The organism is Pseudescherichia sp., from assembly GCF_031987975.1.
Taxonomy (GTDB): domain Bacteria; phylum Pseudomonadota; class Gammaproteobacteria; order Enterobacterales; family Enterobacteriaceae; genus Pseudescherichia.
In genome coordinates, this window is sequence record NZ_DALZYX010000003.1 from 272,496 (window position 1) to 387,352 (window position 114,857).

A 114,857-nucleotide genomic window follows, 5' to 3' on the forward strand; every position below is an offset into this window, starting at 1 on the left:
ATCAATGGCGCGTCGTCGCGGTGCTCGTGGTAACCAACATTGGCTTTGGCGTGATCCGCCTTGGGGCAATGATGTACTTCGTCACTTATTACCTCGGCAGCGCCAGTTATTTCATGTGGATGCTCGCCGCGCATATCCTTGGCAAAGCCGCTGGGAGCCTGCTGGCCAAGCGTCTTACCCGCAACTTCAATAAAGTGCAGATGTTCGGCTACTGTGCGGTACTGGCAGGTGTGCTCAGCATCGCCCTGTTCTTTGCCCCGAAATCCGTTTTCGTCCTGGTTCCGCTAACGTTTATTGTCTCGACGCTCTATCAGGCGACCACCACGCTGATGTGGGTGATGATGGCCGACGTCGCCGACTATGGCGAATGGCGTCAGGGCAAACGTATGGATGGCATCATTTTCTCCACCTTCCTCGCCGTCCTCAAACTGGGAATGGCGCTCAGCGGTGCCATTGTCGGCTGGACCCTGGCCTTCAGCGGCTACGTCGCCAACGCGCCGGAACAGACGTCGCTGGCAATGCACAGCATCGTCGCCCTCTTCACCATCGTCCCGGGACTGCTCTCTCTGGCGGCTTTCGCCACCCTGCGCTGGTACAAGCTTGATGACCAGACTATGCAGGAGATCAATTTGGCTAAAATGCAATCTATTGTGAAAGGATGACCTCTCCATGAGCGAATTAATTGAGCACGCTAACGCCATCGAATGGCGCTTCGAACGACAGATTTTACGTCTTGAGCCTTGGGGCAAGCATAGCCTGCGGGTGCGCGCCACCTGCGCGCCGGAGTTTAATTCTGAGCTTCACGCTCTGCTGACGCCAGAATCATGCCAGGCCGACATTATTCGGGATGCTGAAACCTTGACGCTGCGCAACGGCAACATCACCGCGGTATTGAACCTTAAGGGCCAGCTGGCATTTTACAATCAGCACGGCGAGCTGCTGCTGGAAGAGATGTGGCGACAGCGCTCTACGGTTGGCATCGGTGCCAGCGAAAAAAGCCAGGACAAGTACGTCAGCGCCCTGAAGCTGGATGGACGAGAATTTAAACCGCTGCCCGGCGGTAAATATCAGCTGACGGTACGTTTTGAAGCCCGCAATGAAGAAAGGTTGTATGGCATGGGACAGTACCAGCAGCCCTGGCTGGATCTGAAAGGCTGCGCTCTGGAGCTGGCGCAGCGCAACTCGCAGGCCAGCGTGCCGTTTGTCCAATCCAGCCTCGGCTATGGCCTGTTATGGAATAATCCGGCCATTGGCGAGGCTAGCTTTGCGAAAAACCACAGCCAGTGGACCGCCCGTGTCACCCAGGAGATGGACTATTGGATAACTGCCGGTGATAACGTGATGGAGATGACCCGCCAGTATGCCAAAGCCACCGGTACGCCGCCCGCCGCGCCGGAATTTATCAGCGGCCTGTGGCAGTGTAAATTGCGCTACCGCACCCAGCAGGAGGTGTTGGACGTCGCTCGCGAATATCACCGTCGCAACCTGCCGCTGTCGGTGATGGTTATCGATTTCTTCCACTGGCCGAATCAGGGTACCTGGTGTTTCGATCCTACCGACTGGCCGGATCCGCAGGCGATGGTCGAAGAGCTGGAATCCATGGGCATCAGGCTAATGGTTTCGGTCTGGCCGACCGTGGAAGCGCGTAGCCCGCTATTTCCGCAGATGAAAGCCAAAGGCTGGCTGGTGACCAGCGATCGCGGCGTGCAGATCAACCTGGATTTTATGGGCAATACCACTTTCTTTGATGCCACCCACCCGCAGGCGCGGCAGTTTGTCTGGGATACGGTGAAGAAAAACTATTTTGACTACGGGATCAAGCTGTTCTGGCTGGATGAAGCCGAGCCGGAGTATCGTGCCTATGACTTCGATAACTATCGCTACCACGCTGGACCGGTACTGGAAGTAGGCAACCGCTATCCGCGCGATTTTGCTCAGGGCTTCTACGATGGCATGCGTGCAGAAGGCGAAAAGGAGATCGTCAACCTGGTGCGCTGTAGCTGGGCAGGCAGCCAACGCTACGGGGTACTCGCGTGGTCTGGGGACGTTCACTCCTCCTTCCATTCGTTCCGCAATCAGCTGGCTGCCGGGCTTAACATGGGACTGGCGGGCATTCCATGGTGGACCACCGATATCGGCGGTTTCCAGGGCGGCAACATCCACGATCCCGAATTTCACGAACTGCTGATCCGCTGGTTCCAATGGGCGGTGTTCTGTCCGGTCCTGCGTATGCACGGCTACCGCGAGCCACGGATCCAGCCGCCGGAAAGCTATCGCCACGGTATTCCTCAATGCGATAGCGGTTCACCCAACGAGCTGTGGAGCTACGGTGAGGAGAACTTCGCGATTATGCAGCGCTGGCTGGGCGTTCGCGAGGCGCTACGCCCCTATATTGATGAACTTTACGCCAATGCGCATCAACACGGCGATCCGCTCATGCGTCCGCTCTTCTGGCACTATCCCGACGAGGCGCAAAGCTGGCAGGTCGAAGACCAGTATCTGTTTGGCCGTGATTTACTGGTCGCTCCGGTTATGCACGCCGGTCAACGTCAGCGCGATGTCTGGCTACCGGGCGATCACCAGTGGGTCAATTTACAGGGAGAGTGCTATCAGGGCGGGCAGCGTATTTCGGTTCCTGCCGAACTGGAGACGATTCCGCTTTTTATTCGGGAAGGCAGCCCGCTGATTTCGCTGCTGGTAAAGTAAATCAAGCAGGAGCCTGAAATAGCGAGCACAGGTGACTTTGATACCCCCCTTGAAGGGGGGGAAACACGATTTTTCGAGCCCCGATTGATGCTCACCATGATGGCGGAACTCGCCAGCCTGGAGAAAGAGCTAATAGCAGAACGTAGAACAGCAGGAATCAAATGCGCTCAATTAGAACGTAAGCATTGTGGCAGACCAATTAAAGCAACTGCTGAACAGGTACGAAAACTGTGTGAAACGTTTGCTTTATTACGTATGTGCGATGAAATGAATGTAAGGGGCAGTTTGCCTCCCCCTCATTCGTACAACCATCTGCCGGCTTTTGCAGACTGGATAAACATATCAATGGTGAAATCTGGAACATCCACGGGTTCAGGCTTTTTGAACGGGTTCCATGAGAAGCTGACTTCAGGATAGTAGGTTTCAAGATGGAAATCCGACATATCAACGTTGAACTCTTTCGAGTAGTCTTCTACCAACTCTTCAACCTCATCCTGATCAAGCTGCACATCAAAATGAATGCTCGATTCTGCCGTGTAGGTGTCGTATTTCTTTTTTCTGAACAGATATGTACCACCCCGGATAGTGAACATCTCGATTACTCGTTTTTCGATATCGTCTACCATAACTTATCATTACCCCGTGCAATGGTGTTGTATTCAGTGATCGAGTTGTAGATGATCTGCGATACATCAGCCACAAGAATCACTTCACCTATGAGGGGGATAGTTCGCCCTACCCACGTTCCGATCTTCCTCACCATCCTACGTTTTACAGTCCACGGGGTATAACCGCCAATCCATGTAGGCATCTTTAACCCAAACGGGAACATTCTATTTCCAAATACCCGCCTTACACCTTTCAATAGTCTGGAGGTTCCAGGAATCGCCGTACCAGGTTTAGTCCGTGTAGTCTAGTCATTCATACCAGCATAGAGAGCATAAACAGCGGCGACATCCTTAATACCGAACTGATCAGCAGTATTGAAAACAAACACCATGAAAAAGAGTTCGGAGGCGGTGAGGTTTGAACGTCCCGCATAGAAGTATGTTCCGTTAAGTTCCTCGACTGTATCCACGTCTCAATCCTTATGACTTTGCATGTATTGCAATCATAAGGGCTGATTTACATACAGTCACTCCTAAAACATGGGGTTAGCTGCTCGCGCTGTGCAACGTAGAAGCCCGAAGACGGGTCAAATTACTAGGCATGACAGGACAACAACTATACCTGTTAATGATGTGGCTAAGTGCGTTGAGAGAATAAGACAAGGGGAGAAATGTCCCCTCATTTTTAACGACGAGTAAGAGCCAACCTTAATCCTAATCCAATGAATGTCACACCCACAATTCGATCGAATATTTTCTGCAATGCCTTATTTTGTGAGAGTGCACCATCGGCTCTACCTGCAAGTATGGCAAACGTTAAATCCGTTAAAAAGCATCAATGCTGAAAAAGTCATATCATCAATAAACATCCCTCAGGACGTAATAAATACAAGCGATTATCTTTATAAATTAAATTGCATTATTAACTATCATCTACTGACTGATGATGAAATGCGAGAGAGGAGACGTATCTCCAACCCGAAAGATTCCTTACTGGAGAAAAATGAAGGCAGCAGAACAGACGAATAGAGTATATTGATAGCATTCATACTTCATTGAATAACATGACTATTTCTGACTTTTAATAAAACCACCCCCATTCGAATGGGGGTGGTTATTTTATAGTGAGCTTTTTTTCGCCCCCTCAATCTCTTCCTGACAGACATCATCATTTATAAATGAGTACTGGAGGTAGACATACCCCTTTGAAGAGCTGTTGGCTCTGGCTTCGATAGAGATAGCACCAATATTATTTTTGATTGGTGTTTCTTTTGTTCCCTTCCAAGTGGCTGATAAGAATCTTTCTTTTTTGTTTAGCCCCATCATCCAGTCCTGAGGTTCTTTCCAGATTGAACCATTCAGTACAAAGTCAGTGGTGTCAGCTTTTCCATAAAGCGAACTTAACGAACTACTCAAATCTTCAAACCGGGATTTTAAAGCAATCCCATAACTATCGGTATCAATGTTTTTACCGACAGCTCTGATTTGACATAAGCCAGCTTTAGGTGAGATCAACAAACCATACATTTCAAAATCTGCGTTTTGCTTTGGTAACTTATCGGAAGTATACAGATTCACGCTGTCTGGAAGTGGCTTTAGCTTTGCCCCGATCATATCTTCGATATTTTTTTGGGTCAGGCCAGCCTCAAGACCGAAAGGGCCTTCAGCGGGGGGCAACAGAGGTGGTTGTTCTTGTGGAGTTTCAACACTTGCTTCCTTGTTGGTACTGGCAGTTGCGGCATTATTCTGAACCGGTGCCAGCTTAACTTCAGCAAGCCCATACTTAGCGGTAAGATATTTTTGCTGCAGCATAGCCATGCTCTGCTCTTCAGTAGCAACGGTTGATAGTTTAAGTACCTGTATCAAACCGCCACTGTACTGGCTGGCATCTGCTTTAGCTTCGTTGATTTTTACAGTTAGGTTATCCATATCAGTTTTAATAGAAGCTGCAAGTTCAGGGTCTGGCTTGATACCTGCGACAACGACTTCAATTTTGGCACCTGACTCAATAGCATTTATACGCTGTTCTAAAAGAGCTTTATTCGTTCCTAAAACCTCCAGTCTTGCGATGGTTAAATTCTTGATCAGTCCACCAGAAAATTGTTGATCGACTTCTTTCGCTGCTGAGATTTCTCCCTCAGTTTGGGACAGCTCAGCCTTAAGAGCTGCAACTTCCTGCTTTTGCTCTGGAGTTAATTCTTTTGGCCCGCACCCGGTTAACACCGTTATGCTCACTAATGTTGCAATCAAAGTTTTCTTCATATCCCTATCCCAATTAAGAATTTCGGATTAATCCTATCAGGAAGCTGTCCGTAACTGAATATTTATATGGTCTTACCTACACCAGCAAAAGAAATGTATTTAAAGCTCATTGAGCCTCTGCCCGCTTAAAAATATTTGAGCGGAGTGTATGGAGGATATGATTTACGAAGTGATTTTTTCTCTGGCAGGTGCGTTAAAATTTCTCGGTCATGGTTATGCCCAGTGCCTGATGTATATCTTCTGACTGTTCCTGCTTGATACGCCTCACTAGCTCGTCAGCATCCACACCACCAGCGGTTATGTTGTGGTGGTTGGTCTGGTTAATGGTGCCCCCTGAATGGTTGCTGGTGGATGAAACAACAGGAGCTCTATAGCCGCTTAGGAAATGCATAGGGCATAATTCATCCTGCTGTTGATGGTACGTGAAATGGCACTTTTTGAAAGGTAATTGCCGCCGTTCTTGTGATGGATAATCCCTTTCATCAGATTAACCATCATCTGGATACCTTCACTAAGCGTATAGAGCTTCTCACGCGACTTAAAACGTCTGATTTCAAGATCAGTAATTGGCATTGTGCATAGTTCCAAATGATGGCGAACCGCCTATACGCATTCCTATACAACTGTATGTGTAAATTTCACAAGAACTATGTAGAGCTTGAAATCATCAAATCAGCCTGAGATGCTTATGGTTACTGGGCTTTGTAGAGCTTGAGATAACTTGAGAAAGGTTTGTTTGGAGCGGGCGAAGGGAATCGAACCCTCGTATAGAGCTTGGGAAGCTCTCGTTCTACCATTGAACTACGCCCGCTTTGAGGTGCGTAAGGCATTATAAACCTTACGCACCGTCTGGCAAGGCAGATAGCGGCTAACCGATGATTAATTAATCAGTTAGCACTTCGGTGGAGTACCCTGCGGCGGCAGGTAGCGGATTGGATCGATGGCGGTGGCGCGGTAGCGCAGCTGGAAGTGCAGCTTCACCGAATCGGTATCGGTGCTGCCCATCGTGGCGATCTTCTGCCCTATTTTTACGCTCTGGCCGTTGTTTACCAGCAGCGTGTCGTTGTGAGCGTAGGCGGTGATGTAGTCCTCGTTATGCTTGATCATAATGAGGTTGCCGTAACCGCGTAGCTGGTTGCCGACGTAAACTACCTTCCCTGCCCCGGCGGCATAGATCGCTTGCCCGCGTGAGCCGGCAATGTCGATGCCCTTGTTGCCACCATCAGCCGAGGAGTATGGCAGCACCACGGTGCCGCTCGTCGGCCAGCGCCAGCAGCGCTGCCCTACCGGTGGCCAGGAGGCTGGCGGCACGGTGACGACTCTTGAGGAGGAACCGCTGCTGCGCTTACCGGAGGTTTTTTTACCTGAACCATTAACTCGCAGCCGCTGGCCGATCTCAATGGTATAGGGCGGAGAGATACCGTTAAGGCGCGCCAGATCCCTGACGCTGGTGCCGGTCAGGCGCGAGATGCGCGACAGCGTATCGCCACGTTTTACGACGTAGACATCTTCATCCAACAGCTTGTTCGATGAACAGGCGGCCAGCAGCATGCCCAGCATCAGGCAAATAATAAGGCGAAACGGTTTTCTCATCGGGCGTCCTGCACTCAAAACGGATCCTCAGGTAATTGTTATGGGGTTGTTTATGATAGCAGCCATACGCCGAAGGCTAAATGTCTTCACCGCGATTTACATTTCAGGGGAATTGATGCCCGGTGGCGCACGTCATAAAAAAAGCCCCGCAGTTCATCACCGTCGGGGCCTGATTAACGTGTTACGTCTTACTTAACCGGACGCATCGCCGGGAACAGGATCACATCGCGGATGGTGTGGCTGTTGGTGAACAGCATTACCATACGGTCGATACCAATCCCCAGGCCCGCTGTTGGCGGCAGCCCGTGCTCCAGTGCGGTCACGTAGTCTTCGTCGAAGAACATCGCTTCGTCGTCACCGGCGGCTTTCGCATCCACCTGGTCCTGGAAACGCTGGGCCTGGTCTTCCGCGTCGTTCAGCTCGCTGAAGCCGTTGCCGATCTCACGTCCGCCGATGAAGAACTCAAAGCGATCGGTGATCTCCGGGTTCTCGTCGTTGCGGCGCGCCAGCGGGGAGACTTCTGCCGGGTACTCGGTGATGAAGGTCGGCTGGATCAGATGCGCCTCTGCCACTTCATCAAAGATTTCGGTGACAATACGCCCCAGTCCCCAGCTCTTTTCAACCTGAATACCAATTGACTCGGCCAGCGCTTTCGCTGCGTCGAAGTTATCCAGGTCGGCCATGTTGGTCTCCGGACGGTACTTCCCGATCGCCTCGCGCATGGTCAGCTTCTCAAACGGCTTGCCGAAGTCGAAGGTCTCTTCGCCATACGGAACCTGAGTGGTGCCCAGAATGTCCTGCGCCAGGGTGCGGAACAGGGACTCGGTCAGCTCGATCAGATCTTTATAATCCGCGTACGCCATGTAAAGTTCCATCATGGTGAACTCTGGGTTATGGCGCACGGAGATGCCTTCGTTACGGAAGTTACGGTTGATCTCGAACACACGGTCAAAACCACCGACCACCAGACGCTTCAGATACAGCTCCGGCGCGATACGCAGGTACATATCCATATCCAGAGCGTTGTGGTAGGTGATGAACGGACGTGCAGACGCGCCGCCCGGGATCGCCTGCATCATCGGGGTTTCCACTTCCATAAAGTCGCGGCCCACCATGAACTGACGAATACCGGCCATGATCTGGGAACGAATTTTGAAAGTCTTGCGGGACTCATCGTTGGAGATGAGATCCAGGTAACGCTGACGGTAGCGCGCTTCCTGATCCTGCAGGCCGTGGAACTTGTCCGGCAGCGGGCGCAGGGCTTTGGTCAGCAGGCGCAGCTCGGTGCAGTGGATGGAGAGTTCACCGGTCTTGGTCTTGAACAGCTTACCCTTCGCGCCGAGGATATCCCCGAGGTCCCACTTCTTGAACTGCTCGTTGTAGATGCCTTCCGGCAGGTCGTCACGGGAAACATACAGCTGAATGCGGCCGCCAACGTCCTGCAGGGTGACGAAGGATGCCTTACCCATGATACGGCGGGTCATCATTCGACCAGCAACGCTCACTTCCACGTTCAGCGCTTCCAGCTCGTCGTTCTCTTTTGCGTCAAACTCGGCGTGCAGCGCATCGGAGGTGCGATCGCGACGGAAGTCGTTCGGGAACGCAACGCCCTGCTCACGCAGCTGCGCCAGCTTCTCGCGGCGGGTTTTTAGTTCGTTATTAAGATCGACCGCCGCGTCAGCGCCCTGTGCTTGTTGTTCAGACATGTTGGTTCCTCATAGCCCTGCTTTCAAACTTGCTTCAATAAACTGGTCCAGACTGCCGTCCAGCACCGCCTGCGTGTTGCGGGTTTCAACCCCGGTGCGCAGATCTTTGATACGGGAGTCGTCTAGTACGTAAGAACGGATCTGGCTGCCCCAGCCGATGTCGGATTTGTTATCTTCCATCGCCTGCTTCTCAGCATTTTTCTTCTGCATCTCCAGCTCATAAAGCTTTGCTTTCATCTGCTTCATGGCCTGGTCTTTGTTCTTATGCTGGGAACGGTCATTCTGGCACTGTGTCACTAATCCGGTCGGGATGTGGGTAATACGCACCGCCGATTCCGTACGGTTAACGTGCTGGCCACCCGCGCCGGAGGCACGGTAAACATCGATACGCAGGTCCGCCGGGTTGATTTCGATATCGATATCGTCTTCCACTTCCGGGTAGACAAATGCAGAGCTGAAGGAGGTGTGACGACGACCGCCGGAGTCAAACGGGCTCTTACGCACCAGGCGGTGTACGCCGGTTTCGGTACGCAGCCAGCCGTAGGCGTAATCGCCAATGATTTTGATGGTCACGGATTTCAGGCCAGCAACTTCACCTTCGGACTCTTCGATAATCTCGGTTTTGAAGCCGCGCGCTTCGGCCCAGCGCAAATACATACGTGTCAGCATGCTGGCCCAGTCCTGGGCCTCCGTACCGCCGGAGCCAGCCTGAATATCCAGGTAGCAGTCGGCGCTATCGTATTCGCCGGAGAACATGCGGCGGAACTCAAGCTGCGCCAGCTTCTCTTCCAGCACGTCAAGCTCGGCAACGGCTTCGTTAAAGGTCTCTTCGTCGTCCGCTTCCACGGCCAGCTCCAGCAGGCCGGAGACATCTTCCAGGCCCTGGCGCATCTGATCCAGCGTATCGACGATGGCTTCCAGGGAGGAGCGCTCTTTACCCAGCGCCTGTGCGCGTTCGGGTTCGTTCCAGACGTCCGGCTGTTCCAGCTCGGCGTTTACTTCTTCAAGACGCTCTTTCTTGGCATCGTAGTCAAAGATACCCCCTAAGAACGTCTGAGCGCTCTGTGAGGTCCTGAATGCGGTTTTTTACAGGATTGATTTCAAACATGGCTGTATTCTTTTCTGCGCTAGTCAAAATGCGGTTATAAGGGCGGGATCTTAGCGGATTCGCGCCCTTTTTTACAGTGAAAGTGATGCTAAATCGGCCAGATATCGTCGATGATTAGCTGCACGCTGCGGTTACCTCGGAACTCATTAACATCAAGTTTATAGGCAAGGCTCACTTCACGCACGCCGTTGTCCGGCCAGATAGTGGTATCGACGTTAAACGCGATGCCGTCCAGCAGCGGGCCGCCACCGACCGGTTCGACCATCACTTTCAGATGGCGCTCGCCGACAATACGCTGCTGCAACAGGCGAAAATGTCCGTCAAACAGCGGCTCCGGGAACATCTGTCCCCATGGACCGGCGTCGCGCAGCATCTCTGCCACCTCCAGCGTCATGTCGGCGGGCGCAAGCGGGCCGTCAGAGACTACCTCACCCTGTAACAGGGCGGGATCCAGCCACTCGGTGACCAGAGCGCCAAAACGCTGCTGGAACTCCTCGAAGCGCGATGCCTCCAGCGACAGACCTGCCGCCATGGCGTGTCCACCGAACTTCAGCATCATGCCCGGATAGAGCGTGTCGAGGCGTTCCAGGGCATCGCGCATATGCAGACCCTGAATGGAGCGACCAGAGCCTTTCAGCAGGCCATCCCCCGCCGGGGCAAAGGCTATTACCGGGCGGTGGAAGCGCTCTTTAATGCGCGAGGCGAGAATACCAACGACGCCCTGATGCCACTCGGGATGGTACATCGCCAGCCCGCCGGGCAGCGTCTCGCTGCTGCGCTCCAGCTTCTCGCAGAGCGCCAGCGCCTCGGCCTGCATCCCCTGCTCAATCTCTTTACGCGTCTGGTTGAGGGCATCCAGCTCGCTGGCCAGCACCCGGGCCTCACCCACGTTGTCACAGAGCAGCAGCGCCACGCCTACCGACATATCGTCGAGCCGACCGGCGGCGTTAAGCCGGGGGCCGAGAGCAAAGCCAAGATCGCTGGCCGCCAGCTTCTGTGCGTCGCGATTAGCGATCTCCAGCAGCGCCTTAATGCCTGGGCGGCACTTGCCTGCGCGAATGCGGCTCAGCCCCTGCCAGGTTAAAATACGATTGTTGGCATCCAGCGGCACCACGTCGGCCACCGTGCCGAGAGCAACCAGATCCAGCAGCTCCGCCAGGTTAGGCTCGGCCAGACCACGTGCTGCAAACCAGCCCTGGTCACGCAGATGGGCGCGCAGGGCGAGCATCAGGTAGAACGCCACTCCTACCCCCGCCAGCGACTTAGACGGGAAGGTGCAGTCGCGCAGGTTCGGGTTTACGATCGCCTCGGCGTCCGGCAGCGTCTCTCCCGGCAGGTGGTGATCGGTCACCAGCACCGGGATCCCCAGCTCATGGGCACGATCGACGCCGGCATGGGAGGAGATACCGTTATCCACGGTCAGGATCATCTGCGCGCCACGGGCATGCGCCTGATCGACCACCTCCGGGCTTAACCCATAGCCGTCGTCAAAGCGGTTCGGTACCAGGCAGGTGACGTTTCCGCAGCCTAGCGCGCGCAGGGCCAGCACGCTGAGGGCAGTGCTGGTGGCACCGTCGGCGTCAAAATCCCCGACCACGACGATGCGCAACTCCTCCTGCAGGGCGCGATAGAGCAGCGCCACGGCGTTATCGATGCCGCTGAGCTGCTGCCATGAGAGCATCCCTTTTACGCTGCGCTCCAGCTCCCCGGCCGAACGCACGCCGCGGCTGGCATATAAGCGCCGCAGCAGCGGAGGGAGGTTCGCTGGTAGTTCCGCCGCCTCATCCACTGCCCGGCGACGAAGTTGTCTCTGATGTTTCACGAAAATTATTTACCGCTCGTATATTTTTGCTGCTGGTCGAGGAACGCTTTCAGCTCCTGCGGACCCTGATAGCCCGGCACGACGTAGCCGTTGCTCAGGACGATAGCCGGGGTGCCGCTGACGCCAAACTGCACGCCCAGCGCATAGTGGTTAGCAATGTCGATATCGCAGCTGGCTGGCTGTACGCCTTTGCCGTTCATCGCGTTGTCGAAAGCTTTATTACGATCTTTCGCACACCAGACCGACTTCATATCTTTTGCCGCATCGCTCTGGATGCCCTGGCGTGGGAAGGCAAGGTAGCGCACGGTGATGCCCAGCGCGTTGTAGTCCGCCATCTCTTCGTGCAGCTTATGACAGTAGCCGCAGGTAATATCGGTAAACACGGTAATAACGTGCTTCTCCTGCGCAGCCTTATAGACAATCATCTCTTTTTCCAGCGCGTTGAGATGGGTCATCAGCATCTGGTTAGTGACGTTGACCGGCTGCGCGCCGCTGACGTCATACATTGGTCCTTGAATAATATGTTTACCGTCGTCGGTGACGTACAGCACGCCGCTGTTGGTCATGACGGTTTTCATACCGCTCACCGGCGCGGGCTGGATCTCGGTGCTCTGCACGCCCAGCTTCGCCAGCGACTGTTTGATTGCCGCGTCATCAGCGTGAGCCATCCCGGAGAGCGTTGCCGCCAGCAGGGTAAACATCATTAAACTCTTTTTCATAACCATCCTTAACTGTTCAGCATCATGCCCGGGGGTGATGCTGTTGATGAAGTTGTCGCAGGCGTTCCGTAGCCACATGGGTGTAGATCTGCGTCGTTGAGAGATCGCTGTGTCCAAGCAGCATCTGTACCACGCGCAGGTCAGCGCCGTGGTTTAGCAGATGCGTGGCAAACGCGTGGCGCAATACGTGCGGCGAAAGCTTTTCACTGTCGATGCCCGCCAGCAGAGCATAATGCTTGATCCGGTGCCAGAAGGTCTGCCGGGTCATCTGCTGCGCGCGCTGGCTGGGAAAGAGCGTATCGATTGAGGTCCCGTTCAGCAACCACGGCCGCCCATGCTCAAGATAGTTTTCCAGCCAGTAGACCGCCTCTTCCCCCAGCGGCACCAGCCGCTCTTTGTTACCTTTACCGATAACCCGCACTACGCCCTGGCGCAGGCTGATGTCACTCATAGTCAGCCCTACCAGCTCCGAGACGCGCAGCCCGGTGGCATAGAGCACCTCTAGCATTGCTTTGTCCCGCAGCTCCAGGGGTTGATCCACCAGCGGCGCCTGCAGCAGCCGTTCAACCTGAGCCTCGCTGAGATCTTTTGGCAGCCGCTGCGGTAGCTTGGGCGACGCCAGCAAGGCGCTGGGATCGTCCGAACGCAGCTTCTCCCGGTACAGGTGCTGAAAGAGACGCCTTATGGCGCTCAGCAGTCGCGCGGAGCTGGTAGCTTTATATCCGCCTTCAACGCGCTCCGCCAGCAGCGCCTGGAGATCGTCGCTTTGCGCGCTCTGTAACGAGAGACCGCGATGGTGCAGCCACTCAACCACCATGCTGAGGTCGCGGCGGTAGGCGCTCAGCGTATTTTCCGCCAGATTACGCTCCAGCCAGAGCGCATCAAGAAACTGTTCTATGCGTGCGAGATCCTGATCCATTTGAGCCTCTTGTGGTCTGCGGCTCTCCATTATGCCTGATTGCCCACCGATTCTGGTACACTGTGCGCAAAGCCCCATCAGGAATTGAGACGTCTACGCTATGAACATTGGTCTTTTTTATGGTTCCAGTACCTGCTACACCGAGATGGCCGCAGAGAAAATCCGCGACGTTATCGGCCCGGAACTGGTTACGCTACACAACCTGAAAGACGACGCTGTCTCCTTAATGGAGCAGTACGATGTCCTGATCCTCGGCATTCCCACCTGGGATTTTGGCGAGCTTCAGGAGGACTGGGAGGCGGTCTGGGACCAGCTCGACGGCCTGAATCTCGACGGTAAAATTATTGCGCTGTACGGCATGGGCGATCAGCTCGGCTACGGCGAGTGGTTCCTTGACGCACTCGGCATGCTGCACGACAAGCTGGCCGCCAAGGCCGTGACCTTTATCGGCTACTGGCCGACGGAAGGCTATGAGTTTACCAGTCCTAAGCCGGTGATTGCCGACGGACAGCTCTTTGTTGGCCTGGCGCTGGATGAAACCAACCAGTACGATCTGAGTGAAGAGCGCATCCAGAACTGGTGCGAACAGATCCTCAGCGAAATGGCCGAGCAGTTCGCCTGATTATGTTCAACGTGCCCCAGCCGCCGGCTGCTGAAGCAGCACCCGGCGCAGGTCACGCCACTCGCTCTCATCCATGCTATCCGACGCCAGCCACAGGTGATGAATACGCCCGCCCTGCTCTTTACGCAGACGCAGCATCATGCCGTTGGTCAGCATCCAGGGCGTACCGATAATCTCCCACTCCACGCCCTGCCAGCGCAGCCGGGAGTCCATCAGCAGCTTTATCTCACCGTGGCAGACGTTGATACGCCGCTGGCTGCGCACGCAGTCAAACACCACCAGCGACAGCAGCATGAGCCACAGTGGCGTATAGCGTAGCGGCCAGGGGGCCAGCAGTATTAACGCTGCCACCAGGCCGTGAAGCAGGAGAGAGAGCCACTGGGAGCGCCACGAGACGCGTAGATCAGATTGCCACAGGACCACGTTCCCGATTCCGTGTCTGAATTAACTGCACCATTCTCTGCAACTCCGTGTCGGCAGGTTCACCGTGATTCATTAACCAGTTAAACAGGTCTGGATCGTCACTTTCCAGCAGGCGGACAAACAGCCGTTTATCGTCGTCGCTCAGCGTATCGTACTCGTGTTCAAAAAAAGGCATGATGGAGATATCCAGCTCGCGCATTCCCCGGCGGCATGCCCAATGGATGCGGGCTTTATTATTTATGTCCATGTCTTCTCCCTGCATTACGATATAGAAGTATCGATAGTGCAGACAGTGTATCGTGTTTTTTGTTCATCCTTTACTGGAAAGTTGATAATTAGGAAGGGTGGTTCCAGGATAAAACATTCCGGGCGTACGTTTTGCATTTTATTGCGCAGCGCTACGCATCCTGGCACAGTGAGCACGAATCGTATGCTTTTACCGCTTGCATTGGTCGGCGGCTCTTTTACCATTAAGCATCTAACAGCGTTAAGCAAACCAGGACACTATTATGGCCTTTACTCCTTTTCCTCCGCGCCAGCCTTCCGCCTCTGCGCGTCTGCCGCTGACGCTTATGACGCTCGATGACTGGGCGCTGGCAACCCTGACCGGTGCAGATAGCGAAAAGTATCTGCAGGGCCAGGTCACTGCAGACGTTGCTGCCCTGACTGAGCACCAGCATCTGCTGGCGGCGCACTGCGATGCCAAAGGCAAGATGTGGAGCAACCTGCGCCTGTTTCGCCGCGACGGCGGCTTTGCTTTGATTGAACGCCGCAGCATTCGTGACGCTCAGCTGACCGAGTTAAAAAAATATGCGGTCTTCTCGAAGGTCACTATCGCGCCGGATGACGAACACGTGCTGCTAGGCGTGGCCGGTTTCCAGGCCCGCGCCGCGCTGGCGAATGTGTTTACCGCCCTGCCGGATGCTGAAAAGCAGGTTGTGCAGGAGGGGGCAACGTCGATTCTGTGGTTCGAACACCCGGCAGAGCGTTTCCTGCTGGTGACGGACGTTGCTACGGCGGAAATCATTAGTGAGAAACTGCGCGGTGAAGCGCAGCTGAACAACAGCCAGCAGTGGCTGGCGCTGAACATTGAAGCGGGCCTGCCGGTAATCGACGCCGCTAATAGCGCCCAGTTCATTCCCCAGGCAACCAACCTGCAGGCACTCGGCGGCATCAGCTTTAAAAAAGGGTGCTATACCGGCCAGGAGATGGTGGCCCGGGCGAAGTTCCGCGGTGCCAACAAGCGCGCGCTGTGGTATCTCGCCGGTAAAGCGAGCCGCCTGCCGGAGCCGGGTGAAGATCTTGAGCTGAAGATGGGTGAAAACTGGCGTCGTACCGGTACCATTCTGGCAGCGGTACAGCTTGAGGATGGCCGCCTGCTGGTACAGGCAGTGATGAACAACGATATGGAGCCGGACAGCATCTTCCGCGTACGCGACGATGCCAATACGCTCAGCATCGAGCCGCTGCCCTATTCGCTTGAGGAAGCTTAAGCGCTGATTGCCCGGCGGCGCAGGCTTGCCGGGCCTACAAGGTCGTAGGCCGGGTCAGGCGAAGCCGCCACCCGGCGTTACTGCCTAAGCCTGGCCAACGTAGAAGTAGATTGCGAGGAAATGACACAGGCTGCCGCCCAGCACAAAGCCGTGCCAAATCGCATGGTTGTAAGGAATGCGTCTGCACACGTAGAAGATCACCCCCAGCGAGTAGACAATGCCCCCCGCAGCCAGCAATATGAGGCCGCCCGCCGAGAGCCTGACGGCCAGCTCGTAAATCACCACCAGCGACAGCCAGCCCATCGCCAGATAGGTCACCAGCGAGAGCACCTTAAAACGGTGGGCAATGGTCAGTTTAAACAGGATCCCCAGCAGCGCCAGGCCCCAGATGACAATCATCAGGCCGCGTGCCAGCGGCGAATCCAGCCCCACCAGTAAAAAAGGCGTATAGGTCCCGGCTATCAGCAGGTAGATAGCGCAGTGGTCAAACTTTTTCAGCCAGGGCTTAGCCCGCGGATGGGGAATAGCGTGGTAGAGCGTTGAGGCAAGAAACAGCAGGATCATGCTGCCGCCGTAGAGGCTGTAGCTAGTAATCGCCAGAGGGCTGGCATGATTATCCATCGCCTGCATCAGCAATAGCACCAGTCCAACTACCCCGAAAACCAGCCCAATACCGTGGCTAACGCTGTTGGCTATCTCCTCAGCCAAGGAATATCCCTGTTTTTTTAATGGCTTATCAACCATAGCTTACTCCATAAAACAGAGGCTTACGCCGGGTCACTCAGTAGCCTGTAGCTGCCTGAATGATAACCAGTATAGAGTAACTGAGAATGATTTCAGTGCACACCTGTTAGCTAAAATAAATATTAGCGTCAAAAAAATGCAATAAGCTCACGCCTCGTTCAGGCTACAGCTGTTCCGCCTTTTAGAAAGCCTCACGCTGCAGCGCAGATTCCCGTTTTGGGCAAAATGTGGCAGCATAGAGAGGTGCCATACTGCGCAGATAACCGTCTGAAAAAGGAAGCCTCGTGACCCTGTTTAACCATTCCGCTGTTGCCAGCCTCAATAACCTTGAGATGATGGTCTACAACGTGGTCATTAAAAATCGCGACAAGGTGATGTACATGACCATTCGCGAACTGGCCGATGCGGCAGGCGTCTCCACCACGACCGTTCTCCGCTTTTGTCGTAAGCTGGATTGCGAAGGATATTCGGAATTTCGTGTGCGCTTTAAACTCTATTTAGCGCAGAGCGAACCACAGCCCGCTAATTTTGGTGCCAGCGAAATTATTAGCTTTTTTAAAAGCGTTAATAATGATGAATTTGATCGTCTGCTGGATCAGGCTGCCGATATTATCATGGCCTCCGAGCGAATTATATTTGTCGGCGTAGGCACATCCGGATCGCTGGCGAAATATGGCGCACGTTTTTTTTCCAACGTGGGTAAATTCAGTAACCACGTTGACGATCCCTATTTTCCCGTCACCAATGATATGGCAAAAAATGCGCTGGCGATTGTCCTCTCCGTCTCCGGTGAGACGGAAGAGATCCTGCGCTTCGCCAGCCAGTTCAGCCTGCATCACTGTAAAGTGATGTCTATCACCAGCCACGAGCATTCGGCATTAGCTAAGCTGGCGGATTTTAATCTCTCCTGGCATATTCCCCAGACGCGCATTTCAGGTGGGTACGATCTGACTACCCAAATTCCCGTTATCTATATTCTTGAAACCCTGGGCCGCAAGCTGGCGAAAAAACTGGCCTAAAAAACAGGCTGTTTTTTCTCTGTAACATATTACCGAAGCGGCAAAGTGTTATATCGTGACTTTCGATTAAGCTTTGCTAGACTCGGCGTAAACCTATTTTCTGTCGGTTACAGCGGGATAAATAAGCATGAAAAAGATCACCTTACCAAAAGACTTTTTATGGGGCGGCGCGGTCGCTGCGCATCAGGTTGAAGGCGGCTGGAACAAAGGCGGCAAAGGCCCGAGCATCTGCGACGTGCTGACCGGCGGTGCCCACGGTGTACCGCGTGAGATAACCCAGGACGTTGTGCCCGGCAAATACTACCCGAACCACGAAGCCATTGAGTTCTACAGCCACTACAAAGAAGACATCAAGCTGTTTGCCGAGATGGGCTTTAAGTGTTTCCGTACTTCTATCGCCTGGACGCGTATCTTCCCTAATGGCGATGAGCAGACGCCAAACGAAGAGGGGCTGAAGTTCTATGACGACATGTTCGATGAACTGCTGAAATACAACATCGAGCCGGTGATCACCCTCTCCCACTTTGAGATGCCCCTGCACCTGGTGCAGGCCTACGGCGGCTGGACCAACCGTAAAGTGGTGGATTTCTTTGTGCGCTTCGCCGAAGTGGTCTTCGAGCGCTATAAGAGCAAGGTCAAGTACTGGATGACCTTCAACGAGATTAACAACCAGCGTAACTGGCGCGCACCGCTGTTTGGCTACTGCTGCTCCGGCGTGGTTTATACCGAGCATGAAAATCCGGAAGAGACCATGTATCAGGTGCTGCACCACCAGTTCGTCGCTAGCGCGCTGGCGGTGAAGGCGGCGCGGGAGATCAACCCTGAGATGCAGGTTGGCTGCATGCTGGCGATGGTGCCGCTCTATCCGTTCTCCTGTAAACCGGAAGACGTGATGTATGCCCAGGAGTCAATGCGCGAGCGCTGGGTCTTTACCGACGTGCAGCTGCGTGGCTACTACCCTTCCTACGTCCTAAACGAGTGGGAACGCCGCGGCTTCGATATCAAGATGGAAGCCAATGACGAGCAGATCCTGCGTGAGGGTACCTGCGCCTACCTCGGCTTCAGCTACTACATGACCAACGCAGTGAAAGCGGAAGGCGGCAGTGGTGACGCAATCTCTGGCTTCGAAGGCAGCGTGCCGAACCCGCACGTTAAAGCCTCCGACTGGGGCTGGCAGATTGACCCGGTTGGCCTGCGCTATGCCCTGTGCGAGCTGTATGAGCGCTACCAGAAGCCGCTCTTTATCGTGGAAAACGGCTTCGGCGCGTACGATAAAGTGGAAGAGGATGGCAGCATCAATGACGACTACCGCATTGACTACCTTCGCGCTCACGTTGAAGAGATGATCAAAGCCGTGACCTACGACGGCGTCGATCTGATGGGCTACACTCCGTGGGGCTGCATCGACTGCGTATCGTTCACAACCGGCCAGTACAGCAAGCGCTATGGCTTTATCTATGTGAACAAGCACGACGACGGCACCGGCGACATGTCCCGTTCCCGCAAGAAGAGCTTTAACTGGTACAAAGAGGTGATCGCCAGCAACGGCGAGAATCTGTAACTCCGTATTGCCGGGCGGCTACTTGCCGCCCGCCATCTCAATAAAACTCCCCGTCACGTACGACGCCTTCTCGCTCAGCAGCCAGACTATCGCCTGCGCCACCTCTTCCGGTTGACCACCACGCTGCATTGGCAGCGCTGATTTAACCCGATCCACTCGTCCTGGCTCACCGCCGTCCGCATGCATCTCGGTATAGATAAACCCCGGCCGCACGCCGTTGACGCGAATGCCCTGCGCCGCGACCTCCAGCGACAGTCCGGTAGTCAGCGTATCGACTGCCCCTTTCGAAGCAGCATAATCCACGTACTCTCCGGGCGAACCCAGCCTTGCCGCCGCTGAAGAGACGTTAACGATGGCCCCGCCCCTGCCGCCGTGCCGATGCGACATTCGCTTTACCGCCTCGCGACAGCAGAGAAAATAGCCCGTCACGTTGGTTGTCAGCACGCGGTTAATGCGCTCGGCGGTGAGATTTTCCACGGTGCTCTGGGTAAACAGAATGCCCGCGTTATTGACCAGCGCGGTCAGCGGTTCACCCTCCTCGTCGAGGCGGACAAACATCGCCAACACCTGTGCTTCATCGCTGATATCCGCCTGGACCGCGAAGGCTCTGCCGCCCGCAGCGAGGATGGTGTTTACCACATCGGCTGCCGCATCCACGTTGTGATGATAGTTAACCGCTACGCTGTAGCCTTCACGCGCCAGCTCCAGCGCCGTGACCCTGCCAATCCCCCGGCTTGCGCCGGTTACCAGTGCGATTGCCATCTGCATTCTCCCAATAAAAAAGCCGGGCAGCGTTGAAGCTTGCCCGGCCTACACTATGACACAAAATATTACTGATATTCGCTCATCGGCACGCAGGAGCAGAACAGGTTGCGGTCGCCGTAGACATCATCAAGGCGTTTCACGGTCGGCCAGTACTTGTTTGCAGACCCTGCCGGGAAGACCGCCAGCTCGCGGCTGTAGCCGTGGTTCCACTCCGCCACCATCTCATGCTGGGTATGCGGGGCGTTAACCAGCGGGTTATCCTCCAGCGTCCACTCGCCATCCTGTACGCGATCGATCTCCATGCGGATAGCCAGCATTGCGTCAATAAAGCGATCCAGCTCGGCTTTGCTCTCGGACTCCGTCGGCTCCACCATCAGCGTGCCTGCTACCGGGAAGGACATGGTTGGCGCATGGAAGCCGTAGTCAATCAGGCGCTTAGCAATATCCAGCTCGCTTATGCCGCTCTGCTCTTTCAGCGGACGAATGTCCAGAATGCACTCGTGCGCTACCCGGCCATCGCGACCGGTATAGAGCACCGGGAAGGCAGACTGCAGGCGGGTAGCAATGTAGTTAGCATTGAGGATCGCTACCTGGCTGGCCTTTTTCAGCCCTTCTGCGCCCATCATGCGGATATACATCCAGCTGATTGGCAGAATTGAGGCGCTGCCGAACGGAGCGGCGGAGACCGCACCCTGACGGGTCAGCATCCCTTCAATCTGTACCACGCTGTGGCCCGGAACGAACGGTGCCAGGTGCGCTTTCACGCCGATAGGTCCCATGCCTGGGCCGCCGCCGCCGTGCGGAATGCAGAAGGTTTTATGCAGGTTGAGGTGCGACACGTCTGCGCCAATAAAGCCAGGGGAGGTGATCCCTACCTGGGCGTTCATGTTCGCGCCGTCAAGATAGACCTGGCCGCCGTACTGGTGGACGATTTCGCACACTTCGCGGATCGTCTCTTCATAGACTCCGTGGGTAGACGGGTAGGTCACCATGATACAGGAGAGGTTATCCCCTGCCTGCTCGGCTTTGGCACGCAGATCGGCCAGATCGATGTTACCGTTTTTATCGCAGGCGACCACAACCACCTGCATGCCCGCTATCTGCGCCGACGCCGGGTTAGTGCCGTGGGCAGAGCTGGGGATCAGACAGATATCGCGATGACCGTCGTTGCGGCTCTCATGATAGTGACGGATAGCCAGCAGGCCTGCATACTCGCCCTGCGCGCCGGAGTTCGGCTGCATGCAGAGGGCGTCATAACCGGTCAGCTTCACCAGCCAGTCAGAGAGCTGGTTGATCATCTGATGATACCCTTCCGCCTGGTCTGCCGGGCAGAATGGGTGCAGCTCAGCGAACTCTGGCCAGGTGATCGGGATCATCTCTGCGGCAGCGTTCAGCTTCATGGTGCAGGAGCCGAGCGGGATCATCGCCTGGTTCAGGGCCAGGTCTTTACGCTCCAGCGAGTGCATGTAGCGCATCATCTCGGTTTCGCTGTGGTAGCGATTGAACACCGGATGGCTCAGGATCGCGTCATCACGCAGCATGCCCGGCTGGATCGCGCGGCTGTCGTGGGCCACCTCTTTATCCAGCGCGTCGATATTCAGGCCATGACCATCGCCGACAACCACGTCGAAGAGCTTAACCACATCTTCGCGGGTGGCGGTTTCGTCGAGGGTAATACCTACGGCGTTATGGATGTCGCTACGCAGGTTGATCTCTGCCGCTTCGGCACGTGCCAGCACTGCCGCTTTGTCAGCGACCTCGACACAGAGGGTGTCAAAGAAGTGCGCATGGCGCAGCTTCAACCCTTTCTGCTGCAGGCCGGTAGCCAGGATATCGGCCAGGCGGTGGATACGGCCCGCAATGCGCTTCAGCCCAACCGGGCCGTGATAGACGGCGTAGAGGCTGGCGATATTCGCCAGCAGCACCTGCGAGGTACAGATGTTGGAGTTCGCTTTCTCACGGCGGATATGCTGCTCGCGAGTCTGCATCGCCATGCGCAGCGCAGTGTTACCGGCAGCATCTTTCGATACACCGATAATGCGGCCTGGCATGGAACGTTTAAATTCATCTTTGGCAGCAAAGAAGGCTGCGTGCGGGCCGCCGTAGCCCATCGGCACGCCGAAGCGTTGCGCGGAGCCGAAGACGATATCCGCGCCCTGCTTGCCTGGTGCGGTCAGCAGCACCAGCGCCATAAAGTCTGCCGCGACGCTTACCACAACCTTGCGCGCTTTCAGCTCGCCAATCAGCGCGCTGTAGTCATGTACTTCACCCGTGGTGCCTACTTGCTGAAGCAGAACGCCGAAGAGATCCTGATGATCCAGCGCCTTGTCGGCATCGTCAACCACGATCTCAAAGCCAAAGGTTTCCGCGCGGGTGCGCACCACGTCGAGAGTCTGCGGATGCACGTCGGCGGCGACAAAGAAGCGGTTTGCTCCCTTCAGCTTGCTGACGCGTTTGGCCATCGCCATCGCTTCGGCCCCTGCCGTCGCTTCGTCAAGCAGCGATGCGGAGGCGATATCAAGGCCGGTCAGATCCAGCGTAACCTGCTGGAAGTTGAGCAGCGCCTCAAGGCGGCCCTGGGAGACTTCCGGCTGATAAGGGGTATAGGCCGTGTACCAGCCTGGGTTTTCCAGCATATTACGCAGGATCACCGGCGGCAGCTGCACGGCGGTGTAGCCCATGCCGATGTAAGACTTAAAGCGCTTGTTGCGTGCGGCGATAGCTTTCAGCTCGGCCAGCGCAGCAAACTCCGTGGTCGCTTCGCCAATCTGCGGCGGCGTCGCCAGCTGAATGTCCTGTGGGACAATCTGGCCAATCAGGGCGTTGAGTGAATCTGCGCCAACGGTTTTCAGCATCTCTTGCTGCTGAGCAGCGTCCGGCCCGATATGGCGATCGATAAAGGCGTCGCGGTGTTCAAGCTGGCTTAAAGTCTGGGTCATGAGCGATGGTTCCTGAAACGTGCGGTGAATCGTGGTTGTCTTACCGTGAAATACCCGGTGGCGCTGACGCTTACCGGGCCTGGAGGCTTTACTCGTCTTCTAATAAAGATTCGTATGCAGTCGCATCCAGCAGGGCTTCTACCTCTGCTTCGTCGCTGGCCTTGATTTTAAAGATCCAGCCACCGGCGTACGGCTCGCTGTTGACCAGCTCCGGGTTGTCGCTAAGCGCGTCGTTGACTGCCACGATCTCGCCGCTTACCGGAGCGTAGATGTCAGAGGCTGCCTTCACGGATTCTGCTACTGCACAGTCATCGCCGGCGCTGACGGTAGCGCCCACGTCCGGCAGGTCAACGAACACCATATCGCCCAGCAGCTCCTGTGCATGCTCGGTGATGCCAACGGTATAGGAGCCGTCTGCCTCTTTGCGCAGCCATTCGTGTTCTTTACTGTATTTCAGGTCGCCTGGTACATTGCTCATTAACATTTCTCCACGATAGATTAGGTTACGCGACGGCTTTGCCAGCGCGTACAAAAACAGGTTTTGTTACCTTCACCGGCATTTCACGGTTGCGGATCTGCACGATAGCCGTGTCGCCAATGCCAGCCGGAACGCGGGCCAGCGCGATGCTGTAGCCTAGCGTCGGCGAGAAGGTGCCGCTGGTAATAATGCCTTCCTGCGAATTGCCGCTGGCGTCGGTGAAACGCACCGGCAGTTCGTTACGCAGAACGCCTTTTTCGGTCATGATCAGGCCAACCAGCTGTTCGGTGCCCCGCTCACGCTGTGCCTCCAGCGCTTCGCGACCGATGAAGTCACGATCGGCTGGCTCCCAGGCGATGGTCCAGCCCATGTTGGCCGCCAGCGGCGAAACGCCTTCGTCCATCTCCTGGCCATAGAGGTTCATGCCCGCTTCCAGACGCAGCGTGTCGCGAGCGCCCAGACCGCAGGGCTTCACGCCCGCGCCAATCAGCGCCTGCCAGAAATCCGCCGCCTGCTCACTCGGTAGCGCAATCTCATAGCCCGCCTCACCGGTGTAGCCAGTGGTAGCGATAAACCAGCCGTCCGACTCCACGCCAAAGAAGGGCTTCATACCTGCTACGGCCTGGCGTTGAGCCTCGGTAAACAGACTTGCCGCTTTCGCCTGGGCGTTTGGCCCCTGGACGGCAATCAGCGCCAGGTCGTCACGGACGGTAATGTCGATATCAAAGGGGGCCGCGTGCTGAGTGATCCAGGCAAGATCTTTTTCCCGGGTGGCGGAGTTGACCACCAGGCGGAAGTGATCTTCGGTAAAGAAGTAGACGATCAGGTCATCAATGACGCCGCCGGAGGCGTTGAGCATGCCGCTGTAGAGCGCCTTGCCCGGCTGGGTCAGTTTAGCAACGTCGTTGGCCAGCAGATGGCGGAGAAACGCCCGACAGCGGCTGCCGCGCAGGTCAACGATGGTCATATGCGAGACATCAAACATACCGGCATCGGTACGCACCGCATGGTGCTCATCGATCTGCGAGCCGTAGTGCAGCGGCATCATCCAGCCGTGAAAATCCACCATGCGAGCGCCGCACAGCGTGTGTTGTTCGTATAAAGGAGTTTGCTGAGCCATCTTTTCCTCATTGAATAAGCGGGGCCAGGATAAATAAGGCGAAGTGGTAAGCACGTAGCCTCGTTTCCAGACGGCGATGCAAACGTTACCTTTTGCCTGAACTTATCATCGAACAGCGGGCATAACCATAAGCAAAAATGTTCCATCACATTAGCTTATGACCGTAAAAGCTAAACCGGGCGGCAGGATATTACACTGGCAACCCCCTGCTATTTTGCGATAAACATCATAAAACAGACGATGGATGCCCGATAAGCCAGCGCATTACGCGGCAAAGCGCGCAGATTTCCAGAGCGGAAAAAATGGAGGGATGAGAAAAAGTAATCCGAAAACGAGGGTGAAATTAGAATATTTCAAATGAGGGGACGCTCCCCCTCCTCAAGGTAGAGGAGGGAAAGTGTGATCGACTTAACGTAACCACTCCGGCAGATCGTTTAGCCCCATCGCCTGGCGGATAAGCTGCGGCTTGACGCCCGGCAGCGTATCGGCCAGTTTCAATCCGAGATCGCGCAGCAGCTTTTTCGCCGGATGCGTACCGGAAAACAGCTCGCGAAAACCCTGCATACTCGCCAGCATCATCCCGGCGCTGTGTTTGCGGCTGCGCTCATAGCGGCGCAGGTAGAGGTGCTGGCCGATATCTTTACCCGCAGCGTGCAGGCGCTTAAGCTCGTTGACCAGCTCGGCGGCATCCATAAAACCAAGGTTTACGCCCTGCCCCGCCAGCGGATGGATGGTGTGCGCTGCATCACCCACCAATGCCAGCCGGTGCGCGGCAAACTGACGTGCATAGCGGCCCGTCAGCGGAAAGACCAGCCGCTCGCTCTCAACGTGGCAGAGGCCAAGGCGGTTGTCGAACGCCATATCCAGCGCCTGGTTGAAAGCCTCCTCTGTCGCCTCCTGCATGTTGGCAGCCTCCAGCGGCGGCAGCGACCAGACAATAGAGCAGAGGTGCGGATCGCTCAGCGGCAGGAAGGCTAAGATGCCGTCGCCGTGGAAGACCTGACGCGCCACCGCCTCGTGAGGCTCATCGGTGCGAATGGTGGCAACCAGCGCATGATGGCGATAGTCCCATGAGGTAAGCGCAATGTCGGCCTTATCGCGCAGCCAGGAGTTCGCCCCGTCCGCGCCGACTACCAGCCGCGCCGTTAGCATGCCGCCATCTTTCAGGGTCAGAAAGGCTTCGTTTTCACCCCAGGCGACCTGCTGCACGCCCGCGGGTGCCAGGAGCGTGACGTCCTGACACTGCTGCGCTTTCTGCCACAGCGCCTGATGGATTACGTCGTTCTCGATAATGTGGCCCAGGTGGCTATAGCCCATGCTGCGGTCGTCAAAAGCGATGCGTCCAAAGCTGTCTTTGTCCCACACCTCCATACCGTGATAGCAGCTGGCCCGGTTCGCCACGATCGATGACCAGACGCCAAGACGCGTCAGCAGCTTCTCGCTGGCAGCGTTAATGGCCGATACGCGGAGCGCAGGCGGAGCGTTCTCCGGCAACGGCTGAGGCGGGTTTTGCTCCAGCACCGCTACGCGCAGGCCGCTCCCCTGTAATCCACAGGCTACCGCCAGCCCAACCATGCCGCCGCCGACAATTGCTACATCTACACTCTGCAAAATTCGCTCCCAAGACTTTATTTATCGTGCGACCCATCCAAGGGTTCTCTGCGCCAGCACGTCGCGTGCTGGAGTAAAAAGTTCCATTGCCATCAAGCCGGCATTGCGACCCGCGACCAGCGGAGACCAACGGTTAGCAAACAGCTGCACCAGCCCATCGGTGACGCCGATAGTCGCCTCTTTATCTTCCTGGCGGCGCTGCTGATAGCCGCGGAGCACCGGATAAGCGCCGATGTCGCTGCTCTCTGCCCACGCGTCAGCCAGCGTCTCGGCCAGGCTCATCACATCGCGCATGCCGAGGTTGAACCCCTGGCCAGCGATGGGGTGCAGTGTCTGGGCGGCATTACCTACCAGCACCACGCGGTGCGATACCGGCGACGAGGCGGTGGTTAACGCCAGCGGATAGGCATTGCGGGTGCCCGTGTGGACAATGCGCCCAAGCCGCCAGCCGAACGCGCTTTGCAGCTCGTGGCAGAAGCGTTCATCGGACCAGGCCATCACTTCATCGCGCTTCTCCAGTGGATGACACCAGACCAGCGAGTAGCGTCCCTGCGACATAGGGAGCAGCGCCAGTGGGCCGTGCTCGGTGAAGCGCTCGAAGGCTCTCCCCTGACCAGCAACCGACGTCGTGACGTTGGCGATCACTGCCGCCTGGTGATATGGCGTCTGCTGCCAGCCAATACCGCACTGTGCTGCCAGCGCCGAGCGGGAGCCATCCGCCGCCACCAGTAAATTTCCTTGCAGCGTTTTGCCGCTCTCCAGGGTCACGCTGACGCCCTCCTCGCTGCGGGTAAAGTCGCTGACCCGATCGGGACAGTGCAGCGTGACGCCAGGCGCGCGGCGTAGCAGCGAAAACAGCCGCTGTCCCACCTCGTGCAGCTCCACGACGTGCCCGAGGGCATCAACGCGGTAGTCCTGCGCCTCCAGCGTTACAAAGCCCGCATGGCCGCGATCGCTAACGTGAACGGTGGTAATGGGCGTAGCGCACTGGGCAATATGCTGCCAGATGCCAATCCGCGCCAGATGCTGGCAGGTGCCCTCGGCCAACGCGATAGCGCGAGCGTCAAAACCGGGGTGCGCCTGGGCTTCCGGAGCGGTGGCTTCGATAAGGTGCACCGGCAGGGTACCGTGCGTCAGGCGAGAAATAGCCAGCGCAAGCGTAGCGCCGGTCATCCCGCCGCCGACAATAATGATGCTCATGAACGCTTCGCCGCCGCCATCAGCGCCTCGATCTCATCGGCCTTTTTCACCACGCTGGCGGTCAGGTTCTCATTGCCATTCTCGGTAATGAGAATGTCATCCTCAATGCGAATACCAATCCCACGGTACTGCGGCGGCACGTCGGCATCCGGGGCGATATAGAGACCCGGTTCAACGGTCAGCACCATGCCCGGCTCAAGAGGGCGTGAGCGGTCAGGCCCGTAGACGCCGACGTCGTGAACGTCCAGACCCAGCCAGTGGCTCAGGCCGTGCATGAAGAAAGCGCGGTGGGCGTTATCGGTAATCAGCTGGTCAACGTCGCCTTTCAGGATATCGAGCTTCACCAGCCCGGTAATCATGATCCGCACTACTTCGCCGGTCACCTCCTGAATAGATGTGCCTGGACGGAACAGGGTTAGCGCAGCGTCGAGAGAGGCCAGCACGATGTCATAGATCTCGCGCTGGGCCGGGGTAAATTTGCCGTTGATCGGGAAGGTGCGGGTAATATCCCCTGCGTAGCCCTGATACTCGCAACCGGCGTCGATCAGCACCAGCTCACCGTCACGCAGCTCGCTTTCATTCTCGGTGTAGTGCAGGATGCAGCCGTTTTCACCGCCACCAACGATGGTGTTATACGACGCAAAGCGTGCGCCGTGGCGGTTGAACTCATGCAGGATCTCGCCTTCAAGATGGTACTCGTACATTCCCGGACGGCAGGTCTGCATCGCCCGGGTGTGTGCCTGCGCGCTGATCTCCCCTGCGCGACGCAGAACGTCGATCTCTTCCGGGGATTTAAACAGGCGCATCTCATGGACGACAGGTCGCCAGTCGGTCATGGAAGCGGGCGCGGTAAGATTCTGCCGGGATCCTTTGCGCAGCTTATCCAGCGCGGTGAAGAGGATCGCATCTGCATAACCATACTCGCCCTGGGCGTGGTAGACCACGTCGAGGCCATTAAGCAGCTGGTAGAGCTGCTCGTCGATTTCGCTAAAGGCCAGCGCCCGATCCACGCCCAGTTTTTCCGGCGCAGCCTCCTGGCCCAGCCGACGGCCAAACCAGATCTCTGCGGTTTTATCCCGCAGGCGGTTGAACAGCACGCTATGGTTGTGGGTGTCATCACTCTTGATTAGCACCAGCACCGCCTCTGGCTCGTTAAAGCCGGTGAAGTACCAGAAGTCGCTGTTTTGACGGTAGGGATATTCACTGTCGGCGCTGCGGGTTGCCTCCGGAGCGGAGAAGATCAGCGCCGCGCTGGCCGGGGCCATCTGCGCGAGCAGCGCCTGGCGGCGGCGAAGAAACTCAGACTGGGTCATGACACCTCCTTTTTAGCATTCGGTACGACGCTTAATGTAGCGTTGGCTTACGCACTTCCGGTGCGGTCGGCTGTGGGCGAGTAAAGGTATCGTGGCAGAGCAGCGCCGCCACGCGGACGTACTCAACGATCTCTTCGAGCGACATCTCCAGCTCTTCCTGATCTTCGTCCTCGTCGTAGCCCAACTGGGCAATATTGCGCAGGTCGTCGATAGCCTCGCCGGTATCGCCAGTGACCTTATCGAGCTTCGGCTGCGTAACGCCCAGCCCCAGCAGGAAGTGGTTCACCCAGCCCGCCATGGCGTCGGCGCGGTCAAACACGCTGACTTCCTCGCCGTCCGGCAGAAAGAGCTGGAACTGGAAACCGTCGTCCTCCAGCGCGTCGCTGGTGGCGGCGTGCATCTTGCGCAGCGCCTCGGCCAGCTCATGGCCGAACGCCAGGCCTTCGTTAGTGAGATCGTGCAGCAACGGCTGCCACGAAGTGTCGTTATTGCCGCCGCAAAGCATCCCGCCGATAAGACCGTGCATCTCGGCTGGCGTCAAGCCAACACCCTGTTGGTTGAGTAACTGGTTCAATTCATTGTAACCAGGCATTTCGTTCTGTATTGACATGCGCATTCGTCATCGTTGGGAGAAAGATTCATGGTATGCTACCACTTTGGACCCTGGTGATATAGCCGTCAGCTTTCGCCAAACATGCGTTTGCGACCTTTACGTATAGGTTTCTTTTTACGGCTATGTTAAGAGAATAGGCTAAGAGTTCAGGTTATGAGAATCTGCTTGAATCCTCTAACCAGGGTAGCTATAGTGTCGCCCCTTCGCAGCCAGGACTCGGTTGCCAAGGTAGAGCGCAGTCAAACAGCAGGAAGGTGTCATGTCTGCACAACCCGTCGATATCCAAATTTTTGGCCGTTCACTGCGCGTGAACTGTCCGCCTGAACAGCGGGACGCTCTCAATCAGGCTGCAGATGATCTGAATCAGCGGTTGCAAGATCTGAAAGTTCGCACTAGAGTCACAAATACTGAGCAGCTCGTTTTCATCGCCGCGTTGAACATTAGCTACGAACTGGCTCAGGAAAAGGCAAAAACCCGGGACTACGCATCCAGCATGGAGCAGCGTATTCGACTGTTACAGCAGACCATCGAACAGGCATTGCTTGATCAGGGTCGCATAAACGAAAGACCGGGGCCTAAGTTTGAATAACACTTCAAGGTCTACTATGGTAGAGTGACCGTGAAGAAAAAATTTCTCTGAGATGTTCGCAAGCGGGCCAGTCCCCTGAGCCGATATTTCATACCACAAGAATGTGGCGCTCCATGGTTGGTGAGCATGCTCGGTTCGTCCGAGAAGCCTTAAAACTATGACGACATATTCACCTTGAACCAAGGGTTCAAGGGTTACAGCCTGCGGCGGCATCTCGGAGATTCCCCTTCCTCTACCTGATACCATGACATCACTCGCGCTACCCGTTTCACCCCGACAGCTCATTCGCCAGCAGATCCGCCAGCGTCGCCGTGCTTTAAGCAACGACGAGCAGCGTAGCTATGCCCAACAGGCCGCTAACCGCATGATGGCGTTTCCGCCCATGGTGCTGGCCCATACGGTGGCGCTGTTTCTCTCTTTCGACGGTGAGCTTGATACCCGCCCGCTGATCGAGCAGCTCTGGCGCAGCGGCAAACGCGTCTGCCTGCCGGTGTTGCACCCCTTTAGCCCCGGTAATCTGCTGTTTCTCCACTACCATCCCGAGAGCGAGCTGGTGGTGAATCATCTGAAAATTTACGAGCCAAAGCTCGATCTGCGCGACGTCACGCCGCTCGATAAGCTGGATGTTTTAGTCACGCCGCTGGTGGCCTTTGACAATCAGGGGCAACGGCTGGGGATGGGCGGCGGTTTTTACGATCGCACGCTACAAAACTGGCACCAGCACGGCTTTACGCCGGTGGGCTACGCCCATGACTGCCAGCAGGTCGATGCCCTGCCGGTAGAGGAGTGGGATATTCCGTTGCCTGCGGTGGTGACGCCAACGCAGACATGGCAGTGGTAGGCCCGGCAGACACGCCGGGCAAAATAGAATAGATCAGTAGAGCAGACGCGCGCGGATGGTACCCGCTATGCCCTTCATGCTCTGCAGCGCTTTCTGCGCCACCTCTTCTTCCGCTTCAATATCGATCACCACGTAGCCCATCTGCGGCGTGGTTTGCAGATACTGGGCGGCGATGTTAACACCCTGCTCGGCAAAGATCTGGTTGATGGCGGTCAGCACGCCAGGGCGGTTCTCATGGATATGCAGCAAGCGACGCCCGCCGTGCAGCGGCAGGGATACTTCCGGGAAGTTGACGGCAGAGAGCGTGGAGCCGTTGTCCGAGTACTTCACCAGCTTGCCCGCTACTTCAAGGCCGATGTTCTCCTGCGCTTCCTGAGTAGAGCCGCCGATGTGCGGCGTCAGCAGCACGTTGTCGAACTCACAGAGCGGAGACTCAAACGGATCGCTGTTGGTAGCCGGCTCGGTCGGGAAGACGTCGATGGCCGCGCCCGCCAGGTGCTTGTTACGTAGTGCGTCGCACAGGGCCGGAATATCGACAACCGTACCGCGTGAGGCGTTGATCAGCAGCGAGCCGGGCTTCATCAGGGCCAGCTCTTCGACGCCGATCATGTTCTTCGTCGAGGCGTTTTCCGGCACGTGCAGGCTCACCACGTCGCTCATGTTCAGCAGATCGGAGAGGTGCTGAACCTGGGTAGCGTTGCCTAGCGGTAGCTTGCTTTCGATATCATAGAAGTAGACGTTCATCCCCAGCGACTCCGCCAGAATACCCAGCTGGGTACCGATGTGACCGTAGCCGATGATACCGAGCTTCTTACCACGCGCTTCATAGGAGCCGGCGGCAAGCTTGTTCCAGACGCCGCGGTGCGCTTTGGCGTTGGCTTCCGGGATGCCGCGCATCAACAGCAGCAGCTCGCCGAGCACCAGCTCAGCCACCGAACGGGTGTTGGAGAACGGGGCGTTAAATACCGGCACGCCGCGTTTAGCGGCAGCGTTAAGGTCAACCTGATTGGTACCGATGCAGAAGCAGCCAACGGCAACCAGTTTTTCTGCGGCAGCGAAGATCTCTTCCGTCAGATGGGTACGGGAACGCAGGCCGATGAAATGGGCATCACGGATCGACTCTTTCAGTTGAGCGCTGTCCAGCGCCCCTTTGTGAAATTCGATGTTGGTGTAACCCGCCGCTCGAAGGCTATCCAGCGCTTTCTGGTGTACGCCTTCGACCAGCAGAAACTTAATTTTGTCTTTTTCCAGTGATACTTTTGCCATTTCCCCGACCCTGTTATTTTCTAAATCAATGTGTGTTCGCTTTAGCCAACATATCAAAAAAAACTATTGCGGCAATATGAACGTTTGCGTCGGCGGTATGAAGAAAAGTCACGCAGCGGAGTTTGGCAGAGGAAAATGCTAAGAGAACGGCGAAACGGCGGCATGATCGCCAGTGCCTGGCTGAAAACGTGACACAAGTCACCAAATTCAGCCAGGGAAAATTTTTTCAACGGTGAGCGCGGCTCGCCGTCAGATCATTTTACGATGGTTTTCACGCCGTCGGCGGTACCGATCAGCGCCACATCCGCGCCACGGTTGGCAAACAACCCGACGGTCACCACGCCCGGAATACCGTTGATAGCGTTTTCCAGCGCCACTGGGTCAATAATCTCCAGACCGTGCACGTCGAGGATCACGTTACCGTTGTCGGTGACTACGCCCTGGCGGTATTCCGGACGGCCGCCCAGCTTCACCAGCTGGCGAGCAACGGCGCTGCGGGCCATGGGGATCACCTCTACCGGCAGCGGGAAGTTCCCCAGGATCGCGACCTCTTTTGACGCATCGGCAATACAGATAAACTTATCCGCCACGGAGGCGATGATCTTTTCGCGAGTCAGCGCCGCGCCGCCGCCTTTGATCATCTGCATCTGGCCATTGATCTCGTCAGCACCGTCCACGTAGACGCCCAGACGATCGACCTCGTTGAGATCGAACACGGTGATGCCAAGGGATTTCAGCTTCTCAGTGGAGGCGTCAGAGCTGGAGACCGCCCCTTCAATCTGCCCTTTCATCGTGCCCAGCGCATCGATAAAGTGCGCAGCCGTTGAACCGGTGCCAACCCCAACAATGGTGCCTGGCTCAACGTAGTTTAGCGCCGCCCAGCCTACTGCTTTTTTTAGTTCATCCTGCGTCATGATCGTTTGCCTGTGGTGTGGAGACTCAGCGCGCATTATAAGGCATCGATCGTTGAAATGTCCCTGTGATCTATGTCACAACTCTTAGTGAAAACCCCAGGCGTGCATTTCGTCTGTATCTAACGAAAATTTATGTCATAGTGCTGTTAATCACACTTTGGAGCACCTCTTAGCAATGAAACGTCCGGACTACAGAACACTACAGGCGCTTGATGCGGTCATTCGTGAACGCGGGTTTGAGCGTGCCGCGCAAAAACTGTGTATTACCCAGTCCGCCGTCTCACAACGTATTAAACAGCTGGAAAATATGTTCGGCCAGCCGCTGCTGGTTCGCACCGTGCCGCCGCGTCCAACCGAGCAGGGGCAGAAGCTGCTGGCGCTGCTGCGCCAGGTCGAGCTGTTAGAAGATGAGTGGCTGGGGGATGAGCAGACCGGCTCCACGCCGCTGCTGCTCTCCCTGGCGGTCAATGCCGACAGCCTGGCGACCTGGCTCCTGCCTGCGCTGGCCCCGGTGCTGGTTGACTCACCCATCCGCCTTAATTTGCAGGTAGAGGATGAGACCCGTACCCAGGAGCGTCTGCGCCGGGGTGAAGTGGTCGGGGCGGTCAGTATCCAGTCCCAGGCGCTGCCAAGCTGCCTCGTGGATCGGCTCGGCGCGCTCGACTACCTGTTTGTTGGTTCAAAAGCCTTTGCCGATCGCTACTTCCCTAACGGCGTTACCCGCTCGGCGCTGCTGAAGGCCCCGGCGGTGGCGTTTGATCATCTTGACGATATGCACCAGGCCTTTTTGCAGCAGAACTTTGACCTGCCGCCGGGCAGCGTGCCGTGCCATATCGTTAACTCGTCCGAAGCCTTTGTGCAGCTGGCGCGCCAGGGCACGACCTGCTGCATGATCCCGCATTTGCAGATCGAGCGCGAGCTGGACAGCGGCGAGCTGATTGACCTGACGCCGGGTCTGTTCCAGCGCCGGATGCTCTTCTGGCACCGCTTCGCCCCGGAGAGCCGCATGATGCGCAACGTCACCGAAGCGCTGCTGGCCCACGGTCGCCGCGTGCTGCGTCAGGATTAATACCCCCTCACCCTCCCCTGCGCACCGTTGCAGGGGGATCTTGCGACACCCTGCAAAAACGCGCAAACCAGACGATAAAAAATGACGTCCTCTGCGCTCTTTTTTGCTGGCGACAGCGGATAAAAAAAAGCTCAGCATATTTGCAAATTATCTGACGACTCAGGGCCTTACCCGGCTTTGCGGCGTCGTTTTGCAAAAATTCAAGGGGCTGTGGAATGGCTAACAGGCTGGATTGGGAGAAGCTGGCAAACAGAGAGCTAAGCCGGCGGGAACAGACGGTTGAGGCGCTGGTGTGCCACACCGCTGAAGGCATTGACGTGAAACCGCTCTATACCGAGGAGGATCTACAGGGCCTGGAGGTCACCGGCTCGCTTCCTGGCATGGCACCGTTCGTGCGCGGGCCGCGCGCTACTATGTATACCGCGCAGCCCTGGACCATCCGCCAATATGCGGGGTTTTCTACCGCCAGGGAGTCCAACGCCTTCTACCGCCGCAACCTGGCTGCCGGGCAGAAAGGCCTCTCCGTGGCCTTTGACTTAGCCACCCACCGGGGCTACGACTCCGATAACCCCCGCGTCGCGGGCGATGTAGGTAAAGCTGGGGTAGCCATTGATACCGTAGAAGATATGAAGGTGCTGTTCGACCAGATCCCGCTGGATAAGATGTCGGTTTCAATGACGATGAACGGCGCGGTGCTGCCCATCATGGCGTTCTATATTGTCGCCGCCGAAGAGCAGGGCGTTAACCCAGTGCAGCTTACCGGCACCATTCAAAACGATATATTAAAAGAGTACCTCTGCCGCAATACCTATATCTATCCGCCTAAACCCTCTATGCGCATCATCGCGGATATCATCGCCTGGTGCTCACAGCATATGCCGCGCTTTAACACCATCAGCATCAGCGGCTACCACATGGGGGAAGCGGGCGCGAACTGCGTCCAGCAGGTGGCGTTTACCCTTGCCGACGGGATCGAGTATATCCGTGCAGCCCTGGCCGCCGGGTTGAAAATCGATGAGTTTGCCCCCCGGCTATCGTTCTTTTTTGGCATCGGCATGGATCTGTTTATGAACGTCGCCATGCTGCGTGCGGCGCGCTATCTGTGGAGCGAAGCGGTGAGCGCCTTTGGTGCCACAGAGGCCAAATCGCTGGCGCTGCGTACGCACTGCCAGACCTCCGGCTGGAGCCTGACCGAGCAGGATCCCTATAACAACATTATCCGCACCACCATTGAGGCCCTCGGCGCGACCCTTGGCGGTACCCAGTCCCTGCACACTAACGCCTTTGACGAAGCGCTCGGTCTGCCAACGGACTTCTCCGCACGCATCGCTCGTAACACACAGATTGTCCTGCAGGAGGAGTCTGGTATCTGCCGTACCGTCGATCCGCTGGCAGGCTCTTACTACGTTGAGTCCCTGACCGACCGCATCGTCAAGGAAGCCCGGGCAATTATGCAGCAGATAGACGGAGTAGGCGGAATGGCGAAGGCGATTGAAATCGGCCTGCCGAAACGGATGATTGAAGAGGCCTCTGCCCGGGAGCAGTCGCTGATCGATCAGGGGAAACGGGTGATTGTTGGCGTCAATAAATATCGGCTCGATAAAGAGGCTGAAACCCCGGTGCTGGATATCGATAACGTGAAGGTGCGTAACGAACAGATCGCTCAGCTCAACCAGATCCGCGCCACACGCGACGGCGCGGCGGTGCGGGCTGCGCTCGATGCGCTGCATCAGGCGGCGCTGCACGATGGCAACCTGCTCGACGCCGCCATTGTGGCCGCCCGGGCGCGGGCCACGCTGGGTGAAATCTCCGATGCTCTGGAGGCCGCGTTTGACCGTTATCTGGTGCCGAGCCAGTGCGTAACCGGAGTCATTGCGCAAAGTTACCACCAGAGCGAAAAAGAGGCTGCCGACTTTGACGCCATCCTTGCGCAAACGGCACGCTTCTATGAGGAGCATGGCCGTCGCCCGCGTATTCTGATTGCTAAAATGGGCCAGGATGGCCATGACCGGGGGGCTAAAGTGATCGCCAGCGCTTACTCGGATCTGGGATTTGATGTCGATCTTAGCCCCATGTTCTCTACCCCTGATGAGATTGCTCGACTGGCGGTGGAGAACGACGTGCACGTTATCGGTGCCTCCTCGCTGGCGGCGGGCCACAAGACGCTGATCCCGGAGCTAATTGACGCCCTGAAAGCCTTTGGCCGGGAGGACATTTGTGTCGTGGCGGGCGGGGTCATTCCGCCGCAGGACTATGCCTTCCTCTTCGATCACGGCGTGGCGGCCATCTACGGCCCCGGCACCCCGATGCTGACCAGCGTGCGCGACGTGCTCGCCAAAATTGGTGAGCCAGCATGATTAACGATGCGACGCTGGCAAGCTACGTTGCGCGGCTCAGGCTTGGCGATCGAGTGGCGTTGGCCCGGGCGATGACCCTGGTAGAGAGTAGCCACCCGCGTCATCAGGCGCTCAGCGCCCAACTGCTTGACGCCATTATGCCCGATACGGGTAACGCCATTCGCCTTGGCATCACCGGCACGCCCGGTGCAGGGAAGAGCACCTTTCTCGACGCCTTCGGCATGCTGCTGGTTGGCGAAGGCCATCGCGTTGCGGTCATCGCCGTCGATCCCAGCAGTCCGATAAGCGGCGGCAGTCTTCTGGGGGATAAGATCCGCATGAGCGCCCTCTCCCGCTCCAGCAGCGCCTTTATCCGCCCGGTTCCCTCCGGCGGCTACGCCGGCGGTACCAGCCAGCGCGCCAGGGAGCTGATCCTCTTGTCGGAAGCCGCAGGCTACGACGTGGTGATTGTAGAAACCGTTGGCGTCGGCCAGTCTGAAACGGAAGTCGCGAACATAGTGGACTGCTTTATCTCACTGCAGATCGCAGGCGGCGGCGATGAGCTACAGGGAATTAAGAAAGGCATTATGGAGATGGCCGACCTTATCGTTATTAACAAAGATGATGGCGATAACCGTCAAAACGTCGCCGCTGCCCGGCAGATGTACCGGAGCGCGCTGCATATTCTGCGGCAAAAGTATCCTCAGTGGCAGCCGCAGGTGCTGAGCTGTAGCGCCCAAGAGAAGCGCGGCATTGACGCGGTCTGGCAGAGCATCAACGCCTTCTACACCACGCTGTCACACAGCGGTGAGCTAACCGCTCTGCGCCAAAAGCAGGCCGTAGCGTGGCTGCACCAGCAGAGCGAAGACGCTCTGCTGAGCATGGTGTTTAACCAACCCGATTTTGCCGATGCTTACCAGCAAACGGAGCAGGCCGTTGCGCAAAATCGGATCTCTCCCCGGGCGGGCATGGCGCAGATCCAACAGCTTATCCAACGCCTTTTTCTTACTTAAAGGAACAGAACCATGTCGTATCAGTATGTGAATGTCCTGATCGCCAATCGCGTGGGCATCATTGAATTTAACTATGCGCGCAAGCTCAATGCGCTCAGCAAGGTCTTTATCGAGGATCTGCTCCAGGCGCTGCACGATCTCAACAATGCCGATATCCGCTGCGTGATCCTGCGTGCACCCGCAGGATCGAAAGTCTTCTCAGCCGGACACGATATTCATGAGCTGCCCACCGGGCGACGGGATCCGCTCTCTTACGACGATCCGCTACGCCAGATCGCTCGCACGATCCAAAAGTATCCCAAACCGGTGATCTCCATGGTTGAGGGCAGCGTCTGGGGCGGTGCATTTGAGATGATCATGAGCTCCGATATTATCGTTGCCGCCAGCACCTCGACCTTCTCTATGACGCCGGTCAACCTTGGCGTGCCCTATAACCTGGTGGGAATCCATAACCTGACGCGGGATGCCGGTTTCCACATCGTTAAGGAGCTGATCTTCACCGCCTCACCGATTACCGCCCAGCGTGCGCTGGCGGTGGGCATTCTTAACCATGTGGTAGGAGCCGAAGAGCTGGAGGATTTCACCCTACAGCTGGCCCATACCATCTCCGAGAAGGCTCCGCTGGCTATTGCGGTGATCAAAGAGGAGCTGCGCGTGCTCGGCGAAGCACACACCATGAATTCAGACGAGTTTGAACGTATCCAGGGCATGCGGCGCGAGGTATACGATAGCCAGGACTATCAGGAGGGGATGAACGCCTTCCTGGAAAAACGTAAACCAGTATTTATTGGTCGTTAAGCAGCGAGGGATAAGGAGCGGCATATGCAATCTGCTTTTCCGAGGATGAGCGCTGACGAGGCGGCTGAGTTTATTCATCACAATGATATGGTGGCCTTCAGCGGCTTTACCCCTGCCGGTTCGCCGAAAGCGATGCCGGTTGCCATTGCCCAGCGAGCCATCGATTTTCATCAACGTCAGCAGGCGTTCCAGATCCGCCTGCTGACGGGGGCATCGATCGGGGCCGATGCTGACGATGTGCTGGCAGAAGCCGACGCGATCGTCTGGCGCGCGCCCTACCAGACCGCGTCGGGGCTGCGAGAGAAGATCAACCGGGGCCAGGTGAACTTCGTCGATCTGCATTTGAGCGAAGTGGCGCAGATGGTCAACTATGGCTTTTTCGGGCCGATCGACGTGGCGGTGATCGAAGCCAGCCGGGTGGCTGACGATGGTCGCATCTGGCTCACCAGCGGCATTGGTAATGCACCCACCTGGCTGCATAACGCTAAACGGATCGTCATCGAGCTAAACCGCTATCACTCCCCGCGGGTGGCAGAGCTGGCAGATATTGTCATGCCGGGTCTGCCGCCACGGCGCAACAGCGTACCGATTTTTCATACGATGGATCGCATCGGCACCCAGTATGTGCAGATCGATCCGGCAAAAATTGTCGCAATTGTAGAGACCGAACTGCCCGATGCCGGCAACGTGCTGGAGAAAGCGAATCCGGTTAGCCAGCGGATCGCCGACAACGTCGTGGCATTTCTGTTGAACGAGATGGCCCTTGGCCGCCTGCCGCCGGAATTTTTACCGCTGCAAAGCGGCGTGGGCAACATCAACAATGCGGTGATGGCGCGGCTCGGAGAGAACAGCGATATCCCGCCTTTTATGATGTACTCCGAAGTCCTCCAGGAATCGGTAGTGCACCTGCTGGAGAGTGGGAAAATCACCGGGGCGAGCGCCTCCAGCCTGACGGTTTCCCGCGCCTCGCTGGAGAAGATTTACGACAATATGGACTTCTTCGCCAGCCGTATCGTCCTGCGGCCGCAGGAGATCTCAAATAACCCGGAGATCATTCGCCGCCTGGGCGTAATCGCGCTAAACGTTGGGCTGGAGTTTGATATTTACGGCCATGCTAACTCAACGCACGTGGCGGGCGTCAGCCTGATGAACGGCATCGGCGGCAGCGCCGACTTTGAGCGCAACGCGTATCTGTCGATCTTTATGGCCCCCTCCACTGCCAAAGCGGGGAAAATCTCTACCATTGTGCCGATGTGTAGCCATGTCGATCACAGCGAACACAGCGTCAAGGTTATCGTAACCGAACAGGGCGTCGCCGATTTACGCGGTCTGTCGCCGCTGCAGCGGGCGCGGGCGATGATTGATAACTGCGCCCATCCGCTCTATCGCGACTATCTGCACCGCTATCTTAGCAACGCCCAGGGCGGGCATCTGCGCCACGATCTCAGTCATGCCTTCGATCTGCATAAAAACCTGCTCGCCTGCGGATCGATGCTTGGCGAGAGTTAACCCGCCTCACGATCGTCAGCGATGCACTGGAGCATCGTTGACGTCGCGCGATGATGCCTGAGGGAGTAGAGATATTCGCGCATATACATCGGCTGGTGCGGCGCATCAAAATATTTAAGCGTCGCTGGATTAACCAGCCGCCAGGCAAAGTGCGGGATCACCGTCAGAAACTGACCACGTTCTACCGCGCTAATTTTTGCCATAAAACTGTAAGGCCGATAGATAATGGTGGGGTGAATACCGCAGGGGCGCATATAACCATCCAGCAGGGATTCAAAATTGGCCCGATTTTGAAAGCGCATCTGTAACCACGGCAGCTCGCTCAGCAGCTCAGCTGGCTGTCGCTCCTCATACCGTCGCGATACCAGAAAGCCAAGCCGCAACGGAGCCAGTTCGTTAACCGCAAGGTTTTCCAGGTTAGCGAGGCGTTGGGACACCTGCTGGGGAGAGATAATAAAATCGAGCCGACGATCGAGCAGATCGTCAATCACTGCGTTATCCGTAAATTCAAAAGGCTGAACGGTGATACCGTCGTATTTGTCGCTCAGGCTGATCAGCTGGTCATAGATGATCGTTGGGTAGGTGTTATCGATCCCCAGCACGATATTTTTCTTGCTGGCCGCGCTATGGCTGATTTCATTATCGATTGCTGCCAGCCGCTGATAGATAGGAAAAAGTTTCTGGTAAAGCTCCTGCCCGGCTTTGTTCAGGGTGATGCCGTTATCTTTGCGGTTAAACAGGGCGTAGCCTATTTGCTCTTCCAGCGCGGCGATACTTTTTCCAAACGGCGAGGCGGTCAGGTGGATCTTTTCTGCTGCTTTTACAATGCTGTTGGTTTGCGCCAGCAGAATAAAGTTACGCATCTTTTTTGAGATAAATATGTCCATGGGTTTCTCCCTTTAGCCATGGCTATATTCGTCAGTTGGGCAAAAATAGAGACCGCAACGGTCACAGTTTTACAGATGCACACATAAAGCAGAGAATGGCCCCGCCAATGCGGAGCCATAAGAGAGGTTACTGTGCAGCAGGGGCAGTTGGAGCCGGAGTGGATTGCGCTGGCGTTGACTGTGCTGGCTGAGAAGTACTTCCCGCCTGCGGCTGCAGTTCAAACACCACGTCCACCTGATCGTCAAACTGGATCGTTGGTTGCTCGTAGGTCTCCTGAGCCGACGCCGTCGCCGCGTCTGCCTTCATCATGCGCACCATTGGGGTAGGCTGATAGTTAGAGACGTGGTAGCGCACGCTGTACACCGGTCCCAGGGTAGACTTAAAGCCCGCAGCCAACTGACCGGCCTGACGCACTGCGTCATCAATTGCCGCTTTACGCGCCTTATCTTTATAGGCTTCTGGTTGTGCAACGCCCAGCGTGACCGCACGGATCTCATTCAGCCCTGCCTTCAGTGCGCCATCCAGCAGCGAATTAAGCTTATCCAGCTCGCGTAGCGTTACCTCTACGGTACGTACCGCCCGGTAACCCTTCAGAATGCTTTTGCCATTCTGATAGTCGTAGTCCGGCTGCGTGCGCAGGTTAGCGGAGTTAATGTCCTTCTTCGCCACACCATTCTGCTCAAGGAAGCTCAGGTATTGCGCAACGCGATCGTCGGCCTGCTTCTTCGCCGATGCCGCATCTTTTGCCGCAACGTTAACTTCAATCGCCAGGGTGGCGATATCCGGCACGGCATCCACGCTCGCCGTCCCCGAGGTAACAATATGCGGGCCGTTTGGCAACTCGTTTGCCTGAACCGACAGCGCACCTAATCCAACTAATGCCGCAAGGGCCATCACTTTGAACTTCACCGTAGCTTCTCCTTGTCTGAATATTCGCCGCGGACGCGGACGTCTGGCTGCAAGCTTAACGTTTCCGGCCCGGTTGTCCATCGGACTTAACCTGATAACGTTGCCCTACAGCACCTGCAGATGATGAATACCTTCTTTCGCCAGCTGAAACGCAATAAACCACATGATAGCGCCAACGACGACGTTAATAATACGCTGCGCCTTTGCAGTGCGCAGGCGCGGCGCAAGCCAGCTTGCCAGCAGCGCCAGGCCGAAAAACCAGATAAACGAGGCGCTAATAGTACCCAACGCAAACCAGCGTTTCGGCTCGGCCGCCAGCTGCCCGCCCAGGCTGCCGAGCACAACAAAGGTGTCGAGATAGACGTGGGGGTTGAGCCAGGTCACCGCCAGCATAGTCATAATGATTCGCCAGCGCCCCTGTTTTAACACCTCAGCGCTGGCCAGCTCAAGCTGCTGGCTAAAGGCCGTCTTTAGCGCACCAAAGCCGTACCAGAGCAGAAACGCCACGCCGCCCCAGGTGACCAGCGCCATTAACCAGGGCGACTGCACCAGCAGCGCGCTGCCGCCGAAGATACCGGCGCAAATCAGAATGAGATCGCTAAGGGCACACAGCCCGGCCACCATCAACGGAAACTGTCGGCGGATCCCCTGATTCATCACAAACGCATTCTGCGGCCCCAGCGGCAGGATCATCGCCGCGCCTAAAGCAAGCCCTTGAAAATAATAAGTTAACACCGTAAATGCCTCTACCAGATATCTCATGGCGGAGACTATACCGCGCCCTTATTATAAGCGGAAATTTAAAATTCTAATCTGTAATCAGTATAGCTAATAAGAAGAAGGGCCAGCAAAGCTGGCCCTGGAGAGATTACTGCTGCTCGGCGGGTTGAGCCGCTTTCTCGCGCTTGAAATGCACGTCCATCTGCGGATAGGGGAAGCCAATGCCGTGAGCATCGAACGTCTTCTTGATGCGCTCCAGCACGTCCCAGTAAACGTTTTGCAGATCGCCGCTATTGCTCCAGGTGCGGATCACAAAGTTAACCGATGATGCACCCAGCTCGTTCATGCGCACGGTTCTTTCGCGATCTTTCAGAATACGATCGTCAGACTCGATAATCTCGGTCAGCAGTTTTTTCACCAGATCAATATCCGCATCGTAATCGACGCCGATGATGAACTCGTTACGGCGCACCGGCTCGCGGGAGAAGTTAATGATGTTGCCCGCAATGATTTTGCCGTTAGGGATAACAATGTAACGGCCATCGGCTGAACGCATGGTAGTAGAGAAGATCTGCACGTGCAGAACGGTACCCGCCACGCCGCCCAGATCGACATACTCACCGGCACGGAACGGACGGAAAGTTACCAGCAGCACGCCTGCGGCGAGGTTGGAGAGCGATCCCTGCAGCGCAAGGCCAATAGCCAGACCTGCGGCACCCAGCACGGCAATCACCGATGCGGTCTGTACCCCTACCCGGCCCAGTGCGGCGATCAGGGTAAAGGCGATAATGCCATAGCGCACCAGCGCAGAGAGAAAATCAGCAACCGTAGGATCAATATGGCGAGCGACCATCACCCGGTTGACGGTTTTAGAGATGGCCCTGGCCACCACCATCCCGATAATGATGATAAAAATTGCAGCAACGATGTTGACGGCATAGCTCAGCAGCAGCGCCTGGTTGCGCACCAGCCAGCCTCCCGCATTGTTTATGCTATCAATCACATTAAGGTCTTCCATTCACTATTCCTTATGCTTGCCCAAGCGAAAAAAATCACATCAACACGTAAAAACGTGAAACAGGTCAGCAAAGCGTAAACAAAAAACCACACCTATGCCAAACCTTAAGCGCAACGCCCGCACAAAACGCCTGCAACATGTGTAGATTTTCAGAATGGGTTTACGATCTTCAGTTAAAAAAAATGGCTCCCCGTAGGGAGCCACCGTTTATTGCTCGCGTTAAATTACAGAACGTCGATCGCGTTCAGCTCTTTAAATGCCTGCTCCAGACGCGTCACCATGCTGGACTGTGCAGCACGCAGCCATACGCGCGGATCGTAGTATTTCTTGTTCGGCTGGTCTTCGCCTTTCGGGTTGCCCAGCTGAGACTGCAGGTAAGCTTCGTTCTCTTTGTAATACTTCAGGATACCTTCCCAGTTAGCCCACTGAGTATCGGTATCGATGTTCATTTTGATCACACCGTAGCTTACGGAATCTTTGATCTCCTGAGCAGAAGAGCCGGAACCGCCGTGGAACACGAAGTTCAGGCTGTTGTGCGGCAGGTTATGTTTCTTAGAAACATACTCCTGGGAGTCACGCAGGATGGTCGGGGTCAGCTTAACGTTGCCCGGCTTGTATACGCCGTGTACGTTACCGAAGGAAGCAGCAATGGTGAAGCGCGGGCTAATCGCGTTCAGCTTGGTGTACGCGTAGTCAACGTCTTCCGGCTGAGTGTACAGAGCAGAAGCGTCCATATGGCTGTTGTCCACGCCATCTTCTTCACCACCGGTGCAGCCCAGTTCGATCTCCAGAGTCATGCCCAGCTTGGACATACGCTCCAGGTACTTAGAGCAGATCTCGATGTTCTCTTCCAGTGACTCCTCAGAGAGGTCGATCATGTGAGAGGAGAACAGCGGTTTGCCGGTAGCGGCAAAGTGTTTTTCACCCGCGTCCAGCAGACCGTCGATCCACGGCAGCAGTTTCTTCGCGCAGTGGTCAGTGTGCAGGATCACCGGCACGCCGTAGTGCTCAGCCATCTGGTGAACGTGGTGGGCACCGGAGATTGCGCCCAGGATAGCCGCCTGCTGGCCTTCACCTTTGAAGCCTTTACCTGCGATAAATGCAGCACCGCCGTTAGAGAACTGAACGATAACCGGCGCTTTTACTTTTGCAGCAGTTTCGAGAACGGCGTTGATGGAGTCGGTACCCACGCAGTTAACCGCTGGCAGAGCAAAGTTGTTCTCTTTAGCTACCTGGAATACTTTCTGAACGTCATCACCGGTGATCACGCCTGGTTTTACGAAATCAAAAATTTTAGACATGTTGTAAATCCTGTATTTACAGAAAACGGGTCTGAAATCAGGCGGAGCAATCCGCCTGCTCAGGCATTACTTCTTAGCGCGCTCTTCGAGCATCGCTACGGCTGGCAGCACTTTGCCTTCCACGAACTCAAGGAACGCGCCGCCACCGGTGGAGATGTAGGAGATTTTGTCAGCGATGCCGAACAGGTCGATCGCCGCCAGGGTATCACCGCCACCTGCGATGGAGAACGCTTCGCTGTCCGCGATAGCGTTAGCCACGATCTCAGTACCTTTACGGAAGTTCGGGAACTCGAAAACGCCAACCGGGCCGTTCCACAGAATAGTTTTGGCATTTTTCAGAATTTCAGCCAGTTTCTCAGCGGAAACATCGCCCAGATCCAGAATCTGCTCTTCATCTTTGATGTCGCTAACAGATTTCAGGGTCGCCGTCGCGGTTTCAGAGAACTCGGTCGCGACGCGCACGTCGGTAGGCACCGGAATGTCGCAGGTCTGCAGCAGGCGTTTCGCTTCGTCAACCAGGTCGGCTTCGTAGAGGGATTTGCCCACGTTGTGGCCCTGAGCGGCAACGAAGGTGTTAGCGATACCGCCACCGACGATCAGCTGATCGGCGATTTTAGACAGCGAGTCGAGCACGGTCAGCTTGGTAGACACTTTAGAGCCGCCAACGATAGCCACCATCGGACGAGCCGGCTCTTTCAGCGCTTTACCCAGCGCGTCCAGTTCGTCAGCCAGCAGCGGGCCTGCGCATGCAACATCAGCAAATTTGCCTACGCCATGGGTAGAAGCCTGTGCACGGTGAGCGGTACCAAATGCGTCCATGACGAACACATCGCACAGGGCAGCATATTTTTTCGCCAGGGTTTCGTCGTCTTTCTTCTCGCCTTTGTTGAAGCGAACGTTTTCCAGAACGACCAGCTCACCTTCAGCTACTTCCACGCCGTCCAGGTAGTCTTTAACCAGACGTACCGGGCTGGAGAGTTTTTCTTTCAGGTAGTTAACAACCGGCAGCAGAGAGAATTCTTCGTTGTACTCGCCTTCGGTCGGGCGACCCAGGTGAGAGGTAACCATCACTTTCGCACCCTGTTTCAGGGCCAGTTCGATAGTCGGCAGGGAGGCACGGATACGCGCATCGCTGGTTACTTTACCATCTTTAACCGGTACGTTCAGATCCGCACGGATAAAAACGCGTTTACCAGCTAGATCCAGATCGGTCATCTTAATTACAGACATGGTGAATCCTCTCGTTGATTCTTAAAGTTTTGCAGACGCAAAGCGCGTCCTACCTAAAACCTTTGGCAGCCATCGCTAACGTCGTGTCGAGCATTCGGTTAGCGAAACCCCATTCGTTATCACACCAGACCAGCGTTTTGATGAGGTGTGCCCCACTGACCCGCGTCTGAGTACCATCAACGATGGCGCTGTGCGGATCGTGGTTAAAATCAGTTGAGACCAACGGTAATTCCGTATAGTCAACTATACCATGAAATGCTTCCTGTGACGCTTTTTGCAGCAAGTGGTTGACTTGACATGCATTTACCGGACTTCTTACCGTCACGCTAAGGTCAATTGCCGTCACATTGATTGTCGGTACGCGTACGGCAATGGCTTCAAATTTATCGTTAAATTTTGGAAAGAAGCGCGTAATGCCCGCCGCAAGCTTGGTATCCACCGGAATGATCGACTGACTCGCCGCACGCGTGCGCCGCAGATCCGGATGGTAGGCGTCGATCACCTGCTGATCGTGCATTGCCGAGTGGATAGTGGTGACCGTACCCGACTCAATGCCGAAGGCATCATCAAGCAGCTTGATCACCGGAATAATGCAGTTGGTAGTGCAGGAGGCGTTAGAGACGATGTTATCGTCCGGACGCAGATCGTCCTGATTGACGCCGAAGACCACGGTGGCATCGAGATCGCTGCTGCCCGGATGGGAAAAGAGCACCTTCTTTGCCCCGGCGGCCAGGTGCGCCTCGCCGTGCTGACGGTTGCCGTACACCCCGGTGCAGTCCAGTACGATATTGATGTCCAGCGCGCGCCAGGGCAGCGCGTCAATGGTTGGCTCGTGCAGCAGACGGATCGCGTCATGGCCGACAAACAGCTGTCCGCCCTCGTGATGAACACGCTGGCTAAAGCGGCCGTGGCTGGTGTCATACTTCAACAGATGCGCAATGCCTGCGTCGTCTGCCAGCTCGTTAATGGCCACTACGGCGATCTCCGCCCGGCGTCCGGATTCATACAAAGCACGAACCACGTTACGCCCGATGCGACCAAAGCCATTTATCGCGATGCGTAGGGTCATAAGTCTCCTGCAAAGCTATCCCTGAGTCGATGGCTGACAGAGTAATGCAGCGGCATAGTCAGGGAAACCTCGCCTGTCACAAACTGTGACTAAGTGGTTAAATGTCGAACGGAATTTCGACTGAAACGCTTCAGCTAGAGTAAGCGAAACACGGAATAAAGGGAATCCGTCGCCGTAGGGTTACGCCAGTTATCTGATCTACGTCACACTTTACCGTCACACTACGGCAGAATTATTCCATTGCCGGAATCCGTATTCCTTTATACGCAAATCTGCCATCGGCCGCGGCTTTTTCCTGATATACATCATTAAAACAAATTGCTGTCGCTCTTATGATTGCTGCCAATTTGGCGTTTACGAGGCCTATGACCATGATCCCCGGCATCCCTGAATCCAGCGCCCGCTTTTACGCCCTGCGTCTGCTTCCCGGCGATGAGCTGCTCACTGCCCTGCGCGCGTTTGTCCAGCATCACACCCTGCAGGCCGCGTGGATTGCTGGCTGTACTGGCAGCCTGACGGACGTCGCGCTGCGCTTCGCCGCTCGCGACGAGACGACCTTGTTAAGCGGTACCTTTGAGGTTATCTCCCTTGGCGGCACGCTGGAGTTGGCCGGTGAGCATCTGCACCTCAGCGTGGCCGATGAGCATGGCGTAATGACCGGCGGACATGTCATGCCTGGCTGTACGGTACGCACCACGCTTGAAGTAGTGATCGGCGAACTAACCACCCTCGTCTTCAGCCGCCAACCCTGTCCTGTTTCCGGCTATGACGAGCTGGTCGTCAACGCGCGCTAATTTCCCTAACCCTATGAGGTCGCCATGGCACGTCGCCAACTCGCCAGCCAGACGCTGGCACTGATCGTTATCTCTATCGCCATTAATATGATTGGTGGCCAGCTGATTAGCCTGCTTAAGCTGCCGATCTTCCTCGACTCCATCGGCACGTTGATTAGCGCCGTGCTGCTGGGACCGTTTATCGGCATGCTCACCGGCCTGCTGACCAATCTGCTCTGGGGGCTACTCACCGATCCTATTGCCGCCGCTTTTGCCCCAGTGGCGATGGTGATTGGCCTGGTCGCCGGCTGGCTGGCTCGGCTGGGCTGGTTTCGTATCCTGCCGACGGTGATCGCCAGCGGCGTGGTTATTACCCTCGCGGTTACGGTGGTGGCAGTGCCGATCCGCACCGCGCTGTTCGGCGGTGTTACCGGCAGCGGAGCCGATCTCTTTGTCGCCTGGATGCACTCAATGGGGCAGGATCTGATGGCGTCGGTAGCAATTACCGTGCTCGGGGCCAACCTGGTGGATAAGATCCTCACGGCGATCGTGGTCTGGATCCTGCTGCGCCAGCTGCCGCTGCGCACCACGCGCCACTTCCCCGCTATGGCCGCCGTGCGTTAAATGCACCCCTTTACGTCACTTACGCTGTGGGGCCTTGCAGCATGCTCTACGCTGCTGCTGCCAGCGGGTCTGACGCTGACAATCTGGAGCGCAGCCGCCTTCGCCAGCCTGCTGCTCATTCGTGCCACCCGCAGGCGGGCGCGCTACGTCGGCTGGCTGATGCTCTCCCTGGGAGCCGGGCTATGGCTGGTGCACGGCGGCTGGTTAACCGAATGGCTCAGCGGCCAGCCGCGCGATCCTCGGCCCTGGGCGCACGCCGTTACGCTCTGGCTACGCATTCTGGCAATCGTCTCTACCGCCCAACTGTGGATGTATTGTGTCCCGGTACGGCAGTTTATCCGTGCGCTGTTTGCCAGCCGTCTGCCGCCGGGTCTCGCCTATGTGCTCTCCGGACCGCTGCTGATTATCGAGCAGCTAAAGCACCGGCTGAGCAGTATTCATGAAGCCCAGCGCGCCAGGGGCGTACCGCTGGACGGCAGCTGGTATCAACGGCTATGGGCAATCCCGGCCCTGGTGCTGCCTCTGACCCAGGGCGCGCTTAACGATCTTGCCGTACGCGGCGCTGCGCTGGATATGCGCGCCTTTCGCCTGCACCGTACCCGCACCACGCTGTGGGCGCCGAAGGACAGCATCCTTCAGCGCGCCGTGCGTTACGGCATGCTGGCGCTAATTGTGACGGAGGCAGGCGCATGGCTATGGTTACGTTAAAGGACTTTTGCTACCAGCCGCTGCAAGCCAGCGCTACCCGGCAGACGTTCAACTTTCATTACTCTCTTCCCGGCATGGTGGCCATTATTGGCGGTAACGGCAGCGGCAAAAGTACCCTGGCGCAGCTGATGGCGGGCTGGTATCCGGACTTTCTTCCCGGCACCGTTAGCGGATCCGGCAGCCTGCTTGGGCAGCCGATCGGCACGCTTTCCCTCGCAGCGCAGGCGCAGACCATCCAGCTGGTGCAGCAGTCGCCCTATCTTCAGCTTTCGGGATGCACTTTCAGCGTTGAGGAGGAGGTCGCCTTCGGGCCGGAAAACCTCTGCCTGAGCGAGGAGGCGATCCTTGCCCGTATTGATGTGGCGCTGACGCTAACCGACTGTCAGCCGCTGCGTCATCGTCACCCTGCCACGCTCTCCGGCGGTGAGACGCAGCGGGTGGTTATCGCCTGCGCACTGGCGATGCAGCCGCAAATCCTGCTGCTGGATGAGGCCTTCAGCCGCCTGACGCCGCAGGCTACGCAGCGGATGCTTGAGCGCCTCTCCGCCTGGGCCACGGCGCAGCAGGCGTTGATCGTGCTGTTTGAGCGCAGACTTGAGCCGGTGCGCTATCTCTGCCAACAGGTCTGGCAGCTCACGATGGAGGGACTGGAGCCGCTATGCTAAAAGTAGACAACGTTGATTTTCGCTGGCCAAAGGCAGAGCAGCGCTGCCTGCGCGATGTATCGCTACACCTGATCCCAGGCGAGTTTGTGGCGCTGATTGGCGATAACGGTGCGGGTAAGTCCACGCTGCTGCGCATTATGGCCGGGTTGCTGACGCCTGCTGCTGGCAGCGTCACCGTGCAGGGCCATGCGCTATCGCGTCTTAAGGTGAAGGGGCGGGCCATGCTTACCGGCGTGCTTTTTCAGGAGGCAGAAAATCAGATAGTGCACAGCCAGGTGTTTGCCGAAGTGGCGTATGGCCTGCGCTTGCAGAAGCTGCCGCAGGATGAGATCCAGCGAAGAGTCGAAGAGGCGTTAACGCTATGCCATCTTGAAGAGGTAGCCCAGGCGCATCCGCTCGATCTCCACGTTGCCCAGCGCCGGATGGTCGCCGTGGCAAGCCTGGAGGCGCTGTCGCCGCCGCTGCTGCTGCTTGATGAACCCAGCCGCGATTTTGACGATCGCTGGCTGGGTATATTTGAAAGCTGGCTGGCTCTCTGCCGCCAGCGTGGCACAACGGTGCTCGCCATCAGCCATGACTACGATTTCATCCGCCATAATTTCCCGCGCATCGTTCGTCTGGCCGATGGCCGCATTGTTGAAGACCACTGCGATCTGTAACCCCAGGCCCGCTAAGCGCAGCGCCAGCGGGCGTTAGCGGATTACAGCAGCGCTTTCGCCTTGGCTACCACGTTTTCCACGGTGAAGCCGAACTCTTCAAACAGCTGCTCTGCCGGAGCAGATTCACCGAAGGTGGTCATCCCGACGATCGCGCCGTTCAGGCCGGTGTACTTGAACCAGAAGTCTGCAATACCCGCTTCGATGGCCACACGGGCAGAAACGGCTTTCGGCAGCACGGATTCGCGGTACGCCGCATCCTGTTTGTCGAATGCGTCGGTGGACGGCATGGAGACCACGCGCGCCTTCACGCCTTCGGCAATCAGCTGTTCCCATGCGCTCACTGCCAGCTCTACTTCCGAACCGGTGGCAATCAGGATCAGCTGCGGCTGTCCTTCGCTATCTTTCAGCACGTAGCCGCCGCGAGCGATGTCCGCCAGCTGCTGCTCGGTACGCTCCTGCTGAGCCAGGTTCTGGCGGGAGAGGATCAGCGCGGTCGGGCCGTCCTGACGCTCAACGCCGTATTTCCACGCCACCGCGGATTCAACCTGGTCACACGGACGCCAGGTGCTCATGTTCGGGGTCAGACGCAGGGAAGCGACCTGCTCTACCGGCTGGTGGGTCGGGCCGTCTTCGCCCAGACCGATGGAGTCGTGGGTGTAGACCAGCACCTGACGCTGCTTCATCAGCGCAGCCATACGCACCGCGTTACGGGCGTACTCAACGAACATCAGGAAGGTCGAGGTGTACGGCAGGAAGCCGCCGTGCAGGGCGATGCCGTTGGCAATCGCGGTCATACCGAACTCGCGCACGCCGTAGTGGATGTAGTTCCCGGCTGCATCTTCGTTGATGGCTTTAGAGCCAGACCAGATGGTCAGGTTCGACGGAGCCAGGTCAGCGGAGCCGCCAAGAAATTCCGGCAGCAGCGGGCCAAAGGCTTCGATAGCGTTCTGGGACGCTTTACGGCTGGCGATTTTGGACGGATTCGCCTGCAGCTTAGCAATAAATTCATTCGCTTTCGCGTCGAAGTCAGCTGGCATCTCACCGCTCATACGGCGGGTGAACTCGGCGGCTTCCTGCGGGAAGGCGTTGGCGTAGGCAGCGAACTTCTCGTTCCAGGCGTTCTCTTTTGCCGTGCCGACCTCTTTGGCATCCCACTGGGCGTAGATGTCAGATGGGATAACAAACGGCTCGTGTTTCCAGCCCAGCTGCTCGCGAGTCAGAACGATCTCTGCATCGCCCAGCGGCGCGCCGTGGGAGTCGTGAGTCCCGGCTTTGTTCGGAGAGCCGAAGCCGATAACGGTTTTGCACATCAGCAGGGACGGCTTGTCGGTAACGGACTGTGCTTCCTCAACGGCGCGCTTGATAGCGTCTGCGTCGTGACCATCCACGCCGCGCACGACGTGCCAGCCGTAGGCTTCAAAGCGTGCTGCGGTGTCATCGGTGAACCAGCCCTCAACGTGGCCGTCGATGGAGATGCCGTTGTCGTCATAGAACGCCACCAGCTTGCCGAGCTTCAGGGTACCAGCCAGGGAGCACACTTCGTGGGAGATGCCTTCCATCATGCAGCCGTCGCCAAGGAAAGCGTAGGTGTGGTGGTCAACAATGTCATGGCCCGGACGGTTAAACTGCGCGGCCAGGGTCTTCTCCGCAATCGCCATGCCCACGGCGTTGGCAATGCCCTGCCCCAGCGGACCGGTGGTGGTCTCAACGCCTGCGGTGTAACCCACTTCCGGGTGGCCCGGCGTTTTGGAGTGCAGCTGGCGGAAGTTCTTCAACTCTTCGATCGGCAGGTCGTAGCCGGAGAGGTGCAGCAGGCTGTAGATCAGCATTGAGCCGTGGCCGTTGGAGAGCACAAAACGGTCGCGGTTGGCCCATGCCGGGTTGACCGGGTTGTGGTTCAGGAAATCACGCCACAGGACTTCGGCGATGTCTGCCATACCCATTGGGGCACCCGGGTGACCGGATTTGGCTTTCTGTACCGCGTCCATGCTCAGCGCACGAATAGCATTGGCAAGCTCTTTACGTGAGGACATTTTGACTCCAGATCGGACTGTTAAAGGCCATGCCCGTAGCGACTTGACTACAGCGCAATATGGGCTACGCCGGAAAAAAGTGTCAACAATGTAACCCAAGCGGCTAGCCATGTACATGGAGCATCCTTTTGCCACTTCAGAAATCTCTGGAAGCCGCTCGCAGGTTGCGCAAACACTCGCCCACGGCTTGTGATTTTCTTTATACTCAGAGAAGGTTCCCGCCTCCCTGCGCCGGGAAGACCATTAAAATTATCAATATATTGATGCGGAAGATACCAATGAAAATTCGGCAAGCATTGCTCGCTCTGGGTGTGGCAGCGGCGTTATCCGGCTGCCAGAACATGGATTCAAACGGTTTATTAAGCTCGGGGGCAGAAGCGTTTCAAGCCTACTCCCTGAGCGATGCCCAGGTGAAAACGCTGAGCGACGAAGCCTGTAAAGAGATGGACAGCAAAGCCACGCTGGCGCCAGCCAACAGCGCGTATCGCCAGCGTCTGGACAAGATCGCTTCCGCGCTTGGCGACAACATTAACGGCCAGCCGGTGAACTACAACGTCTATATCACTAAAGACGTTAACGCCTTCGCGATGGCGAATGGCTGCATTCGCGTCTACAGCGGACTGATGGATATGATGAATGACAACGAGGTCGAGGCGGTTATCGGCCACGAAATGGGCCACGTTGCGCTCGGTCACGTGAAGCGCGGTATGCAGGTCGCGCTGGGCACCAACGCCGTGCGCGTTGCCGCTGCCTCAGCCGGTGGCATTGTAGGCAGCCTCTCCCAATCGCAGCTTGGCGATCTTGGCGAGAAGCTGGTGAACGCCCAGTTCTCCCAGCGGCAGGAAGCAGAAGCCGATGACTACTCCTACGATCTGCTGCGCAAGCGCGGCATCAACCCGTCAGGCTTAGCCACCAGCTTCGAGAAGCTGGCCCAGCAGGAAGCGGGTCGTCAAAGTACCATGTTTGACGATCACCCGGCATCCGAGGCCCGTGCGCAGCATATTCGGGATCGCATGGCGGCAGACGGCATTAAATAATTAATAACAGGAGGCGATATCGCCTCCTTATTATTTCGCATCAATTGCTAAATAAACCGCACATAACGGTAAATATAGCTTTCAATATAATTAGCGCTCTTCCATCGCCCGCTGCGCCTGCCTGTAAACCTTGATAGCTCTGGTGACATAATTATTGCAATGATTTATCATTCAGGTGAATATCGAACACGCAACAACACAATTTGATATTATCCAGAAAGAGAAGTTCCCCCCGTGAAAAAAGAGTTATCATTAATTGCATTAAGTTTATTCGCCGCTATTCCCGCCGTTGCCAGCCAACAATCCGACAGCAAGGGTTTTATTGACGACAGCCATTTAAATGTGCTTTTACGCAATGCGTATATTGGCCGGGATTATCAGCAGGGCGCGCAGGACAGGGCCGAATGGGGTCAGGGTATTATTGCCACCTATCAGTCTGGCTATACCGAAGGACTTATTGGTTTTGGCGTTGATGGTATTGCCCAGTATGGCGTGCGTCTGGACGGCGGCCGTGGCCGCAGCGGCGCAGGCGGCATCGACTTCTTCAAACAGGAAGATGACGGTCGTGCGAAGTCCGAACTGGCTAAGTTTGGTGCAACCGCAAAAATGCGTATCTCCAACACCATACTGAGCTACGGCACCCAGCGTCCTGAATTACCTATTATCAATTCCGACGCCTCTCGTCTGCTGTTTGAAACCTATACCGGCACCATGCTGAACTCGAAGGAGATCGACGGACTGGAGATTAACGCCGGTTACCTTACCGATGAACAGCGTAAAAGCGACGATCGCCACGACAGCGGCCTGAAGAGCCTCTCCTTCGGCGGCGCAAGCTACCAGTTCAACGACCAGCTCAGCGGCGCACTTTATGCTTCACACGTAGAAGATGTGCTGAATAAACAGTATCTGGGCCTGAACTTTAAGCAACCGTTCAGCACCGGGCAGCAGCTGGTACTCGATTTCAATGGCTATAACTCCCGTCTGGATCAGGGTTATGCTAACGAGCTTAACACCGGGCGTAGCAACAGCATCTGGAGCCTGGCAGCCAGCTATATCTGGGATATTCATACCTTCAAGGTGGCATATCAACAGAGCAGCGGCAGCACCGGCTATCACTACGGTAGCTATCGCGATCGGGGCGGCGTGGGCGACGGCGGCAACACCATCTGGCTGGCGAACTCCTACTGGTCCGATTTTAACGGCGAAGATGAACGCTCCTGGCAGGCCTCATACGGGCTGGATTTTGCCGGTCTCGGTTTACCGGGCCTGAGCTGGACTACCGCTTACGTGCGCGGCGATAACATCAAGACGCCTGACACCAGTAACGGTAAAGAGCACGAGTGGTTTAACCAGGTGCAGTACCAGGTGCAGGATGGCCCGGCTAAAGATCTGAAGCTGAAGCTGCGTTACTCTGTACTGCGCGTCTCCAGCAACGCCAGCGATTACAACGTGGGCGGCAACGAGATCCGCGCTTTCGTGGAATATCCGTTTAACGTCTTCTAAGGACAATAAAAAACCCTCTCACAGGAGAGGGTTTTTTTATCCCACAGCGAGAGGCTTATTCGCCTTTTTTCGCCGCCTGGATATAGAGCATCTCCAGCGCCAATGTCGCTGCGGCCAGGGCGGTAATCTCCGACTGGTCATATGCCGGCGCGACTTCCACCAGATCCATCCCCACGATGTCCAGATCCTGCAGGCCGCGCAGCAGCTTAATCGCGCGATCGGAGGTCAGGCCGCCAATTACCGGCGTACCGGTGCCCGGCGCGAAAGCCGGATCCAGGCAGTCGATATCAAACGTCAGGTAGACCGGCATGTCGCCAACGATCTGCTTCACCTGAGCGATGATGTCATCAACGCTACGATCGTTTACCTGGCAGGCATCCAGCACCGTAAAGCCGTTGTCTTTATCAAACTCGGTACGGATCCCGATCTGCACAGAGTGGTTCGGATCGATCAGACCTTCTTTCGGCGCGGTATAGAACATGGTGCCGTGATCGAACTCGCAGCCGTTGGAGTAGGTATCGGTGTGGGCATCGAAGTGCACCAGCGCCATCTTACCGAAGTGCTTCGCATGCGCGCGCAGCAGCGGCAGGGTGACAAAGTGGTCACCGCCGAAGGAGAGCATACGCTTGCCCGCCGCCAGCAGACGCTCGGCGTGGGCCTGAAGTTTTTCGCTCATCTCACGGGCGTCGCCAAAGGCGTAGACCAGGTCACCGCAGTCAACCACGTTCAGGCGCTCGCGCATGTCGAAGTTCCACGGGAAGCGGCAGTGCTCCCACGCCAGGTTGGTAGAGACCTGACGGATAGCGCCCGGACCCTGACGGCTACCGGAGCGTCCGGACGTCGCCATATCAAACGGCACACCGGTGATAACCCAGTCAGCATCGCTGTCGTACGGCTGGAAGTTCAGCGGCAGGCGTAAAAAACCAAATGCGTTAGATACCAGAGAGTTATCGTATTGATGACCTAAGGTGCTCATGGCTATGACCTCTTTTTCGTCGATAAAAAAACCCTTCCGCGTCGTTAGGCCCGACGAGGAAGGGTTTGAATGGGGTGACTGCTTGTCTGGGGCGGATTATCGCCGTTAATCTGTACCGGTTCAAGTAAGTCCAAAATAATCTGCCCATCACCCCTGCGTTTACGTTCGTATCGACGATTATAGCCCACGCAGATGGGTGATGAGCGGCCCGGCCTCCTCAATTAAGGTTTGCGTCGAGGGTGCGCAGAGACACTCCAGGGAGACCGCATGGTGATATCCGCTGTTTTTTAATGCCCGATAGATATCATCAATGGGAAGATGGCCATACCCCGGAAAGGCCCGGTTGGAGTCGGCGAAGTGGACGTGCTTCAGGCGCGATCCCAGCGTATCAATCGCTGCGGCAAAATCGCGATCTTCAATGTTGGCGTGGAAAATATCCCACAGCACGCCAACGTTTTCCGGCGCATCGCTAAGGGTTAAAAATTCCATCATATCCTCTGCGCTGTGCAGATGGGCCATTTCGTACCGGTTAAGCGCTTCAATAACCAGCGTCACCCCGCACTTCTGCGCCTGCTCAACGCAGGGCTGCATCGCCTCGGCCAGCTCGTGCATATACTGCGTTTTGCTCAAGGCGCGGTCCGTCGCCCGCAGAGAGCCAATTGTGACGTGGCTTGCCAACTGGGCGGCAACATCAATATGCTCAGAGAGCCGCTGCCGGGTGCGCTCGACAATAGCCCTGCCGCTGGCGAGCAGCGACAGACCGTCAAGCTTGCGAGCCTGGCCGGTGGCGATTGTGGTGCAGCCCAGCCCGTGATAGTCCAGGCGCTGTTTCAGCCTGGCGATATCAATCCCTTCGTAATCATTAATGCAGAGTTCGGCGGCATCAAAGCCGCTCTTCGCCAGCCAGGCCAGGCCCTGTTCCAGCTCATTCGCCGTAAATGGCGAAAAGAGCGTGTCATACCGGCACGTCAGCGTTGCGCTAAATCTGATCATAGGTCCACCCTGATAGCGTGGCCGGCACCCAGGGTCCCGGCCCGGTATGTTATTTCACTGCCTTACTTAGGATTCGGCTGGCATTACGGGGGAACTGCTCTGCTGCCTCTTTCACCGTCAGCTTGCCGTGGTCGATGTTCTCTATGGTGTTGCGCCACAGCTCCACGAATTTCGGATTATCAAAATGGGGCGAGGTGGGAATGGCATGGGGCAGCGCCAGCGAGGATTTAATCCCGGCCACGGTGATATTGTCCTCCTGAATAACCCCCTCCTCGCTCAGCTGCTGGTAAGCCTTTTTGCTCAGCGGCGTCCCACGCTCCAGCCCCATGGCTTTCACACCCTGGGGATCGTTCATCAGGAAGTCGATTAGCTTCGCGGCCTCCGCCGGGTGCTTCGTCGATTTACCGATGCTGAACATCATCGTCGGTTTGAAGAACAGCCCGGCATCCTTTGCCCCCGGCAGCATGAAGAACGGTCCCAGCTCCAGTGTGTCGTAAGGCGCGGTCAGGTTGTTTTCATACATCACGGCGTTGGTGTTCCACATATAGACGCCGCCCCACTTGCCCTGGATCCAGGGCTTCATTTCCCAGGTGTTGGTTTTGCCATAAGAGGTCAGCACCCGCATGGAGGGGAAAACATGGTTATCCACCAGATCCTTATAGATCTGGAAAAAAGCCTCCCACTGCTGCGGGGTATAGGTGAATTTTCCCGTGCTCTCATTGATGGCCGGAATGTTGTACTTCTGCACCATCCAGGACTGAACCAGCGTCAGCGACTCCATGTAGTCGAGAACCAGCGGGTATTTCTCTTTATCTTTTGCCTCAAAGGCTTTTCCGGCGGCCATCAGCTCTGTCCAGCTCTGTGGATAGCTGACGCCCATCTCTTCCCACAGCTTTTTGTTGTAGTAGAAGCTGCGGGCGGTGACCGCCACCGGCAGACCGTTCAGCTTGCCGTCTACCGTGGTGCTGCTGAGCGACTGCGGATCGTACTGCTGAAGATCGAGCACCGCTTTCTGTTTATAAAGGTCGTAAAAACCGTTACCGTCCTTTGAGAAGAGCGGCAGCCAGTTCCAGTTGGTCTGGATCACATCCGGCTCGTTCCCTCCGGCTATCTGCACCGTCAGGCGTGACAGGTAGCCTTCCCAGCCGGCGTACTCCGCTTTCACTTTGATATCGGGATACTTATCTTCAAACAGTTTTATGGCCTCCAGCGTGGCCTGGTGACGGCTGTTACCGCCCCACCATGAGATACGGATCTCCGCTGCCTGGGCAGCCGTCAGACAGGAGCACGCCAGCAAAAACGACGCGGCAACGGGGGCGATAAGCTTATGCATGAAAAGCTCCTTGTTTAGCTGTGGATCTGGCGTAAAACGTCTTCTGGAATTTCGGCCAGGTAGAGTGCTGGCTTGCCGTCTTTGTCGGTACTGAACAGAACCGCTTTCTCATCGGGAGTGAATGACGGATGCGGATGCGTCACCTGCCGGTCGCCGTCCAGCACCTGCCATGAGGAGCCGTGGCGGGCAATTTTGTGGGCCTGCTTGTTTTTTAAATCAAAGAGCCACAGCCAGGGATCGCTGGTGTCGCCATAGCCTGCGTTATCGGCGATATCAATGGGTACTCCGGAACCATCCCCGACCGCCAGCGATCCGCTGTCGTTGCTCATGACGTGTGAGCAGGGCGGCATCGCCATCAGGCGCTCATCTTCGCCGGTCTCACCGTCGATGCGGCAGAGATAGCGCACGGGGCTGTTTTTGACGTAGGTGACATACATCAGGGCAGATCCATCCGGCACCCAGAACTCATGCGTATAGCTCTCTCCCGGCGCAGGTTCCCGGGCCTTGCGGATGTTGCTGCCATCCTCATTCATCAGCCACATGCGGGCATCGACGCGATCGAGCGGCCCTTCGTGGCAGAAGGCCACGGTGTTGTCATCGAACGGTCGGTAGATGGGATGTCCCAGCCACTGGTTCTCCTCCAGCAGCGTCTCCCGCTCTCCGCTACGCAGGTCGATACGGATCACACGACAGCGCGGCTCTTCAGCATAGAACTCCTGAAAGACGGTCCAGTCGCTGATGGGCCGCCAGCTGTCGCGATGGATCTCTACGCCAACCAGCTTGTCGCAGGCGGAGTTTGCCACCCAGGTGCCATATCCTACCCACTCATCGGGCACACGGTATACCGCCTCCTCCTGTAAGGTCGCCAGGGTGACGCGCATTAAATTGCGTTCACCTTTGACATAATAGAGATAATGTTCATCGGGGGATAAAAAACCGCCAAAGGTATTATCCCCTGGCCCTTCGGTTAACTGCGTCGCTACGCCGGTAGCCAGGTCAAGTAAATAGTAATTACGATGGGTATCAAACTCGCCGGCAAAAATAAGCTTGTTGCCGCCGTCAATAAAGCACTTCTGATAAAAGTAATTACGGTGGCAAATAACATCCGTTGGCGTAAAACGAGTGACCTTCGCACCGGTATCTTCATCAATATAACGTTCATAGTTTAGTTGCAGCGTAGTACCTTTAGCCATACCTTCCTCTCATTGATACGCAATCAGCCCGGTCGCCTTCGAGCAGGCTCACACTTTCTGTTTTACTCAGGCCGCGATGTTTGACCTTTCACCACGCCGCCTCTAGCATTCCCGCTCAACGTTGGCTGCGGGATATGCGTAATGACAACAACGAAGCCTTATCTGTTAATGGAAATAAACTCCCCTGAAATATGGCGCTGGTCTTTTTTTGAAAAAACCGTGAGCATGGCGCAACGCTATGGCTTTCAGGGCATCGTTATTCATCAACAGTCGTTATTAGCCCGCCTGGCCGCACCGTCACCGCGCTGTCATAGCGCTGAGTTAATTAACCTGAAGCTTGTTCAGGAAAACGCGCTTATTTATCTGCAAAAAGCGGGAGAATATTTGCAGCAGCGCGGCTTACAATTTTGGTTACAGGGCGAAGCCACGCCCGATAGCCATGAGCTAAAAGCAAAGTTCCCGGAGTTTTTTCTCTCTGAAAATAGCGCCAGCGATTTTATTGACTATTTCTTTCAGCACAGCATTCCGCAGATGTTGGCCGCGCTGCCTGCCGTTCGCGGCTTGCGTCTTTCGCTATCGACTCCCGACGTCAGCAATGAACGCTGGAAAACGTCACTAAAAACGCTTTACCAGGGTATTCGTCAGCTGGGACGCCAGCTTATCCTGCGCGACTATCAGGACAAAACCTGGCCCCGGCAGATGCTGCGTATCGCCCTGGAAGCGCTTCCCGACGATGTCCGCGCTTCTGTTAAGGCCACCGAGCTTGATTACCGCCCGGGCTTTGCCAATAACCCTAACCTGCTTAACATTCACGGTAACCGGAAGTGGCTGGAGCTGGATCTCTGGGGCCTGGAGTATGGCTGGACCCTGCTCCCCTGCTACCTGCTGGAAGAGATCCATCAACGGCTCACCTGGCTTAGCCAGCACGCCGGTAGCGCTCCCGAGGCCATTTCCGTACGTATCGACTGGGAGTGGCTGCCGGATCTGGCCCTTTCTGACTCCCTCAATGAACTTAACCTCTCCGGCCTTTCCCGCCTGGTTAACGAGCCGGACGTCTCTTCGCGCCAGATTGTTAGCCACTGGCTGCAGCAGCGTGCCGCCATATCCGCTCACGATCTCAGCGCGATCGGCGATATTATCATTGCCAGCCATGAGTGGAGCTGTAAGACACCCAATCTGTTAGGCCGCGTGTTGCAGAGCCACAGTCGGCTCCCGGCGGATTTTACCCATGCGCTGCACCTGCTTCATCTTGATACCCGCAGCGCCAACTGGACACAGTCCTTTCAGCCTCTGATGCCCAGCGACGATCCCGACCTGGGTTATCAGCAGCGACAGCTGATTGAGCTGGAGATCCAGCGCAGCCGCTTTCTTGCCGACTACATGCATAGCCGCTCGCTTAAGCTGCTGCCCGATGCTCCGCTGGCGGGCGAAACCCGGCAAGCCATCAGCGGCAGCGTTGTCCGTGCCCTAAAGTACACCCAGATTTACAGCGCGTTCACCCAGGCGCTGACGCTCAAGCTCTGGCTGCGTAAATATGGGGAACAGGCGGATATCCGCTCCCAGTTCAATGCTGCCCTACACGAATTTAGCCGTCAGAATCGGGAGCTTACGGCGTGGTTTGAGCAGCACGGGGCGCAGCATCCGCTTGCCTTCGAAACGCTGCTCAATCCGCAGCGTATCGCGACCTTGATTGCCAGCCTGCAACACGATTAAGCGATGGGTTAAGCATGGCGGTACCACAGCGGGAAGTAAATTACGAGGGCTGGCAGAAAGAGGTCCGAAAGCCGGAGAATGGGAGAAAAAGCGAAGGCCATCACGACCTGGGAAGATTTCAGGTGATGCTGGTCACATTCTGACTGTAGAGTTTTGTGATCTTCATAGAAAAGCCCGGCAGCACTGAGGCCGCCGGGCAAACACGATTACTCGTCTTCGAGATAGGTGTAGCCGTAAAGCCCGGCTTCGAACTCTTCGAGGAACTGCTGCTGCAGCGCGTCGTCCAGCCCGGTCTGCTTCACCTGATCGCGGAAGTGGGTCAGCAGCGTGTTCGGATCGAGCTGCACGTACTCCAGCATATCCGCCACCGTGTCCCCTTCGTCGGATAGCTCTACCTCAACGCTGCCGTCGGGGAAGACAAAGACGTCAACCGCTTCGGTATCGCCAAACAGGTTGTGCATGTTGCCGAGGATCTCCTGATACGCGCCGACCATAAAGAAGCCCAGCAGCGGCGGGTTGTCAGGATCGTACTCCGGCATCGGCATCGTCGTGGCGATCCCGTCCCCGTCCACGTAGTGATCGATAGCCCCGTCGGAATCGCAGGTGATATCCAGCAGCACCGCACGACGCTCCGGCACCTGATCCAGACCCTCCAGCGGCAGCACCGGGAAGAGCTGGTCGATCCCCCACGCATCCGGCATCGACTGGAACAGCGAGAAGTTGACGTACATTTTGTCCGCCATCCGCTCCTGCAGCTCATCGATAATCGGACGGTGCGCGCGGTTGCTCGGATCGAGCTGCTTCTGCACTTCGTGGCACATATTCAGGTAGAGCTGCTCTGCCCAGGCGCGCTCCTGCAGGCTGAAGGCGCCGGAGGAGTAGCCGATATGAATATCGTGCAGATCCATCTGGCTGTCGTGCAACCACTCGCGCAGCGAGCGGCGGGTGCCTGGCTCGTGCATCTCCTGCCATGTCTCCCACATGCTTTGCAGCGCGCGCGGGGCATTGTCGGCTGGCGGCGTCGCTTTGGTATATTCGTTGCGCTCTACGCCGATAATGTTTGACACCAGTACGGTATGGTGCGCGGTGACGGCACGGCCGGACTCGGTGATCACCGTCGGGTGCGGCAGACCGTGCTCTTCGCAGGCGTCGCCAATGGCCCAGATAATGTTATTCGCATACTCGTTCAGGCCGTAGTTGACCGAACAGTCAGACTGGGAGCGGGTGCCCTCGTAGTCCACGCCCAGGCCACCGCCCACGTCAAAGCACTCGATATTGACGCCCAGCTTGTGCAGCTCAACGTAGAAACGGGCCGATTCACGCACGCCGGTAGCGATATCACGAATGTTGGCCATCTGCGAACCGAGGTGGAAGTGCAGGAGCTGAATGCTGTCGAGACGCCCGCGCTCGCGGAGGATCTCCACCAGCTGCAATACCTGGGTTGCTGCCAGACCGAACTTGGATTTTTCGCCGCCGGAGGACTGCCATTTGCCGGAGCCTTGCGAGGCCAGACGCGCCCGCACGCCAAGGCGTGGGATCACGTTCAGACGCTCGGCCTCTTCCAGCACGATGGCAACTTCAGACATCTTCTCAATGACCAGATAGACCTTGTGGCCCATCTTCTCACCGATCAGCGCCAGGCGAATATACTCCCGGTCCTTATAGCCGTTACAGACGATGACGCTGCGGGTCATGCCCGCGTGCGCCAGGACCGCCATCAGCTCGGCCTTCGAGCCGGCCTCAAGACCCAGCGGCTCGCCGGAGTGGATCAGGGATTCAATGACGCGGCGGTGCTGGTTAACCTTGATGGGGTAGACCAGAAAATAGTTGCCGTTATAGCCGTAGGACTCACGGGCGCGCTTGAACGCGGCGTTAATAGAGCGCAGACGGTGCTGCAGGATCTGCGGGAAGCAGAACAGCGCAGGCAGGCGTTGCCCCTGGGCCTCGCGGGCTTTCACCAGCTGAGCGAGGTCAACGCGCGCTTCCGGCACGTCAGGATCGGGGCAGACGGTGATATGGCCCAGCTCGTTGACGTCGTAATAGTTATTGCCCCACCAGGCAATATTGTATGTGCGCAGCATCTTACTGGCTTCCTGGGAGCTCATCGCTACCTCCTGCATGGAACGTAGTACACCTTGTTCGCCCGCTGACGAAGGCGAAACCGAAGAGATGTCGTCAGACATAGCGAACCTCAAATTGTATTAGTAAGTGTAAAACAGTTGACTACTATCGCGATTAGGAATGGCGATAACAACCCATAAACAGCCCGGTTATCCAGCGTATTATGCTGATACCAAAGCCGTGCGACCGGTTTCTTATTCATATCATTGTAAAACACGTATCCGAACTCTGTATGACAAGGTTCGGCGAAACCACGAGAAAACTCCTGAATTAACAAGAGCGCCCTTGTTCAGTTGTCACCAGGCGTAACCGGCCCGGGAGTCCTGAGAAGCGCCGAAATGGGTATAACATCGGCAGGTTTGCAGGGTAGATTTGCGGGTAGCGGGAAATGCGAGCACGCCAGAACGGCGCGGCAGATTTAGCGGTAAACAACGGTTCATTATTGGGTATCACCTCCACGCCAACCAGCTGGTTAGCGGCTGGTCCAGGTATACAAGCCGCGTGCGGCGTTTTATACCGATAACGGGGTGAAAAAGCAAAACAAAAAAGCCCGTTTTGCCGCGTGGATAGAGAAAGTTACGTCCTGAATTTCACCCATAGTGCGATGAATATCAAAAAATGCTGGAAACGGGGTTAAGAAGTGACCTAAAATAGCCGTCCAGATGTTAATCCATCCATACCGATTAACCCTCAGACCTCCGGTGCCATTTACCTGCACGCCTTGTTAAGGCTTATACAGGCACTGAGTCCGAGCTAACAAAATTTCCCCCAGGGTGAAGAGAACATGGCAAAACACCTTTTTACGTCCGAGTCAGTTTCCGAAGGGCATCCTGACAAAATTGCTGACCAGATCTCCGATGCGGTGCTGGATGCAATCCTTGAGCAGGATCCGAAAGCACGCGTGGCGTGTGAAACCTACGTTAAAACCGGCATGGTTTTAGTCGGCGGTGAGATCACCACCAGCGCATGGGTCGATATCGAAGAGATCACCCGTAACACCGTGCGTGAAATCGGCTATGTCCATTCAGATATGGGCTTTGACGCGAACTCCTGTGCGGTACTGAGCGCTATCGGTAAACAGTCTCCGGATATCAACCAGGGCGTTGACCGTGCCGATCCGCTGGAGCAGGGTGCAGGCGACCAGGGCCTGATGTTTGGCTATGCCACCAACGAAACCGACGTGCTGATGCCGGCGCCGATCACCTACGCTCACCGTCTGGTGCAGCGCCAGGCTGAAGTGCGTAAAAATGGCACCCTGCCGTGGCTGCGCCCGGATGCGAAGAGCCAGGTGACCTTCCAGTACGATGCAGGCAAAATTGTCGGCATTGACGCGGTAGTGCTCTCTACCCAGCATGCAGAAGATATTGACCAGAAATCGCTGCAGGAAGGCGTGATGGAAGAGATCATCAAGCCGATCCTGCCTGCCGAGTGGCTGAACAGCTCGACTAAATTCTTTATCAACCCGACCGGCCGCTTTGTTATCGGCGGCCCGATGGGTGACTGCGGCCTGACCGGACGTAAAATCATCGTTGATACCTACGGCGGCATGGCTCGTCACGGCGGCGGTGCGTTCTCCGGTAAAGATCCGTCGAAGGTTGACCGCTCTGCGGCCTACGCGGCGCGCTACGTGGCGAAGAACATCGTTGCTGCTGGCCTGGCTGACCGCTGTGAAATCCAGGTCTCCTACGCTATCGGCGTGGCCGAGCCAACCTCAATCATGGTGGAAACCTTCGGTACTGAGAAGATCGCTACCGAGCAGCTGACTCTGCTGGTACGTGAGTTCTTTGACCTGCGTCCGTACGGCCTGATCCAGATGCTGGATCTGCTGCACCCGATCTATAAAGAGACTGCCGCTTACGGTCACTTTGGTCGCGAACACTTCCCGTGGGAAAAAACCGACAAAGCAGACGTACTGCGCGAAGCCGCTGGCCTGAAATAAGCCCCCGCTTTCCCCTTCTCTTTAAGGCCAGCCTCGTGCTGGCCTTTTTTCTATCCCCTTTCTGATAACGATTACACGCATGATTCGCGGGTTTATTCCCCTAATTTGTGCGAAATGCCGCATAAGGTGGGTTTGTTACATAATATTTCGGTATAGTCTGAACCCCTTTACACAAGATTACGCTACTATTCATTAACTTTATGATTTGTATTGTTACTTTTTGGTGAACCTGCCTGAAACGAGTGTAACCGATTACACTGATGTGATTAGCCTCACATCTTTTTACGCAGCTCTAACCTAACCTTTTACCGTCAAAACTAATAACCCAACTGGAGGGCAGTATGCCTGACAATAAAAAATCGGGGCGCTCGAACAAGGCAATGACCTTCTTTGTCTGTTTTCTCGCCGCGCTGGCCGGATTGCTGTTCGGCCTTGATATCGGCGTCATTGCGGGCGCGCTGCCCTTTATCGCCGACGAATTTCAGATTAGTTCACACACGCAGGAGTGGGTCGTTAGCTCCATGATGTTTGGTGCTGCCGTCGGTGCCGTAGGCAGCGGCTGGCTCTCCTTCAAGCTGGGCCGTAAGAAGAGCCTGATGATTGGTGCGATCCTGTTTGTGATCGGCTCGCTCTTCTCAGCCGCTGCGCCCAACGTTGAGGTACTGATCCTCTCCCGCGTGCTGCTGGGTCTGGCGGTTGGCGTTGCCTCATACACCGCCCCGCTCTACCTGTCTGAGATCGCCCCGGAGAAGATCCGCGGCAGCATGATCTCGATGTATCAGCTGATGATCACCATCGGTATTCTGGGTGCCTACCTCTCTGATACCGCCTTTAGCTACAGCGGCGCATGGCGCTGGATGCTCGGCGTGATCATCATTCCGGCAATCCTGCTGCTGATTGGCGTCTTCTTCCTGCCGGACAGTCCGCGCTGGTTTGCCGCTAAACGTCGCTTCCACGACGCTGAGCGCGTGCTGCTCCGCCTGCGCGATACCAGCGCCGAAGCGAAGCACGAGCTGGATGAGATCCGTGAAAGCCTGCAGGTGAAGCAGAGCGGCTGGGCGCTGTTTAAAGAGAACAGCAACTTCCGCCGTGCGGTGTTCCTTGGCGTGCTGCTGCAGGTAATGCAGCAGTTCACCGGGATGAACGTCATCATGTACTACGCGCCGAAGATCTTTGAGCTGGCGGGTTACACCAATACTACCGAGCAGATGTGGGGGACGGTTATCGTTGGCCTGACCAACGTGCTGGCAACCTTTATCGCTATTGGGCTGGTTGACCGTTGGGGCCGTAAGCCGACCCTGGTGCTGGGCTTCCTGGTGATGGCTGCCGGTATGGGCATTCTGGGTACTATGATGCACATCGGCATTCACACCCCGACGGCGCAGTACTTTGCCGTCGCGATGCTGCTGATGTTTATCGTGGGCTTTGCGATGAGCGCCGGACCGCTGATCTGGGTACTGTGCTCTGAGATCCAGCCGCTGAAAGGGCGTGATTTTGGTATCACCTGCTCTACCGCGACCAACTGGATCGCCAATATGATCGTCGGTGCAACCTTCCTGACTATGCTCAACACCCTGGGCAACGCCAACACCTTCTGGGTCTACGGTGCGCTGAACGTGCTGTTCATTGTCCTGACCCTGTGGCTGGTGCCAGAAACCAAGCATGTTTCGCTGGAGCATATTGAACGTAATCTGATGAAAGGCCGCAAGCTGCGCGAGATTGGCGCAAGCAACTAACCTGATAAGCCTCCTCCCGCCTGGGGGGAGGCTTTTTTACTCTACCCGCCGTCAGCTTCCCCGATACGTTGAGTAACCATACGGACTTAACAGCAGAGGAACGTGATAGTGCTGATCCGTGTTGCTGATGTGAAATTCAACCGGGATCTCCGGGAAAAAGCTCTCCTGCTTTTTACTGTCAAACCAGGGTTTGGTTTTAAACGTCACGCGGTAATCACCGGGCTTCGCCTCCTGCTCTGGCCATAACGCCTTAATGCGGCCATCTTTATCCGTATAGCCACTGTTTAACTGTTGCCATCCGCTATTGCTTTTCTGCTCCAGCACCACTTCAACATGCTCGGCAGGTTTGCCGGTCTGCTGGTCGAGAATATGCACGCTCAGAATATTATTGGCAGCCGCCATGGCGAGAGGGGATGCAGAAATAACAGCGAGCATCGCTGCGGTCAGGATAGGCTTTTTCATGTGTCGCTCCGTGTTCAAGTAGGTACCTGAAATGTATATGACCCGAGCGGCGTTAACCTGACATTAGGATTACATTTTCGTCATCATTGATGATATTTCCCCACCTCACCTGACGCTTATGACATAGTGAATCCATGAAGATCCTACTTGTTGAAGATAATCAAAAAACCAGCGACTGGGTCAGTCAGGGACTGACCGAGGCGGGCTACGTCGTAGATACGGTAAGCGATGGCAGAAACGGCTTACGCCTCGCACTGCATGAACCCTACTCGCTGATTATTCTGGATATTATGCTGCCGGGCCTGGACGGTTGGCAGGTCTTGAAAGCGCTAAGAACGGCGCATCAGACACCGGTTATCTGCCTCACCGCCCGCGATGCGGTTGAAGACAGGGTAAAGGGGCTGGAACTGGGTGCCAATGACTATCTGGTTAAGCCTTTCTCATTTGCTGAGCTGCTGGCAAGAGTGCGCGCGCAGCTCAGAAACAATCCTGTTGCCCACACGCACCTGAAATCGAATGGGCTGGAGATGGACTCTATTAAACAGAGCGTCTCCAGGGATGGGAAAACCATCGTTTTAACCCGCAAGGAGTTTCTCCTGCTGTGGCTGCTGGTCTCAAGAGCTGGTGAAATTATTCCCAGAGCGCTCATTGCCAGCGAGGTGTGGGGCATTAATTTTGACAATGAAACTAACACGGTTGATGTCGCCATTCGTCGCCTGCGGGCAAAGGTTGACGATCCTTTCAATACAAAATTGATCGGCACCGTCAGAGGAATGGGCTACAGATTCGGGGCAGAGGAAAAGAGTGAAACCTGAGTTATCCATGACGTTACGTCTGACGTTATCATTTGTGCTGGTAATGGCATTAGCCTGCACCGGCGTCAGCTGGACGCTATACCGGGCGCTAAGCCACGAATTAACATGGCGGGATGATATCACGCTGATTAACCGGGCTGAGCAGATCAGGCAGCTGCTGCTGGATGGTGCTAAAGCAGAGAATCTCCCACTCTATTTTAACCGCATGATGAATACTCATCAGGATATTCTGCTCATCCACTCGCCCAACGCACAGACTATTTCCGTCAACCACACAGGCGTGGATCCCTCGCTGCTGGATGCATTACCTACGCTAAAAAAACCTGCGCTGGCGACAATCGCGAAACGCGATATTGCCGGTACAGAGCTGTCTGCAATACGCATCTCCGCGCTCAGCTATGACCAGCCTGTGACCATTACCGTCGCCAGACTGGCATCAGAGCGGCAATATATGCTGGAACAGTATCGCAATAACAGTATCGTCATCTGCCTTATCGCTATTCTGATCTGTTGTGCCCTCAGTCCGCTATTAATCAGACGTGGCCTGAACGCCATTCACGCACTCAGTCGGTTAACGGCGAATATAGACAGCCGCGGGCTTAGCCAGCCTTTAGATGAAAAAGCGCTGCCCGCTGAGCTGAAACCGCTGGGCAGTGCGTTAAATATTATGCGCCAGAAACTGGCTGACGATTTTACGCGGCTGAATCAGTTTGCTGACGATCTGGCTCATGAATTACGCACGCCGGTGAATATCCTGCTCGGCCATAATCAGGTGGTCTTAAGTAAAGAGCGCACCATTGATGAATATCAGCAGGCGCTGGCGAACAATATCGAAGAGCTTGAGGGTCTTTCTCGCCTGACGGAAAACATCCTTTTCCTCGCTCGCGCTGAGCATAATAATATTCTGCTGAAAAAAGAGGCGATCTCTGCTGCTGATACGATCGGTGATCTGATTGAGTTTCTGGAGTATGACGCAGATGAAAAAAATATCACCTTTGTCAACGCATGCGAGGGGACGCTTCAGGCCGACCGGATCTTACTCCAGCGCGTTTTGTTAAATTTGCTCAGCAATGCAGTCAGATACTCCCCGGAAAATGCCGTTATCCGGGTAGCTACACAGGTGAAAAATAGCGAAACAGTTGTTGAAGTGATCAATCCGGGGAACGAACTAGACGCGCCGGACAAGCTATTTAACCGTTTCTGGCGAGGCGATAACGCCCGACACTCATCCGGTTACGGCCTGGGACTATCGATGGTGAAAGCCATTATGGCGTTACATTCAGGCTCGGCAGAGTACCGTTTTGCCGACGGGTATCACCTCTTCTCCCTGCGTTTTCCAGCCTGAGCGCCGGGCGGCTGTTGCAGCGGTATTTTTTAGCGATTATCCTCTGCGGTTATGAAAACGCCACGAATCCCCATCGCCCTCCAGCAGGCCATTATGCGCAGCCTGCGTGACAAGCTTGCCCAGGCGAACCGTCATCTTGAACGTAGCTATCCTGAACCTACCCTCGTCTATCAGCAGCGCGGCGCGGCGGCGGGTACGGCCTGGCTTGCCAGCTATGAGATCCGGCTCAATCCGGTGCTGCTGCTGGAGAACCAGCAGGCGTTTATTGATGAGGTCGTGCCGCACGAGCTGGCCCACCTGCTGGTATGGAAACACTTTGGCCGCGTTGCGCCGCATGGCAAAGAGTGGAAGTGGATGATGGAGAGCGTGCTTGGCGTGCCTGCCCGTCGTACCCACCAGTTTGAGCTGGCTTCGGTACAACGGAACACCTGGCCTTACCGCTGCGCCTGCCAGCAGCATCAGCTAACCGTGCGCCGCCACAACCGCATTCTGCGTGGCGAAGCGGTCTACCGCTGCGTGCACTGTGGCGAGCCGCTGGTTGCCGAACCGGCACAAGCCTGAACGATCAAACCCTTTTGTGAACTGACTGATTGCATCTGAGAACCGCATTCGCTAGGGTGCGCCTACGTTATGCAATGGAGTTTGTCATGTTCCGCCCTCACCTTCTCACTCTTACCCTGCTGGCAGCCAGCCTCTCCCACACCGCGCTGGCCGAAGGTATCCACAGTTTCGCCCAGGCCAAGGCGGCAGGCGTGAAGATCAATGCCGACGCGCCGGGGGATTTCTACTGCGGCTGCACCATTATCTGGCAAGGCAAAAAGGGCGTTGTCGATCTCGCCTCCTGCGGCTACAAGGTGCGTAAAAATGCCAACCGCGCCAGCCGCATCGAGTGGGAACACGTGGTGCCCGCCTGGCAGTTTGGCCACCAGCGCCAGTGCTGGCAGGATGGCGGGCGCAAAAACTGCTCGAAAGATCCGATCTACCGCCAGATGGAGAGCGACATGCATAACCTGCAGCCCGCCGTTGGCGAGGTCAACGGCGATCGCGGCAACTTTATGTACAGCCAGTGGAACGGCGGCGAGGGCCAGTACGGCCAGTGCGACATGAAGGTCGACTTCAAAGAGAAGATGGCCGAACCGCCAGCCCGCGCCCGCGGCGCCATCGCCCGCATCTACTTCTATATGCGCGATCGCTACTCGCTGTCACTCTCCCGCCAGCAGACGCAGTTGTTTGAGGCCTGGAACAAGATCTATCCGGTCACGCCCTGGGAGTGCGAGCGCGACAGGCGGATCAATAAGGTTCAGGGCAACCCCAATCCCTACGTGCAGCGCGCTTGTCAGGGGTGAAAGAGCTACCTACACTAGCGGCATCTTGTTAACCGTGCGGCAGCCTTGCCGCACTCTCTATCCCGGACGATGTTTTCATGCGTAAACCCCGCATTTATCACCCTGAATCCCTTACCGTTGGCCAGCAGGTTGCACTGAGCGACGATGCAGCAAACCACGTTGGCCGCGTGCTGCGCATGGGCGCAGGCCAGGCATTGCAGCTTTTTGACGGCAGCAACCAGCTTTTTGAGGCGGAGATCCTGCGCGCTGATAAGAAGAGCGTGGTGGTCAATCTACTGTCAGGCGAGACTGACGATCGCGAGTCGCCGCTGCATATCCATCTCGGCCAGGTGATGTCCCGGGGCGAAAAGATGGAATTTACCATCCAGAAATCGATCGAACTGGGAGTAAGCCTCATTACGCCACTTTTTTCTGAGCGCTGCGGGGTTAAACTGGATCCTGAACGTCTGAACAAGAAGATCCAGCAGTGGCAGAAGATCGCCATTGCTGCCTGCGAGCAGTGTGGCCGCAACCGGATCCCGGAGATACGTCCGGCAATGGATCTGGAAGCCTGGTGCGCCGAGCCTGAGGATGGGCTAAAGCTGAACCTGCACCCGCGCGCCAGCGCCAGCATCAATACGCTGCCGCTGCCGGTTGAGCGCGTGCGGCTGCTGATTGGCCCGGAAGGCGGCCTGACGGCGAATGAGATCGCCATGACCGCACAGTATCAGTTTACTGATATTCTGTTAGGACCACGCGTCTTGCGCACTGAAACGACCGCGCTCACCGCCATTACCGCACTTCAGGTGCGTTTCGGTGATTTAGGGTAAAACTGGCTACAGGTTTAAACGGAGAAAGCGAATGATTAAGCTCGGCATTGTGATGGATCCCATCGCAAGCATTAACATCAAGAAAGACTCCAGCTTTGCCATGCTGCTGGAAGCGCAGCGTCGTGGCTACGAGCTGCACTATATGGAGATGGCGGATCTCTATCTGATTAACGGCCAGGCCCGCGCACGCACGCGCCTCCTGAGCGTAGAGCAGAACTACGACCAGTGGTATACGTTCAACGGCGAGCAGGATATCGAGCTGGCCGATCTTGACGTGGTGCTGATGCGTAAGGATCCGCCTTTTGATACCGAATTTGTCTATGCCACCTATATCCTCGAGCGCGCGGAAGAGAAAGGGACGCTGATCGTCAACAAGCCCCAGAGCCTGCGCGACTGCAACGAGAAGCTGTTCACCGCCTGGTTCCCGGAGCTGACCCCGGAAACGCTGGTCACCCGCAATAAGGCGCAGATTAAGGCGTTCTGGCAGAAGCATACCGACATCATCCTGAAACCGCTGGATGGCATGGGCGGCGCGTCTATTTTCCGCGTAAAAGAGGGCGATCCGAACCTCGGCGTGATTACCGAAACGCTGACCGAGCATGGTAGCCGTTACTGCATGGCGCAGAACTATCTGCCGGCGATCAAAGACGGCGACAAGCGCGTGCTGGTGGTCGATGGCGAACCCGTCCCATACTGCCTGGCGCGTATCCCGCAGGGCGGCGAAACCCGTGGCAATCTGGCCGCCGGGGGGCGTGGTGAACCGCGACCGTTAACCGACAGCGACTGGGATATCGCCCGTCGCGTCGCGCCTACCCTGAAGGCCAAAGGGCTGATCTTTGTCGGTCTTGATATCATTGGCGATCGCCTGACCGAGATCAACGTCACCAGCCCGACCTGCATCCGTGAAATCGAAGCGGAGTTCCCGGTCTCCATTACCGGCATGCTGATGGACGCCATCGAAAAGCGTCTCGGCCACTAAATTCAGCACGCCCGTAACGGCCTGTTTGCAGGTGAAAGACCCGGAATTGCGATCCACAGGGATAGCAAAGCTGGGGCTTTCACCGCATACTGGGTGCTTGTTGCTTTTTGAACCAGGAACAGAACCTCTGACAATGAATTTACAGCATCACTTTCTGATTGCCATGCCTGCTCTCCAGGATCCCTTCTTCCGCCGCGCCGTGGTCTATATCTGCGAATATAACGAAGATGGCGCGATGGGGATCATCATCAATAAGCCGCTGGAAAACCTGAAGGTCGAAGGGGTACTGGAGAAGCTTAAGATCAACCCAGAGGGGCGCGACCCGGCGATCCGTCTGGATAAACCGGTGCTGCTCGGCGGCCCGCTGGCGGAGGATCGCGGCTTTATCCTGCATACGCCGCCGGCGAAGTTCTCCTCAAGCATCCGCATCTCGGACAACACGGTGATCACCACCTCCCGGGACGTGCTGGAGACGCTGGGTACCGACGAGCAGCCCGCCGAGGTGCTGGTAGCGCTCGGCTACTCCTCATGGGAGAAGGGCCAGCTTGAGCAGGAGATCCTCGACAACGCATGGCTTACTGCCCCGGCGGATCAGAACATCCTGTTTAAGACGCCTATCGCTGACCGCTGGCGCGATGCGGCAAAGCTGATCGGCATCGATATCTCGACCATGCCCGGCGTAGCGGGACATGCCTGATGAGCGACACTCTGTTAGCCTTTGACTTCGGCACTAAAAGCATCGGCGTGGCGATTGGCCAGCGCGTAACCGGCACCGCCCGCCCGCTGGCGGCGCTGAAGGCGCAAAACGGCACCCCAGACTGGAACCTGATTGAGCGCCTGCTAAAAGAGTGGCAGCCCGATGAGGTCGTGGTCGGTCTGCCCCTGAATATGGACGGCAGCGAGCAGCTGCTTACCGCCCGGGCGCGCAACTTTGCCAATAAGATCCATGGCCGCTTCGGGGTGCGTATTGCTCTGCATGACGAGCGTCTGAGCACCGTTGAAGCCCGCTCCGGACTCTTCGCCCATGGCGGCTACCGGGCGCTGAACAAAGGCAGCGTAGACTCCGCCTCGGCGGTGATCATCCTCGAAAGCTACTTCGAACAGCACGCCTGATCCCCACCCTGCTCCCCCAGCCTCCCGGCAGCAACCCGCTGCTGGCGGCTCTGGCGGAAGGTTTGCATCCCTGCCTGCTGTCCGGTCTGCATCAGGCCAGGCAGCTGGTGCGTTTTACCGTCGCGTATCAGGTTCGCTACCGCCGGGGTATTAACCAGCAGCTCAAACAGCGCCACGCGCCCGCCCTGCTTATCTGCCTCCAGCTTTTGCGCCATCACTGCCTGCAGGCTGCCCGCCAGCTGGCTGCGCACCCAGGCTTTCTCCTCGGCAGGAAAGGTGTCGATTAGCCGCTCTATCGCCTGAGCTGCACCACGGGTATGCAGCGTCGCCAGCACCAGATGCCCGGTCTCAGCGGCGGTCAGCGCCAGACGTATGGTCTCGCCGTCGCGCAGCTCACCGATCAGGATCACATCCGGATCTTCACGCAGGGCGGCGCGTAGGCCATCAGCAAACGACGGGCAGTGCTGGCCTATCTCCCGCTGCTCAATCAGGCACTGCGCCCCCCGATGAACAAACTCTACCGGATCCTCGAGGGTCAAAATATGCCCTGCCAGGCGGTGGTTGAGGTAGTCCACCATCGCCGCCAGGGTCGTGGATTTACCGCTGCCGGTTGCGCCGGTGACCAGCACCAGCCCGCTGTCGCAGGCGAGGATCTGCTCCAGCGCAGGCGGGGCATCCAGGGCATAAAGCTTCGGACAGTCGTTGGGCAGCAGGCGCAGCGCCAGCGAGATGCCACGATGGTGCATAAAGGCGCTGGCCCGCAGCCGCTGCTGGTTTGCCAGCTCAAGGGCAAAGTCCACCTGCCGGTTGGCCCACCACTCACCCTGCTGCTCGTCGGTCAGCGCCTCGCGAAGGATCGCCTCAATGTCCGGAGGTGGAAACGGGGCATCTTCAAGCAGACCCTGCCTGCGCCAGCGCGGCGGCCAGGTGCTGCACAGGTGTAGATCCGAGACGTTATGCTTTACACTAAGGGCCACTATTTCTTCCATATCCATGATTAAGCCTCCGGGAAAGATGAACGATATCGCGCATAACCTGGCACAGGTCCGGGACAAAATCTCAGCCGCTGCGCTACGCTGCGGCCGTGCTTCAGAAGATGTTGCTCTGCTTGCAGTCAGCAAAACCAAACCTGCGAGCGCTGTCGCAGAGGCCATCGACGCCGGACAGCGCGCTTTTGGCGAAAACTATGTTCAGGAAGGGGTGGATAAGATTCGCCACTTTCAGGAGCAGGGAGTAACGGGGCTGGAATGGCACTTTATTGGACCTTTACAGTCCAACAAAAGCCGCCTGGTGGCCGAGCACTTTGACTGGTGTCATACCGTCGATCGCCTGCGCATTGCCAGCCGACTGAGCGACCAGCGCCCGGCCGGCATGCCGCCGCTTAACATCCTGATTCAAATCAATATTAGCGATGAAGAGAGCAAGTCTGGTATTCCGCTTGCCGAGCTGGATGCTCTTGCCGCGCAGGTGGCAGCGCTGCCGGGCATCTGCCTGCGTGGGCTGATGTCGATCCCCGCCCCCGTGTCAACTTATGAAAGGCAGTTTGCGGTGGCACGGCAAATGGCTGTAGCATTTGACGCGCTTAAATTGCGCTACCCGACGGTAGATACGCTCTCTCTGGGGATGAGCGACGATATGGAAGCCGCCATCGCGGCGGGCAGCACCCTGGTACGCATCGGCACCGCCATATTTGGTGCTCGTGACTATACAAAAAATTAAGGAAAACTGAGGAACGCCATGAAGACGTTGACTTTCCTGCTCTCAACGGTAATTGAGCTTTATACGATGGTGCTGCTGTTACGGGTCTGGATGCAGTGGGCCCGCGTGGATTTTTATAACCCTTTCTCACAGTTTATCGTGAAGATCACCCAGCCGGTGGTGGGGCCGCTGCGCCGCATTATTCCGGCCATGGGCCCGCTCGACAGCGCTTCGGTGCTGCTGGCGCTTGTCCTCTGCGTGCTGAAGGCTATCGTGCTGTTTATGGTGGTGACCTTCCAGCCGATCATCTGGATTGCCGCCGTGCTGATCCTGCTGAAAACCATCGGCCAGCTGATCTTCTGGGTGCTGCTGCTGATGGCGATCATGAGCTGGGTCAGCCAGGGACGTAGCCCGGTTGAGTTTGTGCTGATGCAGCTCGCCGATCCGCTGCTGCGCCCTATCCGCCGTCTGCTGCCCTCCATGGGTGGGATCGATTTCTCGCCGATGATCCTGGTTCTGCTGCTCTATGTGATTAACATGGGGATCGCCGAGCTGTTGCAGGGCACGGGGAATATGCTGCTGCCGGGGCTGTGGATGGCGCTCTAAGCGCCGCCTGCCGTGGTGTAAATGAATCAGGATTTAACTATGCAAAAAGTAGTTCTTGCTACCGGCAACGCCGGTAAAGTGCGCGAGCTGGCCTCGCTGCTTAACGATTTTGGTCTCGACGTGGTGGCGCAAACCGAGCTGGGCGTCGAGTCTGCCGAGGAAACCGGGCTGACCTTCATCGAGAATGCGATCATCAAAGCGCGCCATGCTGCGCAGGTGACCGGCCTGCCGGCGATTGCCGACGATTCCGGGCTGGCGGTTGATGCCCTCGGCGGCGCGCCAGGGATCTACTCCGCGCGCTTTGCCGGTGTAGATGCCACCGACCAGCAGAACCTTGATAAGCTGCTGGTTGAGCTGCAGGACGTACCCGACAGCGAACGCCAGGCGCAGTTCCACTGCGTGCTGGTCTATATGCGCCATGCTGACGATCCGACCCCGCTGGTGTGCCACGGCAGCTGGCAGGGCACTATCGCCCGTGCGCCTGCGGGCAGCGGCGGCTTTGGCTACGATCCTATCTTCGTTGTGCCGGAGGCAGGCAAAACCGCTGCCGAGCTGACCGCGGACGAGAAGCGCGCCGCTTCCCACCGTGGCCAGGCGCTGAAACTGTTACTGGAAGCCCTGCGTAATGGCTGATTTGCCACCTCTGAGCCTTTACATCCATATCCCCTGGTGCGTGCAGAAGTGTCCTTACTGCGACTTCAACTCGCACGCGCTGAAAGGGGAAGTTCCCCATGACGACTACGTTCAGCATCTGCTGAGCGATCTCGACGCCGATGCGCCCTGGGCACAGGGGCGTGAGGTTAAGACGATCTTCATTGGCGGCGGGACACCGAGCCTGCTCTCTGGCCCGGCGATGCAGACCCTGCTCGACGGCGTGCGGGCGCGCCTCAATCTGGCCGCTGACGCGGAGATCACCATGGAGGCCAACCCCGGCACGGTGGAGGCCGACCGTTTCGTCGACTACCAGCGCGCGGGGGTTAACCGTATCTCTATTGGCGTGCAGAGCTTTAGCGAAACCAAGCTGACGCGGCTGGGACGTATCCACGGCCCCGAAGAGGCGAAACGCGCTGCCCGGCTGGCAACGGGATTAGGGCTGCGCAGCTTTAACCTCGATCTGATGCACGGCCTGCCGGACCAGACCCTGGAAGAGGCGCTGGACGATCTGCGTCAGGCGATTGCCCTGAACCCACCGCATCTCTCCTGGTATCAGTTGACCATTGAGCCGGGCACGCTGTTTGGATCCCGCCCGCCGGTGCTGCCGGATGACGATTCGCTGTGGGAGATTTTCGAGCAGGGCCATCAGCTGCTGACGGCGGCGGGTTACCGCCAGTATGAGACGTCGGCCTATGCGAAGCCGGGCTATCAGTGCCAGCATAACCTGAACTACTGGCGCTTTGGCGACTATCTTGGCATCGGCTGCGGCGCGCACGGCAAGGTGACCTTCCCCGATGGACGCATTTTACGCACCGCCAAAACGCGCCATCCGCGTGGCTATATGCAGGGAACCTATCGCGATCGGCAGCATGAGGTTGAAGCCGCCGACAAGCCGTTTGAGTTCTTTATGAACCGTTTCCGCCTGCTGGAGCCTGCCCCACGGGCTGACTTTACCCGCTACACCGGGCTGGATGAGTCAGCGATCCGTCCGCAGGTCGAGCGTGCTTTAGCACTCAACTATGTGACCGAGTCCGCTGACGCGTGGCAGATAACGGAGCACGGCAAGCTGTTTTTAAACTCGCTGCTGGAGCTGTTTCTCGCTGAATAGCGTGGTCAAGCTCGTGCCAGCATCGGCACGAGCTACACCGACGCGCCAGGCTATTTAAAACCCTTCTGCTCTTTGATTAGCTCGTAAGCTTTCTGAATCTCCTGCGCTTTCTGCTTCGCCATCTCCATCATCTCCGGCGGCAGCCCTTTCGCCACCAGCTTATCCGGATGGTGCTCGCTCATCAGCTTGCGGTAGGCACGCTTGATGGTGGCCGCGTCATCGCCAGGCTTCACGCCCAGCACGTTACAGGCATCTTCCAGAGTTGGTCCGCGTTGGGCCTGCTGCCAGCCGCCGTTGGACTGCTGCTGCCCGTGGAAGCCGCCGCCAAACTGTGCTCCGCCCTGCATCATGCGCAGGAACTGATCGAACTGGACGCGGGAAATCCCTAGCTCCTCGGCGATGACGTACAGCACCGCCCGCTCGTTCGGGTGCAGCGAGCCATCAGCGAACGCGGCCTGGATCTGAATTTCCAGAAACATCCTAATTAGATCGAAGCGGCCAAAGCAGACGCTGCGAAACTGACGCATCTTCTCCCGCAGCGGATAGTTGTCGGTTTTGCCGACGCGAAAGGCCTGCTGGGCAAAGGCGCGTGAATCGCCGTGCAGATTGAGCCGATCCATAAACAGGCTTGCCACCTGAATATCCGCTTCGGTGACGCGCCCCTTGGATTTGGTCAGGTGCCCCATCACCTCAAAGGTGGTGGCAAAAAAGAGCGTCTGCCGCTCGCGCTGGTTGGCAAAAAACGCCATTTTGCGGCTGCGCGCCTTGTCAAACATGTGCCCAATGAGTAAGCCGAGGACCACGCCCCAGAAACCGCCGCCCATCATTAATGCGATGGCGACGCCAATCACTTTTCCCCAATACTGCATATACTCCCCAAATGGTCATGCTGTCGGCTAAGATTTGCATTATCATACCCGTCATTCTATGCCGTGCACAGGCACAGCCTTCTCTACCAGGCTCGAAAGCGGGCAGGATTAACACTAGCGCTGTGAAGGTGAGTAAGTTAGTCTCTGAGCGCTTGCAAGCTGAAAAGCCACTGATGACGGAACAACAAATACAACGTATGAAAAAACGTATTCCCACCCTTCTGGCCACAATGATTGGCACAGCCCTGTACAGTCAGCAGGGGCTGGCAGCCGATCTCGCCTCGCAGTGTCTGCTGGGCGTCCCGAGCTACAACCGTCCTCTGGTAGAGGGCGAACCTAACCAGCTGCCTGTCACCATTAACGCCGATAATGCGAAAGGTGACTATCCTGAAGATGCCGTATTTACCGGCAACGTGGATGTCCAGCAGGGTAACAGCCGCCTGCAGGCAGATGAGATGCAGCTTCACCAGCAGCAGCCGGAGGGTCAGACCGATCCGGTTCGTACCGTCGATGCGCTGGGCAACGTGCACTACGACGATAACCAGGTGATCCTGAAGGGACCAAAAGCCTGGGCTAACCTGAACACCAAAGATACCAACGTCTGGAACGGCGACTATCAGCTGGTAGGTCGTCAGGGACGCGGCACCGCCGATCTCATGAAGCAGCGCGGCGAGAACCGTTACACCATTCTGGATAACGGGACCTTTACCTCCTGTCTGCCAGGGTCGAATACCTGGAGCGTGGTGGGTAGCGAAGTGATCCAGGATCGCGAAGAGCAGGTCGCGGAGATCTGGAACGCGCGCTTTAAACTGGGTCCGGTTCCGGTGTTCTACAGCCCCTATCTGCAGCTGCCGATTGGCGACAAACGCCGCTCCGGCTTCCTGATCCCGAACGCCAGATACAGCTCCAAGAACTACTTTGAGTTTACGCTGCCGTACTACTGGAACATTGCGCCGAACTTCGATGCCACCATTACGCCGCACTATATGGACAAGCGGGGCAGCATTCAGTGGCAGAACGAATTTCGCTACCTGACCCAGGCGGGTATGGGCCTGATGGAGTTTGACTACCTGCCGTCAGATGATGTCTTTAAAGAAGACTATCCCGCTGAGTCTGATAAGCACCGCTGGCTCTTCTACTGGCAGCACGCTGGCGTAATGGATCAGGTATGGCGCTTCAATATCGACTATACCAAGGTCAGCGATCCATACTACTTCAACGACTTTACCTCGACCTACGGATCCAGCACCGACGGCTACGCTACGCAGAAATTCAGCGTCGGCTACGCGCTGGATAACTTCGACGCCACGGTGACGACCAAACAGTTCCAGGTCTTTGACGCCGAGCACAGCAACTCCTACGCCGCTCAGCCGCAGCTGGATGTGAACTACTACCAGAACGACGTCGGTCCGTTTGATACGCATATCTATGGCCAGGCGGTGCATTTCTCCAATACCAACTCGGATCTGCCGGAAGCCACCCGTCTGCATCTGGAGCCGACGATTAACCTGCCGCTCTCTAACCGGTGGGGCAGCGTCAACACCGAAGCCAAGCTGCTGGCAACCCACTACCAGCAGACAAATCTCGAAGATTACAACCTGGCGAACGGCACCGACTATAAAGACTCGGTAAACCGCGTGATGCCGCAGTTTAAGGTGGACGGCAAGCTGATCTTTGAGCGTGATATGAACTGGCTGGCGGGCTATAGCCAGACCCTGGAGCCACGCGCCCAGTATCTCTACGTGCCTTACCGCGACCAGAGCCATATCCAAAACTATGATTCGTCTCTGCTGCAGTTTGACTACGGCGGCCTGTTCCGTGACCGAACCTACGGTGGCCTCGACCGCATCGCATCAGCGAACCAGGTGACGACCGGCGTCACATCGCGCGTATACGATCAGGAATCCATTGAACGTTTTAACATTTCCGTGGGTCAAATCTACTACTTCACCGAGTCCCGTACCGGTGATGACAGGATCCAATGGGAAGAAGACGATCAGACCGGATCGCTGGTCTGGGCGGGCGACACCTACTGGCGCATGAGTGAACGCTGGGGCCTGCGCGGTGGTGTGCAGTACGATACGCGCCTCGACAACGTAGCTAACGGTAATGCGACGCTGGAGTACCGCCGCGACGAGGATCGGGTTCTGCAGCTGAACTACCGCTACGCCAGCGAGGAGTATATTCAGGCGACGCTGCCAAACTACGCTTATGCCCCTCAGACCAAAGACGGTATTTCTCAGGTGGGTGGAGTGGCAAGCTGGCCGATCGTCGATCGCTGGTCTGTGGTCGGAGCCTACTACTTCGACACCAAACAGAACAAAGCCGCCGATCAGATGCTCGGTTTGCAGTACAACTCCTGCTGCTACGCTATCCGCTTCGGCTACGAGCGTAAACTCAACGGCTGGGGACCTGCACCGACAGAGAGCGTCTACGACAACGTCGTCGGCTTTAACATCGAGCTGCGCGGCCTTAGCTCCAACTACGGGCTGGGTACGCAGCAGATGCTGCGTTCGAACATTCTGCCTTATAGTAGCTCTTTGTAATGTAATTGCTTAGTTATGAAGTAGATTGGTTATGAAGTTGATTTGCCACGTAATCCGCATTGCGGTTAATTGAAATGGAAAAAGTATGAAGAACTGGAAAACGCTGCTTCTCGGTATCGCCATGGTGGCGAATACCAGCTTCGCCGCGCCGCAGGTTGTCGATAAAGTCGCTGCCGTCGTTAATAACGGTGTTGTACTGGAAAGTGACGTTGATGGTTTGATGCAATCCGTAAAGCTTAACGCCGGTCAGGCGGGTCAGCAGCTTCCTGACGATGCCACGCTGCGTCATCAGATCCTGGAGCGTCTGATCATGGATCAAATCATTCTGCAGATGGGCACCAAGATGGGTGTCAAAGTCACCGATGAGCAGCTCGATCAGGCTATTGCCAATATCGCCAAGCAGAACAACATGTCGTTGGATCAGATGCGTAGCCGCCTGGCCTATGACGGTATGGACTACAACACCTACCGCAGCCAGATCCGCAAGGAGATGCTGATTTCCGAGGTGCGTAACAACGAGGTGCGCCGCCGCATTACTATTCTGCCGCAGGAAGTAGACTCTCTTGCCCAGCAGGTGGGTAACCAGAACGACGCCAGCACCGAGCTGAATCTGAGCCACATTCTGATCCCGCTGCCGGAAAACCCAACCTCCGATCAGGTTAACGAGGCGGAGAGCCAGGCACGCTCTATCATTGAGCAGGCGCGTGGCGGCGATGACTTTGGCAAACTGGCGATCACCTACTCTGCCGATCCGCAGGCGCTGAAAGGCGGCGAGATGGGCTGGGGACGTATTCAGGAACTGCCTTCTATCTTCGCCCAGCCGCTAAGCACGGCGAAAAAAGGCGACATTATCGGACCGATCCGTTCCGGCGTCGGCTTCCATATTCTGAAGGTGAACGACCTGCGTGGCCAGAGCAAAAGCATCTCCGTGACTGAAGTTCACGCGCGCCATATTCTGCTGAAGCCGTCGCCGATCATGACCGATGACCAGGCCCGCGTGAAGCTGGAGCAGATCGCAGCGGATATTAAGAGCGGTAAGACCAGCTTTGCTGCAGCGGCAAAATCCTTCTCCCAGGATCCCGGCTCGGCTAACCAGGGCGGCGATCTCGGCTGGGCGGCAGCGGATGTTTTCGATCCGGCCTTCCGCGATGCGCTGATGAAGCTGAACAAAGGCCAGATGAGCGCCCCGGTGCACTCCTCCTTTGGCTGGCACCTGATCGAACTGCTGGACACGCGTAACGTGGATAAAACCGACGCCGCGCAGAAGGATCGTGCCTACCGCATGCTGATGAACCGTAAATTCTCTGAAGAGGCGGCCAGCTGGATGCAGGAGCAGCGCGCCAGCGCCTACGTTAAGATCCTGAGCAACTAATGAACGTTCAACGCATCGTTATCACCCCCGGCGAACCCGCCGGGATTGGTCCGGAGCTGGTAGTCCAGCTGGCCCAGCGCGACTGGCCCATGGCGCTGGTAGTTTGTGCCGACCCGCAGTTGTTAACTGACCGGGCGGCACAGCTTGGTCTGCCGCTGACCCTGCTCCCCTACGATGCAGACCAGCCCGCGCAGCCGCAGCGCGCCCGCACCCTGACGGTGCTGCCCGTTACCCTGCGTGCGGCGGTTGTTCCCGGCCAGCTTAGCGTAGCTAACGGTGGTTACGTTGTTGATACCCTTGCCCGCGCCTGTGACGGCTGCCTGAACGGTGAATTTGCTGCCCTGGTCACCGGCCCGGTACACAAAGGGGTGATTAACGATGCCGGCGTACCCTTTACCGGGCACACCGAGTTTTTTGAAGAGCGTTCCGGCACAGCAAAAGTGGTAATGATGCTGGCGACCGAGGCGCTGCGCGTGGCGCTGGCGACGACCCACCTGCCGCTACGGGAGGTGGCGGATGCCATTACCCCGACGCTGCTGCGCGATGTCATCACCATTCTGTATCGCGATCTGCAAAACAAGTTCGGCATTGCCCATCCGCACGTGCTGGTCTGCGGCCTGAACCCGCACGCTGGCGAAGGTGGCCATATGGGCAGCGAAGAGATAGACACTATCATTCCGCTGCTTGAGGAGCTGCGCGCCCAGGGGATGAACCTCAGCGGCCCGCTGCCTGCGGATACGCTTTTCCAGCCAAAATATCTCGATCGCGCCGATGCGGTGCTGGCGATGTATCACGATCAGGGCCTGCCCGTGCTAAAATACCAGGGCTTTGGCCGCGGTGTGAACATTACGCTCGGTTTACCCTTTATTCGCACATCCGTAGACCACGGCACCGCATTAGAACTTGCGGGCCAGGGGAAAGCCGATGTCGGCAGTTTTATTACGGCGCTTAATCTCGCCATCAAAATGATTACTAATACTCAATGAATAGCAGAGTCCATCAGGGGCACCTGGCCCGTAAACGTTTCGGGCAAAACTTCCTTAACGATAAATTTGTCATCGACAGCATTGTATCAGCCATTAATCCGCAAAAAGGCCAGGCCATGGTTGAAATCGGTCCCGGCCTCGCCGCGCTGACCGAGCCGGTAGGCGAGCGCCTGGACGAGCTGACCGTCATCGAGCTGGATCGCGATCTGGCTGCGCGCCTGCAAACGCATCCGTTCCTTGGGCCGAAGCTGACCATCTATCAGCAAGATGCCATGACCATGAACTTTGGTGAGCTATCTCAGACCCTGGGTCAGCCGCTGCGCGTCTTTGGTAACCTGCCCTATAACATCTCTACACCGTTAATGTTCCACCTGTTTAGCTATACTGATGCCATCGCCGATATGCACTTCATGCTGCAAAAAGAGGTGGTGAATCGTCTGGTTGCAGGCCCGAACAGCAAAGCGTATGGCCGTTTAAGCGTAATGGCACAATACTATTGTCAGGTGATCCCGGTGCTGGAAGTTCCGCCGACGGCCTTTACGCCGCCGCCTAAAGTAGACTCTGCGGTGGTGCGCCTGGTACCGCATGCCACTATGCCGCACCCGGTAAAAGAGGTTCGCGTTCTGAGCCGCATTACCACCGAAGCGTTTAACCAACGCCGTAAAACCATTCGTAACAGCCTCGGCAATCTGTTTACGCCGGAGGTGTTAACCTCGTTGGGTATTGATCCGGCGGTGCGGGCAGAAAATATCTCTGTCGCCCAGTACTGCCAGATGGCAAACTACCTGACAGATAACGCGCCGCCGAAGGAGAGTTAAGCCATGATCAATTCGCCCCGGGTATGTGTTCAGGTACAAAGCGTCTATATCGAATCGCAGTCGGCACCCGACGAACAGCGCTATGTTTTCGCCTACACGGTGACCATCCGTAACCTGGGACGCACGCCCGTGCAGCTGCTAGGGCGCTACTGGCTTATCACTAACGGCAATGGCCGTGAAACCGAGGTACAGGGCGAAGGTGTGGTTGGCGTCCAGCCGCACATTGCCCCCGGCGAAGAGTATCAATACACCAGCGGAGCGGTTATCGAAACGCCGCTGGGTACCATGCAGGGCCACTATGAGATGATCGATGCCGAGGGCAAGCCGTTCCGCATCGCCATACCGGTCTTCCGACTTGCCGTTTCAACTCTCATTCATTAATCCATGTCAACATATCTTATTGGCGACGTTCATGGTTGCTACGATGAACTGATCGCATTGTTAAAACAGGTCGCGTTTGATCCTAAAACCGATACCCTCTGGTTAACGGGCGATCTGGTTGCGCGCGGCCCGGCATCGCTGAAGGTGCTGCGCTTTGTTAAGTCCTTAGGGGACAGCGTGCGCATCGTGCTGGGCAACCATGACCTGCACCTGCTGGCGGTGTTTGCCGGCATCAGTAAAAATAAACCGAAGGATCGTATTACGCCGCTGCTGGAAGCACCGGATGCCGATGAGCTGCTGAACTGGCTGCGTCGCCAGCCGCTGCTGCAGGTAGACGAAGAGAAAAAGCTGGTGATGGCGCACGCGGGGATCACTCCCCAGTGGGATCTGCCGACGGCTCAGGCCTGCGCCCGGGATGCTGAAGCGGTGCTCGCCAGCGACTCCTACCCGCTCTTTTTAGATGCGATGTATGGCGACCTGCCCAACAACTGGAGCCAGGATCTAACCGGTCTGGCGCGCCTGCGCTTTATCACCAACGCCTTTACGCGGATGCGCTACTGCTTCCCGAATGGCCAGCTGGACATGTACTGCAAAGATATGCCGGACAACGCCCCTGCCCCGCTGAAGCCATGGTTTGTGATCCCAGGCCCGGTGACCCAGGAGTACAGCGTGGTGTTTGGTCACTGGGCGTCGCTGGAGGGGAAAGGCACACCGGAGGGCGTCTACGCCCTCGATACCGGCTGCTGCTGGGGTGGCGTTCTGACCTGCCTGCGTTGGGAAGATAAAGCCTACTTTACCCAGGCGTCGAGCCGCCATCTGGATCTGGGCGAAGGTGAGGTGGTTGCTTCGTAATGTTCTCCCCGGCGACGCTGCGCTTGCCGGGGATACGCGTTAACGACGCTCGAGGATCTCAAAGCAGTAGCTGTGGGAGTTCTGCGCGTCGGCATCGTGAAACTCGCTAAAGGTGGACTCCCAGTCGTCCGGCTCGTAGTCCGGGAAGTGAGTATCTCCTTCCACTTCCGCATCGATATGCGTCAGATAGAGGCGCTGGGCCTGCGGCAAAAACTGCTCGTAAATACGCCCACCACCGATCACCATAATCTCTTCCGCATCGCCACAGGCGGCAATTGCATCCTCAATAGAGCTAACCCACTGGACACGGTCGTCACTGCCCGGCTGGCTGCTGATGACAATGTTTTTACGACCCGGCAGCGGACGTCCGATGGACTCCCAGGTCAGGCGGCCCATCACCACCGGTTTGTTTAACGTATTGCGTTTAAACCAGGCGAGATCGGCAGGCAAATTCCACGGCATGGCGTTTTCCATACCAATTACGCGATCGATCGCTAACGCCGCAATCAGACTGATCATTGTATATATCCCGGAGCTAAAAATTGTCGCCACTATACGGAAAGCGCTGACGCTCGTCGACTGGCGGCAAGGTAAAGGGAACGAAAATTTTTCATTCTGCTGGCAGGCCCGCAGTTGCCTCCGGGCCGCCAGCGTAGATGATTAAACCGTCGGCTTCGCCTGCGGCTCGTCGCTGGCATCGCCGGAGTGTTTACCCTCCTCCGTACCCTGCCAGCCGTGCCGCTGGGTATGAGAGAGGTGCGCCCGATCCTCGGTGATGATCTCCGTCAGCATCGCGCTGGTGCGTTTGAATACCGCGGCTCGCGCCTGGGTATCGTCCTCACCCTGAACCATCTCCTCTATCATGTCTGAATTATAGCGGCGAAATAGATCGGCGCGCTCCCGAGCCTCATACTCTCCCAGCCCAAGGCTCTCCAGCGCCAGGCGGCCGGTACGCAGTGCGCCTTCAAAGGTTTCACGCTCTGGACGCTCTACGCCCGCCTGGCGCAGACGAATAAAGTGATCGACGTCGCGGGCGCGAGCAACGATCTGCAGATGCGGGAAGTGCTCTTTGACCAGCTCGGTAAGCTGCAGGTTGGCCTTGGGATCGTCAATGGCGTTGATCAGCACCTCGGCCTTGCCCGCCCCGGCGGACTCCAGCAGATCTACGCGAGTCGCATCGCCGTAGAAGACCTTCATACCAAACTTGCGCAGGGTCTCAATATGGTCGGGATCGTGATCGAGTACGACCATTTTCACCCCGCTGGAGAGCAGCAGACGCCCGGCAATCTGTCCGAAACGTCCGAAGCCCGCAATAATGACCCGCGGCTGCTCTTCGTCAATTTCATCCGCCTCACGCTGCTGGCCCGTGGTCTTGCTATCAAGACGGGTGAGCAACACCAGTAGCAGCGGCGTTGCTGCCATTGAGAGCGCCACCGCCAGGGTGAGCGCTTTAGCCCACTCGGGATCGAGCACGTTGGCGCTCTGCGCCGTGCCAAACACCACGAAGGCAAATTCGCTCCCCTGCCCCAGCAGGACCGCGAACCAGCGCCGCTGTTTGCCAGGCACCTTTAACGGTCGGGCTATCAGCCACAGCACCAGGGTTTTAATCACCAGGAAGCCCACCAGCAGGATGATAATGCGTAGCGGGTGCGTCACCAGAGTACCAAAGTCGATAGACATACCGACGCCGATAAAGAACAGCCCCAGCAGCAGGCCTTTAAACGGCTCGATATCGCTCTCCAGCGCATGGCGGTATTCGGAGCTGGCCAGCAGCACTCCGGCCAGGAAGGCCCCCATCGCCATCGACAGCCCGGCCTCTTCCAGCAACAGCCCGAAGCCAAAGACCAGGAATAGCGCGACGGCGCTGAACACTTCCCGCAGGCCAGTGCGAGCGACAAAGCGCAGCGCCGGGCGCGCAACGTAGCGGCCAATCAGCACCACGATAGCCAGCGCGGCGACCACCTTCAGCGCCGAAAGGGTAAAGGCACCCAGGGTAGTGGCCCCGCCACTGGCTGCCAGCAGGGGGATCATCGCCACCAGCGGAATGGCGGCGATATCCTGGAACAGCAGAACGGCAAAGGCGCTGCGTCCCATCTGCGAGACCATCAGGTTACGCTCGTTCATCGCCTGCATGGCGATCGCCGTCGAGGAGAGTCCCAGCGTCAGGCCGATCAGCACCGCGACCTGCCAGCGCAGACCCAGCGCCATACAGAACGCACCCAGCAGCAGGCCACAGACCAGCATTTGCAATGCGCCGCCGCCAAACACCGAGGCGCGTAGCTTCCACAGCCGCTGGGGATCCAGCTCAAGACCGATGACAAACAGCATCAGCACCACGCCGATCTCAGCGAAGTGCAGGATCGACTCGGCGTCGGTGACCAGCCGCAGCCCCCACGGACCAATAATGCAGCCCGCAATCAGATAGCCGAGCACCGAGCCGAGGCCGAGGCGCACCGCAATCGGCACGATCAGCGCCGCCGATCCCAGGTAGATCAGCGCCTGTATCAGGGTATGGCTATCCATGATTCACCTCCTGCCACGCCATCAACCGCTGTTTATAGTGACGCGCCTTGGCATTCAAGGTTTCATCATCGTTGACGAACGTGTTGTGCATAGAGAAAGGGGCCAGCCACTTCATGCCGCAGTAGATTGCCGTGGCCTGTAGGGGCTGCGCCAGGGCTTCAAAGCCTGGGTGCGATCCAATATCGAAGTGATGCTCGCCGCCGCCGGTGGTCACGGCCCACAGCAGATGCTTGCCGTGCAGGGCCGTACCGCCCTCACCGTAGGCCCAGCCGTGGGTCAGGACTTTATCCATCCATAGCTTGAGCAGCGGCGGGACGCTATACCACTGGAGAGGATGCTGCCAGACCACCAGCTCAGCGCGTGATACGGCCTCCTGTTCGGCGGCGATATCGATATTGAAGTCGGGATAGAGTTGGTAAAGCGAGCGGATCTCGACGCCGTCCAGCGTTCCTGCCTGTTCAAGCATCCGCTTATTCGCGTGCGAATGCCGCGGATAGGGATGGGCATAAATAATCAGAATCATTCATTAACCTGTCTAAACTGCACTGTTGTAATGGCAGTGAGTTTAGACAGTTAATGGATGCGCTTACAGAAGAAAGATCCGCTTTGCTTACTCTTTTTCTATCAGCTGGGAGACATCGGACGTTTTGATCTGACGGCTATAGCCCTGCTGGTCAACGTAGCGGGTCATGCCGGTATCTTTATCAATTTCCGGCTTGCCCTGGGTGACAATCATCTCACCGCTTTTGGTCGACATGATGTAGTCGCTGGAGCAGCCCACCAGCGACAGCGATACGGCACCCAGTAACAGAACAGCAGCAATCCTCTTCATAACACTCTCCTAAAATCGTAGAGATGAGAGTGTAGCGAAGCGATATATTATTTAGTATCGCAAAAATATATTAAAATGCTAACGGCGAAGCGATTAGAAATATATTCATCTGAGTTATTATTCATGCAGCAATAATAAAAAAGCCCGGCAGTGTTACACTACCGGGCGTTGGGCGACAAGCTTAAGAATAAAATTAGTTATCGAGTTCGCTCATATTTTTCAGCTGGTCGCGATTGATCTGCTCTGTTTGACCCGTTGCGGCATTTTTATACGACACCATGCCGGTGTCATCATCGACCTGCGGCTTTCCATCAGTAACGATAGTTTTGCCATCGGTCGTTTTCACGGCCTGATTAGAGGAGCAACCTGCTACGGTAAACAACGTTGCTGCGGCTAAAACAGATGCCATAAGAGTGCGCTTTTGCATGGTGTTCTCCCTGCTTTTCAGTGATTTTCAGTGGTCTTCCTGATTAAAGGTAGACTATTTGTCTGATGTTTCAGGAGAATACAGAACACTCTTATACGCCAGGCAATAACACAATGCCGTAACTGCTTAAAATGAAAAAACCCGCCGGAGCGGGTTTTGGCAACATAGCAGGACGCTTATTTAGCGATCTGGGCGTGCATCTCCTGTACGGAGGTGACTTTCTCGGTAGCATCTGCATTCAGCGCCATCGCCGTGGCGAAGCCGCCGTTCAGCGTGGTGTCGTAGTGCACTTTGTACTGCAGGGCGCTGCGGCGGATCAGTTTGGAGTCCTCAATCGCCTGACGGCCTGCGGTAGTGTTGATGATGTAGGTGTACTCGCCATTCTTGATACGATCCTGAATGTGCGGACGACCTTCATGCACCTTGTTCACCAGACGCGGGTTGATACCGGCCTCGCCCAGCACAATTGCCGTGCCGTGGGTGGCATCCAGCTCAAAGCCGAACTTCAGCAGCTTGGCGGCCAGGTCTACTACGCGCTCTTTATCACCTTCGCGTACGGAGAGCAGCGCCCGGCCCTGTTTCTTCATGGTCGAGTTACTGCCCAGCTGCGCCTTGGCAAACGCCTCGGCAAAGGTGCGGCCTACGCCCATGACCTCACCGGTAGAGCGCATCTCTGGCCCTAACAGCGGATCCACGCCAGGGAACTTGTTGAACGGCAACACGACCTCTTTCACCGAGTAGTACGGCGGGATAATCTCTTTAGTCACGCCCTGCTCGGCCAGAGTTTTACCTGCCATTACCCGCGCTGCCACCTTCGCCAGCGGCACGCCGGTGGCTTTGGAGACGAACGGTACGGTACGCGCCGCGCGTGGGTTGACCTCAATCAGGTAAACTTCGTTGTCTTTCACCGCGAACTGCACGTTCATCAGGCCGCGCACCTGCAGCTCGAAGGCCAGCTTTTGCACCTGCTGGCGCATCACGTCCTGGATCTCCTGGCTCAGGGTGTAAGCCGGCAGTGAACAGGCCGAGTCACCTGAGTGCACGCCCGCCTGCTCAATGTGCTCCATAATGCCGCCAATCAGCACCATTTCGCCGTCGCAGATAGCGTCAACGTCTACCTCTACCGCGTCGTCAAGGAAGCGATCCAGCAGCACCGGTGCGTCGTTGGAGACGCTGACCGCCGTCATAAAGTAGCGACGCAGGTCGATCTCGTCGTAGACGATCTCCATTGCCCGACCGCCCAGCACGTAAGAGGGGCGCACCACCAGCGGGTAGCCAATCTCTTTCGCCTTCTCTACCGCCTGCTCGATAGCGGTCACGGTGGCGTTCGCCGGCTGCTTCAGCTTCAGACGATCTACCGCCTGCTGGAAACGCTCGCGGTCTTCAGCGCGGTCGATGGCATCCGGGCTGGTACCGATAACCGGCACGCCAGCGGCTTCCAGGGTACGAGCCAGCTTCAGCGGGGTCTGGCCGCCGTACTGCACGATAACGCCCTTCGGCTTCTCGATGCGGACGATTTCCAGTACGTCTTCCAACGTTACCGGCTCGAAGTAGAGGCGGTCAGAGGTATCGTAGTCAGTGGAGACGGTCTCCGGGTTACAGTTGACCATGATGGTCTCGTAGCCATCTTCACGCAGCGCCAGCGAGGCGTGTACGCAGCAGTAGTCAAACTCGATGCCCTGGCCGATACGGTTTGGACCGCCACCCAGCACCATGATTTTGTCACGATCCTGAGTCGGGTTAGCCTCACACTCCTCCTCGTAGGTGGAGTACATGTAGGCAGTATCGGTGGAGAACTCTGCCGCACAGGTGTCCACGCGCTTGTAGACTGGGTGCAGGTCGTACTGGTCGCGCAGCTTGCGCACTTCGGATTCACGTACGCCCGCCAGCTTAGCCAGACGCGCATCGGCGAAACCTTTACGCTTCAGCTGGCGCAGGAAATTAGCGTCGAGGCCGTTGATGCCCACTTCCGCCACCTTCTCTTCCAGGCGCACCAGCTCTTCAATCTGTACCAGGAACCAGCGGTCGATGTTAGTCAGGTTAAAGACGCCATCAACCGACAGGCCCGCACGGAACGCATCCGCGATATACCAGATACGCTCTGCGCCCGCGTCTTTCAGCTCACGGCGGATTTTGGTCAGCGCTTCCGGATCGTCCAGGCTCACCTTCGGGTCAAAACCGGTCGCGCCCACTTCCAGGCCGCGCAGCGCTTTCTGCAGCGACTCCTGCTGGGTGCGGCCAATCGCCATTACTTCACCTACGGATTTCATCTGGGTGGTCAGACGGTCGTTGGCACCGACGAACTTCTCGAAGTTGAAGCGTGGAATTTTGGTGACCACATAGTCAATGGATGGCTCAAACGACGCCGGGGTACGGCCACCGGTGATGTCGTTCATCAGCTCGTCGAGGGTATAGCCCACCGCCAGCTTGGCCGCGACTTTCGCAATCGGGAAGCCGGTTGCCTTCGACGCCAGCGCCGAGGAGCGAGAGACGCGCGGGTTCATCTCGATAACGATCAGGCGACCGTTCTTCGGGTTCACCGAGAACTGGACGTTCGAGCCGCCGGTTTCGACGCCGATTTCACGCAGTACCGCCATCGAGGCGTTACGCATGATCTGATACTCTTTGTCGGTCAGGGTCTGCGCCGGAGCGACGGTGATGGAGTCACCGGTATGGATACCCATGGCGTCAAAGTTCTCGATAGAGCAGACGATGATGCAGTTGTCGTTCTTATCGCGCACCACCTCCATCTCGTACTCTTTCCAGCCGATCAGCGACTCATCAATCAGCAGCTCGTTGGTTGGGGAGAGATCCAGACCGCGGGCGCAGATCTCTTCAAACTCTTCGCGGTTGTAAGCGATGCCGCCGCCGGTGCCGCCCATGGTGAATGAGGGGCGAATAATGCACGGATAACCGACGTCAGCGGCAACCGCCAGGGCCTCTTCCATGTTATGCGCAATGCCGGAACGAGCGGTGTCGAGACCAATTTTCTTCATGGCGACGTCGAAACGGCGGCGATCTTCCGCTTTATCAATCGCGTCGGCGGTGGCACCGATCATGGTCACGCCAAACTCTTCCAGAACGCCCTGGCGCTCCAGCTCCAGCGCGCAGTTCAGCGCGGTCTGGCCGCCCATGGTAGGCAGCACCGCATCCGGGCGCTCTTTTTCGATGATTTTGCGCACCACTTCCCAGTGGATAGGCTCAATGTAGGTGGCGTCTGCCATCTCCGGGTCGGTCATGATGGTTGCCGGGTTAGAGTTAACCAGGATGACGCGGTAACCCTCTTCACGCAGGGCTTTACAGGCCTGAGCACCGGAGTAGTCAAATTCGCAGGCCTGGCCGATGACGATCGGGCCAGCGCCAAGGATCAGGATGCTTTTAATGTCTGTACGTTTTGGCATGGTCTTCTCGGCTCCTGATTATTTAGCAGACTTACGGTATTGCTCGATAAGTTCGATAAAGTGATCGAACAGCGGCGCGGCATCATGCGGGCCTGGGCTGGCCTCCGGGTGACCCTGGAAGCTGAACGCTGGCTTGTCGGTACGATGAATACCCTGCAGGGTACCGTCGAACAGCGACGTGTGCGTGACGCGCAGGTTAGCTGGCATGGTCGCCTCATCCACCGCGAAGCCGTGGTTTTGCGCGGTAATCATCACCGTGTTGTTATCAATATCTTTAACCGGATGGTTGCCACCGTGGTGGCCGAACTTCATCTTCACGGTTTTCGCGCCGCTCGCCAGGGCCAGCAGCTGATGGCCGAGGCAGATACCAAACACCGGTATGTCGGTCGCCAGGAAGGCCTGGATAGCATCAATGGCGTAATCGCAGGGGGCCGGGTCACCGGGACCGTTGGAGAGGAAAATGCCGTCCGGGTTCATCTTCAGGACCTCTTCCGCCGGGGTCTTGGCTGGGACAACCGTCAGGCGGCAGCCTCTGTCCACCAGCATTCGCAGGATGTTGCGCTTCGCACCGTAGTCGTAAGCCACCACGTGGAAAGGCAGCTCCTCTTCTTTCTTCGCTTCCGGCAGCTCACCGGCCAGCGTCCAGCTCCCCTGAGTCCAGCTGTAGGATTCCGCGGTGCTCACCTCTTTCGCCAGATCCATGCCGTTCAGGCCCGGGAACGCTTTCGCTTTCTCCAGCGCCAGGGCGGCATCCGGACTGTCGCCCGCGATGATGCAGCCGTTCTGTGCGCCCTTCTCGCGCAGCAGGCGGGTCAGCTTACGGGTATCGATATCGGCAATGGCCACGATGTTATGGCGTTTCAGGTAAGAAGAGAGGTCTTCAGTATTGCGGTAGTTGCTGGCAATCAGCGGCAGGTCGCGAATAATCAGGCCTTGAGCATGAACCTGGGACGCTTCTTCATCGGCTTCGTTAGTGCCGACATTACCAATATGGGGATAAGTAAGAGTGACGATTTGGCGGGAATAGGAGGGATCAGTAAGGATTTCTTGATAACCGGTCATTGAAGTATTGAAAACGACTTCCCCAACCGCCGAACCTGTTGCCCCTATGGCCCGACCGTGAAACTGGGTTCCGTCTTCCAGAACCAATAGCGCTGACTTAATCAAAACACCCTCCAGAGAATATTCACTCACTTTATTTGCATATTAATTCATATTGAAGCGACAAATCAATGCAAATCTGCTTACCGGTGTATTTTTGGCAAACGGCGGCATTCTAGAGACAAGCCTGGTAAAAGTCTACATTCAAACGTACTTTTTCTTAGTTTTTTGCCAACCTGAGGAGTAAGCGGCACTTTAAGATGCAAAAAAGCCAGCTAAATTGCAGAGGAAAACGCTTGCGCACGATTGTGAATTACTCTTTTTTATACGAGGCGGTAAAAACAGCGTCTGACGCGGGAAATGTGCCATTTTTAAACAAAACAGGCAGTAAAAGATTAACTTATGGCAGACTTAAGTAGAAAAAAAGAGATAAAGGATAAAATAAAGGGGCAATAAAATATTGCCCCTTGCAATCAAAGCATTGCGATCACAATAACCACATCACGATGGGTAATAAATATCACAAACTGTTAAGTTCCAGCACATCACGCATGTCAAAAAGACCACTCTTTTGCGACTCAAGCCATAAAGCGGCCCGAACGGCACCGTTTGCAAAGGTCATGCGGCTGGAGGCCTTATGGGTGATCTCAATTCGCTCGCCAACGTCAGCAAACATAGCGGTATGCTCACCCACAATGTCGCCCGCGCGGACGGTGGCAAAACCGATGGTGCCCGGCTCACGCTCGCCGGTGTGGCCTTCGCGGCTGTAGACGGCACAGCTCTTCAGATCCTTATCCAGCGCATGAGCAATAGCTTCACCCATTGCCAGCGCAGTTCCTGACGGGGCATCAACCTTATGACGGTGATGCGCCTCAATAATTTCAATGTCGGTGTAGTCACCCATGACCTTCGCCGCCTTCTCCAGCAGCTTAAGCATAACGTTGACCCCAACGCTAAAGTTAGCGGCAAAAACGATACCGATGCTCTGTGCCGCGTCGCTGATGGCCTGCTTGCCCGCGTCGTCGAAGCCGGTAGTGCCGATGACCATACCCTTGCCATGCTGACGACAGAAAGCCAGATGGGTCAGGGTGCCTTCCGGACGGGTAAAATCGATAAATACATCGAAGTCGTCTTTTACCGCCTCAAGGCTGCTCTGTACCGTCACCCCTGCTTTGCCAGCACCCGCCAGCTCTCCGGCATCGCTGCCCAGCAGGGAAGATCCCTCCCGCTCCAGCGCCGCGCCCAGCGCTACGCCATCCATGTTTAGCGCCGCCTGGATCAGCTGGCGGCCCATGCGCCCACCAGCGCCCGCGATAGCAACGCGAATTTGTGCTTCGTGCATAGTTGTGCTCTTTTGTTAATGAAATGCTATAAATCGCTTCCAGATTAACCAGCCCGCTACCGGGCCGCCAGCCGAAAACGTCGATAATAAGAATTTAATGATAAACGCCGAAAAGTATCAGCAAAAGACATGATTGCTGCCTGAGCGGCAGCAACGTGCTATGGCAGGAGATAACCGATGGTCAGCTGGCCTTTTTTCTGTTTTATGCTGCTAATCACCAGCTTACCGATATTTTGCAGGCTCGAAACGTGCGTGCCCCCACACTCATAGGCAGGAAGATAGCCAAAGCTTACCCTACGCCGACCCTTTTCAAATTCTACATGACGGGGCAGCCCGGCAGCTATCCATGTTTCGATGCTCGCTGTTAGCCTGTCGCTGTCCGGCACCTCTGCCCCCTCGCCCGCAATAAAGGTCACTTTACCCTCGTCCGGCCAGTGGTGCGCTTTTATCGGCTGCCAGCCGTGCTGCTCTGCTGCATAGCCAATCAGATGGCCTGCGCTATGCCAGCGCGAGTGCAAGGCTCGCGTTTCCGCATCGACTTCCAGCATCGCTTCACCTGTTGCAAGCGGTTCAGGCAGAATGTGTATTACGTTCTCGCCGCGCTGAATAATACTCTCAACGGCTACGCCATTAATGGATCCTCTGTCAGCGGGCTGCCCTCCCCCCTGCGGATGAAATAGCGTCTTATCCAGCACGATGGCATAGCGGCCCTCCGCCTCTTCAGTGCAGCTAAGCACCTGGACGACGCTCTGGGTGGCATCGCTGGTGTAATAAAGACGTTCAGTCATGGTTGTTCTCCTCTGTCTGAGCACAGTATATTCATAATCTTCAGGGCGATAATTCCCTTTTCAATCACTGCACTTTTGCTTAACAGGCACAGATGAATCCACTTCTGCTTCCCGACCTCGCTACCTTTGCTGTTATTGTTGAACAGGGTAGCTTCTCTGCTGCGGCGCGCTCCGGTGGCGTAACGCCCTCTGCCATCAGCCGCTGCGTCTCGCGCCTTGAGCAGGAGATGGGCTGTAAGCTGCTGCACCGCACCACCCGCAGGCTGGCCCTGACAGAGACAGGCAGAGCCGTCTACGAGCATGCCCAGGAGATGCTGGAGGCAGCCCGGCAGGCGTTAGACTCCGGCGGCAGCCTGCAAACCGTTGCCCAGGGCAAACTTACTTTAAGCGTCCCAAAAGCCGTTGGGCGCTTTGTTATTCACCCGCTAATGCCTGAGTTTCTTGTCCGCTATCCGCAGATCGACGTTGCTCTGCGCCTGGAGGATCGCTATGTCGATTTAATTAACGACGGCGTCGATCTGGCGCTGCGCATCACCGACTCTCCTTCGCCGGGGCTATATGGCAAAGCGCTGATGCCGGTAACCCACGTTATCTGCGCGACGCCTGAGTATTTACGCAAGCATGGCATGCCCACGCACCCGCAGGATCTGCGTCGTCACAGCTGTATCTCTCTGGGCGAAACGCCCGCTGACGCACGCTGGAAGTTTCGCCTGCGGGAAAAGACAGAGACCGTGCAGACGCGGGGACGCTATGCGGCGAACCATACCGGCGTACGTCTCGATGCGGTCAAGCTCCATATTGGCATTGGCAGCCTGCCGCTGTTTACCGCCCGCGAGGCGCTGGAAAGGGGAGAGATTGTGCAGGTGCTGCCGGAGTGGGAGTTTATCAGCACCTACTCCGGGGAGCTGTGGCTGCTGTGGACACGTAATAAACATATGCCCGCGAAAATGCGGGCAATGATTAACTATCTCACCGAAAAGATGCCCACCGGCATTGTTTGAGGGTTACTCGACTTCGCGTACGTCCACGCGTAGCTCTTTCGGTACCTCAAAAACGATATTCTCTTCACGGCCTTCAAGAGGGATCGCTTCTCCGCCACCCAGGGTTTGCAGGCGGGCAATAACGTTCTGCACCAGAATATCCGGCGCGGAGGCACCGGCGGTGACACCGACGCAGGCCACGTTTGCTACCCATGCTTCCTGGATATCGGACGCGTCGTCGATAAGAAACGCGGCTTTCCCCATCCGCTGGGCAAGCTCTGCCAGCCGATTGGAGTTAGAGGAGTTCTTCGAACCGACCACCAGTACCACGTCGGCCTGTTCGGCCAGCGCACGCACCGCTTCCTGACGGTTGGTGGTGGCGTAGCAGATATCATCCTTACGCGGCCCGACGATTTTTGGAAAACGGCTACGCAGGGCATCAATGACGTCTGAGGTATCATCAACCGACAGGGTCGTCTGAGTCATAAACGACAGTCGGGTGTCGTCTTTGACGTTGAGCGTCAGCACATCTTCCGGGGACTCCACCAGGTACATGCCCCCTTTCGGGTTGCTGTACTGGCCCATGGTGCCTTCCACTTCCGGGTGACCGGCGTGGCCGATGAGAATCGACTCTTCGCCGCGGCGGCTGGCGCGCGCCACCTCCATATGCACCTTGGTTACCAGCGGGCAGGTAGCGTCAAATACCGTCAGATCGCGGCTTTTGGCTTCGTTACGTACCGCCTGGGAGACACCGTGGGCAGAGAAGATCAGAATAGCGCCGTCCGGCACTTCGCTGATTTGCTCAATAAAGATGGCGCCACGCTCGCGCAGGCTATCGACAACGTAGCGGTTATGCACCACTTCATGACGCACGTAAATTGGTGCGCCGTAGATTGCCAGCGCGTTCTCAACAATGCTGATAGCGCGGTCTACCCCGGCGCAGAAGCCGCGCGGGTTGGCCAACAGGATCTGCATCTTATGCCTCCAGTGCCGGATCGACTTCCAGCACTTCAATATCAAAATGAACGGTTCGGTCGGCCAGCGGATGGTTGAAGTCAACGGTGATCGAATCGCCGTTGATTTCGCGGATCACACCTGGCATTTCGCTGCCATCCATTGCGGTAAACAGCATGATTGCGCCCGTTTCCGGCTCGCCCGCATCCATAAATTCACGCCGCGAAAAGTACTGGATCAGATCCGGGCTGCTGATGCCAAAAGCAGCGTCCGGCTCCAGCGAAAAGGCACGCTTATCGCCCGCTTTTAGCCCCAGCAGATGCTGCTCCAGCCCTTCCGACAGCGAGCCGTCACCGAGACGAAACAGCGCCGGTTTACCGTTGTTACGCGTAGATTCGGCAACGGAGCCATCATCAAGCTTCAGCGTGAAATGCACCAGCACCGCGCTGTTGCTCTGTACAGAGTTAGACATGCAGATATAGCCTTTCAATGTGTTTGCCCGGTGGCGCTATGCTTACCGGGCCTACAGGTTTTGCGCTGCGGCTATGCCGCTTTTTTCTTCGCCGCTGAAGGAATAAAACCCTCCAGCACGATTAACGCCGCACCGATACAGATCGCTGTATCGGCAAGGTTAAAGGTTGCGAAGTGCCAGTCGCCAACGTAGAAGTCGATCATATCGACCACGAAGCCGTGCCACAGGCGATCAAACAGATTACCCAGCGCGCCGCCAATAATCAGCGCGTAGGCGATGTTGTTCAGCTTCTGCGATGCCTTTGCGCGGTACATCATCACCGCCAGCACCACGCAGATGCCAATGGCGATCCCGGCGAAGAACCAGCGCTGCCAGCCGCCTTTATCAGCGAGGAAGCTAAACGCCGCGCCGTAGTTGCGCGCATAGTGCAGATTAAGCGACGGGAACAGTGAAACCGTCTCCCCCAGGTTGAAATTCTGGAGGATCAGGAATTTACTGCCCAGATCGATAATCAGCACGACTACCACCAGCCACAGCCAGCGTAGCCCTGTTGAAAAGATCGGTTTACTCATCAGGCGAACTTACGTTTTTCGCCGTCACCGGCGACGTTAACCACACAGCGTCCGCAAATTTCTGCGTGTTCCGCCACCTTACCGACGTCGGTCGTGTAGTGCCAGCAGCGCTGACACTTCTCACCTTCGGCCTTGCTAAGCGTGACCTTCAGCCCTTTGAGCAGTTCGCTCTGCTGGGCTTCGGCCGGCGCGTTAGTATAGTCTTCAACCTTCGCACCGGAGGTCAACAGGATGAATCGCAATTCATCGCCCAGCGCCGTCAGCTTCGCCGCCAGCTCAGGCTCTGCGTAGAGCGTCACCGCTGCTTCCAGCGAACCGCCTACCTTTTTATCGGCGCGCGCCTGCTCGATAACTTTGTTCACCTCGCCACGGACCTTCAGCAACTCGCTCCAGTAAGCATCGTTCATGGCTTCGGTTTCGGCCAGGCCAAACAGCCCTTCATACCACTCACCGGTAAAGACATACTGCTCGCGATCGCCAGGCAGGTAGCCCCAGATCTCATCGGCAGTGAAGGACATGATCGGTGCCATCCAGCGCACCAGCGCCTCGGCGATGTGGTACAGCGCGGTCTGGCAGCTGCGACGGGCAACGCTGTCCGCTTTCGCGGTGTACTGGCGATCTTTGATGATGTCGAGGTAGAACGAACCCATTTCGATGGAGCAGAAGCGCATCAGGCGCTGCACCACCTCATGGAAGTCGTACGATTCGTACGCCTTGAGGATATCCTCCTGCGCGGCTTTGGCACAGCCTACCGCCCAGCGATCCAGCACCACCATCTCTTCCGGTTGCACCATGTCTTTTGCCGGATCGAAACCGTTGAGGTTCGCCAGCAGGAAGCGCGCGGTGTTACGGATACGGCGATAGCTGTCGGCGGCACGCTTGAGGATCTCATCCGATACCGCCATCTCGCCGGTGTAGTCCGTCGAGGCTACCCACAGACGCAGAATATCCGCGCCCAGCTTGTTCATCACGTCCTGCGGCGAGACGGTGTTGCCGATAGATTTCGACATCTTGCGTCCCTGACCGTCCACGGTGAAGCCGTGGGTCAGCACCTGGCGATACGGCGCCTTACCTTTCATGGCGGTGGAGATCATCAGGGAAGACATGAACCAGCCGCGATGCTGGTCAGAACCTTCCAGATACATATCCGCTGCGTGGCCAGCAAACTCAGGGCGCACGTCTACTACTGAGGAGTGGGTAGAGCCAGAGTCAAACCAGACGTCCAGCGTATCCGGCACCTTCACATAGTTGTCGGCATCGTCACCCATGATGTCGCGCGGATCGAGATCCCACCACGCCTGGATACCGTCCTCTTCAACGCGTTTAGCTACCGCTTCAATCAGCTCCTGCGTGCGCGGATGCAGCTCTTCGGTATCCTTGTGCACGAACAGCGACATCGGTACGCCCCAGGTACGCTGACGGGAGATACACCAGTCAGGGCGGTTGGCAACCATCGATTCGATACGCGCCTGGCCCCAGTCCGGGATCCACTGCACGCCTTTGATCTCTTTCAGAGACTGCTCGCGCAGGCCCTTCTGATCCATGCTGATAAACCACTGCGGGGTGGCACGGAAGATGATCGGCGTTTTGTGACGCCAGCAGCACGGGTAGCTGTGGACCAGCTTCTCCAGATGCAGAAGCGCGCCCTTCTCCGTCAGCAGCTCGGTGATGAGGTTGTTGGCTTTAAAGACGTTCACGCCGTCCAGCGTCGGGTAGGTTCCCGGCAGATAGCAGCCGTCCGGACCCACCGGGTTCGCGGTTTCGAGTCCATATTTCTGACCGATCACGTAGTCGTCCGGGCCGTGGCCAGGAGCGGTATGCACCGCACCGGTACCGGCGTCGAGGGTCACGTGGTCGCCAAGGATTGCCGGCACGTCAAAGCCCATAAACGGATGGGTAAAGCGCATCAGCTCCAGCTCGCTGCCTTTAACCGTACCGAGGATGCTGTACTCCGCCACGCCGATGCGTTTCATTACGCTCTCAACCAGATCTTTGGCAAGGATCAGCGCCTGGCCGTCGATCTGCACCAGCGCATACTCAAACTCAGGCGACAGGGAGATAGCGCGGTTCGCCGGCAGCGTCCACGGGGTGGTGGTCCAGATCACCAGCGAGATCGGGCCGCTCACGCCCGGCAGACCGAATTTCGCTTTTACCGCATCCTGGTCAGCAGCCTGGAAAGCAACGTCGATAGATGGAGAGGTTTTGTCATAGTACTCCACCTCAGCCTCGGCCAGCGCGGAGCGGCAGTCAACGCACCAGTGCACCGGCTTCGCGCCTTTGTGCAGATGGCCATTGCCGATGATCTTGCCCAGCGCACGGATGATATTGGCTTCGGTTTTGAAGTCCATGGTCAGGTACGGATGCGCCCAGTCGCCCAGCACGCCCAGACGGATAAAGTCTTCCCGCTGGCCGTTAACCTGCGCGGCAGCGTACTCGCGGCACTTGGCGCGGAACTCGGCGGCGGTGAACTTCTCGCCCGGCTTGCCGTACTCCTGCTCTACCTTCAGCTCAATCGGCAGACCGTGACAGTCCCAACCCGGCACGTAAGGCGAATCGAAGCCCGCCAGCCCTTTGGACTTGACGATAATGTCTTTCAGAATCTTGTTAACCGAGTGACCAATATGAATGCTGCCATTCGCATAAGGAGGGCCATCATGCAGAATGAAGGTTTTTTTGCCTTTTTTCGCGGCACGGATGATGCCGTACAGGTCATCATCGTTCCAACGCGCCAGCATTCCCGGTTCGCGTTTGGCGAGATCGCCACGCATCGGGAACCCTGTTTCCGGCAAATTCAGGGTTGATTTAAAGTCACTCATCAGATTCTCGGTTCCGTATTTAAAAACGTGTTTAGCCATTACGCCAGGTTTGATAACCCAAATAACTCGCGGGCGGTTAACTCATCTTTGGCAATTTGCGCCTTCAGCTCATCCAGCGAGGCAAATCGCTTTTCGCTGCGGATCTTTTTTCGCAGCACTACTTCTATATGGCGGCCATAAAGGTCCATTACAACGTCCAGCAGATGGACTTCCAGCTGCTGGCGCACGCCTTTGACCGTGGGGCGGGTACCAATGTTGGCCACGCCGGGCAGCGGCTTATCGCCCAGACCCATCACTTCCACCGCATAGACCCCTTTTACCGGGGAGACCTGACGGCGCAGCGGAACGTTTGCCGTCGGGAAGCCGATGGTGCGTCCCAGCGCATCGCCATGCACGACGCGGCCGGAGATGGAGAATGGATGCCCCAGCAGGCTCTCGGCAAGCGGCAGGTCGTCCTCTGCCAGCGCCTGGCGCACCGCCGTGCTGCTGATGCGCACGCCGCCTTCGCAGAAGGTTTGGGTACTGGTGACGTCAAAGCCATACTCCAGGCCAGCCTTCTGTAATAACAAGAAATCGCCCTGCCGACCAGCACCAAAGCGGAAATCGTCGCCGACGGCAAGAAAGCGCACGCCCAGGCGATCCACCAGCAGGTCGCTGACAAAGTTCTGCGCCGTCAGGGCAGCAAAGCGGCGATCGAAACGCACGCAGAGCACGTAGTCAACGCCGCACTCGGCCAGGTAGCGCAGCTTTTCACGCAGGCGCGTCAGACGGGCCGGGGCTTTATCGCCAGCAAACAGCTCTAGCGGCTGCGGTTCAAACATCATCACTACCACCGGCAGGCCGCGCTTGCGCCCCTCTGCATTCAGGCAGCGTAGCAGCGCCTGATGCCCCCGGTGCACGCCGTCAAAATTACCAATAGTCAGCACACACCCTTGCGGGGCCTGGCTGAGGTTATGTATGCCGCGTATCAGCTTCATCTCTGGCTCAAAACAGTGAAAATCGTCCGAGTATACCTTGTACAGCGTTTAAGGTTAACCGGCGATTGGCTTCGTAAAACAGAAAGCGCTAAGGATTTCATCGCGCTGTCTGCCTGCATTAAGAAAAACTCGTGTTTCACAGCGATTTTTGTCGTAGAAAGGCTGTATTCATCACCAGCAAGCTGGTAGAATCTTGCGCCATCACACGTAACGAGCGTCGCAACGTAGCGCCGCTTATTTGCACAAATCCATTGACAAAAGAAGGCTGAAAGGGCATATTCCTCGGCCTTTGAATTGTCCACATAGATCATATTTGGGAGTTGGACCTTGGCTAATATCAAATCAGCTAAGAAGCGCGCCGTTCAGTCTGAAAAGGCACGCAAGCACAACGCAAGCCGTCGCTCTATGATGCGTACTTTCATCAAGAAAGTATACGCAGCGATTGAAGCTGGCGACAAAGCAGCTGCACAGAAAGCATTTAACGAAATGCAACCGATCGTGGATCGTCAGGCCGCTAAAGGTCTGGTCCACAAAAACAAAGCAGCGCGCCATAAGGCTAACCTGACCGCGCAGATCAACAAAATGGCTTAATCGCCACCCGTTGAGCTTTGTTAAAAAAACCCGCCAAGGCGGGTTTTTTTACGTCTGGACTATGGACTATGCAACCGCTGGCACTTTAAAACGCGCCCGTAGCAGCGTATAGCCAATCACCGCCGACAATAACGAACCGGTCAGGATACCCAGCTTCGCCCAGTCCACCAGCTCGGGATCGATACCGTCAAACGCCAGGTTAGTGATAAAGATAGACATCGTGAAGCCGATGCCGCACAGCACGCCAACGGCCATGATCTGGTTAAACTGCGCGCCATGCGGCAGCTTTGCCAGTCCCAGACGCAGCGCCAGCCAGGTAAAGAGGGTAATACCCAGCGGCTTGCCGATAAGCAGCCCGGCAATAATCCCCAGCGGCAGCATTGAGGCCAGCCCGCTCAGCGTTACGCCCTGCAGCGGGACTCCTGCATTAGCAAAGGCGAACAGCGGCAGGATCAGCCAGCCGACCCATGGATGAAGCACATGCTCCAGCTGGCGGGAAGGTGATACGCCCTCTTCTTTCGTCAGTGGGATAAAGAACCCAAGGATCACCCCGGCGATGGTGGCATGCACGCCCGACTTCAGTACCGCGGTCCAGAGCACCAGGCCTACCAGAATATAGAGTCCAGTGCGCCGTACGTTAAGAGCATTCATTATCGCCAACACTACTACCGCCAGCGCGGCGACGCCCAGCGACACCATTGACAGCTCGCTGGTATAGAACAGCGCGATAATAATGATGGCACCCAGGTCATCGATAATCGCCAGCGCCATCAGGAAGATCTTCAGAGCTGGCGGAATGCGACTACCCAGCAACGCCAGCACGCCCAGCGCAAAGGCGATATCGGTCGCGGTAGGGATCGCCCAGCCATGGCTGACCACCGGATCGTGAGCGTTAAACAGCAGGAAAATTAGCGCCGGAACAACCATGCCGCCCAGGGCAGCAATGACCGGGAACATCGCCTGATGGCGGCTAGCCAGCGCGCCCTGTACCAGTTCGCGCTTCACCTCAAGGCCGACCAGCAGGAAGAAGACGGCCATCAGCGCATCGTTAATAAACAGCAGCATGTTTTTATTGATGTCGAGCGGCCCGGCCCTGAACTGCACCGGCAGCTCAAGGAAAGTATTATAAATCTCTTTAGTGGCACCAAGATTGGCGCAAAGCATCGCCAGCAGAGCGGCAACGATGAGCGTCACACCCCCGGACGCATCGCTGTTGATAAAGCGGCGCAAATGTTTCACAACGGCTCCTTCTGTATAATTTACTAATCGTCTGAAACAGTTTAACCGCCTCGATCGCCAGGGGACAGAAATAATGAAAAAGCCTGGGAGTAACCCCAGGCTTTAATGAACGCAGACGCTAGTGCTTAGCGCGTCAGGTCGTCAAAGAACTTCTTTACGCCGTCGAAGAAGCTTTTGGAGCGCGGGCTGTTATGTTCGCCCGTTGGACCACCGAAGCTCTCCTGAAGATCCTTCAGCAGCTGCTTCTGCTTCTCGTTGAGGCCAACCGGCGTCTCAACCACCACGCGGCACAGCAGGTCGCCCTGCGCGCCACCGCGTACCGATTTCACGCCCTTACCGCGCATGCGGAACAGCTTGCCGGTTTGGGTTTCGCTCGGGACCTTCAGGTTAACACGACCGTCCAGCGTCGGAACCTCAATCTCACCGCCCAGCGCCGCCATGGCAAAGTTGATCGGCACTTCGCAGTAAAGGTTGTTACCTTCACGCTCGAAAATCGGGTGCTGCTTCACCTGTACCTGAACGTACAGATCGCCTGCCGGTGCGCCGTGCTCCCCTGCTTCCCCCTCGCCAGAGAGGCGGATACGGTCGCCGGTATCGACGCCTGCCGGGATCTTCACCGACAGGGTTTTGCTCTTCTCAACGCGGCCGTGACCGTGGCACTTGTTGCACGGATCTTTGATCAGCGTACCGCGCCCCTGACAGTGCGGACAGGTCTGCTGAACCGCAAAGAAGCCCTGGCGCATCTGCACCTGGCCGGAGCCGTGACAGGTTGGACAGGTCTGCGGCTGGGTACCCGCTTTCGCACCGCTGCCATGACAGATGTCGCACTCTTCCAGCGTCGGGATGCGGATCTCTTTGGTGACGCCGCGAACGGCCTCTTCCAGAGTCAGCTCCATGTTGTAGCGCAGGTCTGCTCCACGCGCTGCGCGCTGGCGACCGCGACCACCGCCAAAGATATCGCCGAACACGTCGCCAAAGATATCGCTAAAGTCAGCGCCGCCGCCACCAAAACCGCCGCCGCCGCCCATGCCGCCCTGCTCAAACGCGGCGTGGCCGTACTGATCGTAGGCCGCACGCTTCTGCGCGTCGGTCAGAACTTCGTACGCTTCTTTAATCTCTTTAAATTTGGCTTCGGCCTCTTTATCGCCCTGGTTACGGTCCGGGTGATACTTCATCGCCAGACGCTTATAGGCCTTTTTGATTTCACGCTCTTCCGCACTTTTCGGAACGCCTAAAATCTCGTAGTAATCTTGCTTTGCCATTTGGTTATCTGCCCCTAACATGCGAGCACGGGCGGAGAGGAAACCTCTACGCCCGTGCTGGTTTTCTACCCTACATCAGGGCGATTATTTTTTATCTTTAACTTCTTCGAACTCAGCGTCGACTACGTCGTCATCTTTCGCGTTGTTCGCAGAAGCGTCAGCGCCGCCGGCCTGCTGCTGGGCGTGCTGCTGCTGAGCGATCTCCATCAGCTTCTGGGAAACCTGCGCCAGCGCCTGCATTTTCGCTTCGATATCGGCTTTGTCTTCGCCTTTCAGCGAGGTTTCCAGCGCGCTCAGTGCAGACTCGATAGCAGTTTTGTCGTCAGCCGGCAGCTGATCGCCTGCTTCCGTAACCTGCTTACGGGTGCTGTGCAGCAGGTGGTCACCCTGGTTGCGGGTCTGAACCAGCTCTTCAAACTTACGGTCAGACTCGGCGTTAGCTTCCGCATCCTGAACCATTTTCTGGATCTCATCTTCGTTGAGGCCAGAAGAGGCTTTGATAGTGATCTTCTGCTCTTTACCGCTGTTTTTGTCTTTTGCGGAGACGTGCAGAATACCGTCGGCGTCAATGTCGAAGGTCACTTCGATCTGCGGCATGCCGCGCGGTGCCGGGTTAATACCGTCGAGGTTGAACTGGCCCAGCGATTTGTTATCGCCTGCACGTTTACGTTCACCCTGCAGCACATGGATGGTTACCGCAGACTGGTTATCTTCCGCAGTAGAGAACACCTGGCTGTGCTTGGTCGGGATAGTGGTGTTCTTGTTGATCAGCGCAGTCATCACGCCACCCATGGTTTCGATACCCAGGGAGAGCGGAGTTACGTCGAGCAGCAGAACGTCTTTTACATCACCGGTCAGCACGCCGCCCTGAACCGCAGCACCAATTGCCACTGCTTCATCCGGGTTAACGTCTTTACGCGGCTCTTTACCAAAGAACTCAGCAACTTTCTTCTGCACCATCGGCATACGCGTCTGACCACCGACCAGGATGACATCCTGAATATCAGAGACAGAGAGACCCGCATCCTGCAGCGCAACCTTCAGCGGCTCGATAGAACGGTTCACCAGGTCTTCTACCAGGCTTTCCAGTTTCGCACGGGTCACTTTAATGTTCATGTGTTTCGGACCGGTCGCGTCTGCGGTGATATACGGCAGGTTCACGTCGGTCTGCTGAGCAGAAGAAAGCTCAATTTTTGCTTTCTCTGCGGCTTCTTTCAGGCGCTGCATCGCCAGCGGGTCGTTACGCAGGTCGATGCCCTGATCTTTCTTAAATTCATCAACGAGGTAGTTGATCATGCGGCTGTCGAAGTCTTCACCACCCAGGTGAGTATCACCGTTGGTTGCCAGCACTTCGAAGGTTTTCTCACCATCAACTTCGTCGATTTCGATAATAGAGATATCGAAAGTACCGCCGCCGAGGTCATATACCGCGATGGTACGGTTGCCTACTTCTTTATCCAGACCATAAGCCAGCGCAGCAGCGGTCGGTTCGTTGATGATACGTTTGACTTCCAGACCCGCGATACGGCCAGCATCTTTAGTTGCCTGACGCTGAGCATCGTTGAAGTATGCAGGTACGGTGATAACCGCTTCAGTTACTGGTTCGCCCAGGTAATCTTCAGCCGTTTTCTTCATTTTCTTCAGCACTTCAGCAGAGATCTGCGGCGGCGCCATTTTCTGGCCCTTCACATCGATCCATGCGTCGCCGTTGTCAGCACCGATAATTTTATACGGCATGATGGCCTCATCACGCTGTACTTCTTCGTCCTGGAAGCGGCGACCGATCAGGCGTTTAATCGCAAACAGGGTGTTTTGCGGGTTTGTCACTGCCTGACGTTTAGCCGGTTGACCCACCAGAGTTTCACCGTCCTGGGTATAAGCAATGATTGACGGCGTGGTGCGATCGCCTTCGGCGTTCTCCAGCACACGTGCAGTGGTGCCATCCATAATCGCTACACAAGAGTTGGTAGTACCCAGGTCGATACCAATAATTTTACCCATCTAAACGTCTCCACTAAAAATTTGTTCATCATGTGGTTGTGAATCTGTAATAGGGGCGAAACGTGCGGTTTCAACTGCCCCGATCTGTTTTTTTTCAGACTCACCACTTCGGTTGACTACAAGATGGGGACGTAACGCAACGCATCAAGGGGCGGGGCCGAAAAATTTTTTTTCGTTTTACCTCTCTTCACATAACACATTCACTCAACCAATTAAGAAGAGAAAATAATTCAAAGTAAAAATGCAATAAAAAGAAAAGATTAGTTTCATTAACCCTCTGTTTATAAGGTTATTATGGAGGCTGGCAAAGGACCATTAATCCAGCAAAGAGAAGACAATGGAGATCAGATATCTAAACGACGAGGATTTAGACTTTCTTCGGCACTGCAGCGAAGAGCAGCTGGCCGAGCTGACTCGTTTACTTACCCATAATGATAAAGGAAAGGCTCGCCTGTCGGGTTCCCTGCAGCGCAATGAGCTGTTCAGGTCGATGGAGGGTCACCCTGAGCAGCATCGCTGCAACTGGCGGCTGATCGCTGGCGAGCTACAGCATTACGGCGGCGACAGCATCGCCAACAGACTTCGCGGTCATGGCAAGCTCTACCGCACCATTCTGCTGGACGTGACGAAACGGCTAAAGCTTAAGGCGGATAAAGAGAGCACAACCTTTGAAATTGAGCAGGCGCTGCTGACCCACTTTTTGCGTAACGCCTGGCAGAAGATGGATGCCGAACAAAAGCAGGAATTTCTGCAGGCGGTCGAGGCAAAAGTGTCTGAGCTTGAAGAGCTGCTGCCGCTGCTGCTTGAAGATCCCGCCTTGGCGAAAGGTGTCTCTCATCTGCTCTCCAGCCAGCTGGCCCGCATTCTGCGCACCCATGCAGCCATCAGTGTTATCGGTCATGGGCTGGTACGCGGAGCCGGGCTTGGCGGCCCGGTGGGAGCGGCGTTTAACAGTGTTAAGGCCGTGAGCGGCAGTGCCTATCGGGTCACCATTCCCGCCGTGTTACAGATTGCCTGCCTGCGGCGGATGAACGCCGTTGCACAGACCTGATCCCCTCTGCCAAAAAATTATTTCATTTCACCCTGTTCAGATCATAGACAGCGTCATTGCCGCTCATTATGATGCCGCGCCCCGCCTTCACTATCCTTTGGCGGGGCCTTTACTTTCACCATTTTTATGATGATTTTTTGGGGATTTATGGGCGACACTAAGTTGGCTAATCCGGCTCCGCTGGGCTTAATGGGCTTCGGCATGACCACTATTCTGCTTAACCTGCACAATATTGGCATGTTCCCACTGGATGGCGTTATCCTGGCAATGGGCATCTTCTACGGCGGCATCGCGCAAATTTTTGCCGGGCTGCTGGAATATAAAAAAGGCAATACCTTTGGCTTAACCGCCTTTACCTCTTACGGCTCCTTCTGGCTGACGCTGGTCGCGATCCTGCTTATGCCGAAAATGGGTCTGGCAGAGGCGGCCAACGGCCACTTCCTCGGCGTCTACCTGGGTATCTGGGGCGTCTTTACCCTGTTTATGTTCTTCGGCACGCTGAAAGGCGCGCGCGTATTGCAGTTCGTGTTCCTGAGCCTGACGGTGCTGTTTGCGCTGCTGTGCGTGGGACACCTGGCGGATAACGAAAGCATTGTCCACATCGCGGGCTGGGTTGGCCTGGTCTGCGGCGCAAGCGCAATCTATCTGGCAATGGGTGAAGTGCTGAATGAGCAGTACGGTCGTACCGTATTGCCGATTGGCGAAAGGATCTAATGATAAAGCCCGGCGGCGCATGCGTTTGCCGGGCTTAAACACTCAAGAATGTTGTAACGACTCTTCTACTACATCATCATAGTTCAGATCCTGCCGCAGCCAGATCCCTAACCCTAATCCCACCAGCGCCAGGGCCAGCACGTACCAGGCCGGGGCCAGCGGCGAGACGCCCATCAGCAGGGTGACAGCAATCGGCGTCAGTCCGCCAAAGATGGCGTAAGAGACGTTGTAGGAGAAGGAGATCCCGGTAAAACGCACTTCGGCCGGAAAGGCCCGCACCATGACGTAGGGCACCGCCCCTACTACCCCGACACCCAGCCCCGCCAGGCCATAGAGTAGAGAGAGGTACTCCGGGTGCGTACCGGCGAAGTGATAGAAAATACCGCTGGTGCAAGCCAACAGAATGCTACCAACGATAAAGGTTCTGCTCGCCCCGAAGCGATCGGCCGACAGCCCGGCCAGCAGGCAGCCGATGCAGAGCATGATGGTGGCCACGCTGTTAGCCTGCAGGGTCAGCGCCGGGGCAAGGCCGTACTGCTTTTGCAGCCACACCGGCGACATCAGGATCACCACCACGATACAGGCGGAGAGCAGCCAGGTGAGCAGCATTGAGATCGCCACCGCCTTCTTATGCTTTACCACCACCGCCTTCACCGGCAGCTCCTGGGCCAGGGCTTTACGCTGCTGCATCTCCAGGAAGATCGGCGTCTCCTGCAGCCAGCGGCGCAGGTACATCGCCACCAGACCAAACGCGCCGCCGAGCAGGAACGGAATGCGCCAGCCAAATTCGTGCAACATCTCCGGGGTCATGGTGCGATTCACCACCGTGGCAACCACCGATCCCAGCAGGATGCCTACGGTCAACCCCGCCGTCAGGGTACCGCAGGCGATGCCGATCCGGCGGGCAGGCACGTGTTCAGCAACAAAAACCCATGCGCCCGGCACCTCGCCACCGATCGCCGCCCCCTGTAAAAGACGCATGAGCAGCAGGAGCAGCGGCGCGGCAATACCAATGGAGGCATAGGTCGGCAGCAGGCCAATCGCCAGCGTTGGCACCGCCATCAGCAAAATGCTCAGGGTAAACATCTTTTTACGCCCAACCAGATCGCCAAAGTGCGCCATGATAATGCCGCCCAGCGGGCGCGCCAGATAACCTGCGGCAAAGATGCCGAAGGTCTGGACCTGACGCAGCCACTCGGGAATATCTGCCGGGAAGAACAGCGCACCGACAACGGCGGCAAAGAAGACGAAGATAATGAAATCGTAAAACTCCAGCGCGCCGCCAAGGGCAGCGAGCGAGAGCGTTTTATAATCCTGGCGATTCAGCGGGCGTGCGATTTCAGACATAGCGAACTCTGTGCAAAGAGGGGGTGAATGAATATATTTCTACGGCTTATGTAAAGTTAAAATTACTATATCGTAAAAATATCAATACGCCACACCCTGCACGGCTTATACTAAAAAAGCGTTTTTTTCAGGAGATTGTTTCACGCCTCGCGCTCTTAGGCCGAAAAGCTGCTACCACGTCTGGATTAGTTTCCACATAAGGCCCTTCAAGCAGCTGTAAACAATACGGTACGCTGGCAAAGATACCAGGCACAACGACCTTGCCATCACTCTCTTTAACGCCTTCCAGCGTCTCCTGGATCGATTTCGGCTGGCCCGGCAGATTGAGGATCAGTGCCTGCTTGCGGATCACCCCTACCTGGCGCGACAGGATCGCGGTGGGCACAAAGTGCAGGCTGATCTGCCGCATCTGCTCCCCAAAGCCCGGCATCTGGCGATCGGCAACGGCAAGCGTCGCGTCGGGCGTGACGTCCCGGCGTGCTGGTCCCGTGCCGCCGGTGGTCAGGACCAGATGGCAGCTCATCTCATCCACTAGCTCGCACAGCGTCTGCTCAATGATTGCCTGCTCGTCCGGAATAAGACGGGTTTCGATAGTAAAAGGGGTAGTAAGGGCGGAGGCCAGCCAGGCTTCAAGGGCAGGAATACCTTTATCCTGATAGACGCCGCTGGAGGCGCGGTCGGAGACTGAGACTAAGCCGATGCGTAATGTATTCATAGCATTTCCGTTCAAACAATATCGATACGGGAATGATACACGCAGAGAGGAACAACAGACAGGATCGAAAAGGAGTAGCGTGACCGGAGACCCGGCCACGCAGAAGGATTACAGCAGATCGCCGATCATGGTTTCCAGTTTACCCTGGTCAACGGCAAACTTGCGGATACCGTCCGCCAGCTTGTCTACGGCCATCGGATCCTGGTTATGCTCCCACAGGAACTCGGCTTCGGTGATACGCTCCGGACGCGCTTTCACTTCACCGCTGAAGGAGAGCTTACGCTCTACCGTACCTTCACTCTCTGCCAGCTCTTTCAGCAGCGCAGGGGCGATAGTCAGGCGGTCACAGCCTGCCAGCTCAATGATTTCACCGACGTTACGGAAGCTTGCGCCCATGACGACGGTCTCATAGCCGTGCTGCTTGTAGTATTCATAGATTTCGGTCACGGAGACGACGCCCGGATCTTCAGAGGCCGCGTACTCTTTCTTGTCGGTATTAGATTTGTACCAGTCAAGGATACGGCCCACGAACGGCGAAATCAGGAACACGCCCGCTTCAGCACAGGCGCGCGCCTGGGCGAAGGAGAACAGCAGGGTCAGGTTACAGTTGATGCCCTCTTTCTCCAGCTGCTCAGCGGCACGAATGCCCTGCCAGGTGGAGGCCAGCTTGATGAGGATACGATCGTTGCTGATGCCTGCGTCGTTGTAGAGCTTGATCAGGCGCTTGGCTTTGGCAATGGAGCCTTCAGTGTCATAGGAGAGACGTGCGTCTACTTCAGTAGAGATACGGCCCGGCACCAGCTTGAGGATCTCCAGACCGATGTTCACCGCCAGTTTATCGGAGGCGTCAACGATCTGCTGCGCGCGGTCGCTGCTCTGGCTTTTTGCCCAAGTCACGGCGTCGTCAATCAGCTTGCGGTATTCGGGGATCTGGGCGGCGTTCAGGATCAGAGAAGGGTTGGTTGTAGCATCCTGCGGCTGATACAGCTTCATTGCCGCAATGTCTCCAGTGTCGGCCACCACGGTGGTGAACTGACGCAGGGAGGTCAATTTATCCGTCATAATTGCGTTTCTCTTTAAACAGCGTGTTAGGGGGATGTAACCGGTCTTCCCTGATGATATCACGACGCACTGCCAGCGCAACCGTAGACAGTGCCCTATCCTGGAGTATGGTAAACTCGCTCAACAACGCGTAGCGCCGCCTGAAAATGGCAGCGTTTACACTAGCTTAGCGGCATGAACAAGAGGAATGTGAATGCCAGATTTTTTCCTGTTTATCAATGAAATACTCTGGGGTTCGGTGATGATCTACCTGCTTATTGGGGCAGGGATCTGGTTTACCGTACGTACGGGATTTATTCAGTTTCGCTATCTTCGCCACGTCGGCAAAAGTCTGAAAAACAGCGTGACGCCCCAGCCTGGCGGGCTGACCTCGTTCCAGGCGCTCTGTATCAGCCTCGCTGCCCGCGTCGGCAGCGGCAACCTGGCGGGCGTGGCGCTGGCGGTCTCCGCTGGCGGGCCGGGCGCAGTGTTCTGGATGTGGGTCTCCGCGCTGATCGGCATGGCGACCGCCTTTGCCGAATGCGCGCTGGCACAGCTCTATAAAGAGCGTGACGAGCATAACCAGTTTCGCGGCGGCCCCGCCTGGTACATCACTCGCGGTCTGGGCATGCGCTGGATGGGCATTGTATTCGCCCTCTTCCTGCTGCTGATCTATGGCCTTATTTTCAACACCGTCCAGTCCAACGCTGTGGCTCATGCCCTGCGCTACGCCTGGGGAATACCGGAGCTGCTCAGCGGCATACTTTTAGCAATCACTACCCTGCTGCTAATTATGCGCGGCATTCGTGACGTCGCCCGAATAATGCAGTGGTTGGTTCCGGCTATGACGCTGGTGTGGGTGCTCGCCAGCCTGCTGATCAGCGCCTGGCACGTTGAACAGCTGCCCGGCATCGTCAACGCCATCTTCCGCTGCGCCTTCGGCTGGCACGAGGCGGCAGCGGGCGCGCTCGGCTACACCGTCAGCCAGGCGCTGACCAGCGGCTTTCAGCGTGGCATGATGTCGAACGAGGCGGGCATGGGCACGACCCCCAATGCGGCGGCGGCGGCGGCATCCTGGCCTCCGCACCCAGCCGCGCAGGGGATTGTGCAGATGATTGGTGTTTTTACCGATACCATCATCGTCTGTACCGCCAGCGCGCTCATCGTCCTGCTGGCCAACAAGTCGGCGGTCCCTACCACGCTAAACGGTATTGAGCTGGTGCAGCTGGCGATGGTCTCTCTGACCGGCAGCTGGGCCGCCGGATTTGTCGCCGTGATCACCCTGCTGTTTGCCATCACCACCATCGTGGTGAACTACATCTATGCCGAAAACAACCTGATCTTTCTGCGCCTGCACAATGCACGTAACCTCTGGCTGCTGCGTGTCGGTACGCTGCTGATGGTGATAACCGGATCGCTGCTCAGCCTGCCGATGGTCTGGCAGCTGGCGGACGTGATAATGGCGCTGATGGCGATTGTTAACCTCAGCGCCATCCTGCTGCTGTCGCCGGTGGTGCGCATCATCGCCAATGACTATCTGCGCCAGCGCAGGCTGGGGGTACGGCCGGTGTTTAACCCTCAACGCTACCCGGAGATCCAACGTCAGCTGGCTCCCGGCGCGTGGGATAACCTACAGGACCGTTAGGATGGCAATCACAACTATCGATCAACGCAGGCGCTTTTTTTGCTAAAGTCCGTTTTTTGCCAAAGTCTGCGCAAATTTTCCCAGAGGAGTGGACATGCTGATCCTGATCTCTCCGGCCAAGACGCTGGATTACCAAAGCCCGCTGGCAACCCAGCGCTATACGCAGCCGGTGCTGCTGGACCATTCCCAGCAGCTGATTGACGTTGCCCGCCAGCTCTCCGCGCCGCAAATCAAAACCCTGATGGGCATCAGCGATAAGCTGGCCGATCTTAATGCGACCCGCTTTCACGACTGGCAGCCGGACTTCACCCCTGACAATGCACGTCAGGCAATTCTGGCCTTTAAGGGCGATGTCTATGCCGGTATGCAGGCTGAGACCTTCAGCGACGACGATTTTACCTTCGCCCAGCAGCACCTGCGGATGCTCTCAGGTCTCTACGGCGTGCTGCGTCCGCTCGACCTGATGCAGCCCTACCGTCTGGAGATG

At 56.7% G+C, this 114,857-nt stretch carries 105 protein-coding genes, 1 tRNA gene, 1 other RNA gene and 3 pseudogenes (2 of these 110 cut by a window edge); 49 read left to right on the forward strand and 61 right to left on the reverse strand.

The annotated features are described in order from the left end of the window. From RTN40_RS07095 to RTN40_RS07105, 3 genes and pseudogenes are all read left to right on the forward strand, one after another. Nucleotides 1-662 carry the 3' portion of a glycoside-pentoside-hexuronide (GPH):cation symporter gene (locus tag RTN40_RS07095; protein ID WP_312227851.1) on the forward strand. It extends 682 nt beyond the left edge of the window, so 662 of the gene's 1,344 nt are visible here — the last part of the coding sequence; its start codon lies off the left edge, out of view; its stop codon occupies nt 660-662. A gap of 7 nt (nt 663-669) precedes the next feature. Continuing rightward, nucleotides 670-2,706: a TIM-barrel domain-containing protein gene (locus tag RTN40_RS07100; protein ID WP_312227852.1), complete on the forward strand. Its 2,037-nt coding sequence runs from the start codon at nt 670-672 to the stop codon at nt 2,704-2,706. A gap of 81 nt (nt 2,707-2,787) precedes the next feature. Further along, nucleotides 2,788-2,937 (forward strand): annotated as a pseudogene (locus tag RTN40_RS07105) (recombinase family protein); the annotation flags it as partial. Between the two features lie 65 nt (nt 2,938-3,002). Here RTN40_RS07105 and RTN40_RS07110 read toward each other — a convergent pair. The 10 genes and pseudogenes from RTN40_RS07110 to xerD all read right to left on the reverse strand — a co-directional run bounded on the left by RTN40_RS07110 (nt 3,003) and on the right by xerD (nt 13,443). Then, nucleotides 3,003-3,332, reverse strand: a complete 330-nt coding sequence (locus RTN40_RS07110) for a DUF1493 family protein (RefSeq protein WP_312227853.1) — start codon at nt 3,330-3,332, stop codon at nt 3,003-3,005. After that, nucleotides 3,326-3,784: pseudogene (locus tag RTN40_RS07115) on the reverse strand (STM2901 family protein). The gene RTN40_RS07110 and the pseudogene RTN40_RS07115 overlap by 7 nt, the downstream one beginning before the upstream one ends. A 649-nt stretch (nt 3,785-4,433) precedes the next feature. After that, complete coding sequence (locus RTN40_RS07120; protein ID WP_312227854.1) at nt 4,434-5,576, reverse strand: hypothetical protein; 1,143 nt, start codon at nt 5,574-5,576, stop codon at nt 4,434-4,436. A gap of 737 nt (nt 5,577-6,313) precedes the next feature. Further along, nucleotides 6,314-6,387: transfer RNA gene (locus tag RTN40_RS07125), tRNA-Gly, on the reverse strand. Nucleotides 6,388-6,467: 80 nt separating this feature from the next. After that, nucleotides 6,468-7,169, reverse strand: a complete 702-nt coding sequence (gene actS / locus RTN40_RS07130; RefSeq protein WP_312227855.1) for an amidase activator ActS — start codon at nt 7,167-7,169, stop codon at nt 6,468-6,470. Nucleotides 7,170-7,357: 188 nt separating this feature from the next. Next, nucleotides 7,358-8,875 carry a lysine--tRNA ligase gene (lysS, locus tag RTN40_RS07135; protein ID WP_312227856.1) on the reverse strand — a complete coding sequence of 506 codons (1,518 nt, stop codon included), beginning with the start codon at nt 8,873-8,875 and terminating at the stop codon, nt 7,358-7,360. Nucleotides 8,876-8,884: 9 nt separating this feature from the next. Beyond that, nucleotides 8,885-9,983 (reverse strand): peptide chain release factor 2 gene (gene prfB, locus RTN40_RS07140; RefSeq protein ID WP_312212947.1). Its coding sequence is split into 2 segments (ribosomal slippage): nt 8,885-9,907 and nt 9,909-9,983, totalling 1,098 coding nucleotides; the frame shifts between segments, so codons are not numbered across the junction. Between the two features lie 88 nt (nt 9,984-10,071). Further along, nucleotides 10,072-11,805, reverse strand: coding sequence for a single-stranded-DNA-specific exonuclease RecJ (gene recJ / locus RTN40_RS07145; RefSeq protein ID WP_312227857.1), 1,734 nt, complete (start codon nt 11,803-11,805; stop codon nt 10,072-10,074). 5 nt (nt 11,806-11,810) lie between these two features. Beyond that, on the reverse strand, nt 11,811-12,524 hold the full coding sequence (dsbC, locus tag RTN40_RS07150) for a bifunctional protein-disulfide isomerase/oxidoreductase DsbC (RefSeq protein WP_312227858.1): 714 nt from the start codon (nt 12,522-12,524) through the stop codon (nt 11,811-11,813). A gap of 22 nt (nt 12,525-12,546) precedes the next feature. Next, a complete protein-coding gene (xerD, locus tag RTN40_RS07155) occupies nt 12,547-13,443 on the reverse strand; it encodes a site-specific tyrosine recombinase XerD (protein ID WP_312227859.1) in 897 nt (298 codons plus the stop codon). Nucleotides 13,444-13,543: 100 nt separating this feature from the next. On the opposite strand from xerD, the gene fldB reads away from it, so the two are divergent. Continuing rightward, nucleotides 13,544-14,065, forward strand: a complete 522-nt coding sequence (gene fldB / locus RTN40_RS07160) for a flavodoxin FldB (RefSeq protein ID WP_312227860.1) — start codon at nt 13,544-13,546, stop codon at nt 14,063-14,065. Between the two features lie 6 nt (nt 14,066-14,071). Here fldB and RTN40_RS07165 read toward each other — a convergent pair whose 3' ends face one another. Continuing rightward, on the reverse strand, nt 14,072-14,488 hold the full coding sequence (locus tag RTN40_RS07165) for a protein YgfX (RefSeq protein WP_312227861.1): 417 nt from the start codon (nt 14,486-14,488) through the stop codon (nt 14,072-14,074). Then, nucleotides 14,469-14,735 (reverse strand): FAD assembly factor SdhE, encoded by a 267-nt coding sequence (sdhE, locus tag RTN40_RS07170; RefSeq protein ID WP_042388033.1) that lies wholly within the window; start codon nt 14,733-14,735, stop codon nt 14,469-14,471. Before sdhE ends, RTN40_RS07165 begins: the two co-directional genes overlap by 20 nt. Nucleotides 14,736-14,997: 262 nt before the next feature. Here sdhE and ygfZ point away from each other — a divergent pair, with 262 nt between their 5' ends. Further along, nucleotides 14,998-15,981, forward strand: a complete 984-nt coding sequence (gene ygfZ / locus RTN40_RS07175) for a tRNA-modifying protein YgfZ (protein ID WP_312227862.1) — start codon at nt 14,998-15,000, stop codon at nt 15,979-15,981. 84 nt (nt 15,982-16,065) lie between these two features. Here the strand turns inward: ygfZ and trhA are convergent, their stop codons facing one another. Beyond that, nucleotides 16,066-16,725 (reverse strand): PAQR family membrane homeostasis protein TrhA, encoded by a 660-nt coding sequence (trhA, locus tag RTN40_RS07180; protein ID WP_312227863.1) that lies wholly within the window; start codon nt 16,723-16,725, stop codon nt 16,066-16,068. A gap of 290 nt (nt 16,726-17,015) precedes the next feature. On the opposite strand from trhA, the gene RTN40_RS07185 reads away from it, so the two are divergent. Next, a complete protein-coding gene (locus RTN40_RS07185) occupies nt 17,016-17,744 on the forward strand; it encodes a MurR/RpiR family transcriptional regulator (protein ID WP_312227975.1) in 729 nt (242 codons plus the stop codon). 127 nt (nt 17,745-17,871) lie between these two features. Then, nucleotides 17,872-19,305, forward strand: coding sequence for a 6-phospho-beta-glucosidase (locus RTN40_RS07190; RefSeq protein ID WP_312227864.1), 1,434 nt, complete (start codon nt 17,872-17,874; stop codon nt 19,303-19,305). 18 nt (nt 19,306-19,323) lie between these two features. On the opposite strand, the gene RTN40_RS07195 is transcribed toward RTN40_RS07190, so the two are convergent. The 8 genes from RTN40_RS07195 to RTN40_RS07230 form a co-directional block, all read right to left on the reverse strand. Next, complete coding sequence (locus RTN40_RS07195; protein WP_312227865.1) at nt 19,324-20,067, reverse strand: SDR family oxidoreductase; 744 nt, start codon at nt 20,065-20,067, stop codon at nt 19,324-19,326. A 68-nt stretch (nt 20,068-20,135) separates the two neighbouring features. Then, nucleotides 20,136-23,009: an aminomethyl-transferring glycine dehydrogenase gene (gene gcvP, locus RTN40_RS07200; RefSeq protein ID WP_312227866.1), complete on the reverse strand. Its 2,874-nt coding sequence runs from the start codon at nt 23,007-23,009 to the stop codon at nt 20,136-20,138. 88 nt (nt 23,010-23,097) lie between these two features. Beyond that, the gene (gcvH, locus tag RTN40_RS07205; protein WP_042388045.1) at nt 23,098-23,487 is read right to left on the reverse strand and encodes a glycine cleavage system protein GcvH; all 390 of its coding nucleotides are present in this window, start codon (nt 23,485-23,487) and stop codon (nt 23,098-23,100) included. Between the two features lie 25 nt (nt 23,488-23,512). Beyond that, on the reverse strand, nt 23,513-24,607 hold the full coding sequence (gene gcvT, locus RTN40_RS07210; protein ID WP_312227867.1) for a glycine cleavage system aminomethyltransferase GcvT: 1,095 nt from the start codon (nt 24,605-24,607) through the stop codon (nt 23,513-23,515). Nucleotides 24,608-25,015: 408 nt separating this feature from the next. After that, nucleotides 25,016-26,218 (reverse strand): FAD-dependent 2-octaprenylphenol hydroxylase, encoded by a 1,203-nt coding sequence (gene ubiI, locus RTN40_RS07215; protein ID WP_312227868.1) that lies wholly within the window; start codon nt 26,216-26,218, stop codon nt 25,016-25,018. A gap of 21 nt (nt 26,219-26,239) precedes the next feature. Then, nucleotides 26,240-27,418: a 2-octaprenyl-6-methoxyphenyl hydroxylase gene (ubiH, locus tag RTN40_RS07220; RefSeq protein WP_312227869.1), complete on the reverse strand. Its 1,179-nt coding sequence runs from the start codon at nt 27,416-27,418 to the stop codon at nt 26,240-26,242. Beyond that, nucleotides 27,415-28,731: a Xaa-Pro aminopeptidase gene (gene pepP / locus RTN40_RS07225; RefSeq protein WP_312227870.1), complete on the reverse strand. Its 1,317-nt coding sequence runs from the start codon at nt 28,729-28,731 to the stop codon at nt 27,415-27,417. The genes ubiH and pepP overlap by 4 nt, the downstream gene beginning before the upstream one ends. Before the next feature lie 31 nt (nt 28,732-28,762). Continuing rightward, nucleotides 28,763-29,341 carry a YecA family protein gene (locus RTN40_RS07230; RefSeq protein ID WP_312227871.1) on the reverse strand — a complete coding sequence of 193 codons (579 nt, stop codon included), beginning with the start codon at nt 29,339-29,341 and terminating at the stop codon, nt 28,763-28,765. Nucleotides 29,342-29,603: 262 nt separating this feature from the next. Between RTN40_RS07230 and zapA the strand changes: the two genes are divergently transcribed. From zapA to RTN40_RS07245, 3 genes are all read left to right on the forward strand, one after another. Continuing rightward, entirely contained in the window at nt 29,604-29,933 is a 330-nt protein-coding gene (zapA, locus tag RTN40_RS07235; RefSeq protein WP_103818422.1) for a cell division protein ZapA, read from the forward strand. A gap of 41 nt (nt 29,934-29,974) precedes the next feature. Continuing rightward, nucleotides 29,975-30,158, forward strand: a non-coding RNA gene (gene ssrS / locus RTN40_RS07240) — 6S RNA. 19 nt (nt 30,159-30,177) lie between these two features. After that, on the forward strand, nt 30,178-30,774 hold the full coding sequence (locus RTN40_RS07245; RefSeq protein WP_312227872.1) for a 5-formyltetrahydrofolate cyclo-ligase: 597 nt from the start codon (nt 30,178-30,180) through the stop codon (nt 30,772-30,774). A 33-nt stretch (nt 30,775-30,807) separates the two neighbouring features. Here the strand turns inward: RTN40_RS07245 and serA are convergent, their stop codons facing one another. Together serA and rpiA are read right to left on the reverse strand one after the other, a co-directional pair. Then, entirely contained in the window at nt 30,808-32,040 is a 1,233-nt protein-coding gene (serA, locus tag RTN40_RS07250; RefSeq protein ID WP_312227873.1) for a phosphoglycerate dehydrogenase, read from the reverse strand. A gap of 254 nt (nt 32,041-32,294) precedes the next feature. Further along, nucleotides 32,295-32,954: a ribose-5-phosphate isomerase RpiA gene (gene rpiA, locus RTN40_RS07255; RefSeq protein WP_103818425.1), complete on the reverse strand. Its 660-nt coding sequence runs from the start codon at nt 32,952-32,954 to the stop codon at nt 32,295-32,297. Between the two features lie 175 nt (nt 32,955-33,129). Between rpiA and RTN40_RS07260 the strand changes: the two genes are divergently transcribed. The 5 genes from RTN40_RS07260 (at nt 33,130) to RTN40_RS07280 (ending at nt 39,679) form a co-directional block, all read left to right on the forward strand. Beyond that, nucleotides 33,130-34,023 carry a LysR family transcriptional regulator ArgP gene (locus RTN40_RS07260; protein ID WP_312227874.1) on the forward strand — a complete coding sequence of 298 codons (894 nt, stop codon included), beginning with the start codon at nt 33,130-33,132 and terminating at the stop codon, nt 34,021-34,023. A 215-nt stretch (nt 34,024-34,238) separates the two neighbouring features. Further along, entirely contained in the window at nt 34,239-36,380 is a 2,142-nt protein-coding gene (gene scpA, locus RTN40_RS07265; RefSeq protein ID WP_312227875.1) for a methylmalonyl-CoA mutase, read from the forward strand. Continuing rightward, nucleotides 36,377-37,372: a methylmalonyl Co-A mutase-associated GTPase MeaB gene (meaB, locus tag RTN40_RS07270; RefSeq protein ID WP_312227876.1), complete on the forward strand. Its 996-nt coding sequence runs from the start codon at nt 36,377-36,379 to the stop codon at nt 37,370-37,372. Before scpA ends, meaB begins: the two co-directional genes overlap by 4 nt. Before the next feature lie 12 nt (nt 37,373-37,384). Continuing rightward, nucleotides 37,385-38,170, forward strand: a complete 786-nt coding sequence (gene scpB / locus RTN40_RS07275) for a methylmalonyl-CoA decarboxylase (RefSeq protein ID WP_312227877.1) — start codon at nt 37,385-37,387, stop codon at nt 38,168-38,170. A 24-nt stretch (nt 38,171-38,194) separates the two neighbouring features. Beyond that, nucleotides 38,195-39,679, forward strand: coding sequence for an acetyl-CoA hydrolase/transferase family protein (locus RTN40_RS07280; protein WP_312227878.1), 1,485 nt, complete (start codon nt 38,195-38,197; stop codon nt 39,677-39,679). Here the strand turns inward: RTN40_RS07280 and srsR are convergent. From srsR to epd, 7 genes are all read right to left on the reverse strand, one after another. After that, nucleotides 39,676-40,566 (reverse strand): LysR family transcriptional regulator SrsR, encoded by an 891-nt coding sequence (gene srsR, locus RTN40_RS07285; RefSeq protein ID WP_312227879.1) that lies wholly within the window; start codon nt 40,564-40,566, stop codon nt 39,676-39,678. The genes RTN40_RS07280 and srsR overlap by 4 nt on opposite strands. A 127-nt stretch (nt 40,567-40,693) precedes the next feature. Then, a complete protein-coding gene (locus tag RTN40_RS07290; RefSeq protein WP_312227880.1) occupies nt 40,694-41,476 on the reverse strand; it encodes an oxidative stress defense protein in 783 nt (260 codons plus the stop codon). Nucleotides 41,477-41,581: 105 nt separating this feature from the next. Further along, nucleotides 41,582-42,211 carry an arginine exporter ArgO gene (gene argO / locus RTN40_RS07295; RefSeq protein WP_312227881.1) on the reverse strand — a complete coding sequence of 210 codons (630 nt, stop codon included), beginning with the start codon at nt 42,209-42,211 and terminating at the stop codon, nt 41,582-41,584. A gap of 133 nt (nt 42,212-42,344) precedes the next feature. Next, nucleotides 42,345-43,214, reverse strand: coding sequence for a small-conductance mechanosensitive channel MscS (locus tag RTN40_RS07300; protein WP_312227882.1), 870 nt, complete (start codon nt 43,212-43,214; stop codon nt 42,345-42,347). 224 nt (nt 43,215-43,438) lie between these two features. Continuing rightward, nucleotides 43,439-44,515, reverse strand: a complete 1,077-nt coding sequence (gene fbaA, locus RTN40_RS07305) for a class II fructose-bisphosphate aldolase (RefSeq protein WP_312227883.1) — start codon at nt 44,513-44,515, stop codon at nt 43,439-43,441. Nucleotides 44,516-44,581: 66 nt separating this feature from the next. Next, nucleotides 44,582-45,745, reverse strand: coding sequence for a phosphoglycerate kinase (pgk, locus tag RTN40_RS07310; protein WP_312227884.1), 1,164 nt, complete (start codon nt 45,743-45,745; stop codon nt 44,582-44,584). 49 nt (nt 45,746-45,794) lie between these two features. After that, nucleotides 45,795-46,814: an erythrose-4-phosphate dehydrogenase gene (epd, locus tag RTN40_RS07315; RefSeq protein WP_312227885.1), complete on the reverse strand. Its 1,020-nt coding sequence runs from the start codon at nt 46,812-46,814 to the stop codon at nt 45,795-45,797. Nucleotides 46,815-47,185: 371 nt separating this feature from the next. Between epd and RTN40_RS07320 the strand changes: the two genes are divergently transcribed. The 5 genes from RTN40_RS07320 to RTN40_RS07340 are packed head-to-tail and all read left to right on the forward strand — an operon-like array spanning nt 47,186 to nt 50,243. Continuing rightward, on the forward strand, nt 47,186-47,608 hold the full coding sequence (locus tag RTN40_RS07320) for a PPC domain-containing DNA-binding protein (RefSeq protein ID WP_409418519.1): 423 nt from the start codon (nt 47,186-47,188) through the stop codon (nt 47,606-47,608). Between the two features lie 24 nt (nt 47,609-47,632). Continuing rightward, the gene (locus RTN40_RS07325) at nt 47,633-48,211 is read left to right on the forward strand and encodes an ECF transporter S component (protein ID WP_312227887.1); all 579 of its coding nucleotides are present in this window, start codon (nt 47,633-47,635) and stop codon (nt 48,209-48,211) included. Further along, entirely contained in the window at nt 48,212-48,919 is a 708-nt protein-coding gene (locus tag RTN40_RS07330) for an energy-coupling factor transporter transmembrane component T (protein ID WP_312227888.1), read from the forward strand. Further along, nucleotides 48,907-49,584 carry an ATP-binding cassette domain-containing protein gene (locus RTN40_RS07335; RefSeq protein WP_312227889.1) on the forward strand — a complete coding sequence of 226 codons (678 nt, stop codon included), beginning with the start codon at nt 48,907-48,909 and terminating at the stop codon, nt 49,582-49,584. Before RTN40_RS07330 ends, RTN40_RS07335 begins: the two co-directional genes overlap by 13 nt. Then, the gene (locus RTN40_RS07340; protein ID WP_312227890.1) at nt 49,578-50,243 is read left to right on the forward strand and encodes an ATP-binding cassette domain-containing protein; all 666 of its coding nucleotides are present in this window, start codon (nt 49,578-49,580) and stop codon (nt 50,241-50,243) included. Before RTN40_RS07335 ends, RTN40_RS07340 begins: the two co-directional genes overlap by 7 nt. A 41-nt stretch (nt 50,244-50,284) precedes the next feature. Here the strand turns inward: RTN40_RS07340 and tkt are convergent, their stop codons facing one another. Continuing rightward, on the reverse strand, nt 50,285-52,276 hold the full coding sequence (gene tkt / locus RTN40_RS07345) for a transketolase (protein WP_312227891.1): 1,992 nt from the start codon (nt 52,274-52,276) through the stop codon (nt 50,285-50,287). Between the two features lie 278 nt (nt 52,277-52,554). Between tkt and RTN40_RS07350 the strand changes: the two genes are divergently transcribed. Both RTN40_RS07350 and RTN40_RS07355 read left to right on the forward strand, forming a co-directional pair. Continuing rightward, the gene (locus RTN40_RS07350) at nt 52,555-53,313 is read left to right on the forward strand and encodes a M48 family metallopeptidase (RefSeq protein ID WP_312227892.1); all 759 of its coding nucleotides are present in this window, start codon (nt 52,555-52,557) and stop codon (nt 53,311-53,313) included. Nucleotides 53,314-53,547: 234 nt separating this feature from the next. Continuing rightward, a complete protein-coding gene (locus RTN40_RS07355; RefSeq protein ID WP_312227893.1) occupies nt 53,548-54,816 on the forward strand; it encodes an OprD family outer membrane porin in 1,269 nt (422 codons plus the stop codon). A gap of 55 nt (nt 54,817-54,871) precedes the next feature. Here RTN40_RS07355 and speB read toward each other — a convergent pair whose 3' ends face one another. The 4 genes from speB to RTN40_RS07375 all read right to left on the reverse strand — a co-directional run bounded on the left by speB (nt 54,872) and on the right by RTN40_RS07375 (nt 59,311). Beyond that, a complete protein-coding gene (speB, locus tag RTN40_RS07360; protein WP_312212997.1) occupies nt 54,872-55,792 on the reverse strand; it encodes an agmatinase in 921 nt (306 codons plus the stop codon). A gap of 177 nt (nt 55,793-55,969) precedes the next feature. After that, nucleotides 55,970-56,785: a sugar phosphate isomerase/epimerase family protein gene (locus tag RTN40_RS07365; protein WP_312227894.1), complete on the reverse strand. Its 816-nt coding sequence runs from the start codon at nt 56,783-56,785 to the stop codon at nt 55,970-55,972. A 49-nt stretch (nt 56,786-56,834) separates the two neighbouring features. Beyond that, a complete protein-coding gene (locus tag RTN40_RS07370) occupies nt 56,835-58,118 on the reverse strand; it encodes an ABC transporter substrate-binding protein (RefSeq protein ID WP_312227895.1) in 1,284 nt (427 codons plus the stop codon). 14 nt (nt 58,119-58,132) lie between these two features. Then, on the reverse strand, nt 58,133-59,311 hold the full coding sequence (locus RTN40_RS07375; protein WP_312227896.1) for an oligogalacturonate lyase family protein: 1,179 nt from the start codon (nt 59,309-59,311) through the stop codon (nt 58,133-58,135). 225 nt (nt 59,312-59,536) lie between these two features. On the opposite strand from RTN40_RS07375, the gene RTN40_RS07380 reads away from it, so the two are divergent. Then, nucleotides 59,537-61,024, forward strand: a complete 1,488-nt coding sequence (locus RTN40_RS07380) for a hypothetical protein (RefSeq protein ID WP_312227897.1) — start codon at nt 59,537-59,539, stop codon at nt 61,022-61,024. A 206-nt stretch (nt 61,025-61,230) separates the two neighbouring features. Here RTN40_RS07380 and speA read toward each other — a convergent pair whose 3' ends face one another. Further along, nucleotides 61,231-63,207 (reverse strand): biosynthetic arginine decarboxylase, encoded by a 1,977-nt coding sequence (gene speA, locus RTN40_RS07385; protein WP_312227898.1) that lies wholly within the window; start codon nt 63,205-63,207, stop codon nt 61,231-61,233. A gap of 8 nt (nt 63,208-63,215) precedes the next feature. Then, complete coding sequence (gene yqgB, locus RTN40_RS07390; RefSeq protein ID WP_312227899.1) at nt 63,216-63,347, reverse strand: acid stress response protein YqgB; 132 nt, start codon at nt 63,345-63,347, stop codon at nt 63,216-63,218. 582 nt (nt 63,348-63,929) lie between these two features. Here yqgB and metK point away from each other — a divergent pair. Together metK and galP are read left to right on the forward strand one after the other, a co-directional pair. Further along, on the forward strand, nt 63,930-65,084 hold the full coding sequence (gene metK, locus RTN40_RS07395; RefSeq protein WP_103818452.1) for a methionine adenosyltransferase: 1,155 nt from the start codon (nt 63,930-63,932) through the stop codon (nt 65,082-65,084). Between the two features lie 341 nt (nt 65,085-65,425). Continuing rightward, nucleotides 65,426-66,820, forward strand: coding sequence for a galactose/proton symporter (galP, locus tag RTN40_RS07400; RefSeq protein WP_312227900.1), 1,395 nt, complete (start codon nt 65,426-65,428; stop codon nt 66,818-66,820). Nucleotides 66,821-66,871: 51 nt separating this feature from the next. On the opposite strand, the gene hiuH is transcribed toward galP, so the two are convergent. Then, entirely contained in the window at nt 66,872-67,282 is a 411-nt protein-coding gene (gene hiuH / locus RTN40_RS07405) for a hydroxyisourate hydrolase (RefSeq protein ID WP_312227901.1), read from the reverse strand. A 134-nt stretch (nt 67,283-67,416) separates the two neighbouring features. Between hiuH and hprR the strand changes: the two genes are divergently transcribed. The 8 genes from hprR (at nt 67,417) to ruvX (ending at nt 73,689) form a co-directional block, all read left to right on the forward strand. Continuing rightward, nucleotides 67,417-68,097 carry a response regulator transcription factor HprR gene (gene hprR / locus RTN40_RS07410; RefSeq protein ID WP_312227902.1) on the forward strand — a complete coding sequence of 227 codons (681 nt, stop codon included), beginning with the start codon at nt 67,417-67,419 and terminating at the stop codon, nt 68,095-68,097. Between the two features lie 7 nt (nt 68,098-68,104). After that, nucleotides 68,105-69,442, forward strand: coding sequence for a heavy metal sensor histidine kinase (locus RTN40_RS07415; protein WP_312227903.1), 1,338 nt, complete (start codon nt 68,105-68,107; stop codon nt 69,440-69,442). A 51-nt stretch (nt 69,443-69,493) separates the two neighbouring features. Next, a complete protein-coding gene (locus RTN40_RS07420) occupies nt 69,494-70,003 on the forward strand; it encodes a SprT family zinc-dependent metalloprotease (RefSeq protein ID WP_312227904.1) in 510 nt (169 codons plus the stop codon). Nucleotides 70,004-70,089: 86 nt separating this feature from the next. Then, nucleotides 70,090-70,788: a deoxyribonuclease I gene (gene endA, locus RTN40_RS07425; protein WP_312227905.1), complete on the forward strand. Its 699-nt coding sequence runs from the start codon at nt 70,090-70,092 to the stop codon at nt 70,786-70,788. 77 nt (nt 70,789-70,865) lie between these two features. Continuing rightward, nucleotides 70,866-71,597, forward strand: coding sequence for a 16S rRNA (uracil(1498)-N(3))-methyltransferase (gene rsmE, locus RTN40_RS07430; RefSeq protein ID WP_312227906.1), 732 nt, complete (start codon nt 70,866-70,868; stop codon nt 71,595-71,597). Nucleotides 71,598-71,628: 31 nt separating this feature from the next. Continuing rightward, a complete protein-coding gene (gshB, locus tag RTN40_RS07435) occupies nt 71,629-72,576 on the forward strand; it encodes a glutathione synthase (RefSeq protein WP_312227907.1) in 948 nt (315 codons plus the stop codon). Nucleotides 72,577-72,709: 133 nt separating this feature from the next. Then, a complete protein-coding gene (locus RTN40_RS07440; RefSeq protein ID WP_312227908.1) occupies nt 72,710-73,273 on the forward strand; it encodes a YqgE/AlgH family protein in 564 nt (187 codons plus the stop codon). Then, entirely contained in the window at nt 73,273-73,689 is a 417-nt protein-coding gene (ruvX, locus tag RTN40_RS07445; RefSeq protein WP_312227909.1) for a Holliday junction resolvase RuvX, read from the forward strand. Before RTN40_RS07440 ends, ruvX begins: the two co-directional genes overlap by 1 nt. On the opposite strand, the gene RTN40_RS07450 is transcribed toward ruvX, so the two are convergent. Continuing rightward, nucleotides 73,668-74,684: a type IV pilus twitching motility protein PilT gene (locus tag RTN40_RS07450; RefSeq protein ID WP_312227910.1), complete on the reverse strand. Its 1,017-nt coding sequence runs from the start codon at nt 74,682-74,684 to the stop codon at nt 73,668-73,670. The genes ruvX and RTN40_RS07450 overlap by 22 nt on opposite strands. Nucleotides 74,685-74,703: 19 nt before the next feature. Here RTN40_RS07450 and RTN40_RS07455 point away from each other — a divergent pair, with 19 nt between their 5' ends. From RTN40_RS07455 to hemW, 4 genes are read left to right on the forward strand one after another with little or no spacing between them, the layout of a single operon-like run. Beyond that, on the forward strand, nt 74,704-75,408 hold the full coding sequence (locus RTN40_RS07455; protein WP_312227911.1) for a YggS family pyridoxal phosphate-dependent enzyme: 705 nt from the start codon (nt 74,704-74,706) through the stop codon (nt 75,406-75,408). An 18-nt stretch (nt 75,409-75,426) separates the two neighbouring features. Further along, nucleotides 75,427-75,993, forward strand: a complete 567-nt coding sequence (locus RTN40_RS07460) for a YggT family protein (RefSeq protein ID WP_312213036.1) — start codon at nt 75,427-75,429, stop codon at nt 75,991-75,993. A gap of 39 nt (nt 75,994-76,032) precedes the next feature. Beyond that, nucleotides 76,033-76,626: an XTP/dITP diphosphatase gene (locus tag RTN40_RS07465; RefSeq protein WP_312227912.1), complete on the forward strand. Its 594-nt coding sequence runs from the start codon at nt 76,033-76,035 to the stop codon at nt 76,624-76,626. Then, nucleotides 76,619-77,755, forward strand: coding sequence for a radical SAM family heme chaperone HemW (hemW, locus tag RTN40_RS07470; protein WP_312227913.1), 1,137 nt, complete (start codon nt 76,619-76,621; stop codon nt 77,753-77,755). Before RTN40_RS07465 ends, hemW begins: the two co-directional genes overlap by 8 nt. Before the next feature lie 50 nt (nt 77,756-77,805). Here hemW and djlA read toward each other — a convergent pair whose 3' ends face one another. Continuing rightward, nucleotides 77,806-78,624, reverse strand: a complete 819-nt coding sequence (gene djlA / locus RTN40_RS07475) for a co-chaperone DjlA (RefSeq protein WP_312227914.1) — start codon at nt 78,622-78,624, stop codon at nt 77,806-77,808. Between the two features lie 197 nt (nt 78,625-78,821). Between djlA and lptD the strand changes: the two genes are divergently transcribed. The 6 genes from lptD to apaH all read left to right on the forward strand — a co-directional run bounded on the left by lptD (nt 78,822) and on the right by apaH (nt 85,579). Continuing rightward, nucleotides 78,822-81,170, forward strand: a complete 2,349-nt coding sequence (gene lptD, locus RTN40_RS07480; RefSeq protein WP_312227915.1) for an LPS assembly protein LptD — start codon at nt 78,822-78,824, stop codon at nt 81,168-81,170. Between the two features lie 85 nt (nt 81,171-81,255). Beyond that, a complete protein-coding gene (gene surA, locus RTN40_RS07485) occupies nt 81,256-82,542 on the forward strand; it encodes a peptidylprolyl isomerase SurA (RefSeq protein ID WP_312227916.1) in 1,287 nt (428 codons plus the stop codon). Continuing rightward, nucleotides 82,542-83,528 carry a 4-hydroxythreonine-4-phosphate dehydrogenase PdxA gene (gene pdxA, locus RTN40_RS07490; RefSeq protein ID WP_312227917.1) on the forward strand — a complete coding sequence of 329 codons (987 nt, stop codon included), beginning with the start codon at nt 82,542-82,544 and terminating at the stop codon, nt 83,526-83,528. The genes surA and pdxA overlap by 1 nt, the downstream gene beginning before the upstream one ends. Further along, nucleotides 83,525-84,346 (forward strand): 16S rRNA (adenine(1518)-N(6)/adenine(1519)-N(6))-dimethyltransferase RsmA, encoded by an 822-nt coding sequence (gene rsmA, locus RTN40_RS07495; RefSeq protein ID WP_312213046.1) that lies wholly within the window; start codon nt 83,525-83,527, stop codon nt 84,344-84,346. The genes pdxA and rsmA overlap by 4 nt, the downstream gene beginning before the upstream one ends. A gap of 3 nt (nt 84,347-84,349) precedes the next feature. Beyond that, nucleotides 84,350-84,727 (forward strand): Co2+/Mg2+ efflux protein ApaG, encoded by a 378-nt coding sequence (gene apaG, locus RTN40_RS07500; protein WP_312227918.1) that lies wholly within the window; start codon nt 84,350-84,352, stop codon nt 84,725-84,727. 3 nt (nt 84,728-84,730) lie between these two features. Further along, nucleotides 84,731-85,579, forward strand: a complete 849-nt coding sequence (gene apaH / locus RTN40_RS07505; RefSeq protein ID WP_312227919.1) for a bis(5'-nucleosyl)-tetraphosphatase (symmetrical) ApaH — start codon at nt 84,731-84,733, stop codon at nt 85,577-85,579. Nucleotides 85,580-85,618: 39 nt separating this feature from the next. On the opposite strand, the gene folA is transcribed toward apaH, so the two are convergent. The 9 genes from folA to RTN40_RS07550 all read right to left on the reverse strand — a co-directional run bounded on the left by folA (nt 85,619) and on the right by RTN40_RS07550 (nt 95,993). Beyond that, nucleotides 85,619-86,098 (reverse strand): type 3 dihydrofolate reductase, encoded by a 480-nt coding sequence (gene folA, locus RTN40_RS07510; RefSeq protein ID WP_312227920.1) that lies wholly within the window; start codon nt 86,096-86,098, stop codon nt 85,619-85,621. Between the two features lie 141 nt (nt 86,099-86,239). Beyond that, a complete protein-coding gene (gene kefC, locus RTN40_RS07515; protein WP_312227921.1) occupies nt 86,240-88,102 on the reverse strand; it encodes a glutathione-regulated potassium-efflux system protein KefC in 1,863 nt (620 codons plus the stop codon). Continuing rightward, nucleotides 88,095-88,625, reverse strand: coding sequence for a glutathione-regulated potassium-efflux system oxidoreductase KefF (gene kefF, locus RTN40_RS07520; RefSeq protein WP_312227922.1), 531 nt, complete (start codon nt 88,623-88,625; stop codon nt 88,095-88,097). Before kefF ends, kefC begins: the two co-directional genes overlap by 8 nt. Nucleotides 88,626-88,712: 87 nt before the next feature. After that, complete coding sequence (locus RTN40_RS07525; RefSeq protein WP_312227923.1) at nt 88,713-88,934, reverse strand: YgdI/YgdR family lipoprotein; 222 nt, start codon at nt 88,932-88,934, stop codon at nt 88,713-88,715. A 193-nt stretch (nt 88,935-89,127) separates the two neighbouring features. After that, the gene (locus RTN40_RS07530; RefSeq protein ID WP_312213060.1) at nt 89,128-89,361 is read right to left on the reverse strand and encodes a YgdI/YgdR family lipoprotein; all 234 of its coding nucleotides are present in this window, start codon (nt 89,359-89,361) and stop codon (nt 89,128-89,130) included. A 176-nt stretch (nt 89,362-89,537) separates the two neighbouring features. Continuing rightward, nucleotides 89,538-92,762, reverse strand: a complete 3,225-nt coding sequence (carB, locus tag RTN40_RS07535; RefSeq protein ID WP_312227924.1) for a carbamoyl-phosphate synthase large subunit — start codon at nt 92,760-92,762, stop codon at nt 89,538-89,540. An 18-nt stretch (nt 92,763-92,780) separates the two neighbouring features. Continuing rightward, entirely contained in the window at nt 92,781-93,929 is a 1,149-nt protein-coding gene (carA, locus tag RTN40_RS07540) for a glutamine-hydrolyzing carbamoyl-phosphate synthase small subunit (protein WP_312227925.1), read from the reverse strand. Between the two features lie 454 nt (nt 93,930-94,383). Further along, a complete protein-coding gene (gene dapB, locus RTN40_RS07545; RefSeq protein ID WP_312227926.1) occupies nt 94,384-95,205 on the reverse strand; it encodes a 4-hydroxy-tetrahydrodipicolinate reductase in 822 nt (273 codons plus the stop codon). A 158-nt stretch (nt 95,206-95,363) separates the two neighbouring features. Beyond that, nucleotides 95,364-95,993 carry an alanyl-tRNA editing protein gene (locus RTN40_RS07550; RefSeq protein ID WP_312227927.1) on the reverse strand — a complete coding sequence of 210 codons (630 nt, stop codon included), beginning with the start codon at nt 95,991-95,993 and terminating at the stop codon, nt 95,364-95,366. Between the two features lie 92 nt (nt 95,994-96,085). Between RTN40_RS07550 and RTN40_RS07555 the strand changes: the two genes are divergently transcribed. Continuing rightward, entirely contained in the window at nt 96,086-96,994 is a 909-nt protein-coding gene (locus tag RTN40_RS07555; RefSeq protein WP_312227928.1) for a LysR substrate-binding domain-containing protein, read from the forward strand. A 3-nt stretch (nt 96,995-96,997) separates the two neighbouring features. Here RTN40_RS07555 and ispH read toward each other — a convergent pair whose 3' ends face one another. The 6 genes and pseudogenes from ispH to RTN40_RS07585 form a co-directional block, all read right to left on the reverse strand. Beyond that, entirely contained in the window at nt 96,998-97,948 is a 951-nt protein-coding gene (ispH, locus tag RTN40_RS07560; protein ID WP_312227929.1) for a 4-hydroxy-3-methylbut-2-enyl diphosphate reductase, read from the reverse strand. A 1-nt stretch (nt 97,949) separates the two neighbouring features. Continuing rightward, nucleotides 97,950-98,399, reverse strand: coding sequence for an FKBP-type peptidyl-prolyl cis-trans isomerase (gene fkpB, locus RTN40_RS07565; protein ID WP_103818483.1), 450 nt, complete (start codon nt 98,397-98,399; stop codon nt 97,950-97,952). Between the two features lie 71 nt (nt 98,400-98,470). Beyond that, on the reverse strand, nt 98,471-98,971 hold the full coding sequence (gene lspA, locus RTN40_RS07570) for a signal peptidase II (RefSeq protein WP_312227930.1): 501 nt from the start codon (nt 98,969-98,971) through the stop codon (nt 98,471-98,473). Then, on the reverse strand, nt 98,971-101,787 hold the full coding sequence (gene ileS, locus RTN40_RS07575; RefSeq protein WP_312227931.1) for an isoleucine--tRNA ligase: 2,817 nt from the start codon (nt 101,785-101,787) through the stop codon (nt 98,971-98,973). Before ileS ends, lspA begins: the two co-directional genes overlap by 1 nt. 38 nt (nt 101,788-101,825) lie before the next feature. Then, on the reverse strand, nt 101,826-102,764 hold the full coding sequence (gene ribF / locus RTN40_RS07580) for a bifunctional riboflavin kinase/FAD synthetase (RefSeq protein WP_312227932.1): 939 nt from the start codon (nt 102,762-102,764) through the stop codon (nt 101,826-101,828). A 7-nt stretch (nt 102,765-102,771) separates the two neighbouring features. Beyond that, a pseudogene (locus RTN40_RS07585) lies at nt 102,772-103,012 on the reverse strand (DUF2575 domain-containing protein). 79 nt (nt 103,013-103,091) lie between these two features. On the opposite strand from RTN40_RS07585, the gene rpsT reads away from it, so the two are divergent. After that, on the forward strand, nt 103,092-103,355 hold the full coding sequence (rpsT, locus tag RTN40_RS07590; RefSeq protein ID WP_312227933.1) for a 30S ribosomal protein S20: 264 nt from the start codon (nt 103,092-103,094) through the stop codon (nt 103,353-103,355). A 66-nt stretch (nt 103,356-103,421) separates the two neighbouring features. On the opposite strand, the gene nhaA is transcribed toward rpsT, so the two are convergent. From nhaA to dnaK, 3 genes are all read right to left on the reverse strand, one after another. Then, complete coding sequence (nhaA, locus tag RTN40_RS07595) at nt 103,422-104,594, reverse strand: Na+/H+ antiporter NhaA (RefSeq protein ID WP_312227934.1); 1,173 nt, start codon at nt 104,592-104,594, stop codon at nt 103,422-103,424. Between the two features lie 125 nt (nt 104,595-104,719). Then, nucleotides 104,720-105,856 (reverse strand): molecular chaperone DnaJ, encoded by a 1,137-nt coding sequence (gene dnaJ / locus RTN40_RS07600; RefSeq protein ID WP_312227935.1) that lies wholly within the window; start codon nt 105,854-105,856, stop codon nt 104,720-104,722. An 84-nt stretch (nt 105,857-105,940) separates the two neighbouring features. Then, the gene (dnaK, locus tag RTN40_RS07605) at nt 105,941-107,857 is read right to left on the reverse strand and encodes a molecular chaperone DnaK (RefSeq protein WP_312227936.1); all 1,917 of its coding nucleotides are present in this window, start codon (nt 107,855-107,857) and stop codon (nt 105,941-105,943) included. Nucleotides 107,858-108,194: 337 nt separating this feature from the next. On the opposite strand from dnaK, the gene msyB reads away from it, so the two are divergent. Continuing rightward, a complete protein-coding gene (msyB, locus tag RTN40_RS07610) occupies nt 108,195-108,908 on the forward strand; it encodes an acidic protein MsyB (RefSeq protein WP_312227937.1) in 714 nt (237 codons plus the stop codon). Between the two features lie 147 nt (nt 108,909-109,055). Next, nucleotides 109,056-109,622 carry an acetate uptake transporter gene (gene satP, locus RTN40_RS07615; protein ID WP_312227938.1) on the forward strand — a complete coding sequence of 189 codons (567 nt, stop codon included), beginning with the start codon at nt 109,056-109,058 and terminating at the stop codon, nt 109,620-109,622. A gap of 42 nt (nt 109,623-109,664) precedes the next feature. Here the strand turns inward: satP and RTN40_RS07620 are convergent, their stop codons facing one another. From RTN40_RS07620 to tal, 3 genes are all read right to left on the reverse strand, one after another. Further along, a complete protein-coding gene (locus tag RTN40_RS07620; RefSeq protein WP_312227939.1) occupies nt 109,665-110,969 on the reverse strand; it encodes an MFS transporter in 1,305 nt (434 codons plus the stop codon). A gap of 127 nt (nt 110,970-111,096) precedes the next feature. After that, the gene (gene mog, locus RTN40_RS07625; RefSeq protein WP_312227940.1) at nt 111,097-111,684 is read right to left on the reverse strand and encodes a molybdopterin adenylyltransferase; all 588 of its coding nucleotides are present in this window, start codon (nt 111,682-111,684) and stop codon (nt 111,097-111,099) included. Between the two features lie 108 nt (nt 111,685-111,792). After that, nucleotides 111,793-112,746, reverse strand: a complete 954-nt coding sequence (gene tal / locus RTN40_RS07630) for a transaldolase (RefSeq protein ID WP_103818494.1) — start codon at nt 112,744-112,746, stop codon at nt 111,793-111,795. Nucleotides 112,747-112,939: 193 nt separating this feature from the next. Here tal and RTN40_RS07635 point away from each other — a divergent pair, with 193 nt between their 5' ends. Then, nucleotides 112,940-114,370 (forward strand): sodium:alanine symporter family protein, encoded by a 1,431-nt coding sequence (locus tag RTN40_RS07635; protein WP_312227941.1) that lies wholly within the window; start codon nt 112,940-112,942, stop codon nt 114,368-114,370. Nucleotides 114,371-114,464: 94 nt separating this feature from the next. Next, on the forward strand, nt 114,465-114,857 hold the 5' portion of the coding sequence (yaaA, locus tag RTN40_RS07640) for a peroxide stress protein YaaA (RefSeq protein ID WP_312227942.1). Its footprint extends 381 nt past the window's final position; 393 of the gene's 774 nt are visible here — the first part of the coding sequence; its start codon is at nt 114,465-114,467; its stop codon lies off the right edge, out of view.

Excerpts from the sequence above, each read along its gene's own strand:
- djlA (WP_312227914.1), bottom strand. The coding sequence starts at position 78,624 with ATGCAGTATTGGGGAAAAGTGATTGGCGTCGCCATCGCATTAATGATG.
- srsR (WP_312227879.1), bottom strand. The coding sequence starts at position 40,566 with ATGGACATATTTATCTCAAAAAAGATGCGTAACTTTATTCTGCTGGCG.
- speA (WP_312227898.1), bottom strand. The coding sequence starts at position 63,207 with ATGTCTGACGACATCTCTTCGGTTTCGCCTTCGTCAGCGGGCGAACAA.
- tal (WP_103818494.1), bottom strand. The coding sequence starts at position 112,746 with ATGACGGATAAATTGACCTCCCTGCGTCAGTTCACCACCGTGGTGGCC.
- RTN40_RS07530 (WP_312213060.1), bottom strand. The coding sequence starts at position 89,361 with ATGCAAAAGCGCACTCTTATGGCATCTGTTTTAGCCGCAGCAACGTTG.
- rsmE (WP_312227906.1), top strand. The coding sequence starts at position 70,866 with ATGCGTAAACCCCGCATTTATCACCCTGAATCCCTTACCGTTGGCCAG.
- pdxA (WP_312227917.1), top strand. The coding sequence starts at position 82,542 with ATGAACGTTCAACGCATCGTTATCACCCCCGGCGAACCCGCCGGGATT.
- scpA (WP_312227875.1), top strand. The coding sequence starts at position 34,239 with ATGGCTAACAGGCTGGATTGGGAGAAGCTGGCAAACAGAGAGCTAAGC.
- RTN40_RS07280 (WP_312227878.1), top strand. The coding sequence starts at position 38,195 with ATGCAATCTGCTTTTCCGAGGATGAGCGCTGACGAGGCGGCTGAGTTT.
- surA (WP_312227916.1), top strand. The coding sequence starts at position 81,256 with ATGAAGAACTGGAAAACGCTGCTTCTCGGTATCGCCATGGTGGCGAAT.
- RTN40_RS07380 (WP_312227897.1), top strand. The coding sequence starts at position 59,537 with ATGGCGCAACGCTATGGCTTTCAGGGCATCGTTATTCATCAACAGTCG.
- ruvX (WP_312227909.1), top strand. The coding sequence starts at position 73,273 with ATGAGCGACACTCTGTTAGCCTTTGACTTCGGCACTAAAAGCATCGGC.
- RTN40_RS07230 (WP_312227871.1), bottom strand. The coding sequence starts at position 29,341 with ATGTCAATACAGAACGAAATGCCTGGTTACAATGAATTGAACCAGTTA.
- ispH (WP_312227929.1), bottom strand. The coding sequence starts at position 97,948 with ATGCAGATCCTGTTGGCCAACCCGCGCGGCTTCTGCGCCGGGGTAGAC.
- actS (WP_312227855.1), bottom strand. The coding sequence starts at position 7,169 with ATGAGAAAACCGTTTCGCCTTATTATTTGCCTGATGCTGGGCATGCTG.
- ubiH (WP_312227869.1), bottom strand. The coding sequence starts at position 27,418 with ATGAGCATCATTATTGTCGGCGGCGGGATGACCGGCGCTACGCTTGCG.
- RTN40_RS07415 (WP_312227903.1), top strand. The coding sequence starts at position 68,105 with ATGACGTTACGTCTGACGTTATCATTTGTGCTGGTAATGGCATTAGCC.
- RTN40_RS07365 (WP_312227894.1), bottom strand. The coding sequence starts at position 56,785 with ATGATCAGATTTAGCGCAACGCTGACGTGCCGGTATGACACGCTCTTT.
- RTN40_RS07330 (WP_312227888.1), top strand. The coding sequence starts at position 48,212 with ATGCACCCCTTTACGTCACTTACGCTGTGGGGCCTTGCAGCATGCTCT.
- hiuH (WP_312227901.1), bottom strand. The coding sequence starts at position 67,282 with ATGAAAAAGCCTATCCTGACCGCAGCGATGCTCGCTGTTATTTCTGCA.
- RTN40_RS07100 (WP_312227852.1), top strand. The coding sequence starts at position 670 with ATGAGCGAATTAATTGAGCACGCTAACGCCATCGAATGGCGCTTCGAA.
- kefC (WP_312227921.1), bottom strand. The coding sequence starts at position 88,102 with ATGGATAGCCATACCCTGATACAGGCGCTGATCTACCTGGGATCGGCG.
- RTN40_RS07420 (WP_312227904.1), top strand. The coding sequence starts at position 69,494 with ATGAAAACGCCACGAATCCCCATCGCCCTCCAGCAGGCCATTATGCGC.
- folA (WP_312227920.1), bottom strand. The coding sequence starts at position 86,098 with ATGATCAGTCTGATTGCGGCGTTAGCGATCGATCGCGTAATTGGTATG.
- RTN40_RS07525 (WP_312227923.1), bottom strand. The coding sequence starts at position 88,934 with ATGAAGAGGATTGCTGCTGTTCTGTTACTGGGTGCCGTATCGCTGTCG.
- scpB (WP_312227877.1), top strand. The coding sequence starts at position 37,385 with ATGTCGTATCAGTATGTGAATGTCCTGATCGCCAATCGCGTGGGCATC.
- RTN40_RS07450 (WP_312227910.1), bottom strand. The coding sequence starts at position 74,684 with ATGGATATGGAAGAAATAGTGGCCCTTAGTGTAAAGCATAACGTCTCG.
- RTN40_RS07120 (WP_312227854.1), bottom strand. The coding sequence starts at position 5,576 with ATGAAGAAAACTTTGATTGCAACATTAGTGAGCATAACGGTGTTAACC.
- RTN40_RS07550 (WP_312227927.1), bottom strand. The coding sequence starts at position 95,993 with ATGACTGAACGTCTTTATTACACCAGCGATGCCACCCAGAGCGTCGTC.
- lysS (WP_312227856.1), bottom strand. The coding sequence starts at position 8,875 with ATGTCTGAACAACAAGCACAGGGCGCTGACGCGGCGGTCGATCTTAAT.
- rsmA (WP_312213046.1), top strand. The coding sequence starts at position 83,525 with ATGAATAGCAGAGTCCATCAGGGGCACCTGGCCCGTAAACGTTTCGGG.
- epd (WP_312227885.1), bottom strand. The coding sequence starts at position 46,814 with ATGACCCTACGCATCGCGATAAATGGCTTTGGTCGCATCGGGCGTAAC.
- RTN40_RS07375 (WP_312227896.1), bottom strand. The coding sequence starts at position 59,311 with ATGGCTAAAGGTACTACGCTGCAACTAAACTATGAACGTTATATTGAT.
- RTN40_RS07195 (WP_312227865.1), bottom strand. The coding sequence starts at position 20,067 with ATGGCAATCGCACTGGTAACCGGCGCAAGCCGGGGGATTGGCAGGGTC.
- fbaA (WP_312227883.1), bottom strand. The coding sequence starts at position 44,515 with ATGTCTAAAATTTTTGATTTCGTAAAACCAGGCGTGATCACCGGTGAT.
- RTN40_RS07460 (WP_312213036.1), top strand. The coding sequence starts at position 75,427 with ATGAAGACGTTGACTTTCCTGCTCTCAACGGTAATTGAGCTTTATACG.
- metK (WP_103818452.1), top strand. The coding sequence starts at position 63,930 with ATGGCAAAACACCTTTTTACGTCCGAGTCAGTTTCCGAAGGGCATCCT.
- RTN40_RS07555 (WP_312227928.1), top strand. The coding sequence starts at position 96,086 with ATGAATCCACTTCTGCTTCCCGACCTCGCTACCTTTGCTGTTATTGTT.
- ribF (WP_312227932.1), bottom strand. The coding sequence starts at position 102,764 with ATGAAGCTGATACGCGGCATACATAACCTCAGCCAGGCCCCGCAAGGG.
- RTN40_RS07465 (WP_312227912.1), top strand. The coding sequence starts at position 76,033 with ATGCAAAAAGTAGTTCTTGCTACCGGCAACGCCGGTAAAGTGCGCGAG.
- ygfZ (WP_312227862.1), top strand. The coding sequence starts at position 14,998 with ATGGCCTTTACTCCTTTTCCTCCGCGCCAGCCTTCCGCCTCTGCGCGT.
- RTN40_RS07440 (WP_312227908.1), top strand. The coding sequence starts at position 72,710 with ATGAATTTACAGCATCACTTTCTGATTGCCATGCCTGCTCTCCAGGAT.
- hemW (WP_312227913.1), top strand. The coding sequence starts at position 76,619 with ATGGCTGATTTGCCACCTCTGAGCCTTTACATCCATATCCCCTGGTGC.
- sdhE (WP_042388033.1), bottom strand. The coding sequence starts at position 14,735 with ATGGACATAAATAATAAAGCCCGCATCCATTGGGCATGCCGCCGGGGA.
- RTN40_RS07245 (WP_312227872.1), top strand. The coding sequence starts at position 30,178 with ATGACATCACTCGCGCTACCCGTTTCACCCCGACAGCTCATTCGCCAG.
- msyB (WP_312227937.1), top strand. The coding sequence starts at position 108,195 with ATGGAGATCAGATATCTAAACGACGAGGATTTAGACTTTCTTCGGCAC.
- lspA (WP_312227930.1), bottom strand. The coding sequence starts at position 98,971 with ATGAGTAAACCGATCTTTTCAACAGGGCTACGCTGGCTGTGGCTGGTG.
- trhA (WP_312227863.1), bottom strand. The coding sequence starts at position 16,725 with ATGGTTGATAAGCCATTAAAAAAACAGGGATATTCCTTGGCTGAGGAG.
- rpiA (WP_103818425.1), bottom strand. The coding sequence starts at position 32,954 with ATGACGCAGGATGAACTAAAAAAAGCAGTAGGCTGGGCGGCGCTAAAC.
- fldB (WP_312227860.1), top strand. The coding sequence starts at position 13,544 with ATGAACATTGGTCTTTTTTATGGTTCCAGTACCTGCTACACCGAGATG.
- pepP (WP_312227870.1), bottom strand. The coding sequence starts at position 28,731 with ATGACCCAGTCTGAGTTTCTTCGCCGCCGCCAGGCGCTGCTCGCGCAG.
- gcvH (WP_042388045.1), bottom strand. The coding sequence starts at position 23,487 with ATGAGCAATGTACCAGGCGACCTGAAATACAGTAAAGAACACGAATGG.
- satP (WP_312227938.1), top strand. The coding sequence starts at position 109,056 with ATGGGCGACACTAAGTTGGCTAATCCGGCTCCGCTGGGCTTAATGGGC.
- lptD (WP_312227915.1), top strand. The coding sequence starts at position 78,822 with ATGAAAAAACGTATTCCCACCCTTCTGGCCACAATGATTGGCACAGCC.
- pgk (WP_312227884.1), bottom strand. The coding sequence starts at position 45,745 with ATGTCTGTAATTAAGATGACCGATCTGGATCTAGCTGGTAAACGCGTT.
- RTN40_RS07300 (WP_312227882.1), bottom strand. The coding sequence starts at position 43,214 with ATGGAAGACCTTAATGTGATTGATAGCATAAACAATGCGGGAGGCTGG.
- RTN40_RS07260 (WP_312227874.1), top strand. The coding sequence starts at position 33,130 with ATGAAACGTCCGGACTACAGAACACTACAGGCGCTTGATGCGGTCATT.
- dnaK (WP_312227936.1), bottom strand. The coding sequence starts at position 107,857 with ATGGGTAAAATTATTGGTATCGACCTGGGTACTACCAACTCTTGTGTA.
- mog (WP_312227940.1), bottom strand. The coding sequence starts at position 111,684 with ATGAATACATTACGCATCGGCTTAGTCTCAGTCTCCGACCGCGCCTCC.
- dnaJ (WP_312227935.1), bottom strand. The coding sequence starts at position 105,856 with ATGGCAAAGCAAGATTACTACGAGATTTTAGGCGTTCCGAAAAGTGCG.
- dsbC (WP_312227858.1), bottom strand. The coding sequence starts at position 12,524 with ATGAAAAAGAGTTTAATGATGTTTACCCTGCTGGCGGCAACGCTCTCC.
- RTN40_RS07350 (WP_312227892.1), top strand. The coding sequence starts at position 52,555 with ATGAAAATTCGGCAAGCATTGCTCGCTCTGGGTGTGGCAGCGGCGTTA.
- carB (WP_312227924.1), bottom strand. The coding sequence starts at position 92,762 with ATGCCAAAACGTACAGACATTAAAAGCATCCTGATCCTTGGCGCTGGC.
- RTN40_RS07190 (WP_312227864.1), top strand. The coding sequence starts at position 17,872 with ATGAAAAAGATCACCTTACCAAAAGACTTTTTATGGGGCGGCGCGGTC.
- hprR (WP_312227902.1), top strand. The coding sequence starts at position 67,417 with ATGAAGATCCTACTTGTTGAAGATAATCAAAAAACCAGCGACTGGGTC.
- RTN40_RS07455 (WP_312227911.1), top strand. The coding sequence starts at position 74,704 with ATGAACGATATCGCGCATAACCTGGCACAGGTCCGGGACAAAATCTCA.
- zapA (WP_103818422.1), top strand. The coding sequence starts at position 29,604 with ATGTCTGCACAACCCGTCGATATCCAAATTTTTGGCCGTTCACTGCGC.
- RTN40_RS07335 (WP_312227889.1), top strand. The coding sequence starts at position 48,907 with ATGGTTACGTTAAAGGACTTTTGCTACCAGCCGCTGCAAGCCAGCGCT.
- xerD (WP_312227859.1), bottom strand. The coding sequence starts at position 13,443 with ATGGATCAGGATCTCGCACGCATAGAACAGTTTCTTGATGCGCTCTGG.
- ileS (WP_312227931.1), bottom strand. The coding sequence starts at position 101,787 with ATGAGTGACTTTAAATCAACCCTGAATTTGCCGGAAACAGGGTTCCCG.
- RTN40_RS07370 (WP_312227895.1), bottom strand. The coding sequence starts at position 58,118 with ATGCATAAGCTTATCGCCCCCGTTGCCGCGTCGTTTTTGCTGGCGTGC.
- RTN40_RS07340 (WP_312227890.1), top strand. The coding sequence starts at position 49,578 with ATGCTAAAAGTAGACAACGTTGATTTTCGCTGGCCAAAGGCAGAGCAG.
- kefF (WP_312227922.1), bottom strand. The coding sequence starts at position 88,625 with ATGATTCTGATTATTTATGCCCATCCCTATCCGCGGCATTCGCACGCG.
- tkt (WP_312227891.1), bottom strand. The coding sequence starts at position 52,276 with ATGTCCTCACGTAAAGAGCTTGCCAATGCTATTCGTGCGCTGAGCATG.
- meaB (WP_312227876.1), top strand. The coding sequence starts at position 36,377 with ATGATTAACGATGCGACGCTGGCAAGCTACGTTGCGCGGCTCAGGCTT.
- endA (WP_312227905.1), top strand. The coding sequence starts at position 70,090 with ATGTTCCGCCCTCACCTTCTCACTCTTACCCTGCTGGCAGCCAGCCTC.
- gshB (WP_312227907.1), top strand. The coding sequence starts at position 71,629 with ATGATTAAGCTCGGCATTGTGATGGATCCCATCGCAAGCATTAACATC.
- apaG (WP_312227918.1), top strand. The coding sequence starts at position 84,350 with ATGATCAATTCGCCCCGGGTATGTGTTCAGGTACAAAGCGTCTATATC.
- fkpB (WP_103818483.1), bottom strand. The coding sequence starts at position 98,399 with ATGTCTAACTCTGTACAGAGCAACAGCGCGGTGCTGGTGCATTTCACG.
- gcvP (WP_312227866.1), bottom strand. The coding sequence starts at position 23,009 with ATGACCCAGACTTTAAGCCAGCTTGAACACCGCGACGCCTTTATCGAT.
- serA (WP_312227873.1), bottom strand. The coding sequence starts at position 32,040 with ATGGCAAAAGTATCACTGGAAAAAGACAAAATTAAGTTTCTGCTGGTC.
- galP (WP_312227900.1), top strand. The coding sequence starts at position 65,426 with ATGCCTGACAATAAAAAATCGGGGCGCTCGAACAAGGCAATGACCTTC.
- speB (WP_312212997.1), bottom strand. The coding sequence starts at position 55,792 with ATGAGCACCTTAGGTCATCAATACGATAACTCTCTGGTATCTAACGCA.
- RTN40_RS07320 (WP_409418519.1), top strand. The coding sequence starts at position 47,186 with ATGATCCCCGGCATCCCTGAATCCAGCGCCCGCTTTTACGCCCTGCGT.
- RTN40_RS07620 (WP_312227939.1), bottom strand. The coding sequence starts at position 110,969 with ATGTCTGAAATCGCACGCCCGCTGAATCGCCAGGATTATAAAACGCTC.
- apaH (WP_312227919.1), top strand. The coding sequence starts at position 84,731 with ATGTCAACATATCTTATTGGCGACGTTCATGGTTGCTACGATGAACTG.
- RTN40_RS07635 (WP_312227941.1), top strand. The coding sequence starts at position 112,940 with ATGCCAGATTTTTTCCTGTTTATCAATGAAATACTCTGGGGTTCGGTG.
- RTN40_RS07325 (WP_312227887.1), top strand. The coding sequence starts at position 47,633 with ATGGCACGTCGCCAACTCGCCAGCCAGACGCTGGCACTGATCGTTATC.
- dapB (WP_312227926.1), bottom strand. The coding sequence starts at position 95,205 with ATGCACGAAGCACAAATTCGCGTTGCTATCGCGGGCGCTGGTGGGCGC.
- yqgB (WP_312227899.1), bottom strand. The coding sequence starts at position 63,347 with ATGAATAAGAAACCGGTCGCACGGCTTTGGTATCAGCATAATACGCTG.
- gcvT (WP_312227867.1), bottom strand. The coding sequence starts at position 24,607 with ATGGCTCAGCAAACTCCTTTATACGAACAACACACGCTGTGCGGCGCT.
- RTN40_RS07110 (WP_312227853.1), bottom strand. The coding sequence starts at position 3,332 with ATGGTAGACGATATCGAAAAACGAGTAATCGAGATGTTCACTATCCGG.